Below are 113,037 nucleotides of genomic sequence, written 5' to 3' on the forward strand. Positions count from 1 at the left end.
GGGCACGAGCTGTCCGGGGCAGGGCTGCCGCAGGACAAGGTGACCCTGCTGGAGGTGCCGGCGATGGCGATCTCCTCCACGGACTGCCGCGAGCGCACCGCCGCGGGCGAGCCGGTCTGGTACCTCGTCCCGGACGGCGTCGTGCAGTACATCGGCAAGTACCACCTCTACAGGGAGGACCCCACGTGAGCGCGACCCCCCGAGCAGTCGAGCTGGCGCAGGCGGCAGCCGCCGCGGCCCACGACAAGCTGGCCCACGACGTCGTCGGCCTGGACGTCTCGGGGCAGCTGGCGCTGACCGACGTCTTCGTCATCGCCTCCGCGCCCAACGAGCGCCAGGTCGGGGCCATCGTGGACGCCGTGGAGGAGCGGCTGCAGACCCTCGGCTCCAAGCCGCTGCGCCGGGAGGGCCAGCGTGAGGGCCGCTGGGTGCTGCTGGACTTCGGCGACATCGTCGTGCACGTCATGCACTCCGAGGACCGCGAGTTCTACGACCTGGAGCGGCTCTGGAAGGACTGCCCGCCGGTCGTCCTGCCCGAGGACGGCGCCGCCGTCGGCGACGGGGCCTGAGCCAGGGGTATGCGGCGCGTCATCGTCTGGCGGCACGGCGAGACCGCGCACAACGCCGGGGGGATCTACCAGGGGCAGCTGGACAGCCACCTGTCCGCGCGCGGTCGCGAGCAGGCCGCCGCCGCGGCCGAGGCGCTCGCCCGGCGGGGCGTGGCACGGCTCCTGGCCAGCGACCTCGCCCGCGCCTCCGACACCGCCGACGCGCTGGCCGCCCGCACGGGCCTGCACGTGGAGCACGACGGCCGGCTGCGGGAGATCCACGTGGGTCAGTGGCAAGGGCTGCCGCACACCGAGGTGGTGGCCCGCTTCCCCGACGTCGTCGCCGCCCTCGACCGGGGTGAGGACGCGGTGCGGGGCGTGACGGGGGAGCGGGTCGCCGACGTGCGGGTCCGGGTACGCGCGGTCTTCGACGAGCTCGTCGCCCGTCTCGGGCCGGAGCAGACCGCCGTCGTGACCACGCACGGGATGGCCGGCCGCGCGCTGGTCGCCGACGTCGTCGGCCTGAGCTACCGGCAGGCCTGGCTCTCGCTGGTGGGTCTGCACAACTGCCACTGGGCCGAGCTCGTCGAGCACCGGACCGGCTGGCGGCTGGAGGCCTGGAACGTCGGCGTGACCCCGAGCGTCGGCAGCGTCAGCGACCGCTGACCAGCGATTTGGAGATTGCTCGCGGGGGTGGGTAAGGTGTTCCAGTCCTCGCGACGAGGGGCTGTGGCGCAGTTGGTAGCGCACCTCCATGGCATGGAGGGGGTCAGGGGTTCGAATCCCCTCAGCTCCACCAGCAGGACCACGCAAGAGGCCGGGACGAGAGTCCCGGCCTCTTGCGCGTCCGGGCCGCCATCGGCCGGGCCGGCACGTCCCCGGGCCCCCGGCGGGGGTCAGAGGCCGCCCAGGACCCGGTGGGTGAGGTCGTCGGCGATCTGCTGCAGGCGCGGCACGACCGACGACGCGTGCTCTCGCGTCATCCGCTCCACGGGGCCGCTGACCGACAGGGCCAGGTCGCCCCACCGGCCGGCACCCACCGGGACGGCGACGCAGCGCACGCCCAGCTCCTGCTCCTCGTCGTCCACGGCATAGCCCTGCTCTCGCACCCGCTGCAGCTCCTGCCGCACCGCGTCCACCGTGGTGAGCGTGCGGGGCGTGCGCGCGGTGAGCTCGCCGTCGCCCAGCAGCGCGCGGGCGCGGGCCTCGTCCATGCCCGCGAGCACCACCTTTCCCACGGCGGTCGAGTGCAGCGGCACCCGCCGGCCGACCTCGGCGAAGATGCGCAGGGTGTGCGGCGAGGGGGCCTGGGCGAGGTAGACCATCGCGCCATCCTCGAGCGCGGCGATGTTCGCCGTCTCGCCGGTCGCCTCCACGGCGGCCCGCAGCGCGGGCAGCGCCAGCGCGGCCAGCTCGCGGGAGGAGGCGTCACCCACCCGCAGGGCCGCCGGGCCCACGCCATACCTGCGTCCGGGGTCCTGCCGGACCCATCCGCGCCGGGACAGGGCCATGAGCAGGCGATGAGCCGTGCCGGCCGGCAGCGCGACCTCGCGGGCGATCTCGGTGACGCCCAGGGTGCCGTGGCGCCCGGCCAGCAGCTCGAGGATGTCCAGGGCCCGGTCGACCGACTGGACGCCGCGCGGACGCTCCTCCTCCCGCGTGCTCATGCGCCCAACCCTACCGGCGGGTCCGGTGCGGGCCGTGGCTGTCCTGCGGCGTGGGTCATTGACGCGAGGCCCGAGCAGGGGCATAGTGCGACCCGCGCCGACGCGACGTCCTGTCGCCGACGCCCGGTCTCTTCCTGAGAGGTGTCAGTGTGGACAACCTTGCCGTTCTGAGTCTGCTGGCGATCGCGCCGATCGCCGTGGTCGGTGTGCTGCTGGCCGGCTTCCGGTGGCCCGCGAAGTTCGCCATGCCCGTCGGCTACGTCGTGGCCGTGGTGATCGCCCTGCTCGTGTGGCAGATGCGGCCCGGCGCCGTGGCGGCGGCCACCGTCGAGGGGCTGATCATCGCGGTCACGCTGCTCTACATCGTCTTCGGTGCCCTCCTGCTGCTGTCGACGGTCATCGCCAGCGGCGCGATGAGCACCATCCGGGCGGGGTTCACCGCGATCTCGCCGGACCGTCGCGTCCAGGCGATCATCATCGGCTGGCTCTTCGGCTCCTTCATCGAGGGTGCCTCCGGCTTCGGCACCCCCGCCGCGGTCGTGGCGCCCCTGCTGCTGGCGCTGGGCTTCCCCGCGATGGCCGCCGTCATGGTGGGCCTGATCATCCAGTCCACCCCCGTCTCCTTCGGCGCGGTCGGCACGCCCATGATCGTCGGCGTCGGGCAGGGCCTCGCCGGTGACCCGGGGGTGGCGGCGCGCGAGCAGGAGCTCGGGCTGTCGCACCTGGAGTACGTCGCGCTCATCGCCAGCCAGGTCTCGGTGATCCACGCGATCGCCGGCCTGCTCATCCCGCTGATCATCTCGGTCATGCTCACCGGCTTCTTCGGGGAGCGGCGCAGCTTCGCCGAGGGTCTGAGGGTGTGGCCGTTCGCCCTCTACGCCTCGGTCGCGATGACCGTGCCCTACGTGCTCGTCGCCTTCCTCGCCGGCCCGGAGTTCCCCGCGCTGCTGGGTGGCCTCATCGGCCTGGCCCTGGTGATGTTCACCTCCAGCAAGGGCTTCCTCATGCCCAAGGAGACCTTCGAGTTCGGTCCGCGCGCCTCGTGGGAGGAGCGCTGGATGGGCTCGCTGGACACCGACCACCTCGACGACCTGAGCCGGCGCAAGATGAGCCTGCCCGTGGCGTGGGCGCCGTACGTCATCATCGCCGTCCTGCTGCTGGCCACCCGTCTGATCGAGCCGCTGACCGCCGCGCTGCGCTCGGAGAACGCCGCGGTGACCATCCCCTTCGAGAACATCTTCGGCACCGGGATCTCCACGACCTGGCAGTGGCTCTACAGCCCCGGCACGGTGTTCATCATCACCTGCGTGATCACCTACGCACTGCACCGGATGAACGCCCGGCAGATCAGGGAGACGTGGACCGTCGCCGGCAGGCAGATCCTGGGCACGGCGGTGGCGCTGCTCTTCGCCGTGCCGCTCGTGCGCATCCTGATCCGGTCCGGCGCCGAGTTCACCGAGTCGGGCCTGGCCTCGATGCCGGTGACCCTGGCCGAGGGGGCAGCCGCGGTCGCGGGGGCCAACTGGCCGCTGATCAGCCCCTGGATCGGGGCCCTGGGTGCTTTCGTCGCCGGCTCCAACACCGTCTCGAACCTGACCTTCGCGCTGTTCCAGTTCGCGACGGGCAACGAGATCGGCGTGACGCCGGAGACGGTGGTGGCCACGCAGGCGGTGGGCGGTGCCGGTGGCAACCCGGTCGCGATCCACAACATCGTGGCCGCCTCCGCCACGGTGGGCCTGCTGGGCAGGGAGGGCGACCTGATCCGCAAGACGGCTCTGGTGACCTTCTACTACTGCCTGGTCGCCGGCGCGGTCGGCTACTTCATGATCTACGGCGCCGGGCTCGCCGGGATCATCCACACCGCCGTCCTGCTGGCCATCCTCGTCGGGACGGTGTGGTGGATGCTCAACCGCGAGAAGAGCCTGCCGCCGGCGAGGGCGCACGCCGAGCGCTGAGCGCCTGCGCCGCACGCACGAAGGCCCCGGTCGTCGCGACCGGGGCCTTCGCGCGCCAGAGAGCGGAGACGGGGAGCGGGGCGACGCCCTGCTCAGACCAGGAGCTCGCCGCGGATCGAGGCGTCCAGGAGGGTGGCGGTGTGGACGAAGGGGATCGGCCGGCCGGCCCGCTCGAGGGCCCGGGTGATCTGCATCAGGCAGCCGGGGTTGGCCGTGACGAGCAGCTGTGCGCCGGTGGACAGGATGGTCGCCGCCTTGCGGTCGCCCAGCTCCGTCGCCGGCACCGGGTTGAGGATGTTGTAGGTCCCTGCCGAGCCGCAGCAGATGTCGGCGTCCGGGATCTCGCGCAGGCTCAGCCCGGGGACGTCGCGCAGCAGCTGCCGCGGCTGGGACACGATCTTCTGGGCGTGCCGCAGGTGGCAGGCGTCGTGGTAGGCGACGGCCACCTCGGTGCCCTCCGCGGCGACCGGGTGCCGGGGCGCGACCGGGCCGAGCTCGACGAGGATCTCGGACAGGTCGCGGACCCGCTCGCTGAAGTGCCGGGCCCGCTCGGCGTAGTCCGGGTCGTCCGCCAGGAGGTGGACGTACTCCTTCATCGTCGACCCGCAGCCCGCGGAGTTGACGACCACCCAGTCGACCCCGGCCTCCTCGAAGGTGTCGATGAGGCGGCGCGCGAAGCCCTGCCCCTCCTCCTCGCGGCCGATGTGCACCGACAGCGCGCCGCAGCAGCCCTGCCGCCGGGGGGCCACGACGTCGCAGCCCTCCGCGGCCAGGACGCGGGCCGTGGCGGCGTTGACGTCGCCGAAGAACTCCCGCTGCACGCAGCCCGTGAGCATACCGACCACAGCGCGGCGTGGACCGCTGGCCGGGGTGCGCTCGGGCAGCTCGACGCGGGGGCCCAGGCGGGGCGCCAGGCTCTGCATGACCTCCAGCTCGGGGCTGACGCGACCGACGAGGCCGGTCCGCTCCACGAGCCCGAGCACGCCCGTGCGCTGCGCCAGGCGCAGGGGGCCGCGCAGCACACGCAGGCGCTCGGGGTAGGGGAAGAGGTTGAAGATGAGCGCCCGCAGCCCCTTCTGGGTGGCGGGTCGGTCGACGTTGCGCTCGACCTGGGCGCGGGTCTGCTCGAAGAGACGGTCGTACTGGACGCCGGAGGGGCAGGCCGTCACGCACGCCATGCAGCCCAGGCAGGCGTCGAAGTGGCCCACCATGGACTCGGTCAGCGGTGCGCCCTCGGTACCCGCCCGCATCAGGTCGATGCGCCCGCGCGGGCTGTCCATCTCCTCGCCCCACAGCTGGTAGGTGGGGCAGGTGGTCAGGCAGAAGCCGCAGTGCACGCAGTCGTCGATGAGCTCGCGGCTCGGCGGGTGGTGCTCGTCGAAGGCCGGGGTGCGCACGGTGGCCGAGCGCTCGCCACGGACGGTCGGGATGCCCAGGTCGACGGCGTCGACGGGACGCCCTGCCGGCTTCGGCGCGCCCACGGGCACGGGGCTCTGGTCGGGTCGTGCCGTCATCTACAGACCTCCTACGAAACGTCCGGGCGCGAGGATGCGGGTCGGGTCGAACTCGTCCTTGACGCGCCGCATCAGGTCGACCGCCGGGACCGGGCCCCAGGTGTCGACGGCGGACCGGGCCTGGGGACCGGCCTCGAGCACGACGGTGGACCCGCCGAGGTCGACGCTGGTGCGGCGCACCGCGTCGACGGCGTCGGCGACCTCCTGCGGCGTGCGCGCAGGCAGGGCCGCCCACAGGACGCCGGTACCGGCAGACCCGGTGACGGTGGCGCCGTGGGCGGTGGCGACCTCCACGAGGGCGGGTATGCCGCTCAGCCGTGAGGTGGTCTTCAGCAGCACCGTCCGGGCGGGCGGTGACGCCGCGGCGCCCGCGGCGTCGAGGCCGTCGGTGTCGAGACCGTCGCGCCGCCCGGGCAGGTGCCCCCACCACGCGGGTGGCGCGGCCTCGACGGACGCCCCCGGCCCGAGCTCGGCCCGGAGGGCCTCGGCGCGGGCGGCGGCGCCGGCCTCGGTGCCGCTGACCAGCGCGACGACCGACGGGTCGGCCCCTGGCGTGGCGTGGACCTCGACGGCGTGCGGCACCAGCTGGCTGGCCACCAGGGCGGCGAGCACGCCGGGCAGCCGGTCGGACGGCACGGCGCCCCCGACCCAGTGGCTGGCCGGCGGCACCGGGTGCAGGCGCACGGTGACCTCGGTGACCACCGCGAGCGTGCCGAAGGAGCCGGTGAGCAGCTTGGACAGGTCGTAGCCGGCGACGTTCTTGACGACCTTGCCGCCTGCCTTGGCCACGGTGCCGTCGGCCCGGACCAGCCGCATCCCCAGGACGAGGTCGCGGGGGGCGCCGACCCACATGCGCCGCGGCCCGGCGAGGTTGGTCGCGACCAGACCGCCCAGCGTGCTGCCGGCGGCCAGGTCGTCGACCACCAGCTGGTGGCCCGCCTCGCCCACCTGCTGCTGCAGGCGGGCGAGCGGCATACCCGCCCCCGCGGTCGCCACGAGGTCTCCGCGGGAGTGCTCGACCAGGGCGTCCATCGCGCCGGTCTCGAGCACCACGTCGACCCGCTCGGGTGGGCTGCCCCAGGACAGCTTGGAGCCGTTGCCGCGCACGACCACCGCGAGCCCGCGCCCGGAGCAGGCGCGCAGCAGGGCAGAGGTCTCCTCGGTGGAGGCCGGACGCGCCACCACCTGGGGCAGGACGCCGTCGACGGCGTCGTCCGCCCCGGCGTCGCGGACCGGGCACACGCTGCCCAGCTCGTCGGCCAGCGTCATCAGAAGACCTCCGCCAGACCGGCCTGCTGCAGCGGGTGCGCGCCCTGCACGACCCGCGGCCGCTCGCCGCACAGCCGTGGCGTGGGATAGATCTTGCCCGGGTTGGCGATGCCGTCGGGGTCGAAGGCGCAGCGCACCAGCTGCATCGTGTCCAGGTCGTCGTCGGTGAACATGCGGGGCATGTACCTCGCCTTGTCCGAGCCGACGCCGTGCTCCCCGGTGATCGACCCGCCGCTGGAGATGCACAGGTCGAGGATCATCCCCGAGACCTCCTCGGCGCGCTCGGTGGCGCCCTCCTCGCTGGCGTCGAAGAGCACCAGCGGGTGCAGGTTGCCGTCACCGGCGTGGAAGACGTTGGCCACCCGCACACCCCGCTCGGCGCTGATCTCGCCCATGCGGCGCAGCACCTCCGGCAGCGCCGTGCGGGGCACCACGCCGTCCTGGACGATGTAGTCGGGGGAGATGCGCCCGACCGCGGCGAAGGCCGACTTGCGGCCCTTCCAGATCTCGGCGCGGTCGGCCGCGTCGGTGGCCACGCGCAGCTCGAACGTCCCCGCGTCGCGGCAGATCCGCTCCACCTCGGCGTACTCGTGCTCGACCTCGTCGGCGGCACCGTCGAGCTCCACCACGAGCACCGCGCCGGCACCCGCCGGGTAACCGGCGGAGACGGCCTTCTCGGCCGCCTCGATCGCGAGCGCGTCCATGATCTCGATGGCGGCCGGGATGATGCCCGCGGCGATGATCGCGCTGGTGGCCGCCCCGGCCTGGTCGGTGGACCGGAAGCCGGCCAGCACGGTGCGGACCTCCTGGGGCAGGCGGACCAGACGCACGACGGCGCGGGTGGCCACCCCCAGGGTGCCCTCGGAGCCGACGAAGGCGCCGACGAGGTCGTAGCCCGGCGCGTCCGGCGCCTCCGTGCCCAGGGTGACCTCCTCGCCGGTCGGCAGCACGACGTCCAGCGCCAGGACGTGGTTGGCGGTGAAGCCGTACTTGAGGCAGTGCGCGCCCCCGGAGTTCTCGGCCACGTTGCCGCCGATGGAGCAGATCTGCTGGCTGCTGGGGTCGGGCGCGAAGTAGTAGCCCTGGGGGTTGGCCGCCTTCGACACCTGCAGGTTGATGACGCCGGGGTCGACCACCGCCCGCTGGTCCGCGGCGCGGATCGCGTGGAGGGTGCGCAGACGGCTCGTCACGACCAGCACGCCGTCGGCGTGGGGGAGGGCGCCGCCCGACAGGCCCGTGCCCGAGCCCCGCGCCACGAACGGGACCCGGTGCCGGGCGCAGGCTCGCACGGCCGCGGTCAGCTCGCCGGCGTCGTCGGCGAGCACGACGAGCCCGGGGGTGACCCGGTAGGCCGCCAGGCCGTCGCACTCGTAGGTGGCCAGCTCGGCCGGGTCGGTCAGGAGCCGGGAGGCGGGTATGACGTCACCCAGGTCCTCGAGCACCTGCCGGACCGTGCCTCGGCCGGTGTCGTCCGTCATACCGCGCCTCCTCGTCCTCGATCGGCTTCTCGTCCCTAGCCTAGGTCGCGGCTCAGGGCATCTCCTCGTAGGCGGGGACCGTGAGGAAGTCGGCGTAGTCGTCGGCCACCGCGACCGCCAGGAAGAGGTCGCGCGCGCCGGCGTAGTCGGCACCGCCGCCGGAGGCGCTCAGCTCCTGGAGCACCTCGTCGGTGAGCCGGTGCACGAGGTCGGTCGTGACTGTCTCGCCGGTGTCGTCGAGGACGACGTCGTTGTGGATCCACTGCCAGACCTGGCTGCGGCTGATCTCGGCGGTGGCGGCGTCCTCCATGAGGTTGTGGATGCCGACCGCGCCACGGCCGGTCAGCCACACCGCGAGGTACTGCAGGGCCACGTCGATGTTGGCGCGCAGCCCGGCCTCGGTCACCTCACCCGGCGTGGCCGAGACGGACAGCAGGTCGGCGGCGGAGACGGAGACGTCCTCGCGCAGCCGGTCCACCTGGTTGGGCCGCTCGCCCAGGACGGCGTCGAAGACCTCCAGGCAGGTGGGCACCATGCCGGGGTGGGCGACCCAGGAGCCGTCGAAGCCGTCGTCGGCCTCCCGCTGCTTGTCGGCACGGACCTTGTCGTAGGCGGCCTTGTTGACCTCCTCGTCCTTGGAGGGGATGAAGGCCGCCATGCCGCCGATGGCGTGGGCGCCGCGCTTGTGGCAGGTGCGCACCAGCAGCTCGGTGTAGGCGCGCATCATCGGTGCGGTCATCGTCACGGCGTTGCGGTCGGGCAGCACGAAGTTCCGCCCTCGGGTGCGGTAGGTCTTGATGATGCTGAACAGGTAGTCCCAGCGTCCGGCGTTGAGGCCGGCCGAGTGGTCGCGCAGCTCGTAGAGGATCTCCTCCATCTGGAAGGCGGCCGGGTAGGTCTCGATGAGGCAGGTGGCCCGGATGGTGCCCTGCGGGATGCCGAGCGCGTCCTGGGCGAGGACGAACGCGTCGTTCCACAGCCGCGCCTCGAGGTGGTGCTCCATCTTCGGCAGGTAGAAGTAGGGGCCCTTGCCCGCGTCCAGCTGCGGCTGGGCGCAGGCGACCATGTAGAGGGCGAAGTCGACCAGGCCGCCGGAGGTGCGCTGCCCGTCGACCAGGATGTGCTTCTCGTCCAGGTGCCAGCCGCGCGGGCGCATGACGATCGTCGGCAGCTGGGACTGGTCGGTGGTGGAGAGGCGGTACTCCTTGCCCTCGGGCGAGGTGAACTCGATGGTCCCGAGGACGGCGTCGCGCAGGTTGCGCGGCCCGTCGACCACGTTGGTCCACATCGGGGTGTTGGCGTCCTCCTGGTCCGCGAGCCAGACCCGCGCGCCGGAGTTCATCGCGTTGATCGTCATCTTGCGGTCCGTGGGGCCGGTCATCTCGACCCGGCGGTCGACGAGGCCGGGGGCGTGGGGCGCGACGCGCCAGGAGTCGTCCTCGCGGACGGCGGCCGTCTCGGCCAGGAAGTCCAGGTCCTGCCCGTCGGCGACGGCGCGCACGACCTCCTGGCGGGCGGCCAGGCGCTCCTGCCGGCGCTGCTCCAGCTGACGGTGCAGCGTGGCGATCAGCTCCAGCGCCGGGCGGGACAGGATCTCCTCGTCCCCGGGACGCAGGTCTGCCGTGACCTCCACGCCCTCGGGCAGGTCCAGCGTGGGCGGGGTGGTGGTCGCGTCGCTCATGAGCGGCTCCTCGCAGTCGGTTCCACGATGTGGAATGGAAAATCCGATGGGTGAAATGACCGTAGCCGTTCACAGCGTATCGGTCCACCGCGGGCCTGTGCTCACCCGTGCCGCCGGCCCCACCCCTGAGGGGGTACGAGGCGGGCGGGGCGATCGCCTAGGGTGGAGGTCGTGGGAGCCCACGAGATCGTCATCAGCGCCGATGACCGCCCCAGCCGCGAGGAGCTCGTCGAGCTGTACGACGCGGTGGGCTGGACGACGTACACCACCGACCCGGACGTGCTCGTCGCGGCCGTGGAGGGGTCCACCCGCGTGGTCACGGCCCGCTACGGCGAGGACCTCCTCGGCCTGGCCCGTGTCGTCTCCGACGGCGCGAGCATCGCCTACCTCCAGGACGTGCTCGTGCGCCCCGAGCTGCAGCGCGAGGGTGTGGGCCGTCAGCTCGTGCAGGCGGCGCTGGAGCCGTTCGCGCACGTGCGGCAGAAGGTGCTGCTGACCGACGACGAGCCGCGTCAGCGGGCGTTCTACGAGTCCCTGGGCTACACCGAGCTGCGCGACTACGGCGACGGGGCGCTGCGCGCGTTCGTGCGCTTCGAGGGCCTGGCCGCCGCGGCCGCCCGCCAGGAGGGGCCGGACGCCTCCGGCCGGCCCGGTGGGACAGACCCGGTCCACGTCTGAGGCGGCCCTCGAGCGCCCAGCGCCTCGGCCGCGCGGGGGAGGAAGGCCTGTCCCGGGCGGCGCCGGTGCCCGGGCAGGGAGCGCCGTGGGACACTGGCACGACTGCCCGCGCTGACTCCATACCCTGAAGGTGCCAACCCGCTGTGTCTCCCCTCGCCCGCCCCGACTCGGTGCCCCAGCCGGCGACCACCCCGCCGGAGCGCATCCGCAACTTCTGCATCATCGCTCACATCGACCACGGCAAGTCGACGCTGGCCGACCGCATGCTCCAGGAGACCGGCGTGGTCGACCAGCGCCAGATGCGCGCCCAGTACCTGGACCGCATGGACATCGAGCGCGAGCGCGGCATCACGATCAAGAGCCAGGCGGTGCGGATGCCGTGGAGCGCGCCGGAGGGAGCGACCGGCGGCCTGAGCACGTACGTGCTGAACATGATCGACACCCCGGGGCACGTCGACTTCACCTACGAGGTGAGCCGCTCGCTGGCCGCCTGCGAGGGCGCCGTGCTCCTGGTCGACGCCGCGCAGGGCATCGAGGCCCAGACGCTGGCCAACCTCTACCTGGCGATGGAGAACGACCTCACGATCATCCCGGTGCTGAACAAGATCGACCTGCCCTCGGCCCAGCCGGAGAAGTATGCCGAGGAGATCGCCGGCCTCATCGGCTGCGACGTCGGCGACGTGCTCCGGGTCTCGGGCAAGACGGGCGAGGGGGTCCCCGAGCTGCTCGACCGCATCGTGGAGCTGATCCCGGCGCCGACCGGTGACGCCGACGCGCCGGCCCGGGCGATGATCTTCGACTCGGTCTACGACACCTACCGCGGGGTCGTGACCTACGTCCGGGTGATCGACGGCAGCCTCTCGCCGCGCGAGCGCATCGCGATGATGTCGACCAAGGCCACCCACGAGCTGCTGGAGATCGGGGTGAGCAGCCCCGAGCCCGCGCCGTCCAAGGGGCTGGGCGTCGGGGAGGTGGGCTACCTCATCACCGGGGTGAAGGACGTGCGCCAGTCCAAGGTCGGTGACACGGTCACCACCCTGGGGCGGATGGCGACCCAGGCCCTCGGCGGCTACAAGGAGCCGCGACCGATGGTCTTCTCCGGTCTCTACCCGATCGACGGGTCCGACTACCCGATCCTGCGCGACGCCCTGGACAAGCTCAAGCTCAACGACGCCGCCCTGGTCTACGAGCCGGAGACCTCCGCAGCGCTCGGTTTCGGCTTCCGCGTCGGCTTCCTGGGGATGCTGCACCTGGAGATCGTCCGCGAGCGGCTGGAGCGCGAGTTCAACCTCGACCTCATCTCCACGCTGCCCAACGTGGGGTACGAGGTGGAGATGGACGACGGCACCGTCGTCGACGTCACCAACCCCAGCGAGTTCCCCGCGGGCCGGATCGCCTCGATCACCGAGCCGGTGGTGCGGGCCACGATCCTGGCCCCGAGCGAGTACATCGGCGCGATCATGGAGCTGTGCCAGACCCGCCGCGGCACGCTGCGGGGGATGGACTACCTCTCGCCCGAGCGGGTCGAGATGCGCTACACGCTGCCGCTGGCAGAGATCGTCTTCGACTTCTTCGACGCGCTGAAGTCCCGCACCCGCGGCTTCGCCTCGCTCGACTACGAGCCCGACGGCGTGCAGGTCGCCGACCTGGTCAAGGTCGACATCCTGCTCCAGGGCGACACGGTGGACGCCTTCAGCGCGATCGTGCACAAGGACAAGGCCTACGCCTACGGCGTGCAGATGGCCGGCAAGCTCAAGGAGCTCATCCCGCGCCAGCAGTTCGAGGTGCCGGTGCAGGCCGCCATCGGGGCCCGGGTGATCGCCCGCGAGACCATCCGCGCGATCCGCAAGGACGTGCTCGCCAAGTGCTACGGCGGTGACATCAGCCGCAAGCGCAAGCTGCTGGAGAAGCAGAAGGAGGGCAAGAAGCGGATGAAGATGGTCGGCTCCGTCGAGGTCCCGCAGGAGGCGTTCATCGCCGCGCTGTCGCAGGACGGGGGCTCGGCCACCGCCGAGAAGAGCAAGAAGTGAGCGGGGCCGACCACCCCGGCGAGCACGACCTGCCCGGCAACCCCGACCTGGCCGGCCACAACGCCCTGGGGCACCCCGCCATCGGGCCCCGCCCGCTGTCGCGCACCCGCTCCTTCACCCGCAGGGGCGGGCGGATGCCGCGCACCCACCAGGCGGCGTGGGACCGCCTCGCGACGGAGGTGGTGCTGGACGTCCCGCGGCCCCTCGGTGAGACCTCCACCGTCGTGGACCCCTCCTACCGGCTCGACCCCGTCGACGTCTTCGGGCGCCGGGCACCGCTGGTCGTCGAGGTCGGGTCCGGCTCCGGTGACGCGCTGGTCGCCGCGGCGACCGCGCGCCCGGACTGGGACTTCCTCGCCCTCGAGGTCTGGCGGCCGGGCATCGGGCACGCGCTGGCCAAGATGGAGCAGACCGCCGGGGCGCCGCTGCCCAACGTGCGCGTCCTCGAGGCCGACGCCGCGGTGGCGCTGCGCACCCTGCTGGCACCGGCCTCGGTGCACGAGGTCTGGACGTTCTTCCCCGACCCGTGGCCCAAGGCCCGGCACCACAAGCGCCGGATCGTCAGCGCCGAGTTCGCCGGCACCGTGCTGCGCCTCCTCGCCCCCGACGGTGTCTGGCGGCTGGCCACGGACTGGGGGGACTACGCCGACGCGATGCGCGAGGTGCTCGACGCCCACGAGGGTCTGCGGCTGGCGTCCACCGACCGGGCCCCGCTGCGCCCGGTGACGCGGTTCGAGCGCCGCGGCCTGGCCGAGGGCCGGTCCATCACCGACCTCGCCTACGTGCCGGCGTAGGGCGCGCCCCCCGGCACTCGCTCCATACCCGCCCGCCGGCAGCTCCACCGGGCGTGCCGAGTGACCCACTTCGGCATAGCCCGACACCGGATGCGTCGACCGAAGTGGGCCGCTCGGTAGCGGGCCTGCGCAGTGCGGGCCGATCGTCGGTCAGGTAGCTGCGCACCTCGCGCCTGTGGATGACCGCGCCCGCCGACCTCCGTGTTGGGGCAGGCTGCCGAGATGGCCGAGCTCGACGTCACGCAGCCGTTCACGACCCAGCGCGCGCTGGCGGCCGGCCTGACCCGGTCGGTGCTGGCATCCTCCCGCTACCGGCAGATCGTCCGCGGGATCCATGTCTCGGCCGCCGTGACCGACGTCCACGCCGAGGCCCGGGCCGCCCTGATGGTGGCCTCGGTGCGGTCGGCCCTCGTGTCGCACCACCTGGCTGCCCGTCTCTACGGCGCGGTGGTGCCGGACACGCCATACCTGCACGTCTCGGTGCCGCCAGGTGCCAAGAGGCGTCGCCGTGACGGCGTGGTCGTGCACCATTCGGCGCGTGCGGCCGTCCGCTTCCGGCAGCTGCCGGTCACCTCGCCGGAGGACACGTTCCTGGACCTGGCGGCCCACCTGCACCTCGTGGACCTGGTCGTGCTGGGGGACAGCCTGGTGAGGAAGGGGCGAACCACGGGCGACAGGCTGACGGGGGCCGCAGGGGCAGCCACCGGGCGGGGCGTGCGTCTGGCCCGCCGGGCTGCCGCGCTGGTCCGGCCGCGTGTCGACTCGCCCATGGAGACGCGGTGCCGGATGCTTCGCGTGCTCAGCGGGCTGCCGGAGCTCGAGACGGACATCCGCTTCCATGACGAGCACGGCAACCTGCGCCGCCGGCTGGATGCGGGCGACCGTCGCACCCGCACGGCGGTGGAGTACGACGGCCGGCACCACGTCGAGCGGGAGAGGCAGTGGGAGGCCGACCTGGGTCGGCGCGAGGAGCTCGAGGACGACGAGTGGCGGGTGGTCACGCTGGTCAGCAAGGACGTCTATCGGACCCCCGGCGACACCGTCGCCCGGCTGGAGCGCATCTTCCGGCGGCGGGGCATCCGGGTGGGACGACGAAGCCAGGAGTGGAGGAGGTACTTCCCGCAGCGTTGACGGTCGGGCGCCGAAAGGCCCACTTCGGAAGTCTGCACGCGCCTCGAGAGCTACCGAAGTGGGTCGGTCGGTGAAGCAGCGGCTGACCGCCGTCCGGACCTCAGTCGCCGACGCTGTCCCGGGCTCTCTTGACCAGCCGCGGGTCGGGCCGCAGCACGATGTCGTGGTCCTTGCCCTCGTAGTCGAACTGGGACAGGAAGTGGCGCATCGCGTTGATCCGGGCGCGCTTCTTGTCGTTGGACTTGATCGTGATCCACGGCGCCAGGTCGGTGTCGGTGCGACGGAACATCTCCTCCTTGGCCGCGGTGTAGTCCTCCCAGCGGTCCAGCGACTCCAGGTCCATGGGGGAGAGCTTCCACTGCCGGACCGGGTCGAGCTGGCGGATCGCGAAGCGGGTGCGCTGCTCGGTGCGGGTCACCGAGAACCACAGCTTGGTGATCGTCGTGCCGGACTCGACCAGCATCTGCTCGAAGGCGGGCGCCTGCTCCATGAACAGCTCGTACTCCTTGGTGGAGCAGAACCCCATCACCCGCTCGACGCCGGCCCGGTTGTACCAGCTGCGGTCGAACAACACGATCTCCCCGGCCGTCGGAAGGTGCTGCACGTAGCGCTGGAAGTACCACTGCCCGGACTCCACCTCGGTCGGCCGGTTGAGCGCCACCACCCGTGCACCGCGCGGGTTGAGGTGCTCGGTGAAGCGCTTGATCGACCCACCCTTGCCGGCCGCGTCACGCCCCTCGAAGACCAGCACGTGGCGGCTGCCGTTGTCCTTGGCCCAGTACTGGAACTTCAGCAGCTCCACCTGCAGCAGCCACTTCTCGACCTCGTAGTAGTCGCGGCTCATGCGCTCGGCGTAGGGGTAGTCCTCACGCCAGGTGTCGACCGCGCTGCCGTCGGGCGTGATGAGGTCCGGGTCCGACCCCTGGTCGTCCCGGACCGTGTACCCCTCCTCGCGGAGGTGGTCGATGTACTCGCGGAGGCGCTGCTGCACGGTCCCGACCCTAGCGCGGCCCGGCGCTCCTGAGCCGGACCACCGGTCACGTCCGGGGACCACCACCCCGGGTGGGACACTGGGGCCATGCCCTCCGCCTTCCCGCCCGGTGAGCCCGCGCCGCCGGACGGCGCGCTGCCGCCGCAGGCGCTGGAGGGTATGGCGTCACGCACGTTCTCGGTCTACGTCCACGTGCCCTTCTGCCGGGTCCGGTGCGGCTACTGCGACTTCAACACCTACACCTTGCCCGAGCTGGGGGAGGGGCCCGGCCTGACGGCGGACTTCGTGCGGGCGGCGCACGCGGAGCTCGCGGTCGCGGAGCGGGTGCTGGACGCCGGACGTCCGCCCGAGGTCTCCACCGTCTTCTTCGGTGGCGGCACCCCGACGATGCTCCCGCCCGAGGTGCTGGGGGACCTGCTGCACGACATCCGTGAGCGGTGGGGCCTCGCGCCGGAGGCAGAGGTGACGACCGAGGCCAACCCGGACACCCTCGACGCGACCGTCGCCCGGACGCTGGCGGCGCAGGGGTTCACGCGGGTGAGCATCGGGATGCAGTCCGCCGTCCCGCACGTGCTGCGCACCCTGGACCGCACCCACGACCCGGCCAACGTCGAGACGGCCGTCGCCGCGGCACGGGACGCCGGGCTGCAGGTGAGCCTGGACCTGATCTACGGCACGCCGGGGGAGTCGCTGGAGGACTGGCGCCGCAGCCTCGAGGCCGTGGCCGCGCTGGAGCCCGACCACGTGTCGGCCTACGCCCTGGTGGTCGAGGAGGGCACGAAGCTGGCGGCGCAGGTGCGCCGGGGCCAGGTGCCGGCGCCCTCGGACGACGACGAGGCCGACAAGTACGAGCTGGCCGACGAGGTGCTGGCCGCCTCCGGGTACGACTGGTACGAGATCTCGAACTGGTCCCGGGGTGCGGGGTCGGAGTGCGCGCACAACCTGGCCTACTGGCGCGGGGGTGACTGGTGGGGGGTCGGGCCCGGCGCGCACAGCCACGTCGGCGGCGTGCGCTGGTGGAACGTCAAGCACCCCCGCGCCTACGCTGCGCGCCTGGCCGACGGGCTGAGCCCGGCGCACGCCCGCGAGGTCCTCGGGCCGGCGCAGCGGCACGACGAGACGGTGCTGCTCGGGTCGCGGCTGGCGGAAGGGCTGGCCAGCGACGTGCTGTCCGCGACGGGACGGCACGAGGTCGCCGGGCTGATCGCGGACGGGCTGGTGGACGGGGTGGCCGCGCTGCGCGGGACGGTGGTGCTGACCCGGCGCGGTAGACTGCTTGCCGACACCGTCGTCCACCGGCTGCTCCCCGACTGACGGGAGCCGGCCGCGGTCCTGGGACCGGACGCGGGTCTTTCCCGACACGCCACGTCCGTGCCGGCCCGCGCGTGCCGCGAGCCGGTAGACACGACAGCAGATCCTGCCGGGTATGAGCCGGCAGGGCCTCACCGCGTGTGCACATGGATGTGGCCCGCTTCGCGAAGTATGAGTTCGCGAAGCGGGCCACGGACCAGCTGTGACGCGCTGGACGGTGCGCGAGGTGTCCGGAGGCTCGACTCCCACGTCACCGGGAGTGTCCATATGGTGCTCAACGGCACCTGGCGGACGTTCGAATCCTCGACAGTCTTGCGACCCGCGCTTCCTCGTCGGAAGTGCGTAGAGGAATGTCTACTCCCTCACCGGACGCCACGCAAGAGGCTCGCCCCAAAAAGTTGCCCGACCCCGCGTGTCGTGCTTGACATGCGGGGCCGGTGAGTGCGGCAGTCGGGGACGTCTCAGCTGAGGATGCGCAGCTGGAAGGGGTAGTCGTAGACCTCTCCACGCGAGGCCGTCAGGGCGCCCTTGACGTGCACCCAGATCTGGACGACGAAGAGCACCACCCAGATCGGGATGGCCCACAGGAAGCCGATGCCCAGCGTGACGATGACGCTCACCCAGGTCAGCACGGACGCGATCGTCAGCGCGACGTTGAAGTTGAAGGCGCCGGCGGCGACGGTGCGCACGGCGGCGCTGCGGTCCTTGTAGAACAGCCAGACCAGCAGCGGGCCCAGGAAGGGCAGCCAACCCACGCTGACCAGCATCGCCACCGGGGCGGACAGGTGGGCGACGAGCATCATCGAGCGCTCGTCGCCGCTGACGGGGGGCGGCCCGCCGTAGCCACCCGGTGCGGGCGGCCCGCCGTACCCGCCGGGGGCGGGCTGACCGCCGGGGGCGGGCTGGCCGCCGTAGCCCGGCTGGCGGGCGGTGGTCGGATCGTGGTGCTCGGGGTTGTGGCTCATGCGGACCCTCCTCGGTCTGACGGAACCGTGACGAAGTCGATCAGCTCTTCGACGCTGGCGAGCAGCGTGGGTTCCAGGTCACTGTAGGAACGCACGGTGGACAGGATCTTCTTCCAGCCCAGCCCGACGTCGGCCTGGGTCTCGTGCGGCCACCCCAGCTCGGCCAGGATGCCGTGCTTCCACGACCGGCCGCGCTCGATGACCGGCCAGGCCTGCAGGCCGAGCCGCGCCGGCTTCACCGACTGCCAGACGTCGACGTAGGGGTGGCCCAGGATGCGCACGTGCGGGCTGACCCGCTCGGCCTCGGCGACGATGCGGCTCTCCTTGGTGCCGGGCACCAGGTGGTCCACGAGCACGCCGAGCCGCCGCCCCGGGGTGGGGGCGAACTGCCGGATGAGCGCGGAGAGGTCGTCGACCCCGTCGAGCATCTCCACCACGACGCCCTCCACCCGCAGGTCGTCGCCCCAGACCTTCTCGACGAGCTCGGCGTCGTGGCGTCCCTCCACCCAGATCCGGGACCCGCTCGCGACCCGGGCCGCCTGGCCGGTCACCCGCACGGACCCGCTGGCGGTGCGGCTCGCCGCCTTCTGGGCCGCGGCCACCTGGGCCCGTCGTTCGGCGGTGGGCGCGGTGAGCACCACCGGCCGGCCGTCGACGAGGAAGCCCGGTCCGAGCGAGAAACCCTTGGTGCGGCCGCGACGGTCCTCCAGGTGGACGACCTGCATCCCACCGGCCTTCTCCACCCGTACGACGGCACCGACCCAGCCGGTGTCGACGTCCTCCACCACGAGCCCGGTCACCGCCTCCGTGTCCTGGGCCCGGCCCCTTCTCGGGGCACGCCAGTCGGTGCTGAGCACGTCGGTTCCGTAGCGGTCCTTCACAGCCGTCGAGGGTATGCCGTGGGGCCGGTCAGCCGGGTGAGGCGCGCCCCCGGGACGGCACGAGGGCCCGGTCGGTCGACCGGGCCCTCGGCGTACCTCGCGTCAGTCGACCTGACGAGGCCGCGTCATGTCGCCCGGCACCACCCAGGCGTCGAACTGCTCCTCGGTCACCTCACCGCTGGCGACGGCCGCCTCGCGCAGGGTCAGGCCCTCCTTGTGCGCCTTCTTGGCGATGGCGGCGGCCTTGTCGTAGCCGATGTGCGGGTTGAGCGCGGTGACCTGCATGAGGTTGCTGGCCAGGTTGGCCTCGATCCGCTCGGTGTTGGGCTCCAGACCGACCGCGCAGCCGTCGTTGAAGGCCCGGGACGCGTCGGCGAGCAGCCGGATGCTCTCCAGCACGGCGTGCACCATGACCGGCTTGTAGACGTTGAGCTGGAAGTTGCCCTGGGTGCCGGCGAAGGCGACGGTCGCGTCGTTGCCGAACACCCGGGTGGCCACCATGGTCAGCGCCTCGGACTGGGTGGGGTTGACCTTGCCCGGCATGATGCTCGAGCCGGGCTCGTTCTCGGGGATGGTCAGCTCGCCGATCCCGTTGCGCGGGCCCGAGGCCAGCCACCGCACGTCGTTGGCCATCTTCATCAGGGCGCCGGCGAGGGTGCGCAGCGCCGCGGAGGTCTGCACCAGCGCGTCGTGCGCCGAGAGGGCGGCGAACTTGTTCTCCGCCGAGCGCAGCTCCATACCCGCCTCCTCGCCCATCTTGCGGGCGGCCAGGTCGCCGAAGCGGGGGTGGGCGTTGAGCCCGGTGCCCACGGCGGTGCCGCCGATGGCCAGCTCGCGCAGGCCCTCCCCGGCGTGCCGCACCTCGGCCATCGCGTAGTCGATCTGCGCCACCCAGCCGCCGATCTCCTGGCCCAGGGTCACCGGCGTCGCGTCCTGCAGGTGCGTGCGACCGACCTTGACCACGTCGGCATACTCCTGCGCCTTGGCGGCCAGGGTGTCGCGCAGCACCCCGACCCCGCCCTCGAGCCGGTCGCGCAGCTCCAGCAGGACCGCGATGTGCATCGCGGTGGGGAAGGTGTCGTTGCTGCTCTGACCGCGGTTGACGTGGTCGTTGGGGTGCACCGGGGTCTTGCTGCCCAGCTCCCCGCCGGCCAGCTCGATGGCCCGGTTGGCGATGACCTCGTTGCTGTTCATGTTGCTCTGGGTGCCCGAGCCGGTCTGGAACACCACGAGCGGGAAGTGGTCGTCCAGGTCGCCGGCGATGACCTCGTCGGCGGCGCGGGCGATCAGGTCGGCGACGTCCTGGGGCAGCTCGCCGAGCTCGGCGTTGGCCTGCGCGGCGCCCTTCTTGAGGATGCCCAGCGCCTTGATGACCGGGCGCCCCCAGACGAAGGTGTCCCTGCCGATGGGGAAGTTGTGGATGCTGCGCTGCGTCTGCGCGCCCCAGTAACGGTCGGAGGGGACCTCGACCTGTCCCATGCTGTCGGTCTCGATGCGCGCCGTGCTGCTCATGGAGAGCCATGCTAGGGGCCCTCGCCGCGCGGTCCGCGACGAGCCTGCCGGGTATGGCGTACGCCGGGCGGGTTTGCGCCGGACCGGTAGACTGGCACTCGCGAAGTGAGAGTGCCAACCGGCGAGCAGAGGAGGTGAGGCACGGATGAGCGACGACCGTCGTCTGGAGATCCTGCGGGCCATCGTGCAGGACTACGTGCGCACGTCCGAGCCCGTCGGCTCCAAGGCGCTGCTCGAGCGGCACCAGCTCGGCGTCTCCGCCGCCACCGTCCGCAACGACATGGCCGTCCTCGAGGAGGAGGGCCTGATCACCGCGCCGCACACCAGCGCCGGGCGGGTGCCGACCGACGCGGGCTACCGGATGTTCGTCGACCGCCTCTCGGCCGTCAAGCCCCTCACGCGGGCCGAGCGGACCGCGATCGAGCGGTTCCTGCACGGCGCGGTCGACCTCGACGACGTCGTGACCCGCACCACCCGGCTGCTCTCGAGCCTCACGCACCAGGTCGCGGTGATGCAGTACCCGAGCCTGTCGCGGTCGAGCGTGCGCCACATCGAGCTGGTGCCCGTGGGCGGCACGCGGCTCATGGTCGTGCTCATCGTCAACACCGGCCGCGTCGAGCAGCGCGTCATCGACGTAGGACGTGACCTCACCGGCCAGGAGGCGCTGGTCGCCGACCTGCGGGCCCGCGTCAACGGCACGGCCGTCGGCGAGGCGCTCACGGCGGTGCCGGACCGCCTCGTCGGAGTCGTCGACGCCGTCGCCCCGGAGGACCGCCCGGTCGCCTCCGCCGTCGCCGCCGCCCTGCGCGACGCCCTGGAGGAGCAGGCCGAGGAGCGGGTGGTGCTCTCCGGCACCGCCAACCTGGCCCGCGTCAACACCGACTTCCCGACCTCGCTGTCCGCCGTGCTCGACGCGCTCGAGGAGCACGTGGTGCTGCTGCGCCTCATGGGCAGCCTGTCCAGCGTCCCGGACGCCGACCGCGTCGCGGTGAGCATCGGGGCCGAGAACCCCTACGCACCGCTGCGCACGACCTCGGTCGTGGCGACCAGCTACGGTGTCGCCGGCGGACTCGGGGTCCTGGGCCCGACCCGCATGGACTACCCCCAGGCCATGGCGGCCGTCCGTGCCGTGGCGCACTACGTCGCCGAGATCCTGGACGGGTGAGACCCCCGTCCACCTGCCCGCCGCCGGCGCTCGGCATACCTGAGCGCCTTCGACCGTTGCACCATCGTTGCCCGCGACCGACCACCCAAGGACGCCTCCTGCTGTGAACGACTACTACGCCGACCTCGGAGTCTCCCGCGACGCCTCCGCGGAGGAGATCAAGAAGGCCTACCGCAAGAAGGCCCGCCAGCTGCACCCGGACGTCAACCCGGGAGCGGAGGCGGAGACGGAGTTCAAGCGGGTCTCCCAGGCCTACGACGTGCTCTCCGACGCCGGGAAGCGGGCGGCCTACGACCGTGGCCAGGACCCCTACGCCGGTGCCACCGGCGGCTTCGGCCAGGGGTTCACCTTCAGCGACATCATGGACGCCTTCTTCGGCGGCACCGCCGCCGGTGCGCGCGGCCCCCGCTCGCGCGTGCAGCGCGGGCACGACGCGCTGGTGCGCCTCGACGTCCCGCTGTCGACCGCCGTCTTCGGCAGCGAGGAGACCCTGACCATCGACACGGCGGTCCTGTGCACCACCTGCACGGGGTCCGGCGCCCAGGCCGGCAGCGGCACCCGCACCTGCCAGATCTGCGCCGGCCGCGGTGAGGTCCAGCAGGTGCAGCGCTCCTTCCTCGGCCAGGTCATGACCTCCCGGCCCTGCCAGGCGTGCCGCGGCTACGGCGACGTCATCGAGCACCCGTGCTTCGACTGCTCCGGCGAGGGGCGCGTCCGCACCCGCCGCGACCTGACCCTCAAGGTCCCCGGCGGCGTCGACAGCGGCACCCGCATCCAGCTGGCCGGGGAGGGCGAGGTCGGACCGTTCGGCGGCGAGCCCGGCGACCTCTACGTCGAGATCGCCGTCGAGCCGCACGAGACCTTCACCCGGCGCGGCGACGACCTCCACTGCACCCTCGAGGTGCCGATGACGGCGGCGGCGCTCGGAGCCACGCTGCCGGTGGAGACGCTCGACGGGCCCACCGAGATCGACGTGGTCCCCGGCACGCAGCCGGGGGAGACGGTCACGCTCGGCGACCACGGCGTCACGCACCTGCGTGCGCAGGGCCGCGGCGACCTGGTCGTCCACCTCGACGTCAAGGTGCCGACACGGCTGACCGACAGCCAGCGCGAGCTGCTGGCCCAGCTGGCCGAGGAGCGCGGGGAGGCCCGGCCCGAGGGCCGGATGGCCGCCGCCGGCCACGGCCGGGGCAGCAAGTTCTGGGACGTCCTGCGCGGCCGCTGACAGACACCCGACCACCTCGACGTGAGCGCACCCCTCTTCCTCGTCGGCGCCGGCACGCTGCCCGACGGCACCACCACGGTGCACCTCGACGGCCCCGAGGGTCGGCACGCGGCCGACGTGCAGCGGCTCACGGTCGGCGAGCGCGTCCTGCTCTCCGACGGCGCGGGTCGCCTGGCCCGGTGCACCGTGTCCGCAGCCTCCCGCGGGTCCCTCGACCTGCGCGTCGAGGACCTGCGCGACGAACCGCTGCCCGCCCGCCGGCTGGTCCTCGTCCAGGCCCTGGCCAAGGGGGACCGGGACCTGATGGCGGTCGAGGCGGCCACCGAGCTCGACGTGGACGAGGTCGTGCCCTGGCAGGCTGACCGCTCGATCGTGCGGTGGAAGGGTGAGCGCGGGGAGAAGGCCCGCGGCAAGTGGGAGCAGACCGCCCGCGCGGCGACCAAGCAGTCGCGCCGGGCGCGCGTGCCGGTGGTGGCGGGGCTGGTCGGCCGCGCGGCGCTGCTGGACCGGGTGGGCCGCGCCGACCTCGCCGTGGTGCTGCACGAGGAGGCCGGCACGCCGCTGACCGGGCTCGCGCTGCCGGCCCGGGGCGAGATCCTGCTCGTCGTGGGCCCGGAGGGCGGGATCAGCCCGGACGAGCTGGCGGCGCTCGTCGACGCCGGTGCCCGTCCCGTACGTCTGGGCCGCACCGTCCTGCGCACCTCGACGGCGGGTGCGGCCGCGCTGGCCGCGCTCCATACCCTCGGCGGCTGGCGGTGAGTGTGGGCACGCGCGCGCCGAGCGAGGACCCCGGCACGCGCCCGGTGCCGCCCTCGATCTTCTCCCCGGGCCTGCGCAGCGCCTCCGTCGGGGCGACGGCGCTCATCGCGCTGCTGGCCCTGGAGTACATCGCCGTGGGCGCCGCCATGCCCACGATCGCGGGCGCGCTGGACGGCTACCACCTCTACAACATGGCCTTCGGTGCCACGGTGGCCGCGAGCGTGGTCGGGATGGTCGTCGGCGGCTGGTGGAGCGACCGCGCCGGCCCCCGCCCGGTCACCGTGGTCGGGGTGCTGACCTTCTGCGCCGGCCTCGTGCTGGCGGGGCTGGCGCCGACCATGGAGGTCTTCGTGCTCGGGCGCGCGGTGCAGGGGCTGGGCAGCGGCCTGACCACCGTCGCCGTGTATGTCGTGATCGCCCAGCGGGTGCCGGACCAGCGCCGCCCCGCCGTCTTCTCCCTGCTCGCCGCCGCCTGGGTGGTGCCGGGTCTGGCGGGGCCGCTGCTGACCGGGCTGGTCGTGGAGCACCTCACGTGGCGGTGGGTCTTCCTCGGGGTCGCGCCGCTGGCCGCGCTGTCGTTGGTGGTCTTCTGGCGCGCGCTGCGGGCGACGCGGTCCGGTGAGGACTCGCCCTACCTGCGTCCCTCGACCATCGCCTGGGCGGTCGTGGCCGCGGTGGGCGTCGGGGTGCTGAACATGTCGGGCGAGAGCGTGGACGGCCTCGAGCGGGTCGTCGGCCCGCTGGTGCTGCTCCTCGTCGCCGTGGCGAGCTGGCGGTTGCTGCCGGCCGGCACCCTCTGGTCGGCGCGGGGCCTGCCCTCCGTGATCGGGGTGCGCGCCGCCATGGGCGGGTCGTTCCTGGCCGCGGAGGCCTACCTGCCGCTCATGCTGCGCGACGAGCACGGCTACTCGCCCGCCCAGGCCGGTGCCGTCCTCGCGGTCGCCTCGGTCGCCTGGGCCTTCGGGTCCTGGCTGCAGGGGCGGCTGGGCGAGGGTGTCGACCGTTACCGCGTCATGACCCTCGGGGTGTCGGTCTTCACCGCCATGATGGTCCTGCTGGCGGTCGCCGTCTGGCTGCGCTGGCCGGGCTGGGCGCCGATCCTCGTCTACGGCGTGGCCACGCTGGGGGTGGGGCTGGCCTACCCGACGACGACGCTTCTGGTCATGCGGCTGTCGACGTCCTCGCAGATCGGGCGCAACTCCTCGGCGCTGCAGGTGGGGGAGTCGCTGAACGGCGCCGTGGCCCTGGCGGTGACCGGGGTCGTGTTCGGCCTCCTCTACGCCACCCAGCCGCACGCGGCGTTCGTCGGCACGCTCGCCGTGGCCGCGGCCGTCGGGGCCGTGGCCGTGGTGAGCGTGCTGCGGGCACGGCCCGCCCGATGAGCCGCCCCGGGCCGGGGGCGGCGCCCGCGCATAGACTGGAGGCCTGATGACAGAGCCCAACCTCGAGCACCGGACGTCCCCCACCCACACCGTCGTGATCCCGGACGACGTGCCGATGGTCAGCCTCCTCGGCCCTCGCGACGAGCTGCTGCGCACGATCGAGCGGGGCTTCCCCAGGGTCGGCGTGCACGTGCGGGGCAACGAGTTCCGCCTGTCCGGCGACACCGAGGAGCTGGTCCTCGTGGAGCGGCTGATCGACGAGCTGCTCGCCGTCGCCGGGGCGGGGCACCCGCTCAACCGCGACGCGGTCGAGCGGTCGATCGGGATGCTGCGCGCGGCCACCGGCGAGCGCCCGGCCGACGTCCTGACGATGAACATCGTCTCCAGCCGCGGACGCACCGTGCGGCCCAAGACGCTGAACCAGAAGCACTACGTGGACGCGATCGACCGGCACACGATCGTCTTCGGTCTCGGTCCGGCGGGCACCGGCAAGACCTACCTGGCGGTGGCCAAGGCCGTCGCGGCCCTGCAGGCCAAGGAGGTCAACCGGATCATCCTGACCCGCCCCGCGGTCGAGGCGGGGGAGCGCCTGGGCTTCCTGCCCGGGACCCTCACGGACAAGATCGACCCCTACCTGCGGCCTCTGTACGACGCCCTGCACGACATGGTGGACCCCGACTCGATCCCGCGCCTGATGGCCGCCGGCACCATCGAGGTGGCTCCGCTGGCCTACATGCGGGGCCGCTCGCTGAACTCGGCCTTCATCATCCTCGACGAGGCCCAGAACACCTCGCCGGAGCAGATGAAGATGTTCCTGACCCGCCTGGGCTTCGGGTCCAAGATGGTCGTCACCGGCGACACGACCCAGGTCGACCTGCCCACCGGCACGTCCTCGGGGCTGCGCGTCGTCCAGGACATCCTCGAGGGCGTCGAGGACATCCACTTCGCGCACCTGACCAGCCAGGACGTCGTGCGGCACCGCCTCGTCAGCGACATTGTCGACGCCTACGGCCGGCACGAGGCCCGCCGCGGCGGCCGCACCGCCCGCAGTGGCGGTGCGCGCCCGGCGCGGGCGCAGACGGAGGCGCCGGCGGCCGACGGGCCGTCCGGGCAGGACCGGGCATGAGCATCGAGGTCCTCAACGAGTCGGGCGAGGTGCCCTCTCCCGTCCCCGAGCAGGAGCTGGCCGACCTCGGCCGGCACGTGCTGGAGCAGCTGCGCGTGCACCCGCTGGCCGAGCTGACCATCACGCTGGTGGACGAGCCCGCCATGGCCGCGCTGCACGAGCGGTGGATGGACCTGCCGGGCCCCACCGACGTGATGAGCTTCCCCATGGACGAGCTGCGCCCGGGTCACGACGAGGACGAGCCCGCCGAGGGCGTGCTGGGCGACGTCGTCCTGTGCCCCTCGGTGGCGCGGGCGCAGGCCGCGGCCGCCGGCCACGCGGTCGGCGACGAGCTGCTCCTGCTGACCACGCACGGCATCCTGCACCTGCTCGGCTTCGACCACGCCGAGCCCGAGGACGAGCGCGAGATGTTCGACCTGCAGCGCACCCTGCTGCTGACCTTCCTGGCCCAGCGGGGGCGGAGCACGACCGCGGCCCCGGAGGCGGGCCGAGCATGACCCCTCTCGTCGCTGTCGCGATCCTGACGACGGTGATCGCCTTCCTGCTCTCGGCGGGGGAGACGGCCCTGACCCGCACCAGCCGGCACCGCGCCGAGCAGCTGGCCGAGGAGGGCCGCCCCGGCGCCCGCGCCCTGGTGCGGATCGCCGCCGACGCCCCGCCCTACCTGGCGGTGGCCAACTTCGTCCGGGTGACCGCGGAGGCCGCCAGCGCCGTGGCGGTGACGGTCGCGGTGGACATCGTGACCGACTCGCACTGGCAGACCGCCCTGATCGCCACCGCCATCATGGCCGTGGTCTCCTTCGTCGCGGTCGGCGTCTCGCCCCGCACGCTGGGCCGTCAGCACGTCGAGTCGGTGGCGCTGATGGCCGCCCCGGTGGTCCGCACCCTGCGCCTCTTCCTGGGCCCGGTCGCCAAGCTCCTCGTCGTCTTCGCCAACATGGTCACCCCCGGACGCGGCTACGCCGAGGGTCCGTTCGCCTCCGAGTCCGAGCTGCGCGACCTCGTCGACCTGGCGGGGGAGTCCGCGGTCATCGAGGACGAGGAGCGCGAGATGATCCACTCGATCTTCGAGCTCGGCGACACGGTGGCCCGGGAGGTCATGGTGCCCCGCCCCGACCTGGTCACGATCAAGGCCGAGAAAGTGCTGCGGCAGGCCATGTCCCTCTTCCTGCGCTCCGGGTTCTCCCGGGTGCCGGTCGTCGGCGAGGACACCGACGACGTCCTGGGGATGCTCTACTTCAAGGACGTCGCCCGCGCGGTCAACTCCAACGCCGACGCCGCGCGTTCCGTCCCCGTCACCGAGGTCATGCGGCCGGTGCAGCGGGTCCCGGAGATGAAGCGGGTCGACGACCTGCTGCGCGACATGCAGCGCGGCCGGCAGCACGTGGCGATCGTCATCGACGAGTACGGCGGGACGGCGGGCCTGGTCACGATCGAGGACATCGTCGAGGAGATCGTCGGCGAGATCACCGACGAGTACGACCGGGACCAGGTCGAGGTCGAGCAGGTGGTGGCCGAGGACGGCACGGAGATGGTCCGCGTGCCCGCCAACCTGCCCGTCGACGACCTCGCCCAGATGTTCGACGTCGAGATCGGGTCCGAGGACGTCGACTCCGTCGGTGGCCTGCTGGCAACGGCGATCGGCCGGGTGCCGATCCAGGGGGCCACGGGGCAGGTCGCGGGCCTGGAGCTCACCGCCGAGCGGATGGCCGGCCGCCGTCGGAGGGTCGCCACCGTCCTCGTCCGGCGACTGCCGGAGCCGTCGGAGGACGACACCGAGGACGACGGCCGGTCCGAGCAGGGCCGGACGACCGCAGAACCGGGCGCCGGCCCCGGCGCTCAGACCACGGAGGTGAGCCGTGCCCACTGACCCCACGACCGCGGGGGCCGACCCCGGCGACGGGAGCACGGCATACCGCAGCGGGTTCGCCTGCCTGGTCGGCCGGCCCAACGCCGGGAAGTCGACCCTGACCAACGCCCTCGTCGGCAGCAAGGTCGCGATCACCTCCTCCAAGCCGCAGACGACGCGGCACACGATCCGGGGGATCCGCACCACCGACCACGCTCAGCTGGTGCTCGTGGACACCCCCGGGCTGCACCGGCCCCGCTCGCTGCTGGGACAGCGGCTCAACGACCTCGTGCGCGAGACGCTGCTCGGGGTCGACGTCATCGGCTTCTGCCTGCCCTCGGACCAGCGCATCGGGCCGGGGGACACCTTCATCGCCGGCGACCTGCTCGACCTGCACAGGGTGCGCCGGGTGCCGGTGGTCGCGATCGCCACCAAGGCCGACGCCGTCAGCCGCGACCGGCTCGCCGAGCACCTGGTGGCCATCGACCAGCTCGGTGACTGGTCGGAGATCATCCCCTGCTCCGCGGTCAGCGGAGAGCAGGTCGAGGAGGTGGCCGAGGTGCTCGCCGCCCACCTGCCCGAGTCGCCACCGCTCTACCCCGCCGACCAGCTCACCGACGAGCCGGCGGTCGTGATGATCGCCGAGCTCGTGCGGGAGGCCGCGCTGGAGGGCGTGCGCGACGAGCTGCCGCACAGCCTGGCCGTGCAGGTCGAGGAGATCGTGCCGCGCGAGGACCGCCCCGACGACGACCCGATGAGCGACGTGCGGGTCAACGTCTTCGTGGAGCGCCCCAGCCAGAAGGCGATCATCATCGGCCGCGGCGGCTCGCGGCTGCGTGAGGTGGGGACGACCGCCCGGCGCGGCATCGAGAAGGTGCTCGGGCACCGGGTCTACCTCGACCTGCACGTCAAGGTGGCCAAGGACTGGCAGCGCGACCCCAAGCAGCTGGACCGGCTCGGCTTCTGACCTGCCCGTCCCCGGGCACCGTGGCAGAGTGAGCCCATGAAGAAGCTCCTCAACGACCCCGGCCGGGTCGTGGTCGAGTCGCTGGCCGGTCTGGCGGCGGCTCACCCCGACCTGCTCGAGGTCGACCTGGGGCAGCGCGTCGTGCGGCGCCGGGGCGGGACCCGGCCCGGCAAGGTCGGCGTTGTCTCCGGGGGAGGGTCGGGCCACGAGCCCCTGCACGCCGGCTACGTGGGGGTCGGGATGCTCGACGCGGCGTGCTGCGGCGAGGTGTTCACCTCGCCTGTGCCGGACCAGTTCGTCGCCGCCCACCACGCCGCCGACGGGGGCGCGGGCGTGGTGCACGTGCTCAAGAACTACACCGGTGACCTGCTCAACGCCGAGATGGCCCACGACATCCTCCGGGCCCAGGACGTCGACGCCCTGGAGGTGGTGGTCACCGACGACGACGTCGCCGTGCTCGACAGCACGTTCACGGCCGGGCGCCGCGGCGTCGGTGCCACCGTGCTGGTCGAGAAGCTGGTGGGTGCCGCCGCCGAGGAGGGGCGCGACCTGGCGGCCTGCGCGGCGCTCGGCCGCGAGGTCAACGCCCGCAGCCGCTCCATGGGGGTGGCCCTGACCTCGTGCACGGTCCCGTCGGCCGGGGTGGCGACCTTCGCGCTCGCGGACGACGAGATCGAGCTCGGCATCGGGATCCACGGCGAGCCCGGACGCCGGCGGGCGCCGCTGCAGCCGGCGCACGACGTCGCCGCCGCGCTCCTCGCACCGGTCGTCGAGGACCTGGCGCTGCGGCGCGGGGAGGCGGTGGTCGTGCTGCTCAACGGCATGGGCGGCACACCTCTGATCGAGCTGTACCTCATGTTCCACGAGGTGCGGTCCATCCTCCACGAGACGAGGGGCGTCACGGTCGCCCGCAGCCTCGTGGGCAACTACATCACCTCGCTGGAGATGGCCGGCTGCTCGGTCACCCTCCTGCGGGCCGACGACGAGATCGTCCGGCTGTGGGACGCCCCCGTGGCGACCCCCGGCCTGCGATGGGGAGCGTGAGAGACGACGTGGCTGACCTGACCGCCTTCCAGTCCTGGATCGCCGAGACCTCTGCCGAGCTCGACGAGCACGCCGGGCACCTCACCGAGCTCGACCGCGCCATCGGTGACGGCGACCACGGCACCAACATGGCCCGCGGTTTCGGGCGGTGCGCCGAGCTGGCGGGCGAGGAGCAGTTCCCGAGCATCGACGCCTACCTCAAGAAGGTCGGGATGACCCTGGTGAGCACGGTCGGCGGGGCCTCCGGCCCGCTCTACGGGACCTTCTTCCTCCGGTTCGCCGGGCCGCTCGCGGCCACCGACGACGCCGGGGTGCACGCGCTGGCGCAGGGCCTGCGGGCCGGGGTCGACGGCATCGTGGCCCGGGGCAAGGCCGAGGTCGGCGACAAGACGATGTACGACACCTTCGCCCCCGCGCTGGAGGCCTTCGACGCCGCCGCCGTCGCCGGCAGCCCCGTCGCGGAGTGCCTGCGCGCGTGCGCGGAGGCCGCCGACAGCGGCCGGGACAGCACCGAGCCGCTGGTCGCGCGCAAGGGGCGGGCGTCCTACCTGGGCGAGCGCAGCGCCGGGCACCTCGACCCCGGCGCGAGCAGCGCGGCCCTGCTGCTCCGGGCGGCGGCCCGGACGCTCGCCTGAGCCTGCGCCGTGATCTCCCTCGTCGTCGTCGCCCACAGCCGTCCCCTCGCCCGCGCGGCCCTGGACCTGGCCCGCCAGATGGTGGAGGACGGGGCCGGCCCGCACGTCGAGATCGCGGCGGGGCTCGACGAGCACACCCTGGGGACCGACGCCGCGGCGGTGGCCGAGGCCATCGACCGCGCCCACACCGCGTCGGGCGGTGACGGGGTCCTGGTGCTGCTCGACCTCGGCAGTGCCGTGCTGTCGGCCGAGATGGCCCTCGAGCTGCTCGACCCCGGCGTCGCGGCAGCCGTCAGGCTCAGCCCCGCGCCGCTGGTGGAGGGGTTGGTGGCCGCGCTGGTGACCGCCGCCGCGGGCGCGGACCTGGCCTCGGTCGAGCGTGACTCCCGCGCGGCGCTGCGCCCCAAGGCCGAGCACCTGGGCACGGAGGACCCCACGGGGGGCGGGCCCAGGACGCCGGGCCTGCCGGACGCGATGTCCGTGGAGCTGCCCGTGACGGGCGAGCACGGGTTGCACGCCCGACCTGCGGCCCGGCTGGTCTCACGCGTGGGGGCCTACGCCCCCGCCACGCGGGTCGTGGTCCGCAACCTCACGTCGGGCAGGGGCCCGGTCGACGCCCTCAGCGTCTCGGCTGTCGCCACCCTGGACGCGCAGCAGGGTCACGTCCTCCTCGCGGAGGCCCAGGGGCCAAGGGCCCAGGAGGTCCTGGCCGCGCTGCGCGACCTGGCCGACGAGGGTTTCGGTGACCTTCCCGTGCCCGCCGAGCCGCTGGCGGACGTGGCGACCCCGGTCCCGGCCGTGTCCGCCGAGCCCGGGGTCGCCGGCTCCGGGCTCGAGGCGGCGGTCGGTCCCGCAGTGCTGCTGGAGACCGTCCCGGACCCGCACGGGGTCTCCGCAGAGGACCCCCGGGCCGAGGCCGCGCGGCTGGCCGCGGCCGTCGAGCAGGCCCTGGGGCAGCTGCTCGAGCTGGGGGAGCGTGCCGGCCGCAACCTGGGCGAGGGCGAGGCGGAGGTGTTCACCGCCCACGCCACCCTGCTGCGCGACCCCGAGATCGTCCGGACCGCCCAGCGGCTCATGGACGCAGGCTCCTCGGCCGCGGCCGCCTGGAGCGACGCGGTGACCGCGGTCGCGTCCGCCTTCGAGGAGCTGGCCGACCCCTACCAGCGGGAGCGGGCCCAGGACGTGCGCAGCGTCGGCGAGCGGGTGCTGCGGCTGCTGCTCGGGGTGAAGGAGCCGGAGGTCCTCGACGACGGCGTCCTGGTCGTCGACGAGCTGTACCCCGCGCTGGCGATCTCCCTGGACGCCTCCCGCGTCCACGGGGTGGTGACGCGGGTGGGCGGTGCGACGGGTCACGGCGTGCTCATCGCGGCGGCCCGCGGCATCCCGGTGCTGACCGGGGTCGGCGCCCGCGCGGACGTGCCGGCCGGGACCGTCATCGCCTTCGACGCCCGCAGCGGTGAGCTGGCCGTGGACCCCGGGCCGCAGGTGCGCGCCGCCTTCGAGGAGATGGTCGAGGCCCGCCGGGCCGAGCGGGAGGCGGCGCTGCACAACGCCCACCTCCCGGCCCTGACGACCGACCGTGTCCGGATCCGGGTCAAGGCCAACGTCTCCTCGGTGTCGGTGGCCCGGCTCGCGGCCGGCCTGGGGGCGGACGGGTCCGGACTCGTGCGCACGGAGGCCGTCTTCGCGCAGTGGCGCCAGGCGCCCACGGTCGAGGAGCAGACGGAGGTCTACCGCGCCCTGGCCGACGTCTTCGACCCCCACCAGGTCTGCATCCGCACCTGGGACGCCGGCGGGGACAAGCCGTTGGCGTTCATCGACCGGCCCACCGAGGCCAACCCCTTTCTCGGGGCCCGCGGCGTGCGGACCTTCACCTCCGATCCGGGACTGCTGCTGGACCAGCTGGAGGCCGTCTGCCGGGCCGCGGGCGGCCGCAGCATGCGCCTGCTGTTCCCGATGGTGTCCACCCCGGCGGACCTGCGGATGGCCCTGGACCTGCTCGGCCGGGCGGCCCGCCGCGCCGGGCTGCCCGACCCGCCCGAGGGTCTGGAGGTCGGCATCATGGTCGAGGTGCCGGCCGCCGCGCTGCGGATCGGGCACCTGGCCCGCGGCCTGGACTTCGTCTCGATCGGCAGCAACGACCTGGTGCAGTACGTCATGGCGGCCGAGCGGGGCAACCCTGCGCTCGCACCCTGGTCGGACCACCTCGAGCCGGCCGTGCTCGGACTCATCCGGCACGTGGCCGACCACGTGCCCGAGGGGGTGCCGGTGGGGCTGTGCGGCGCGATGGCCGGCGACCCGGACCTGGCCGGGCTGCTCGTGGGCCTGGGGGTGGACGAGCTGAGCACGATGGCCGCGGGGGTGCCCATCGTCAAGCAGCGGTTGCGCAGCGGGTCGGTGGCGCAGTTCCGCGAGCTGGCCGAGCAGGCCCTGTCCGCGGCCGACGCCGCCGAGGTCCGGGCGCTGCTCGAGCGCAGCCGGCAGCACCTGTTGCAGGGCTGAGCGACAGCCGGCGGCGGAGCTCGGCTCAGCGCACGCCGCGCGGCCGGAACTGGATGCTGATGCGCGGGCCCACCGGCTGCGACGTCTTGGGCACGCAGTGGTCCCAGGTGCGCTGGCAGGACCCGCCCATGACGAGCAGGTCGCCGTGCCCCACCGCATACCTGAGGCTGGACCCGCCACCCCGAGGCCGCAGGAGCAGCGCGCGCGGGGCCCCGAGGCTCACGATGGCGACCATCGTGTCCTGGGAGGTGCTGCGCCCGTGCCGGTCACCGTGCCAGGCGACACTGTCGCGGCCGTCGCGGTAGAGGCACATCCCGGCGGTGCGGAAGGGCTCGCCGAGCTCGGTGGCGTAGTAGCGGCTGAGCTCCTCCCTGGCCTCGGCCAGCACCGGGTCGGGCAGGTGCTCCTGCTCCCGGTAGAACCGCAGGAGGCGAGGCGTGTCGACCTCCTGGTCCCACATGGTGCGACGCTCGGCGCGCCACTCCACCGCGGCGGGGCCGCCGAGGGACAGCCGGGAGAAGAGCTCGTCGGCCCCGGTGACCCATCCCGGGCGGACGTCGACCCAGGCGCCGGCCGTCAGCGTCGTGCGGCGGACCGCACCGGAGAGAGGGCGCAGCCCGACCTCGTCGACCTGGTCCAGCAGGGACCCCTGGAGCATCATGGAGCAAGGATAGGACGTGTGTACGAACAACGCCACCCCTCCCGCGAACGGCCCGGCTGCCGGGCCCCACGCCCCGACGGTGGGAGGATGGGGGCATGCCCACCTACCGCGAAGCAGCCGTCGTGCTGCGCACGCACAAGCTGGGCGAGGCCGACCGGATCGTCACGCTGCTGACGCGGGGTCGCGGGCGGGTGCGGGCGGTCGCCCGCGGGGTGCGCCGCACCAAGAGCAGGTTCGGGGCGCGCCTGGAGCCGGGCATGGTCGTCGACGTCCAGTGCTACGAGGGGCGCAACCTGGACACGATCACCCAGGCGGACGTGCTCGCGACCTACGGCGAGGCGATCGCCCGCGACTACCCCGCCTTCACGGCGGCCAACGTCATGCTGGAGACCTGCGAGCAGCTCACCGACGAGGGACAGCCCGCGCCGCAGCACTTCCGCCTGCTCGCGGGCGGGCTCGCCTCGCTCGCCTCCGGGGAGCACGACCCCAGGCTGGTCCTGGACTCCTACCTCGTGCGCGCGCTCGCCATCGCGGGGTGGCGCGCGAGCTTCTCGGACTGCGCGCGGTGCGGGATGAGCGGTCCGCACCGGGCCTTCCACGTGCCCTCGGGGGGCTCGGTCTGCCCGGTATGCCGCCCGCCCGGCTCCTCCGCGCCCGCGCCGGAGACCCTGGAGCTGCTGCGCGCCCTGTTCGGCGGGGACTGGCAGGTGGCCGACGCCAGCCAGCGCCGCCACCGCAGCGAGGCCAGCGGCCTCGTGGCCGCCTACCTGCAGTGGCACATGGAGCGGGGCGTGCGGTCCCTGCGCCACGTCGAGAGGACCCCATGACCGGCGACCCGAGACCGCCCTTCCCGCACCCCTCCGGGGCGCGACCGCCCGCCGTGCCCCGCGACCTGGTGCCGCGGCACGTGGCGATCGTCATGGACGGCAACGGGCGGTGGGCCAACCAGCGCGGGCTGCGGCGCACCCAGGGGCACGAGGCCGGTGAGGTCAGCCTGCTGGACGTCATCGCCGGCGCGATCGAGGTCGGGGTCGGGTGCGTCTCGGCCTACGCCTTCTCGACGGAGAACTGGCGGCGCAGCCCCGACGAGGTGCGCTTCCTCATGGGTTTCAACCGCGACGTCATCCGGCGCCGTCGCGACGAGCTCGACTCCTGGGGCGTGCGGGTCGTGTGGTCGGGGCGGCGCCCGCGGCTGTGGAAGTCGGTCATCAGCGAGCTCGAGGACGCCCAGGAGCGGACCCGGGACAACGACGTCATCACGCTCAACTTCTGCGTCAACTACGGAGGCCGGGCCGAGATCGCCGACGCGGTGCGCGCGATCGGCCAGGACGTCGCGGAGGGGCGCCTGCGTCCGGGCGGCATCGACGAGCGCACGATCGCCCGGTACCTGTACCACCCGGACGTCCCGGACGTCGACCTCTTCCTGCGCAGCTCGGGGGAGCAGCGCACCTCCAACTTCCTGCTGTGGCAGAGCGCCTACGCCGAGATGGTCTTCCTCGACACGCTGTGGCCCGACTTCGACCGTCGTGACCTGTGGCGCGCGGTGGAGGCGTACGCGGCGCGCGACCGCCGCTACGGGGGTGCGGTGGACCGTCCGTCGCAGGCCTGAGCGGGCTCGGTGCCCGGAGGCGCCGACCGGTCCCCTCAGCGTCCGTAGAGCTGGGGCGCCGCCCGGCGCAGCTCGGCGTCGAGGGCGGTGGCCAGCGTGGCCGAGAACGACGCGGACAGGTGCGAGTGGTCGCTGTAGGCGATGATGTTGCCGACCACCGCCGGGCAGACCCGTGCGGTGCAGACCCGGTCCACCAGGTCGATCAGCCGCACGTTGCCGGGCACCATGGCCTCGGTCATCGGAGAGGGACCGGGCACGCGTGGGGTGTCGCAGGCCGCCGGCTCCTCCATGTGCTCCTCGACGCAGTCGGGGACGTGCTCGGCCATCCGGTGGATGTCGCGCACCGCGACGACGTCGAGGCCGAGCTCGTCCAGCGCCTCCCAGGCCTCGACGAACCCGCGGGAGGCCTTCTCCGTCTCCTGCGCCCCGGCGGTCGTCGTGGCGATCGTGAAGACGACGTCGGGGTCGATCCGGTCCAGCTCGGCCAGGGCCCGCCGGTTCCACTCCTGGCAGGACGCCGACGGGAGCACGTCGGTCTGCTCGGGGTGCTGGCCCACGTTCGTCGTCAGCTGGCAGCCCGCCTTGACCATGACGAGCACGCGCCAGCGGTGCTCCTGCGCGAGCACCCGCCAGGCCGGCTCCCACATCGCGCCGTGCGAGCCGCCGGTGACGACGACGGTGGCGCCCGGGTCCTCGACCTCCATACCGGGCGGCTCGGGGCAGACGAGCACCTCGGCGTTCTCGGGCCGGTCCTTCGCGCTCTGCCAGCAGCCCTGGGCGTCGTGCGGGGGCTTGTCCTGGGCGGCCAGCTCCGGTGGCAGCAGCAGCGGCGCGTCGGGGACCGGCCCCCAGCCCGGCGTGAGCGCGAGCGCCCCGGGATGGCTGTCGACCCGCCCGTCCCACCCCGTGCCGGACAGCGCGACCTGCAGTGACTCCAGGCGCTGGTCGTGGCGGCTCTCCTGCAGCGCGGCCGCGCCGGTGAGCAGGACGGCGGGGACGACCAGGGCCGCGACCCCGGCCAGGGTGGTGCCGCGCGGTGCGGGCCACCGGCGGGCGTCGCCCGCGGGTCGTTCCACCCACCGCCAGGTGAGCCAGGCCAGGGCGACGGAGGTCACCAGGACCGCCGTGGACAGGGCGAGGTCCCCGGCCGGGCGGTCGGTCAGGCGCAGCGCGGCGATGAGCAGGGGCCAGTGCCACAGGTAGAGGGCGTAGGAGATGTCGCCGAGCCGGTGCGCGGGACGTGAGGACAGCACGACGTCTGCGCTGCCCCGGGCACCGGTGTCGTCGGCGAGCAGGAAGAGCACCAGCCCGGCCACGGGCCACATCGCCCACGGCCCGGGGAACAGCGCCGCACCGTCGAGGACGAAGCCGCAGCTGACGATGAGTGCCACACCTGCCCACCCCATGGCCACCCGCACGGGCACGGGGATCCGCCGGTGGGCGACCGTGAGGGCGAGCAGGCCCGGCAGGGCCAGCTGCCACAGGCGGGCCCCGGTATGCAGGTACGCCGCCTGAGGGTCGAGCGAGCGCAGGTGCACCGCGAAGGCGAAGGAGGCCAGGGCCACGGCGACGACGGCGAGAGCCACGACCCGGCGTGCGTCCCACCCCCGCCACCGCGCGAGCCAGTAGCCGGCGAGGATGACGACCGGCCACAGGAGGTAGAACTGCCCCTGGACCGACAGCGACCAGAAGTGCTGCAGCGGGCTCGTCTGCACACCCGCGGCGTCGTAGCCGAGTTGGGAGTCGATGAGCTCGAAGTTCTCGCGGTAGAGCAGCACCGCCGCGGTCTCGCGCCAGGTCGCGACCCGGGCCGAGGACGCCATCCAGGTGAACGTGCCGACGAGGACGAAGGCCAGGACGGGCAGGATCGGAGGGAGCAGCCGGCGGACCAGCCGCGCCAGGTAGGCCGGCAGGTCGAACCGTCCGCCGTCCCGCACGACCCGGCGCGCGATCATGCCGGTGAACAGGAAGCCGGAGATCGCGACGAAGACGTCGATGCCGCCGGAGACCCGGCCCGCGCCGAACAGGTGGAAGGCGACGACGAGCGCGACCGCCACCCCGCGCAGGCCGTGCAGCCCCTGACGGCGGGGCTGGGGCTCGAGCGCGGCGGGCACGGGCGGCCCGTCGACGCGGTGGCGGCCACCGGTGACGAGGTCGCCGCGGGTGCCCGTGGGCACGCTGACCGGACCGACCGTGCTCACCCGCTGCCCTCCTGCTCCGACTGCTCGCTGCGCCTGCCCATGCTAGGTGCTGGACGACCCCCGTCCGCCCGCCACGCACCGGCAGCGCCGGCGCCGGGGCTCAGGCGGGCGCGCACCCCTGGCAGCGTCCGAAGACCTCGAGCGTGTGGCTGACGTCGGTGAAACCGTGCTCCGCCCCCACCCGGTCGGCCCAGCGCTCCACGGCCGGTCCCTCGATCTCCACCGTCCGGCCGCAGTCACGGCAGACGAGGTGGTGGTGGTGGCCGGTCGAGCACATCCGGTAGACGGCCTCACCCTCGTCGGTGCGGATCATGTCGACCTCGCCCGCGGCCGCGAGGGAGGTCAGCGTGCGGTAGACGGTCGCCAGCCCCACCTTGTCACCGGCCTCGCGCATGCGCGCGTGCAGGTCCTGGGCGCTGGTGAAGTCCTCGCTGCGCCCGAGCCGCTCGATGACGGCGGCCTGCTGCCGGGTGGGTCGACGGTGCGTCGTCGTGCTCATCGGGTCACCTCCTGCTCGTGGCGGGCGTCCTGGTCGGGCCCCTCGGCCGGGGGCGGGTGGTCGCTGTGCTCGTCGTAGTGGCCCTCGTGGGCGGCGTGCCGGTGGCCGTCGTGCAGGTAGTCGACGTGGTCACCGTGCGGGACGGCCTCGTGCCCGCACCCGGGTCCGTGCTCGTGGGCGTGCCGCTCGGCCCGCAGGTGGCGCCGGCGGGCGACCAGCCGCACCACGTGGCCGACCACCATCGCGACCACGAACAGGGCGATGGCGATGAGCACGATCGTGCCACCGGAGGCGGTGTCCAGCTGGTAGGAGACCACGACCCCGCCGACGGAGGAGAGGACGCCGAGCACCACCGCCCAGAGGTTGGCCGCACGGAAGCTCCCGGACAGCTGCTGCGCCGCGGCGTTGGGCACGATCATCAGGGCGCTGATGAGCAGCAGCCCGATGACGCGCATGGCCACGACCACGGTGACCGCGGTCAGCACCGCGAGCAGGATGTTGAGCGCGAGCACCGGCAGGCCGCTGGCCCGGGCGTACTCCTCGTCGCCGGCCACCGCGAACAACCTCGGTCGCAGCACCAGCGTGACGCCCACGATCACGGCGGACAGCACCGCGAAGGTCACGAGCTCACCGCGGGTCGTGGTGGCGATCGACCCGAAGAGGAAGCTGGTCAGGTTGCCGGTCTGGGCGCCCTCGGACCGGTTGATGATGACGACGCCGGCCGCGATGCCGCCGTAGAACAGCATGGCCAGGGCCAGGTCGCCGGAGGTGCGCCCACGGGCGCGGAGCAGCTCGATCACCACGGCACCCAGCGCAGCGGTGACGAGCGCGGTGAGCACGGGCGCACGGTCGGTCGCGATGCCGATCGCCACGCCGGCCAGGGCCACGTGCCCCAGGCCGTCCCCGATGAGGGAGAGCCGGCGCTGGACCAGGAAGATCCCGACCATCGGCGCGGCGAGGCCGACGAACAGCGCGGCCAGCAGCGCGTTGCGCATGAAGTCGAGCTCGAACATCGCGCTCACCGTGCTGCCGTCCTTCCGCTGGAGCGGGCCAGCGCGCCCTGGTGCACGGCATACCCCTCGGGGGTGCCGTCGAAGGTCACGTGGCCCGTGTCGACCTCCACGATCCGGTCCACGACACCGCGCAGCGCCGACAGCTCGTGGGTGACGATGGCCATCGTCGTGCCCGCGTCCGCCAGGCGGCGCAGCACCGAGGTCAGCACATCCTGGCTGGCCCGGTCGACGCCTGCCGTGGGCTCGTCCATCAGGAGCACGTCGGGGCGGGCGACGAGGGCACGGGCGATGAGCACGCGGCGCTGCTGGCCGCCGGAGAGCGTCTCGACGTCGAAGCGTGCCCGGTCGGCCAGCCCGGCTGCCTCGACGGCGGCCAGCACGGCCTCGCGGTCGGCCCGGGTGGCGGGGCGGTACCACGGACGTCGTGCGAGCAGGCCGGTCGCCACGACCTCGGCGACCGTCGCGCGGACCCCGCCGACGAGGGTATGGCGCTGGGGGACGTAACCGATGCGGGTGCGGTCGGGCAGGCGCGCCAGCGGGGTGCCGAGCACCTCGACCTGCCCGGACAGGTGCTCGGAGAGGCCGAGCAGGCCTTTGACCAAGGTCGTCTTGCCCGAGCCGTTGGGGCCCAGGACCGCCACGACCTCGCCCCGGCGGACGGTCAGGTCGACGTCGGAGACGACCGGTCGCCCCCGGTAGCCGAAGGCGGCGCCGCGCAGCTCGACGACGGGTGGGGCGGGGGCACTCACGAGCAGCCCTGGCCCTCGCGCAGGGTCTGGAGGTTGGTCCGCATGATGTCAAGGTAGTCGCTGCCCGCGCCGGGCTCGCTCAGGCCGTCGGCGGGATCGAGGGTGAGGACCTGTGCCCCGGTCTCGGAGGCGACGGTGCGGGCGATGTCGGGGGACAGGAGCGGCTCGGTGTAGACCGTGCTGACGTCCAGCTCCTGCACCAGCCGGGTCACCTCCGCCAGGCGCGCCGGCGAGGGCTCGGACTCCGGGGAGATGCCGGTGATGCCGGTCACCTCCAGGTCGTAGCGGGCCCCGAGGTAGCCGAACGCGTCGTGGGTCGTCACGACCTGACGGCTCGCGCACTCCCGCAGCCCCTCGGTGAACTCCTGGTCCAGCGCCTGCAGGTCCGCCACCAGGGCCGCCGCGCCCGCCTCGTAGTCCGGGGCGTGGTCGGGGTCGACCGCGCCCAGCTCGGCGGCGAGCGCCTCGGCCACGTCCCCGTAGCGGACGGGGTCCAGCCAGAAGTGTGGGTCCTCCGCGCCGTGGCCGTGGCCGTGGCCGTGGCCGTCGTCCTCGGCGTCCTCGTCGCCGTGGTCCTCCCCGTCGGCGTGCTCGTCGTGCTCCTCCCCGGACTCCTCCAGCGCCAGCAGGTCGGCGGCGGGCGTCACGTCGAAGCTCGTGCCGGGGGCCTGCTGCGCGACCGCGTCGTCGACGGCCGGCTGCATACCCGACTCGAAGACGACCAGGTCGGCCGAGCCGAGCGCGCCCACCGTGCGCGGCGACAGCTCCACGTCGTGGGGGTCGACCCCCGGCGCGGTCAGCGCGGTGACCTGGGCGTGGTCGCCGCCCACGCGCTCCACGAGGTACTCCAGCGGGTAGAAGCTGGCGACGACCTGCACGGCGTCCGCGTCGGCCGGCGCCGCAGCGGGGGTCGCGTCACCGTCGTCGGTGGAGGCGGCGCCGCACCCTGCCAGCAGAGCGGTGAGGGGCAGGGCGAGGGCGAGGGTGCGCACACGGGGCATGGCACCAGTCTGCGCTCAACTGAGAATGATTGTCAAAATCTAGCCCCGGGGGAGAAGCTGCACCACGGTGACCACCGCGAAGAGCAGCAGCACGACCAACCGCATCAACCGCTCGACCGTGGTCAGGCGCGGCCAGGAGAGGTAGAGCAGCCACAGGATGAAGGCCAGGGCCATCCCCACGAGGGTCCAGCCGACCGGTCCGCCGAGGAACCCGCCGCCCACCATGAGCAGCAGCAGCACCAGGAAGGGCAGCCAGACGGGCAGCCGTGCCAGCTGCTCGAGGGCCGGCCGGGAGGCCTGCTCGATGCTGCGGCGGAGCGCACCGGGGGAGGTGGAGGGGTCAGGACCGGGGGAGGGCGTGCTGGACACCGGCTCAGCGTAGTGGGGGTCCGGGAGGGGGTCGGTGGCCCCCTACACTGACGCCCATGGCTCAGACCTCCACCGTCGACCTTGTCGTGTCCCTCGCCAAGCGGCGAGGCTTCGTCTTCCCCTGCGGCGAGATCTACGGCGGGACGAGGTCGGCGTGGGACTACGGGCCCCTGGGGGTGGCGCTGAAGGAGAACATCAAGCGGCAGTGGTGGCGCTCGATGGTCCAGACCCGCGACGACGTGGTCGGCCTGGACTCCTCGATCATCCTGCCCCGGCAGACCTGGGTCGCCTCGGGTCACGTGGGGGAGTTCTCCGACCCCCTCACCGAGTGCCAGTCCTGCCACAAGCGCTTCCGGGTGGACCACATGCAGGAGGCCGTCGCGGAGAGGAAGAACAAGAAGGCCCGGCCGGGCGAGGAGATCGACCCCGACGACGTGCCGCTGGCCGAGATCGCCTGCCCCAGCTGCGGCAACAAGGCCTGGACCGAGCCGCGCGAGTTCAACATGATGCTCAAGACCTACCTGGGCGTCATCGAGGACGAGGGCGGGCTGCACTACCTGCGGCCCGAGACCGCCCAGGGCATCTTCGTCAACTTCGCCAACGTCATGGGCGCCGCGCGCAAGAAGCCACCGTTCGGCATCGCCCAGACCGGCAAGAGCTTCCGCAACGAGATCACCCCCGGCAACTTCATCTTCCGCACGCGCGAGTTCGAGCAGATGGAGATGGAGTTCTTCGTCAAGCCCGGCGAGGACGAGGAGTGGCACCAGTACTGGATCGACGAGCGCACCCGCTGGTACACCGACCTGGGCATCGACCCCGGCAACCTGCGCCACTACGAGCACCCGGCCGACAAGCTGTCGCACTACTCCAAGCGCACGGTCGACATCGAGTACCGCTTCGGCTTCACCGGCAGCGAGTGGGGCGAGCTGGAGGGTGTGGCCAACCGCACCGACTTCGACCTGGGCACCCACAGCCAGCACTCGGGCGCCGACCTGAGCTACTTCGACCAGGCCAGCGGCGAGCGGTACACGCCCTACGTCATCGAGCCGGCCGCCGGGCTCTCCCGCTCCCTGATGACCTTCCTCGTCGAGGCCTACACCGAGGACGAGGCGCCCAACGCCAAGGGCGGGGTGGACAAGCGCACCGTGCTGCGCCTGGACCCGCGTCTGGCGCCGATGAAGGTGGCCGTGCTGCCGCTGTCGCGCAACGCCGACCTCTCGCCCAAGGCCAGGGACCTCGCCGCCCGGCTCCGGCAGCACTGGATGGTGGAGTTCGACGACGCGGGCGCGATCGGCCGGCGCTACCGCCGCCAGGACGAGATCGGGACGCCGTTCTGCGTCACGGTCGACTTCGACACCCTCGAGGACCACGCCGTCACGATCCGGGAGCGTGACTCGATGGCCCAGGAGCGGGTGGCGCTGGACCAGGTCGAGGGATACCTGGCCCAGCGTCTCGTCGGCTGCTGAGGCCCCCGGCGTCGCGGCCGCGGGGCGGGCGCGGTCCGTCTCGCGCCACCGTGCGGGCCGACCTACGGTGGAGACGACCGCACATCCCTACCACCGAAGGAGAACGATCATGCCTGCGCTCGACGGCAAGAAGGTCGCCTTCCTGGCCACCGACGGTTTCGAGGACAGCGAGCTGACCAGCCCCTGGGAGGCGGTGACGCAGGCGGGCGCCCAGGCCGTGCTCGTCTCGCCGGGGACCGGCTCGATCACCGGCAAGAAGGGGCACGAGGCCGCGGTCGACGAGGCGGTCGCCTCCGCCGACCCGGCCGCGTTCGACGCCCTCGTGCTGCCCGGCGGGGTGGTGAACGCCGACAACATCCGGATGGAGGAGGCCGCTGTCGCCTTCGCCGGTCACTTCTTCGCGACCGGCAAGCCGGTCGGCGTCATCTGCCACGGGGCCTGGATCCTCGCCGACGCCGACGTGCTCGGCGGCCGCACGCTCACCTCCTACCCCTCCCTGCGGACGGACCTGCGCAACGCGGGTGCGACGTGGGTCGACGAGGAGGTGCACGTCGACCAGGGCCTGGTCTCCAGCCGCACGCCGGACGACCTGCCCGCGTTCAACGCCAAGATCGTCGAGGAGTTCGCCGAGGGGCGCCACGAGGCGCAGACCGCCTGAGGCGGGCCGGCGTGGGGCTCATCCGCCGCTGATGAGTCCCACGCCGATCGAGACCATCACCACGGCGATGCCTGCGTCGAGCGCCTGCCACGAGCGGGGCCGGGCGAAGAACGGGGCGAGCCTGCGCGAGCCCAGGCCCAGCGCGGTGAACCACACCGCGCTGCCGGTGACGATCCCGGCGTAGAACCACCAGCGGCCCTGCCCGCCGTGACTGTTGGCGATCGTGCCGAGCAGCACGACGTCGAGGTAGACGTGCGGGTTGAGCAGGGTGAGGGCGGCCATCGTCCCCAGGGCGCGGGCCGCCGACCCCGCGCGGCCGGCGCCGGTCGCCTCGAGGGTCTCGCCCGGGTGCAGCGCCCGCCGGGCGGCGTGCATGCCGTAGCCGATGACGAACAGCCCTCCGCCCCAGCGGGCGACGGTCAGGAAGGACGGCCAGGTGGTGACGACCGCGCCGATGCCCAGGACGGCCAGGCCGATGAGCGCCGCGTCGGCCAGGATGCAGAAGAGCACGAGCGGGCCCACCTGCTGACGGCGCAGCCCCTGGCGCAGGAGGAAGGCGTTCTGGGCGCCGATGGCGACGATGAGGCCGAGTCCGGTGAGCATCCCGGTGAGGACGAGCGCGAGGGGGGTCACAGGCGTCCACGATAGGACGGCCAGCGCCCGCTCGACGCATCAGGACGATGAAGGATTCTGGCCGCGCATTAGTCTGGCTTCATGCGTCTGGACCCGGTCGCCCTGGCCACCCTCTCGGCCGTCGTGCAGGAGGGGACCTTCGAGCGGGCCGCCGCGCGCCTGCACGTGACCCCCTCGGCGGTGTCCCAGCGCGTCAAGGCGCTGGAGCAGTCGGTCGGGCAGGTCGTCGTGGGTCGCACCAAGCCCGTGACCCCCACCGCCGCGGGGGAGGTGCTGCTGCGCCTGGCGGGGCACTGGGACCTGCTGGTCTCCGACGCGCTCGACGAGCTCGTGCCCGAGGCGAGCGCGACCGCACACCCCCTCGTGCCCGTCGTGGTCAACGCCGATTCCCTCGCGACCTGGATCCTGCCCGCGCTGGCACGGGCGCAGGAGGAGCTCGGGATCACCCTGGACGTCGTGCGGGAGGACGAGGAGCACGCCTCGGACCTGGTCCGCTCCGGGGCGGCGCTGGCAGCGGTGACCGCCGACCCGACGCCCGTGGCCGGCTGCCGGCTGACACCGCTCGGCGCGCTGCGCTACGTCGCCGTGTGCACCCCGGCCTTCCGTGACCGGTGGCTGCCGAGGGGCCCCCGCGCGGCCGACCTCGACCGCGCTCCTGTGGTGCGCTTCGACCGCAAGGACACCATGCAGCACCGGGTCGCGCGGCGCTGGGTGCGGCGCGAGGTGGACCCGCCGGCGACCTTCATCGGCTCCAGCCGGGAGTTCGCCGAGGCGGTCCGGCTCGGTATGGGGTGGGCGCTGATGCCGGTGGCGTGGGCGGAGGACGGGCTCGCCTCCGGAGGGCTGGTGCCCGTCGGCCGCCGCCCGCACCACGACGTGCCGCTGCACTGGCTGGCCTGGCGGCTCCCGTCACGCACCCTGGAGGTGCTGACGCGCTGCGTGCAGGAGCAGGCCGCGCGGACGCTCGTCCGCGGCGGTTCGGGGCACGGGCGCGACGATGGGACAATCGAGCGGTCATGAGCACCGTTCCCACCCTCCTGCCGCCCCTGCGCATCGGCCCGCACACGATCGGCTCGCCCGTCGTGCTGGCGCCGATGGCGGGGATCACCAACCGCGCCTTCCGGCGGCTGTGCCGGGAGTACGGCGACGAGGGCCTGGCCGTCGCGAGAGACGACGACCCGGCGGGGACGAGCGCTCCGGGCGGCTCCAGCTGCCTCTACGTCAGCGAGATGATCACCTCCCGCGCCCTCGTCGAGCGCACGCCGATCTCGATGAAGCTCATCGAGCACGGCCCCGAGGAGGTGCCGCGCTCGGTCCAGCTCTACGGCGTCGACCCCGTCACCGTCGGCGCGGCCGTGCGCATGCTGGTCCGGGAGGACCGCGCCGACCACGTCGACCTCAACTTCGGCTGCCCGGTGCCCAAGGTCACGCGCAAGGGCGGCGGGTCGGCGCTGCCCTGGAAGACCGACCTCTTCCGCGGCATCGTGCGCGCCGCCGTGCGCGAGGCGGGTGCGAACGGCATACCCGTGACCGTGAAGATGCGCGTCGGGATCGACGACGGGCACCAGACCTTCCTCGACGCCGGCCGCATCGCCGAGGACGAGGGCGCCGCGGCGGTCGCGCTGCACGCGCGCACCGCGGCGCAGGCCTACTCGGGACAGGCTGACTGGAGCCGGATCGCCCAGCTCAAGGAGGCGGTCACCACGATCCCCGTCCTGGGCAACGGTGACATCTGGTCGGCCGACGACGCCGTGCGGATGGTCGAGGAGACCGGGTGCGACGGGGTGGTCGTCGGCCGCGGGTGCCTCGGGCGGCCCTGGCTGTTCACCGACCTGGCCGCCGCCTTCGCCGGCTCCCGTGTGCGGGTCGAGCCCACGCTGGCCGAGGTATGCCGTGTGCTGCGCCGGCACGCCGAGCTGCTCGTGGAGTTCCACGGGGACGAGGGCCGCGGCTGCCGCGACATCCGCAAGCACATCGCCTGGTACACCAAGGGCTTCCGCGTCGGCGGACAGCTGCGCCACCAGCTCGGCCTGGTCGACTCCCTCGCCGACCTGGACCGCCTGATCGAGACCCTCGACCTCGACCAGCCGTGGCCCGGTGACGCCGCCGAGGGGCAGCGTGGACGCGCCGGGTCCCCGCGGGTCGTGGCACTGCCCGACCGGTGGCTGGAGTCCCAGGAGCTGGACGAGGCGCAGCGTGCCGTCGTCGCCCAGGCCGAGCTCGACGTCTCCGGTGGCTGAGGTGGGCGGCACGGGACGGGCCGGGGCCGGCGAGACCCGCGGCGTGGGATCGCCCCCACGCAGCCGGGACGGCAGCGTCCACGTCACCGACGAACGGGTCAACACCGTCTCGCACCTGGTCGGGTCCTGCTTCGCGGTCGCGGGGGCGGCCCTGCTCGTGGCGCAGGCGGGTGCCCAGGGCGACCCGTGGAAGATCGTCGGCTTCAGCGTCTACGGCCTGTCCCTGGTGCTGCTGTTCGTGGCCAGCACCCTGCACCACGGCCTCGACCGGGGCGAGAAGGTCAACGACGTGCTGCGCACCCTGGACTACACCTCCGTGTTCGCGCTCATCGCCGGGACCGTGACCCCGCTGGTGCTGGTGCTCATGCGCTCCACCTTCGGCTGGACGATGTTCGGCGTGGTGTGGGCGATCGCCGTGCTGGGGATCGTGCTGCGCTCGGTGTGGCGGGCGCTGCCGAAGTACGTCACCAACACGCTGTACATCTCCCTGGGCTGGGTCACCGTCCTGCTCGTGGCCGGCGACATCGGGCTCCCGCTCGGAGCGCTCGTGCTCATGGCCGCCGGGGGCGTGGTCTACACGGTCGGCTTCGTCGTCTTCGTCCTCGAGCGGCCCAACCCGGTGCCCGGTGTCCTGGGCTTCCACGAGCTGTGGCACGTGATCGTGATCGTGGCCGCCGCCCTGCACTACCTGCTCATGTACCTCTACGTCCTGCCCGCGTAGCCGGACGGCGAGGCCGGTCGACGAGGCCGCTGGGCCGGTCCGGTGGCGACCGGGCGGGTCGGGTCGCTGACCCAGTCGCTCCAGCTGCCGACGTAGAGCGCGGGGGTCTGCTCCAGCAGACCCGCCGCCTCCAGGGCCAGCGCCGCGTGGGCGGCCGTGACCCCGGACCCGCAGTAGAGTGCCGTCGGGGTCGCGGGGTCGGCACCGGCGTCGGTCAGCAGCGCCTCGATCGCGTCCGCCGGCAGGAAGGTGCCGTCCTCGGCGAGCAGCGCGAGCGAGGGGAAGCTGCGCGCCCCCGGCACGTGCCCGGCGACCGGGTCGATCGTCTCGTCCTCACCCCGGAAGCGGTTCGCCGGCCGGGCGTCCAGCACCTGGCCGCCCCCCTCCAGCCAGGCGGCGAGCCCGTCGGCGTCGAGCAGCGGACGCCTGCCCGCCGTCAGCACGACATCGCCCTCCGGCACGTCCACGGACCCGGTCTCCACCGGCAGTCCCGCGTCCTGCCAGGCCGACAGCCCGCCGTCGAGGACCCGGGCACCTGCGACGCCGTAGTAGGACGCCACCCACCAGGCCCGGGCGGCGCCCGCCGAGATGCGGGCGTCGTAGAAGACCACCGGGCGGTCACGGCATACCCCCGCCGCGCGCAGCGCAGCCTGCACCCGCTCCAGGGAGGGCATCGGGTGCCGTCCGCCACGACGGTCGGGGGCGACCGGGTCGGACAGGCCGCCGTCGAGGTCGAGGAACGACGCGCCCGGCAGGTGGCCCGCGAGGTAGGCGGCGCGGTTGTCCTCCGGGGCCGTGCCGAGGGACCAGCGGACGTCGACCAGCACCGGTCGAGGGGTCGCGGGGCCGTCGGCGGAGAGCTCGGCCGCGAGGTCGCCGGCGCTGACGAGGGGGTGGTGGCTGCGGGGCATGGCCCGACGATAGCGACCCGCCTGTCCCTGTGGGGCGGGCCGGCGCCGTGGCACAGTGAGAGGCATGTGCCGCAACATCCGCCCGCTCAACAACTTCGCGCCGCCCGCTACGGCCGAGGAGGTGCGTGCAGCCGCCCTGCAGTACGTCCGCAAGGTCGGCGGGTCCACCAGGCCGGCCAAGGTCAACGAGGAGGCGTACGCCGTCGCCGTCGCCAAGGTGGCGGAGGCCACCCAGGAGCTGCTGGACGCGCTCGTGACCACTGCACCTCCCAAGGACCGGGAGGCGGAGGCCGCCAAGGCGCGGGCCCGCGCGCAGGCGCGGTACGCCTAGTGGGCCGGGCGCGTCCTCCGCTGCGGGCGTCCGGCCCGCCGGCGACGCACCCCAGCCTGCTCCCGGACGCCCTGCCGCTCACGCGCGCGGTGACGCTGCGCAACGTGCTCAACTGGGTCAACCTGTCCACCCCCCTGGGCCTGGCGCTCGCGGGTGCCGGCGGCTGCCGGCTGCGGCGGGGGCCCGAGCGCTGCTTCCTGGCCGACCGCTACCGCTGGCGCTTCCCGGCCGCGGGCGCGTTCACCGTCGGCGACGTCGTGCTCAGCCGCCACGACCTGGACCTGCTGGCCGCGCGCCGTCCGACCCTCGTGCGGCACGAGCTGGTGCACAGCCGGCAGTGGGCCTACTGCTGGGGCCTGCCCTTCCTGCCGCTCTACGTCGCCTCGATGGGATGGTCCTGGCTGCGGACGGGGGACCGTGCCGCGCGCAGCGTCTTCGAGCGGGAGGCCGGGCTGCACGACGGCGGGTATGCCGACGTCCCGCCACGACCGCTCGGCGTCGCCCTGCGCGAGGCGGGCGCACGGCTGTCCCTCGCGGTGCGTGGACGCCGCGGGCTGGACGCCGGCGCGGACGTCGGCACCGGCAGGCCCCGGTAGCCGTACCCGCGCCCACGACCTGGCCGGACGGCATACCCTCGTCCCGTGACCACCGCGACCAGCGCAGACGTGCCCGGCTACGCCGCGGCCGACCGGGAGCGCTGGGTGGCCGAGGACCCGGCGCAGAAGCGCTCCGACCGCCGCGACTTCGCCCGCGACCGCGCCCGGGTGGTGCACTCCGCGGCGCTGCGCCGGCTGGCCGCGACGACCCAGGTCGTCCGGCCCGCCAGCGACGACTTCGTGCGCAACCGGCTCACGCACTCCCTGGAGGTGGCCCAGATCGGGCGGGAGTTCGGCGCCGCGCTCGGGTGCGACGCCGACGTGGTCGACACCGCCTGCCTGGCGCACGACATCGGGCACCCGCCCTTCGGCCACAACGGTGAGACGGTCCTGGACGAGTTGGCCGCCGGCATCGGCGGCTTCGAGGGCAACGCCCAGACGCTGCGCGTGCTGACCCGGCTCGAGGCCAAGCGGACGCACCCCGACGGCCGGTCGGCCGGCCTGAACCTGACGCGGGCCAGTCTGGACGCTGCGACGAAGTACCCCTGGCCCCGGGGCGGGGGAGGCCCGGGGACCGGTCGCAAGTTCGGCGTGTACGCCGACGACCTCGACGTCTTCGCGTGGCTGCGCCGCGGCGCGGCCGAGGGTCCCGCCGACCGCCGGTGCCTCGAGGCGCAGGTGATGGACTGGTCCGACGACGTGGCCTACTGCGTGCACGACGTGGAGGACGCCATCGCCTCCCAGCGGGTGGACCCGGCTGCGCTGCGCTCACCGACGACGCAGGCCGACGTCGCGACGCTCGCCCAGGAGTGGTACGCCCCCGACCTCGAGGTCGAGGTGCTGCGGGCCGCGCTGGGGGAGGTCCTGGACAGCGGCTGGGTGCCGGACCGCCACGACGGGACGCGCCGCGACCTCGCCGCGCTCAAGGACATGACCTCGCGGCTCATCGGCCACTTCGTGCATACGGTCGAGCTGGCGACCCGGGAGCGCTACGGCCAGGGCGTGCTCAGCCGGTACGCGGCCGACCTCGTGGTGCCCGACCGGATCCGCGCGCAGGCCGCGGCGCTCAAGGCGGTCGCGGCCCACTTCGTCATGCTCAGCGACGAGCGGCGGCAGGTCATGAGCACCGAGCGGGAGGTGCTGGAGTCGCTCGTCGGGCGCTACCGCGACGACCCGTCCCTGCTCGACCCTGTCCACCGCGAGGCCCACGACGCCGCGGCGGACGACGCGGCCGCGCTGCGCGCGGTCATCGACCAGGTCGCCAGCCTCTCCGACGCCCGTGCCCTGGCGGTCCACGCCGACCGCCCGGTCCGGCCGCGCCCCGCCCCGACCACCCCCGGAGGTATGCCGTGACCCTGCTGAGCGAGCTCGAGACCCCGGTCGTCGGGGCACCGATGGCCGGAGGGGTGAGCAGCCCGCTGCTCGTCGCCGCCGTCAGCGACGCGGGCGGCCTGGGGATGCTCCCGGCCGGATACCGCACCCCCGAGCAGCTGGCCGCCGACCTGGTCCACGTCCGCGACCTCACCGACCGGCCCTTCGGCGTCAACCTCTTCGTCCCGCAGCCCGTGGACCGTGGGCGGCACGAGACGGCGGTGCAGACCTACCGGGAGGCGCTGCTGCCGCGTGCCGCCACCCTGGGCGTCGAGCCCGGACACCCGTCGTGGGGGGACACCGACCACTGGGTCGACAAGGTGCTGCTCGTGGAGGCGCTGGCGCCGGCGGTGGTGTCCTTCACCTTCGGCGTGCCGGACAGGGGGACGCTCTCACGTCTGCGGGCCGCCGGCTGCGAGATCCACATCACGGTGACCTCGGCGGGCGAGGCCCTGGCCGCCCAGGAGGCCGGGGCCGACGTGCTCGTCGTGCAGGGGCAGGAGGCGGGCGGGCACCGTGGCACCCACGACCCGACGGCCGAGCCGGAGGCGATCGACCACCTGGGCCTCCTCGAGGCAGTCACGGCGGCCGGCGGGACGCTGCCGATGGTCGCGGCCGGCGGGGTCACCACCGCGGGAGACGTCGGCCGGGCCGTGGGCACCGGCGCGGTGGCCGTGCAGGTCGGGACCGCGCTGCTCCTCGCCACGGAGTCGGGGGCCTCGCCGGCCTACCGGGCGGCGCTGCGGGACTCGTCGCTGACGGAACGGGTCACGACGCGGGCCTTCAGCGGCCGTGTCGCCGGGGCGGTGCGCAACCGCTTCGTCGATGAGCTCGAGCACCTGGCGCCGCCCGCCTTCCCGGCGGTCGACCAGGTGAGCCGACCGGTGCGGACCGCCGCGGCGCGCGACGGCGACGTGCACGGCATCCACGTCTGGGCCGGGTCCGGCTGGCGGGCGTGCCAGGATCGGCCCGCGACCGAGATCGTCAGGGAGCTGGTCACCGGGTGAGCGCAGGCCCGCGGCACGACGCACCGGGGCAGTCCCGGGACGGGGCGTCGGGCAGGCCCGTCGCCGGTCTTCCCCCGGGGGTGGTGCTGGGGGGAGACCGTGACCTCGGCGGGTCCGTGCGCTCGCAGGTGCACCGGCACGAGGTGCTCCGCGGGCCCGCGCACCGGGCCTCCACCGTGGTGGTCAAGCGCTTCCTGCCGCAGCCCCCGGGCCCCGTCTTCCGTGCGCTGCTCACCTCCCGGTGGCGCTGGGTGGTGCGGGAGTGTGCCCTCGAGCTGCCGGACGTCGCCGCAGCCTGCGACGAGGCGCTGACGTGGGCGGCGCGGGCGTGGAGCACGGGGTCCAGCCCCGATCTGCCGGGCTCCCCGGCCCGGCGGCAGCGCTGAGCGGTGCCCGGCGCCGGGCCTCTGCGGGAGGCAGCGCGGGCGGCCCGCCCGGGTGGACACTGAACCATCCGGTCGTCCGCTGCGACGCAAGGGGTGAGGCAGCATGACGGAGCCCAGGTCACCCGAGGGAGGCGAGATGGTCACGACCGACCCCGGGTACACCGACTTCGTGCTCGCCCGGCAGGGACGGCTGCGCCGCGCGGCCTACCTGATGTGCGGGGACGCCTCGCTGGCCGAGGACCTCCTGCAGGAGGCGCTGATCGCGCTCGCCTCCCGGTGGGAGTCGGTGGAGCACCCGGACGCCTTCGTGCGGAGGGTCATCTACCGCCAGCGGGTGTCGGCGTGGCGCCGTCAGCGGCACGAGGTGGTCAACGGGGACGTGCCGGAGCGCTCGGTGACCGACGGCGCCGAGGAGCGGGCCCGGGACGAGGAGGTGCACGACGCGCTGCGCGCGCTGCCCCCGCGGCAGCGCGCGGCGCTGGTGCTGCGCTACTTCGAGGACCTGACCGAGGCGCAGACGGCCGAGGTCATGGGGGTGCGGATCGGCACCGTCAAGAGCCTGTCCCACCAGGCCGTGGCGCGGATGCGTGAGGAGCTGCAGGCCGGACGAGCCGCGCAGCGGGAGAAGGAAGGGACACGATGAGCGAGCTGCGCGACAGGGAGCTGCGCGACCTGCTGGAGCGCGTCTCCGCGATCGACGGCGACGTCGACGTGGACGAGCACTGGATGCAGGGTCGCCGTCGTCGCACCCGACGGGGCGCCGGGCTCGCCCTCGTCACCGGGGCGGTCGCCGTGACCGCGGCCGCGGGCCTGGCGCAGACGGGGCTGCTGGGCGGCTCGGACCCGGCGCCGACGGGGCCGGCGGCGGTGCCCGACAGCCTCGAGACCTTCGTGCTGAGCGGGCAGGAGACCGCCGGCACGGCGCTGCCGGGACCGTCAGCGGCGCTGCGGGCCGCGACCCCGGACGACCTCGCGGGCACCAGCTGGACGCTGCAGGACGGTATGTGGAACGCCTCGACCTCCGCTCCCGACCTCACGGGGACCACAGGGACGACGGTCCTGGCGTTCGGCGGCACCGGACCCGGCCCGGGTGGGTGGGGTATCGAGGTCGACGGGTGCGGGTCGGTCGGGGTCGACGAGCTCTCGCTGGACGGACGGGGACGCTTCCCGGCGTCGGTGCCCAGCACGACCGACATCGGCTGCCCGGACGACGTCCAGGCCGCGGAGGACTTCTGGATCGACGCCCTGGCCGGCGGCGGGCAGCTCACGGTGGTCGAGGACGGGCGGTGGCTCCTGCTGTCCGTCGACGCGCCGGCACCCCCTGAGCCGGGGCCTCCGGCCGAGCCGGGGCCCAGACCACCTGCAACACCCCGCCCGGACGAGAGCGGAGCACCGACCGGTGGTGGGGCGACGGTCCCTGGTGACGACGACGGTGCCGCCCCTCCGGGCGAGCCCGCCCGCACGCCGACGGAGCGCGGCGGGCCGGAGCCGACAACGGACGACGAACAGCCGCCGGGGCCGGATCCCGCCCCGCCACCGACGACCGACGCCGCCCCGCCGCCGACCCCTGGTGCCGGTCCCGTTGCGCCGACCGTGCCGGCGGACCCGACGGCGCCGACGGTGGCGGAGGGCTTCACCGGCCCGTCGGCCGCGTCTGTCGACCCGCCGTGGCCGGGCGGCGGTGGCGAGCTGTTCGCCCCCTCGGTCCGGGCCGGCGTCCACGAGGGCTTCGACCGGGTGGTCGTGGACCTCACCGGCACGGGGGACCCGGGGTGGCGTGCCGCCTACACCGACGACCCACGGCTCGACGGGTCCGGGTTCGCCTCCGACGTCGCGGGCGACAGCGTGCTCGAGCTCAGCCTCTCCGGCATGGCCTACCCGGACCCGGGCTCGGAGGTCTACTCCGAGGGGACCTTCGGGCTGGACACCCACACGTTGACGGCCGTCGTCGAGGTCCACCGGACCACCCCGTTCGAGGGGATGCTGCAGGTCTTCGTCGGGATGCAGGGCGACCCCCGCCCCTACCGGGTGTTCCTGCTGCAGGACCCGATGCGGCTGGTGGTCGACGTCCAGACCTCGTCCTGAGCTCGACGCGGCAGCACCACGGGCAACGGAGTGCTCGCCCCTCGTGGGTCGACCTCGCCCAGCTGGACGATGTCGACCGACCGAGGACGAGATCGCCCGCAACGTCGGGTCGGCTCAGTCCTCCTCGGGCGGCGTCTCCTGCCCCTCGGCCTCGTCACGTTCGGCCCACTCCAGCAGCGGCGCGATGTCGAACACCGCGTCGTCGATGCCCGCGTGCAGGTCGCCGAGGTCGGCGTAGCGCTGCGGCATCGTCAGCACCGTGAAGTCCGCGGGGTCGCACCCGGGCACCTCGTCCCAGGTCAGCGGGGCGGACACCCGCGCGTCGGGCGTCGCGCGGACGGAGTAGGCGGCGGCGATCGTGTGGTCGCGGGCGTTCTGGTTGAAGTCGACGAAGACCTTCCGCGGGTCACGGTCCTTGCGCCACCAGGTGGTCGTGGCCTCGTCGGTGCGGCGCTCGACCTCCCGGGCGAAGGCGAGCGCGGCCCGGCGCACGTCGGCGAAGCCGTGCTCGGCCGGGATGCGGACATAGACGTGGATGCCCTTGCTGCCCGTGGTCTTGGGCCAGCCGACGGCACCCAGCTCGTCGAGCACCTCGTGCGCCACACCGCAGACCCGCCGGACGGTGGGGAAGTCACACTCGTCACCGGGGTCGAGGTCGATGCGCCACTCGTCGGGCTGCTCGACGTGCCCCCGCCTGCTGTTCCACGGGTGGAACTCGACGGTCGACATCTGCACCGCCCAGACCACGTGCGCCAGCTCGGTGACGCACAGCTCGTCGGCGGTGCGGTTCCACCGGGGAAAGGTGATGTGGACGGTCTCCATCCAGTCCGGGGCGCCTCTGGGCAGGCGTTTCTGGTGCACCCGCTCGCCGGCGGTGCCGTCGGGGAAGCGGTGCATCATGCACGGCCGCTCCCGCAGGGCGTTGACGATGCCGTCGCCGACCGACCGGTAGTACTCGACCAGGTCGAGCTTGCTCAGCCCCAGGTCGGGGAAGTAGACCCGGTCGGGGTTGGAGATCCGCACCGTGCGTCCCCCGACCTCGACCTCGGTGGCGGGGCTGCTGGTGGATGCCATGGCTGCACCCTAGCGATCAGGCCTCCGCCGGGGCGGGCGCGGAGACGGCCGGCCCCCGGGGGTGCTCCTGCCGGGCCGGGTCGGGCGCCGGGGTGTCCTGCTGGCCACCGGGGGCGCCGCGCAGAAGCGTCGACAGCACGACCACGACGGCGCCGAGCGCGACGGCGACGACCAGGGCGGCCTGCGTGCCGCCGGCGAGGGCGGCCGTGTCACCCGCCCCGCCCTCGCGCAGCCCCGCCTGGCGCCAGGAGAGCACGGCCACCGACAGCGCGGTGCCGGCCGCGGCCGCGACCTGCTGGACGGTCCCGAGGGTCGCGCTGCCGTAGGGGTAGAGACGGGGCGGCAGGGCGGCGAGCCCGGTCGTGAAGGCGGGGGTGAAGAGCAGGGCCAGGCCGGTGCTGGCGACCACGTGGCATACGAGGAAGGCCCACCAGGGGCCGACCGCGGTCGCGGTGAGCATGCCTCCGAGGGAGAGCAGCAGCAGCACCGCCCCGGGCACGACCAGGGGTCGCGGCCCGAGCCGGTCGTAGAGCCGGCCCACCTGCGGGCCCATCAGGCCCATGAGCAGGCCGCCCGGCATGAGGAGCAGCCCGGCCCCCAGCACCGACAGGCCGCGGACCTGCTGCAGGTAGAGGGGCAGCAGGATCATCACGCCCATGAGCGTCATGAAGGCCACGGACATCAGCAGCAGGGCGACCGTGAACTGGCGGTGCAGCAGGGTGCGCAGGTCGAGCAGCGGCTGACCCGTGCGCTGCAGGGCCAGCTGGCGTCGCACGAAGAGCGCCACGCCGAGCGCGCCGGCCACGAGCGCTGCCACGGGGAGCGCACCCCTTCCGCCGCCGCCGGCCTCGGACAGCCCGTAGATCAGCGACCCGAAGCCGACGGCGGTCAGCGCGACGCTGACCAGGTCCAGCGACGGGCGTGGCCCGTCGGCGTCCGGCACGCGGGCGGTGCGCAACGCCCGCAGTCCCAGGAGGGCGACGACGAGGGCGATCGGCAGCACCAGGCCGAACAGCCACCGCCAGGACAGCCACTGCAGCACGAGCCCGGAGACCGTGGGCCCGAGCGCGGGAGCGACCGAGATGGCGAGGGTGACGTTGCCCATGACCCGTCCGCGACGGTGAGGCGGCACCAGGCGCAGCAGCGTCGTCATGAGCAGCGGCATCATGACGGCGGTGCCGCTGGCCTGCACGATGCGGCCCACGAGCAGCAGCGGGAAGCTCGGGGCGAGCGCCGCCGCCAGGGTGCCCGTCAGGAACAGCCCCATGGCCAGCCGGAAGGCGGCCTCGGTGCCGAGCCGCTGCAGCAGCCATCCCGTGGTGGGGATCACCACCGCGAGGGTGAGCATGAAGCCGGTCGAGAGCCACTGCGCGGTGCGCTCGTCGACGTCCAACGAGGACATCAGCTGCGGCAGGGCGTTGACCAGCACGGTCTCGTTGAGGACCACCACGAACGTCGCGATCGTGAGCACCCGCAGCACCGTCGTGGTGGAGGACGGCAGGGCGGTGGGTTTCGACATGGGTGGACAGACCTCGGTTCGTGGGCGGACTCATCGGCGAACAGCACGCCGGGCTGGGGCATTCCGGCCACCGGCGGCGACCGCGTCCTTTGTGGGCGGCGTCGCGGGGATCCACCGTAGGCGACCTAGACTCAGCCCCGACAGCGGTTTTTCGGCGAGGAGGTGGCGACGTGGCGAGACGGATCCGGCCCGAGGACGTCCAGACCGTCAAGGAGCGCGCCTCCCTCGAGGAGGTCGTGCGTGACCACGTCACCCTGCGCGGCGGCGGGGTCGGCACGCTCAAGGGGCTGTGTCCCTTCCACGACGAGAAGACCCCCTCCTTCACGGTGCGTCCCGCGGTCGGCTACTTCCACTGCTTCGGCTGCGGCGAGGGTGGGGACGTGCTCGACTTCGTGCAGAAGGTCGACCACCTGACCTTCAGCGAGTCCGTCGAGCGCCTTGCCGACCGGCTCGGCATCACCCTCCGGTATGACGAGACCGGCGGCGGCCGTGGCGACCAGGGTCCGCAGGTGCCGACCGGGCAGCGCACGCGCCTCATGGAGGCGCACCGCGTGGCCGAGGAGTTCTACCACGAGGCCCTGCTGCGCAGCCCCGAGGGTCGGGCGGCCCGCGACTTCATGCGGGGCAAGGGCTTCGACGCCGACGCCTGCTCCCGCTTCATGGTGGGCTACTCGCCCAACGGCGGGGAGACGCTGGTCCGGCACCTGCGCGGCAAGGGCTTCACCGAGGAGGAGCTGGTCGTGGGCGGCCTGGCCGGGCGCGGCTCCCGCGGCCTGTACGACCGGTTCCGGGGGCGCGTCATGTGGCCCATCCGCTCGATCGCGGGGGACACCGTGGGCTTCGGTGCCCGTCGGCTCTACGACGACGACCGCATCGCCGCGAAGTACCTCAACACGGCCGAGACCCCCATCTACCGCAAGACCGGAGTCCTCTACGGGCTCGACCTGGCCAAGAAGGCCATCGCGACCGAGCGACGGGCGGTCGTCGTGGAGGGCTACACCGATGTCATGGCGGCCCACCTCTCCGGCGTCGGCACCGCGGTCGCCACCTGCGGGACGGCGTTCGCCTCGGACCACATCACGATCCTGCGGCGGATCCTGCGCGACGAGGCGGGGCAGGCGCCGGCGCGGGTCATCTTCACCTTCGACGGTGACGCAGCGGGCCAGAAGGCGGCCATGAAGGCGTTCGAGCAGGACCAGCGCTGGGCCGCCCAGTCGTTCGTCGCCGTCGCCGAGGACGGGCAGGACCCCAACGACCTGTGGCTGCGCGGCGGGCCCGAGGCGGTGCAAGCCCTCGTCGACGGGGCACGCCCCATGTTCGAGTTCGCCGTGCGCACGACCCTGGCTCCCTACGACCTCGGGCTGGCCCAGGAGCGGGTGCAGGCGATGCGTGCGGTCGCACCGATCCTGGCGGGCGTCAAGGACACGACGCTGCGCCCGGAGTACGTCCGGGAGGTCGCCGGCTGGATGGGCGTCGACCCCACGGCGCTGGGCGCGGAGGTGGCACGTGCCGGTCGGGCCCCCGCCGCAGGGCCCAGGCCCCTCACCGCGGGACAGGTCGAGCCCGGTCCCCGGCCCGGAGGTGAGCGGCCGGACCGGCCGGGCACACCCCGGACCGCCCCGCCCGTGCCACGTCCTGACCTGAGCGACCCGGTCCAGGTGGCCGAGCGCAACCTGCTGCAGGTCGCGCTGCAGTACCCGTTGGCGATCGTCGCTGAGGACATGGACGAGCTGTCACCGGGCCAGCTCCGCGCGCCGATGCACCAGGCGGTGTGGCACGGGCTGCAGCAGGCCGGGGGAGTACGAGCCGCCGCCGGCATGAGCGCGGCGACCTGGAACCAGGCGGTCCTGGGGCAGACCCCTCCGCTGGTGCACCCGCTGGTGCAGGAGCTCGCGGTCGCGCCGCTGCCGACGAGGCTGGACCCCGTGACGGGCATGCCACCGGAGGCCTACGTGGACACCCTGGTGCTGGGCATCAGGCTCGCCACGCTGGAGCAGCGCATCGCGGCGACGCTGGGCCAGATCCAGCGCGGCCGGGACGACTCGTCGGCGGAGGCGCGCCGGCTGAACGAGGAGCTCATGGGCCTGCACCGCGAACGCGCCGCCCTCAAGGACAGGATGAGCTGACATGCCCTGGTGGAGACGACCGACCCGGATCATCGGCCCCGAGGTGCCTCCTGCCGAGGGGCGCCCGGACGACCTGCCCGGGAGCGCCCGGCCCGAGCTCGGACGTGGTGAGCAGGTCCTGGCGACCGCCCGGGAGGACGCCACCGGCCACTGGCTGGTGCTGACCACCTGGCGCCTGCTCGAGCGCACGGAGGACGGGACCACGGTGCTCGACCGCCCCTGGCACGAGGTCGACACCGGCTCCTGGGACCCTGACACGTGGGTGCTGTCCGTGCTGTTCGTCGACGGGCTGCACGGGCGTCAGTGGCGCCTGCAGCGGCTGACTGGGCCCGGGCGGGTACCGGAGGTGTTCCGCGACCGGACCACGGCCAGCGTGGTGCTCACCCGCCCGGTCGAGCTGGGCGCGCGCCGTACCGCTCGTGTCACCGTGCGCACGGACCTGCAGTCCCGGGAGCTGCGCGAGCAGGTGCTGCTCGGCCGGGGCGCCCGCGACGACGACCGCGAGCTCGCTGCCGCCGTGCTGCTGGCCCGTCAGGAGCTGCGCGAGCAGACCGGGATGGAGCCTCTCCCGCCGCCCGCGTAAGGCCGCGTGCCGACCCGGGCCGGATTTCGGCGGGGGGAGGGTCGACTGCTACAGTCTGTCCTCGCTGCACCATTCCCCTGTAGCTCAATTGGCAGAGCAGCCGGCTGTTAACCGGCAGGTTGTTGGTTCGAGTCCAACCGGGGGAGCGCGACACATCACGAGGGGCCGGACCCGCAGGAGCGGGTCCGGCCCCTCGTCGTGCGACCGGGTTCAGGCCCCTCTGGTGGGGGCGTCCAGGCTGTCCGTGGGTGCGGAGCCCTCCATCGTGACGGAGGGCGCGGTGCGGGGGTCCGGCCCCCGGCGACGGCGCCGCTGACGGGACTCGATCCACTCGGCCGCCTTGGTGATCGCCCAGTTCAGCAGGATGAAGATCACCGCCACGACCAGGTAGGCCACGAAGGTGTTGGCGTTCGCCGACCCGAGCTGGCGGGTCCGGCTGACCAGCTCGGGGTAGGTGATGATGTAGCCCAGGGCCGAGTCCTTGGTGATGACCACGATCTGGCTCAGGAGCGCCGGGAGCATGGCGGTCAGCGCTTGGGGGACCAGGATGAGACGCCGGACCTGGCTGGGGGACAGCCCGACCGACAGCCCGGCCTCGCGCTGACCCGCCGGCAGCGATGTGACGCCGTTGCGCACGACCTCGCAGATCACCGAGGAGTTGTAGAGCACCAGCCCGGTCACCACGGCGACGAAGGTCACGTCCTGCGCCTGGACGCCGAGCGAGGCCGACACCTGCCGCAGGGTGGGGTTCTTCACCAGCATGACCCAGGTGAAGATCATCATGATCAGGACGGGGACCGCGCGGAAGAACTCCACGAACACCGAGGTGGCCCAGCGCAGCGGGGCGATGTCCGACATGCGCATCATGGCCAGGACGACGCCCAGGACCATCGAGAGCACGATGGCCACGGCGGCAGCCTTCATCGTGGCCCACAGACCGGGCAGGAGGTAGAAGGTCCACGTCACCGACTCCGTGAACGGCACCCACTTGTCGGCCTCGAACTGACCCTTCTCGGCGACCCGGACGAGGGCGAGCGCCAGGATGCCCAGGCACAGGGCGGTGCCGACGATGCCGCCGATGAGGTGCCGGCGCCGGGCCCGGGGACCGGGCAGGTCGAACAGGACGTGCTGCGCGGCGCTCATCGCTTCACCGCCAGACGGGTGGACAGCCAGCTGGTCAGCAGGCCGACCGGGAGGGTGAGGGCGACGAAGCCGATCGCGACGAGCAGGAAGATCAGCAGGCCGGCGTCAGGGCGGAACTCGATCATGTTCCGCATCGCGTAGGCGATCTCCCGGTTGCCGATGGCCACCGCCACGGTGGTGTTCTTGATCAGCGCGATGAGCACGTTCCCGATGGGTGTGATCGCACCACGGAAGGCCTGGGGCAGGATGACCTCGCGCAGGCTCTGCGGAAAGGTCAGCCCGATGGACCGCGACGCCTCCGCCTGGCCGACCGGCACCGTGTTGACACCGCTGCGGATCGCCTCGCAGATGAACGCGGCGTGGTAGACGGTCAGCCCCAGCACCGCGAGCCAGAAGTTGTTCTCCAGGATGAAGTTCGGCCTGTCCCGCGGCACGAACTCCAGTCCCAGCTGGGCCCACAGCCCGAGGTTGGCGAAGACGATGATGAGGGTGAGCGGGGTGTTGCGCAGCAACGTCACGTAGGTGCTGCCGAACCAGTTGAGCACGCCGACGGGCGCGAGCCGGAGCACGGCCACGACGGTGCCGAGCACGAGCGCCAGCACGAACGACACCGCGGCCAGGCGGATGTTGAGCCAGAAGGCCCCCAGGACGTTGAACTGCTCGATGAGCTCGAGCACGGGCTCACCTCCTCATGGTCGGGACGGGTGCGGCCGGCGTGCAGTGTGCCCGCACGCCGGCCGCAGGCCGTCAGTGGTCGTCAGCCGCAGTGACCGCCGGGCTCCGGCGGGTTCAGCTCGGCGTTGGGGGTGTAGTCGGCCGCGCCGAGGTTGTCCTCGACGATCTGGTCCATGGTGCCGTCCTCCCACAGCCCGGCGATGATCTCGTTGATCTCCTCGCACTGCTCGGACTCCTTGGGCAGGCCGACGCCGTAGAGCTCCTCGGAGAAGGTGTTCCCGACGACCTTGAACTCCCCGGCGTAGTCCTCCTGGGCGGCGAAGCCGGCCAGGATGGTGTCGTCGGTGGTCATCGCGGTGATCACTCCCGAGGACATGGCCTCCATGCACTCGGAGTAGGTGCCGTACTCCTGCAGCGCGACACCGTACTCCTCGTTGACGCGAGCGGCGGAGGTCGAGCCGGTCACCGAGCACAGGATGGCGTCCCCCATGTCGTCGGGGCCGGAGATGTCGCTGTCGCTGGGCACGAGCAGGTCCTGACCGGCGACGAAGTAGGGCCCGGCGAACTGGACCCGCTGCTTGCGCTCGTCGGTGATGGAGTAGGTCGCGAAGATCATGTCGACCTGGCCCGACTCCAGCAGGTCCTCGCGCTGCCCGGAGGGCGACTCGCGCCAGGTGATCTGGTCCTCGGAGTAGCCCAGCTCTTCGGCGACCGCCTTGGCGACGTCGACGTCCATACCCGTGGGGGTCTCGCCCTCCATCAGGCCCAGACCGGGCTGGTCGAACTTGATGCCGATGGTGATGCCCTCGCCGTCGCCCTCGGCGGCGCCGGTGTCCTCGGTGGCGGCGCCGTTGCCGTCGCCCTCGTCGGTGGTCTCGCCCTCGCCGTCGCCGCCGCAGGCGGACAGGACCAGCGCGGCGACGCTCGCCGCTGCGGCGAGCCGGAAGGTGGTGTTTCTCATCAGGTGCTTCTCCTTGATCTCAGTGGGTGAGGATCTTGCCCAGGAAGTCCTTGGCACGCGCCGACTGCGGGTTGGTGAAGAACTCCTCGGGGGTGTTCTCCTCCACGATCGCGCCGTCGGACATGAAGACGACGCGGTCGGCCGCCTTGCGCGCGAAGCCCATCTCGTGGGTGACGACGATCATCGTCATGCCGCTGTGGGCCAGGCTGGTCATGACGTCGAGGACCTCGTTGATCATCTCGGGGTCGAGCGCGGAGGTCGGCTCGTCGAAGAGCATGACCCGGGGTTCCATGGCCAGCGACCGGGCGATGGCGACGCGCTGCTGCTGGCCGCCGGAGAGCTGGGCGGGGTACTTCTCCGCCTGATGGGCCACGCCGACCCGCTCCAGCAGCTCCATGGCGCGTTTCTTGGCCTCGGCCGGCTTCTTGCCGCGGGCCTTGACGGGACCGAGGGTGACGTTCTCCAGGATCGTCTTGTGGCTGAAGAGGTTGAAGGACTGGAACACCATGCCGACGTCGGCACGCAGCTGAGCCAGGGCCTTGCCCTCCTCGGGCAGCTTGGTGCCGTCGATCGTGATGCTGCCCGACTCAAAGTTCTCGAGCCGGTTGATGGTGCGGCACAAGGTCGACTTGCCCGAGCCCGACGGGCCGATGACGACGACGACCTCACCCTCGTGGACCGTCAGGTTGATGTCCTTGAGCACGTGCAGGTCGCCGAAGTGCTTGTTGACGTCGTCGAGCACGACGAGCGGCTTGCCCAGGCCACGCTGGGGTCCGGAGGAGTCCGTCATGTCGGGCACACTAGCGGCCACCTGCCGCACGCGTCATGCATTTGGGCTGGACGTCACCGCATTGTGACCTTCGGTGGGCCAGCAGGGGCTTGAACCCTGGACCGACGGATTATGAGTCCGCTGCTCTGACCGGCTGAGCTACTGGCCCCGGCGTCCGATCCTAACGGTCCGGGGAGGCCGCTCAGCGCCGCAGGTAGTCCTCGAGCATGTCGCGCTCGGCCTCGAGCGCGTCGAGGCGGGCCTTGACGACGTCCCCGATCGAGATGATGCCCCGCAGGTTGCCGTCCTCGATGACCGGCAGGTGACGCAGCCGGCGCTCGGTCATCGTCCGGGCCAGCTCGACCAGGTCGTCCTGGGCGGCCACCGGATGCAGGTCGGGGGACATGAGCTCGGCCACGGTCGAGCTGAGATCCCGGCCGGTCCGGAAGTGGTGGACGACGTCGCGCTCCGAGACGACCCCGATGCACTGGTCGTCCTCGACCACGACGACGGCACCGATCTTGTTGTCGTCGAGGGTCTCCAGGAGCTGCCCGACGGTCGCGGCGGACGGCAGCGTCACCACGGAGCTGCCCTTCTTCTTCAGGATGTCGGCGACACGCATGTTTGACGTTAGCACGGTGCCTACCGGCGTGTCCCGGGAACGCGAGGACCCCCACGACCGGGTGGTCGCGGGGGTCCGTCGCGGTCGCGGAGGGCCGCTCAGCCGATCCGGCCGTACCAGACGTTGCTGGACAGCAGCGGACCGTAGCGCACGCCCGTGCCGGGGTTGAGCGCCTCGTAGGTCATGCCGTTGCCGGCGTAGATGCCGATGTGGTGCCAGTCGTTGTAGATGACCAGGTCACCCGGCTGCGGGTTGCTTACCGGGGTGACCGCCGCACGCTGGCCGGCGACCGTCCGGGGGATGCTGATACCGGCCTGCTGGAAGACCCACCAGGTGTAGGCAGAGCAGTCGAAGGACTGCGGCGGCGTGCCGTAGAGCACGTACGGGTAGCCGACGTAGGCGGCCGCGACGTCGAGGACCGAGCCGCCCACCGGTGCGGGCGCCGCCTGCTGGACGGGCTGCTGCTGGGTCTGCTGGGCCGGCGCGGCCTCCTGAGCCGGCGCGGCCTGCTGGGCCGGGGCCGCCTGCTCCTGCTGGGTCGGCTGCTCCTGGGCCGGGGCGGCCTGCTGGACCGGCTCCTCGACCGGCTCCGGCGCGGCCACGGGCTCGGCCGTCTCGGCGGGCGTGGGCTCCGCCTCGACCGGTGCCTCGACCTCGACCTCGACGGTCGTGCCGGTGAAGCCGGAGTCGGAGAGCAGGGTGCTCACGGCGGCGGCGTCGTCAGGGGCCGAACGGGCCTCGCTGCGGTCGGCGGCCGACTGGTCACGCAGCTCGTCGAGGGAGGCGCTGTGCAGGGTGGCCGACTGCGGTGCGGGGGTCTGGGCCGCCGACTCGTCGGGGGTAGACGGGCGCACGGCGTCGTTGATGCTGGCCGCGGTGCCGGACTCGACGCCCGGCTTCTGGGTCAGCGTCGTGGCACCGGCCGTCGCGACGGTGCCGGCGACGAGGCCGCCGATCATCAGCGCGGCCGCGCCGTTGCGCGGGGCGGCGTTCGACACGCGGTGCTTGGCGCGGTGCTGGTCAGTGGACTTCATAGAACCTCCGGGACCGCAGGGGGGACCACGGTCTCGTCTCAGGGGTCGGCAGGCGCGCGGGGCGACTGGCCGTCACGGGACGTGCAGGGGCGACGCGTTCTGGAAGAACGGGACAAACGCGCCTCAAGTAGGTTACGAAAAGATCACGAAAGCACCAAGTCTGTGGCGTGGTTTGTGACCAATGTGACAAATGAGTCTGGTGAGGCGCCAAACCAGCCCATTCCCGCGGTCGGCGGTCACGGGCCCGGCGTGTCGCGGAACGCTCGCGACACCCCCGGCAGGGGCAGCACTTGATACCAGAGTGACAAGGGAGCACAATGTGACCCACAACCGCACAGCGTGCGCGGCGAACGCCGCCTGCCGTCCCAGTGTCGAGGTCGTTGGGGAAGACGTCCCTCACCACACAGGAGGCCAGGATGTCCGTCGTCATGCCCCGAGTCATGACGCGTGGGGTGGTTTTCATCCACTCCACGCCCACCGCGCTGTGCCCGCACATCGCCTGGGCCCTCGAGGGGGTCCTGGACACCCGTGTCAGCCTGGACTGGGTGCCGCAGCCGGCCCAGCCCGGGACGATGCGCACCGAGTTCTCGTGGACCGGCGAGGCCGGCACCGGAGCTCTCATCGCCAGCGCCATGCGCGGCTGGGACGGCCTGCGCTACGAGGTCGTCGAGGAAGCCAGCCGCGGCAGCGACGGTATGCGGTGGACGCACACGCCCGCACTCGGGATCCACCAGGCGCGCCTGTCGGCCAACGGTGACGTCGTCGTCAACGAGGACCGCCTGCGCACGCTCCTGGAGGCCTCCGCGGGCAGCGCCGCCACGCTGGTGGCCGAGCTGGACCGCGCCCTCGGTGCCGCCTGGGACGCCGAGCTGGAACAGTTCCGCCACGCGGGCGAGGGCGCGCCGCCCACCTGGCTGCACAAGGTCGGCTGACCGCGGCGCGGCGCCGGCCGGTCCCGCGTCGCGGGACCCGGCCACCGGTGCGCCTGCAGCGCGCGACCGCCCGGGTCGCCTGTGAGGCCCGGGCGGTGCGGCATACCCCTGCGCCGTGCAGGCACGCCCGCTCGGTGGGGGCGGGCCCGGACTCGGGACCACGTCCCCGTCGAGCCGGCTCAGCCGCCGTCGTGGCTGCCGCGCCGGCCGGCGAGGACCTGCTCGTGGATGGCGAGCATGCGCTCGGCGGACGCGCGCCAGTTGAAGCGCTCAGCCTGCTCCCGGGCCCGCACGTGCGACCGGGGTCGGGCCAGCAGCGCCTCCACCCCGTCGGCGAAGGCCGCGGGGTTGGACCGGGCCACGTAGCCGCCCTCCCCGACGACCTCCTGCAGCGCGCCCTCGTCGGTGCAGACGGCCGGCACCCCGCAGGCCATGACCTCCAGCGCCGCCAGCCCGAAGGTCTCCAGCGGTCCGGGGGAGACCGCGACGTCGGCCGCCCCCATGCGGGCCGCGAGCTCGGCCCGGTCGGTGATGTAGGAGTGGAAGACGACGGGCAGGTCGCGGGAGCGCTCCAGCAGCTCGTCGCGCAGGGGTCCGTGGCCGAAGACCGTCATCTCCACGTCCATGCCGCGGCGGACGAGCTCGCGCACGGTCTCGACCGACAGGGCGGGCCGCTTCTCGGGGGAGAGGCGCCCGCAGTGCACGAGCTGCACGCGGGACCCGGGCGGCGGAGGGTGGTAGTCGGCCGGGTCGTGGAGGGGCGCGAACGTCTCGAGGTCGACCCCGAGCGGGACGACGTGGGCGTCGATGCCGTTGCGGTGGAACTCCTCGGCCGCGAACCGGCTCGGGCACACGATCGCGTCGTAGTCGTGCGCGCTGCGGCGGTTGATGACGTCGGCCATCCACGCGGCCGGTGTGTCGGGGACAGGCGTGCGCCGCACCAGGATGCCGGTCATGTGCTCATGGCTGATCATCACCGAGCCGATCCCGCGACGCCGGGCCCATCGACCCATCCAACGGGTGGTGGAGCGGTCGGAGACCTCGATGACGTCCGGGCCGATCGCGTCCATGAGCCGGGACAGCCCTCGCCGGTCCCACATGAGGGAGTAGCCGGTGCCGGGGACCGGGGTGGCGGGGACCCGGAAGACGGTGCCCTGGGACTCCTCGCTGATCTCCGGACCGGGACCGGGGATGATCAGGGTGGCCCGGTGCCCGAGCTCGCGGTAGTGCTCGCCCCAGGCACGCAGCGCGGTCTTGATCCCTCCGGACGTCGGGCTCACGAAGTTGGCGACGCGCAGGATGTGCATGGTGCGCGTCACCCTACCCGTGGCCGCCGCCGGCGCCGGTCCCGCGGGGCGGATACCTGGCACCGGTCCCGCGGGGCGGGACGGCCTCGCGCTGCTGCCGTCAGAGCGGGATGTTGCCGTGCCGGCCGCGCCGCTGCGGCGCAGCGGCGATGGCGCTCGCCAGTGCCCGGCGGGTGGCGCTGGGCTCGACGACCTCGTCGATGACACCGAGCTCGACCGCGCGGGCCAGGCCACCGGTCTGCTCCGCGTGCCGCGCGGCGAGCTCGGCCTCCACCCGGGGACGCTCGGCCTCGTCCACCTCGGCGAGCCGGCGGCGGTGCAGGATGCGCACGGCGGCCACATGGCCCATGACCGCGACCTCGGCCCCGGGCCAGGCGAGGACCCGCGTCGCGCCGAGGGCACGGGCGTTCATCGCGATGTAGGCACCGCCGTAGGTCTTGCGCGTCACCAGCGTCACCCGGGGCACGACCGACTCGGCGAAGGCGTGCAGCAGCTTGGCCCCGCGGCGCACGACGCCGTCCCACTCCTGGCCGACGCCGGGCAGGTAGCCGGGCACGTCGACCAGCACGACGAGAGGGACGCCGAAGGCGTCGCACATCCGCACGAAGCGTGCGGCCTTCTCCGCGGAGGCCGAGTCGAGGCACCCGCCCAGGCGCATCGGGTTGTTGGCCACCACCCCGACGGTGCGACCGCCCAGCCTGCCCAGCGTGGTCACGATGTTGGGCGCCCACCTCGGGAACAGCTCGAGGGCGGCCTCCGGGGAGGCGTCGTCGAGGAGGTCCGCCACCAGCGGGTGCACGTCGTAGGCGCGGCGGGGCGACTCGGGCAGCGTCGCCGCCAGGTCGCGGTCGGCCACCGCGTCGAGGTCCAGGGACCCCTGCGCCGCGAGCAGCGTGCACAGCAGCCGGCCACGGGCGTAGGCCTCCTGCGCCGTGCCGGCGACCACGTGGACCACCCCGGAGCGGCGGCCGTGGGGCTCGGGGCCCCCGAGCCGCAGCGCGTCGACCGCCTCGCCGGTGACCGACCGGACGACGTCCGGCCCGGTCACGAAGACACGGCCCTCCGGCGCCATGATGACCACGTCGGTCAGGGCCGGGCCGTAGGCCGCGCCCCCTGCGGCGGCGCCCAGGACGATCGAGATCTGGGGCACGACGCCTGAGGCGCGGGTCATGATCGCGAACACCTCGCCGACGGCGTGCAGCGACGCCACACCCTCGGCCAGCCGGGCACCGCCGGAGTGCCACAGCCCCACGACGGGCACCTGGTCGGCCAGCGCCCGCTCGTAGGCGGTGAGGATGACCTGGCAGCCGGCGATGCCCATGGCGCCGCCCTGGACGGTCGCGTCGGAGCAGAACGCGACCACCGCGGTGCCGTCCACGGTGCCGGAGGCCGCCAGGAAGCCGGAGTCGTCCTCGGGGGTGAGCAGCTGCAGGCTGCCCCCGTCGAGGAGCTCGGTGAGTCTGGTGCGCGGATTGCGGGGGTCGTCCTCCCGGGCCACGGCGACCCGGGCCGCGACCGACCCGGACGCCTCGGCGGACGCGCTGCTCGGGGTGCGAGCGCTCACCGCCAGCTCCGGAACGCCAACGCCACGTTGACGCCGCCGAAGCCGAAGGAGTTGTTGAGCGCGGCCAGGTCGCCGTCGCCGAGCGACCGGCTGGTGCCGGTGACGACGTCCAGGTCGATCTGCGGGTCCTTGTTCTCCAGGTTGATCGTCGCGGGGACCTGTCGGTGGTGCAGGGCCTGCACGGTCAGCACCGCCTCCAGCGCCCCCGCCGCGCCGAGCAGGTGGCCGGTCATGGACTTGGTCGCGGTCACCGCGATCTCGTCGGCGCGGGCGCCGAACGCGCGGCGGATCGCCTTGGCCTCGGCCAGGTCACCGACGGGGGTGGAGGTGGCGTGGGCGTTGATGTGCACGATGTCCTCCACCGACAGGCCACCGTCGGCGACCGCCTCCTGCATCGCCCGGGCGGCACCCGCGCCCTCCGGCTCGCCCGCCGTGATGTGGTAGGCGTCGCTGGACATCCCGGCTCCCACGATCTCGGCGTAGATCGTCGCGCCTCGGGCCACGGCGTGCTCCTCGGCCTCGAGGACCATCAGGCCCGCCCCCTCGGCGATGACGAAACCGTCACGGTCGACGTCGTAGGGGCGCGAGGCCCGCTCCGGCTCGTCGTTGCGGTTGGACAGCGCGGTCATGGAGGCGAAGGCCGCGATCGGCAGCGGGTGGATGGCGGCCTCGGTGCCGCCGGCGACCATGACGTCGGCGCGGCCGCTGCGGATCATCTCCAGCGCGAGCCCCATACCCTCGGCGCCGGAGGCGCACGCACTGACGGGGCAGTGCGCGCCGGCCCGGGCGGACAGGTCGAGCGACACCGCGGCCGCGGGGCCGTTGGGCATGAGCATGGGCACGGTCAGCGGGAAGACGCGCCGCGGGCCCTTGGCCTTCATCACCTCCCACTGGTCCAGGAGGGTCCAGACGCCGCCGATGCCGGAGCCGATGGCCACGCCGAGACGCTCGGGCTCGACCTCGGGGGAGCCTGCGTCGGCCCAGGCCTCGCGGGCGGCGACGAGGGCGTACTGGCCGGAGGGGTCGTTGCGCCGGATCTCGACCTTGGCAAGGCCGCTGTCGGCGGGAGAGGTGTGGATCGACCCGGCGAAGGTGACCGGGAGCTCGTGCTCGGCGACCCAGTCCTGCGTCAGCGGGCGGACGCCGGAACGGCCGGCGTTGATGGCCTCCCACGTCGCGGGGGCCGACCCGCCGACGGGCGTGGTGGCGCCGAGCCCGGTGACGACGACTCGGCGGGGCTGCTGGGTGTGGCTGGCGGACATCGGCTCGGCCTCTTTCGCAAAGGTCGGTGCGGCGGCGGCGCCGCCCGGTCAGGGGATGCTCGGGGTATGCGGTGCAGGGGCGGACCGGTGCGTGCACCGGTCGGTGGGGCGGGGTGCGGTCCGCGGACGGGCGGGGGCGGGTGACCGCTCCGCCCGCCCGCGGCGCGCGGAGCGGGTCAGCCCTGGTGGTTCGAGATGTAGGTGACCGCGTCCTTGACGTGCGTGAGGTTCTTGACCTCGTCGTCGGGGATGCGGACGCCGAACTTGTCCTCGGCGTTGACGACGATGGTCATCATGGAGAGGGAGTCGATGTCCAGGTCCTCGGTGAAGGACTTGTCCATCTGGACCTCCTCGGGCTCCAGACCCGTCTCCTCGTTGACGATCTCGGCCAGGCCGGAGAGGATCTCCTGCTCGCTCAGTGCCATGCGGTGCTTCTCCTTCGGTGTGCGGTTGGGCTGACCCGGATGTGTGCCCGCCGGGCCTCGGGAGCTCGGGGTGCCCGTCAGGGCATGACGACCACCTGGGCGGCGTAGACCAGCCCGGCGCCGAAGCCGATCTGCAGGGCCAGGCCACCGTGCGGTGCCTCGCCCTCGGCCAGCATCCGCGACATCGCCAGCGGGATGGAGGCCGCGGAGGTGTTGCCCGTCTCGGCGATGTCGCGGGCCACCGGGACGTGCTCGGGCAGCTTGAGGGCCTTGATCATCGCGTCGGTGATGCGCATGTTGGCCTGGTGCGGGACGAAGGCGTCGAGGTCGTCGGCGGTGATGCCGGCGGCGTGGACGGCCTCGACCGCCACGGGGGCCATGGAGTAGACCGCCCAGCGGAACACCGACTGCCCCTGCATGACGAACGAGGGCCAGGCCACTGCCTGCTCACGGCCGGTGGACTCCATCTCCTCGCGCAGCTCGGTCCAGGACTCGCGCTGGGTGATGACGTCACGCTGGTCCCCGAGGCTGCCCCACAGGGTCGGACCGATGCCGGGGTAGTCGGAGACGCCGACGACCGCAGCCCCTGCCCCGTCGCCGAAGATGAACGCGGTGCCCCGGTCGTACTTGTCGGTGAAGTCGGACAGCTTCTCCACGCCGACGACGAGGACGTAGTCGACGGTGCCCGCGCGCACCATGTCGTTGGCCAGCGAGATGCCGTAGCAGTAGCCGGCGCAGGCCGCCGAGAGGTCGAACGCCGCGGGGTTGGGAATCTGCAGCCGGTGCGCGAGCTCGGGCGCGGCGGCCGGCGTCTGGAAGGGGTGGGTGACCGTGGCGATGAGGACGGCGCCGATCTGCTCCGGCGCGACACCGGCATGGGCGATGGCCTCGCGCGCGGCGGCCTCGGCCATGTCGATCACCGTCTCCTCCGCGGCAGCCACGTGGCGGGTGGCGATGCCGGAGCGCTGCCGGATCCACTCGTCCGAGGAGTCGATGAACTGGATGACCTCCTCGTTGGTGACCACCCGCTCGGGGCGGTACCCGCCCAGGCCGTGGATCCGGGCGTGGCGCAGCCCCGCCGGGGCCGCCAGGGTCTTGGTGCTCACAGGGAGTCCTCCTCGGGGTACAGGCGCAGCAGGGGCTGGCCCGGGCTCACAGGGTCACCGGGCTCGACCAGCCACTCGACCGCCCTGCCCCCGTGGGGGGAGACGACGGCGTGCTCCGCGCGCAGGGTGGTGACGGTGGCGACCGGTGCGCCGTGCGTCACGGCCTCGCCGACCGGGACGGAGGGCTGCACGGTGCCCTTGACGGGGGAGACGACGACCATCCACGAGGCCTCGATCGGGGCCAGCTCGGTGGCCGCGCCGTGCTCGCGGATCATCCGGTGCGCGGCCTCGAGGTCGTCGGGGGTCTTCAGCGCCAGCGTCTCGACACCCTTCAGCGCGCGCTTGGCCAGCCCGGCCAGCGTGCCCGCCGGGGGGATCTCGATCAGGCCCGTCACCCCCATGTCGGCGAACGTCTCCATCGTCAGGTCCCACCGCACGGGGCTGGAGACCTGGCTGACCAGCCGGGCGAGCACCTCACGGCCGTCCTGCACGACGGTGCCGTCGACGTTGGAGACCAGCGGCAGGCGGGGGTCGTGGGTGGAGATGGCGCGCGCGTAGCGGGTGAGACGGTCGACCGCGGGCTGCATGTGGTGGGTGTGGAAGGCGCCGGCGACCTGCAGCGGGATCACCCTGGCCCGGGCCGGGGCGTCCGAGCGCAGCGCCTCGAGCTGCTCGAGCGTGCCGGCGGCGACGACCTGGCCGGCGCCGTTCATGTTGGCAGGGGTCAGGCCGTGGCGCTCCAGCGCCGCCGCGACCTCCTCGGGGTCGCCGCCGACGACGGCGTTCATCCCGGTGGGGGTGGCTGCGGAGGCCTCGGCCATGCCCCGGCCGCGCTCGCGGACGAGGACCATCGCCTGCTCCGCGCTCAGGACCCCCGCCGCCGCGGCGGCGGTGATCTCACCCACCGAGTGCCCCGCGCCGGCGCCGACCACCCGGAAGCCGTCGGCGGGGTGGGCGAAGAGGGAGAGCAGGGAGACCAGGCCGGAGCCGACGATGAGCGGCTGGGCGACGGCGGTGTCCCTGATGGTGTCGGCGTCGGAGGTCGTGCCATGGCCGACCAGGTCGAGACCGGCGACGACACCCAGCCACTCCATCCGGTCGCGGAAGCCGGGCAGGTCCAGCCAGGGGGCGAGAAAACCGGGGGTCTGGGAGCCCTGTCCGGGCGCGACGATCACGAGCACCCCCTCACTCTGCCTGTACGACCTGCCCATCCTCGTCAGCGTTCCCGACGAGAAGCCGGCCCGATGTCTGTAGGGTTCCTACAAAAGACGGGTGTCCGCGACCGCGCGGACGGAGTATGCCTCAGCGGCGGCCGCGGCGCGTGCCCAGCTGCTCCGTGGCCCTGCCCAGCGCGAGGGCGACCTGCAGGACCCAGGCGTCCCGGGGGGTGTGGGCGTCCAGCCCGACGACGTCACCGACCTTGCGCAGCCGGTAACGGACGGTGTTGGGGTGCAGGAAGAGCTCGCGGGCGGTCGCCTCCAGCGCGCGCCCGTTGTCCAGGTAGGTCTGGACGGTCTCCAGCAGCGTCGCCGAGTCGTCCCGCAGCGGCCGGTAGACCCGGTCGACGAGCATGCGCCGGGCCGGGACCTCCCCGAGCAGGGCGCGCTCGGGCAGGAGCTCGTCGGCCGCGACCGGGCGGGGGGCTGCGGTCCACGCCGGGCAGGCGTCGCAGCCGGAGAGGGCCGCCCGGGCGCTGCGCCCGGCGGCGAAGAGGTGCGGGACCCGCGGGCCCACGACGACCGGCCCGGGGCCGAAGTGGGCAGCCAGGCGCGCGGCGTCCTCCAGCGGTTCCCGGGACCCTCCGAGGATGCAGACCAGCCGCGAGCCCAGCGCCGCCGTCAGCGCCTCCCGGCCCAGGCGCCGCGCGGCGTCGCGCAGCACGGTCAGGGCCGGCCCCGACTCACCGTCCGGCAGGCTGCCGGCGACGACGACGACCCCCGTCACGTCCTCCCAGCCGAGCTCGGCGGCCCGGGAGGCCAACGTCTCGTCGGCCTCGCCACGGACGACGGCGTGCACGACGAGCGACTCCAGACGGGCGTCCCACCCGCCCCGCTGCTCCGCCGCACGGGCGTAGACCGCGGCGGCGGCGAACGCCACGTCGCGGGAGTAGCGCAGGACCGCCTCGCGCAGCCGCGGCTGCTCCTCCGCCTCGACGAGCTCGGGCACGGCGTCCTCGACGGTGGCGATCGCCGTGCGGGTCAGGTCCAGGGCCTGGCGCAGGGAGATGGTCTGGGCCAGGCTGCGGGGCGCGGCGGCGAAGACCTCGCCGGGCACCGTGCCCTCCTGCGCGCCGGCGGCGTACCAGCCGAGGAGGGCGTTGATGCCGGCCTGGGCCACGAGGCTGACCCAGGACCGGTCGTCGGGGCTGAGGGTCCGGAACCAGGCGCGTTCGGCCGCCATCCGCTGCGTCGCCCGGGTGGCCAGCTCCCCGGCGCGGCGGGGAAGCGGCTCGGCGCCCGGGACCTGCTCCGGCAGCACGGACGGGTCGGACGGGGGCACCGATCCAGCCTACCGGCGGTTAGCGTTGGCGCCGTGCCGCCCAGCGACCGAGACGTCCAGCGCGAGCTGCTCCCGATGCGGTCGCCGGTGGTGATCGGCCACCGGGGCGCCTGCGGCTACCTGCCGGAGCACACCCTCGCGAGCTATGAGCTGGCGGCCAGGCAGGGAGCGGACCTGCTCGAGCCCGACCTCGTCGCCACCCGGGACGGTGTCCTCGTCGTCCGCCACGAGAACGAGATCTCCGGCACCACCGACGTGGCCCACCACCCCGAGCTCGCCGACCGGCGCACCACGAGGACGGTCGACGGGGTCCCGGTCACCGGCTGGTTCACCGAGGACCTCACGCTGGCCGAGCTGCGCAGCCTGCGTGCCGTGGAGCGCCTTCCCGACCTCCGCCCCGGCAGCTGCGCGCACGACGGCCGGCACACGGTGGCGACCTTCGAGGAGGTCCTCGCGCTGCGCGAGCGGCTCTCGACCGAGCTGGGCCGGCAGATCGGGGTCTATCCCGAGACCAAGCACCCCACGCACTTCCGTGAGCTCGGGCTGGGGCTGGAGGAGCGGCTCGTGGACGCCCTGCGCGCGGCCGGGCTGGACCGGCCCGACGCGCCGGTCCTCGTCCAGTCCTTCGAGGTGTCCAACCTCGTGCTCATGCGGCGTGACCTGGGCTCGCAGGTGCCGCAGGTGCTGCTCGCCACCGCCTGGGAAGACGTCCCCCACGACCTGCTCCGTCCGGGCCTGTGGCCGCACGCGCCTCGGGTATGCGGTGCGCGGCGCACCTACGGCGAGCTGCTGTCGCCGGCCGGCCTGGCAGCCCTCGCCGGCGTGGTCGACGCCATCGGGCCGGACAAGACGATGGTGGTGCCGTGGACACCCGACGGCTCTCTGGGCGCGCCGACGTCGCTGGTCGCCGACGCGCACGCCGCCGGTCTCTTCGTCCACCCCTGGACGTTCCGGGCCGAGAACGTCTTCCTCCCGCCCGCGCTGCGGCGGGGCACCGGTCCGGAGGACCTCGGCGACCTGGCGGCGGAGGTACGGGCCTACCTCGACGCCGGGGTCGACGGTGTCTTCACCGACCACCCCGACGTCGCCGTCGCCGCCCGTGCGGCCTGGCAGGCCTGAGGGTCGTCCGCCGGGTCGCGCCCGTCACGTCAGGCCCACGCGGCACGTCGTGCTCGCCCTCGCGAGGTCGACCTCGGCCAGCTGGGCGAGGTCGACCGGTGGACGTCGAGGTGGCCGGGCCGGGCGGCGCCGCATACCCACGAATGACGCAGGGCGCCGCACCCGATGGGGTGCGGCGCCCTCGTGCGGCGGACAGGTGGCCGTCAGGCGTCGCCGCCCACGTTGCCGGAGGTGCCGGCGTTGACGTCGTGCAGGCGGTACTTCTCGGCGGCCCGACGCGGCACGTCGGGGTCGATCTCGCCGCGGTCGGCGAGCATCTGCAGCGCCTTGACCGCCATCGACGGTCCGTCGATGTGGAAGAAGCGTCGCGCCGCCGCGCGCGTGTCGGCGAAGCCGAAGCCGTCGGCGCCGAGGGCGTAGTAGTCCTCGGGGACCCACGGGGCGATCTGGTCCTGGACCGCGCGCATGTAGTCGCTGGTCGCGACGACCGGCCCGGTGCCCTCGGACAGGCGCCGGGTGACGTAGGGCACGCGCCGCTCCTGGTCGGGGGCGAGGAAGGCGTCCTCGTCGCAGGCCATCGCCTCGCGCCGCAGCTCCGACCACGACGTCACCGACCACACGTCGGCGCTGACGTCCCAGTCCTCGCGCAGCAGCTCCTCGGCCTCGAGCGCCCACGGGACACCCACGCCGGAGGCCAGGAGCCGCACGTGACGGCCCTCCTTCGGCTCGGTCGCCACGATGCGGTGCATCCCCTTGAGGATGCCCTCGACGTCGACGTCCTCCGGCTCCTTCGGCTGGAGCATCGGCTCGTTGTAGACCGTGATGTAGTAGAAGACGTCCTCGGGGTCCTCGCCGTACATCCGCCGCAGCCCGTCGGGCAGGATGTGCGCCATCTCGTAGGCGTAGGCCGGGTCGTAGGCGACGCAGGCCGGGTTGGTCGAGGCGAGCAGCGGGGAGTGGCCGTCGGCGTGCTGCAGGCCCTCGCCCGTCAGCGTGGTCCGCCCGGCCGTGGCGCCGATCATGAAGCCGCGCGCCAGCTGGTCGGCCGCCGCCCAGATCCCGTCGCCCGTGCGCTGGAAGCCGAACATCGAGTAGAAGATGTAGAACGGCACCATCGGCGTCAGGTGCGTGTCGTAGGAGGTGCCGGCCGCGGTGAAGGCCGCGACCGAGCCGGCCTCGTTGATGCCGACGTGCCAGATCTGGCCGCTCTCGGACTCCTTGTAGGCGAGCATGAGGTCGGCGTCGACCGAGGTGTAGTTCTGGCCGTGGACGTTGTAGATCTTTGCCGTCGGGAAGAAGCTGTCCATGCCGAAGGTGCGCGCCTCGTCGGGGATGATCGGCACCAGGTGCTTGCCGAACTCCTTGTCGCGCATCCACTCCTTGAAGATGCGGACCAGCGCCATGGTCGTGGCGACGTTCTGCTTGCCCGACCCCTTCTTGGCGACGTCGTAGACCTTCTCGTCGGGCAGCGTGAGGCTGGCCGCCTTCTCCGGCTCCCGCTTGGGCAGGTAGCCCCCGAGCCGCTGACGCCGCTCCCGCATGTAGCGGATGGCCTCGTCGTCCTCGCCGGGGTGGTAGTAGGGCGGTTTGTAGGGGTCGGCCTCGAGCTGCTCGTCGGTGACCGGGATCTTCAGGCTGTCGCGGAAGCCCTTGAGGTCCTCCAGCGTCATCTTCTTCATCTGGTGGGTGGCGTTGCGGCCCGCGAAGTGCGTCCCGAGGCTGTAGCCCTTGATCGTGTGGGCCAGGATGACGGTCGGCTGGCCGGTGTGCTTCATCGCGGCGGCGTAGGCGGCGTACACCTTGTGGTAGTCGTGCCCGCCGCGCTTGAGCTTCCACCAGACGTCCTCGTCGGTCCAGTCCTTGACCATCTCCTTGGTGCGCGGGTCGCGGCCGAAGAAGTGGTCCCGGATGAAGGCGCCGTCGTTGGCCCGGAACGTCTGGAAGTCCCCGTCGGGGGTGGAGTTGAACAGGTTGACCAGCGCGCCGGAGGTGTCCTTGGCGATGAGCTCGTCCCACCCGCGGCCCCACAGCACCTTGATGACGTTCCAGCCGGCGCCGCGGAAGAAGCTCTCCAGCTCCTGGACGATCTTGCCGTTGCCGCGCACCGGGCCGTCGAGTCGCTGCAGGTTGCAGTTGACGACGAAGGTCAGGTTGTCGAGCTCGTCGTTGGCGGCCACCTGCAGCAGGCCGCGCGACTCCGGCTCGTCCATCTCGCCGTCGCCGAGGAAGGCCCACACGTGCTGCTGGCTGGTGTCCTTGATGCCGCGGTTGTGCAGGTACTTGTTGAAGGCCGCCTGGTAGATGGCGTTCATCGGGCCCAGGCCCATCGAGACCGTCGGGAACTGCCAGAAGTGCGGCATGCTCCGCGGGTGGGGGTAGGAGGGCAGGGGCTCGGCGTCGCCGTGCTTCTTGCTCTTCTCCTGCCGGAAGCTGTCGAGGTCGTCCTCGCTCAGGCGCCCCTCGAGGAAGGCGCGGGCGTAGATGCCGGGGGAGGCGTGGCCCTGGAAGAACAGCTGGTCGCCGCCGCCCTCGTGGTCGCGGCCGCGCCAGAAGTGGTTGAAGCCGACCTCCCACAGGGTCGCCATGGAGGCGTAGGTGGAGATGTGGCCGCCCACGGAGATGTCCGGGTGCTGGGCGCGGTGCACCATGACCGCGGCGTTCCAGCGCATCCAGGCGCGGTAGCGACGCTCCAGCTCCTCGTCACCGGGGAACCACGGCTCGCGCTCCGGCGGGATCGTGTTGATGTAGTCGGTGGTGGTCAGCGAGGGCAGCCCGACCTGGGAGTCGCGGGCCCGCTCCAGCATCCGCAGCATCAGGTAGCGCGCCCGCTGGCGGCCACCGGTCTCGATGGCCGCGTCGAGCGAGTCGAGCCATTCCTGGGTCTCCTCGGGGTCGACGTCCGGGACCTGGCTGGGGAGACCGTTGAGGATAGGACCGACGGGGCGCTCCGTAGGCATGAGGCATGTCCTTTCCGACGTAGTGACGGTCCTCAGTCTGTCACGGACCCTTGCCGTGACGTCCGCCCGGTCGCCCCGGCCAGGGGGGTGCGGGAAGGTCCGTCGCGGCCTCGGCGGAGCGTCGCCCTTTACAACGGGGGTCCCCCTCTAGTTGTGTAGGGCCACCATGGGCAGCAAAGGGACGGAAGAGGTGGACGTGGCCGAGGGCAGCCCCCTGGCGGCACCGGTGCGCAAGCTCGGCTTCGCGCCGGGGCAGATCGTCATCGAGTACGGCTACGACGACGACGTGGACGAGGAGGTCCGGGAGGTCGTCGAGCAGGTGGTCGAGGCGCCGCTGGAGGACGAGGACTACGACGGCGTGGTCGACGTGGTGGTGCTGTGGTGGCGCGAGGGCGACGGCGACCTGGCCGACGACCTCGTCGACGCCCTGACCACCATGGAGGAGGGCGGGTTCATCGCCCTGCTCACCCCCGGTGCCGGCCGCGGCGACCGGGTGCAGGCCCACGTCGTGCAGGAGGCCTGCACGACGTGCTCGCTCACCGCCTCCGGCGGCGTGGCCCTGGGGGAGTGGGTCGGGCAGCGGCTGGTGGGCCGGCGTTGAGCGCCACCGGTGAGGGCGGGCGGCCCGAGCACCTCACCGCACACCCCCGCCCCGGTGACCGGGCGCCCGACCTGACGCTGCCGGACCAGCACGGCGAGCCGGTGACCCTGTCCGAGGCGGTGCGCGGTCGCGCGGCGCTGCTGGTGTTCTTCCCGGCCGCCTTCACCTCCATCTGCACCGGTGAGCTGCTGGAGGTGCAGCTCGACATCGACACCTTCGCCAACGACCGGGTGCAGGTGCACGGCATCTCCTGCGACCCCCAGTCCTCCCTCCGGGCGTGGGCCGCTCTCGAGGGCTACCGCTTCCCCCTCCTGTCCGACTTCTGGCCGCACGGGCAGGTATGCCGTTCCTACGGCGTGCTGGACGAGCGTCACGGCCGACCCTTGCGCGGCACCTTTCTCGTGGACCCGACGATGACCGTGCGCTGGAGCTCGGTGCACGGGCCGGACGAGGAGCGCCCCATCGGGCTGCTGCACGAGGCGGTCCGCGACCGGTGAGGCGTCCGGGGTTCCCGAGCACTGCCGCGCGGCTGGCACAATGGGCGCCCCAGGGCCTGTAGCTCAGCTGGTAGAGCGCCGCGTTTACACCGCGTAGGTCGTCGGTTCGAGCCCGGCCGGGCCCACGTGGACAACAGCAGAGCGGACAGCACACGGCTGGGCGACGTCGTCGCCGTGCTCGAGGAGCTCTACCCGCCCGCGACCGCCCAGTCGTGGGACCGGGTCGGTCTGGTCGCCGGTGACCCGGACCAGCCCGTCTCGCGCGTCCTGCTCGCCGTGGACCCGACGCTGGAGGTCATCGCCGAGGCGGTCGAGACCGGGGCCGACCTGATCGTCACCCACCACCCGCTGCTGCTGCGCGGCATCCACTCGGTCGCGACGACCACCGCCAAGGGCGCCGCCGTCGCCGAGCTGCTGGTCAACGACGTGGCCCTCTACTGCGCGCACACCAACGCCGACGTGGCGGACCCCGGTGTCGGGCACGCGCTCGCCGCCGCCTGCGGGCTGACCGCCACCGAGCCTCTGCAGCTGTCCGAGGAGCAGGAGCTGGGACGCGTCGGCGACCTCGACGCCCCGGTGACCCTGGCCGAGCTGGCGACCCGGCTGCACGCCGCCCTGCCGCGCACCGCGGGCGGGGTGCGCGTCAGCGGCCCGGCCGACGCGCAGGTGCGGAGGGTCGCCGTGCTGGGCGGGGCGGGGGACTCCTCCTTCGGGGCCGTCCGGCGCAGCGGGGCCGACGTCTACGTCACCGCCGACCTGCGCCACCACCCCGCCCTCGAGGCGCGCGAGGAGGCGCGGGCCGCGGCCCGGGGGCGCGGCGACGACGCACCGCGCACGCCATACCTCGTGGACGCCGGGCACTTCGCCAGCGAGTGGCTGTGGCTCCCGGCGCTGCGCGCGCGGCTGCAGGAGCGGCTCGCCGCTAGCGTGACCCTCGAGATCTCGACCGTGCGCACCGACCCGTGGGACTTCGTGGTCGGCGCGCAACCACCCACCGACGCAGGAGGTATGCCGTGAAGGCGTCCCCCGAGATGCAGGCCCGGCTCCTCGAGCTGCTGGCCATCGACACCAGGCTGGACCAGCTCGACCACCGCGTGCGCTCGCTGCCCGAGCTCACCGACATCCGCCGCATGGAGGCCGAGTCGGCCGACCTGGAGGCTGAGGTGGTGCGCACCGAGACGCTCGTCGGCGACCTGCAGCGCGAGGTCGCCAAGGCCGAGGCGGCGGTGCAGCAGGTGCGCGACCGCGCCGCCCGGGACCAGTCCCGGCTCGACGCGGGCACCGGCACCGCCAAGTCGCTCCAGGGCCTGCAGCACGAGCTGGAGTCGCTGGCGCGGCGGCAGTCCGTGCTCGAGGACGAGGAGCTCGAGGTGATGGAGCGCCTCGAGCAGGCCCAGCAGGCGGCCGACACCGCGGCGCGCGTCCGCGACGAGCACGCGGCCCGGCTCAACGAGCTGCGCGCGGCCCGCGACGAGAAGACGGCACAGACCACCGCGGAGCGGACCGAGGTCGCGGGCGGGCGCGACGCCGTCGCACAGGACCTGTCCGGTGAGCTGCTGGCGCTCTACGACCGGGTGCGGGCGCACAGCGGGTCGGGGGCCGCCGCGCTGGTGCAGCGCCGTTGCGACGGGTGCCGCCTGGACATCAACGCCGTGGACCTCTCCCGGATCCGCTCCGCACCGGAGGACGAGGTGCTGCGGTGCGAGGAGTGCGGCCGCATCCTCGTCCGCACCCCGGAGTCCGGTCTGTGACGTTGCGGCCGGCGCTCGTCGTCGAGGCCGACGGCGGCTCGCGCGGCAACCCCGGGACCGCCGGCTACGGGGCCCTGGTGCGCGACGCCCGGACCGGGGAGGTGCTGGCCGAGCGGGCGGCGCCGCTGGGCATCGCCTCCAACAACGTCGCCGAGTACAGCGGCCTGGTGGCCGGGCTGCAGGCCGTGCTCGACCTCGGTCTGGCGACCGACGCCGCCGTCGAGGTCCGGATGGACTCCAAGCTCGTCGTCGAGCAGATGTCGGGCCGCTGGAAGATCAAGCACGCGGACATGCGCCGCCTGGCGATGCAGGCCCGGCGGCTCGTCGACGCCATCCAGCAGGAGGGCGGCAGCGTGTCGCTGACCTGGGTGCCGCGGGAGCGCAACAAGGCGGCCGACGCGCTGTCCAACGTGGGCATGGACGGACGGACCGTCAGCCGTGACCACGCGGGTGCGAAGGGCGGCGGCGAGGGCGACGAGGGTCACGAGAGCGACACGGGCCGGGACACCGTGCAGCCCGACGGCGGGCAGGACCCCTGGGCGCTGCTGGACGTGGACGACGACGGGACCGAGGACGTGGACGACGACGCGCCGACCCCCGCCGGGCCTGCGTCCCGGGACCGGCCCACCTTCGGCGTGGGCAGGGTGCCGCTGAGCGACGTCTACGTCTCGGACGAGACCGTCCCGTCGTTGGAGGGGCAGACCCGTCTGGTCCTCGTCCGTCACGGGGTCACCGACTTCACGCAGGGCCACCTGCTGGACGGCCGGGGCGGGGCCGACCCCTCGCTCAACGCCACCGGCCGGGCCCAGGCCCAGGCGGCCGCGGCGGCCGTCCGCCGCCTCGTCGAGCGCTCCGAGCCGGGGCCGCTCGCCGTCGTGTCCTCCTCGCTGCAGCGGGCCCGCCAGACCGGCCAGGCGATCGCCGACCACCTCGGGGTGGCCCGCGAGGAGGACCGCGACTGGGACGAGCAGGGCTTCGGGGCGTGGGACGGGATGGCGATGGCCGACCTCGTCCGCGACCACGGCGAGGACCTGCTGCGGCTGCGCCACGACGACGGGTTCGCCCCGCCCGGCGGTGAGACGCGCCGCGAGCTGGACGCCCGGGTCGGCCAGGCGCTGGCCCGCGCGATCGCCCGAGGAGGCACCGTCGTGGTCGCCACGCACCGGGTCGTGCTGATGTCGGTGCTCGGCCGGCTGCTCGGGGTCGACCACGGGCGCGCGTGGTCGATCGCGACCTCGCCGGCGTCGCTGACGGCGGTCGAGGTCTGGCCCGACGGGGGCGCCCAGGTCGCCTTCGTCAACGACACGCACCACCTCTACGACCCGGCCTCCGACGCGGACGACCCGGACGCCGAGATCACGATCGTCGACGCCGGCGTCGACTGACACCCGGTCCCCTCAGGCGGGCTGCACGTCCAGCACCCACGGCCGGCCCGGGCGCTGCGGCTCGTGGAGCCGCACCTCGAAGCGGTCCCGCAGGAGCGGCACGAGCGCGGCGGGGCGTCGGGGGTCGGACGGTTCCTCGCACAGGGCCCGGGCGACGAGCCCGCGCGTGTGCTTGGCCATGTGCGTCGCGCCCGGGACCCGGACGGTGACCCAGCGCGTCGCGAGGTCGCCCTGGGGGACCCACGCGGCCGCATACGTGCTCGAGCGGCAGTCCATGACCAGCCCGCGGCCCGCATCCTCGGGCAGCACCTGTTCCAGGTGGGGACGCCAGGCGCCGGCGAGCGGCCCGACCCCCGGCAGGTTGACCGACATCGAGAGCCGGTAGGGGGCCAGCCGGTCGGTCATGCGCACCAGCCCGTAGAGCGCGGAGACGACCCGCAGCCGCCGGGTCGCCCGGCGCGCCGACGAGGGGTCGAGCGAGGCCAGGTCGAGCGCGTCGTAGAGGACACCGGTGTAGAGGTCGCGGGCGGGCAGCGTGGGCGCGGTCAGCAGCCGGGTGTTGCGCCCGACCTCCTCGGCCAGCGACGGGCTCACCCCGAGCGCCTCGGCCGCGTCCTCGCGCCCGCTGACCTCCGTCAGGGCGGCGATCACGCGCGCGCGCTGCGGCCCCAGCGAGGAGGCGGACAGCTCCTCCGGCCGCAGCGCGGCCCCCCGGGCGCGGGTGGCCTTGGACTCGGACGGGGGCAGCAGGATCAGCACGTCAGGAAGGGTAGGCGACGGCCGGGGCGACGCGGACGACGACACCGTAGGGTGACGGGCATGCTGCAGCGTGCGACGAAGCTCACGGAGGCCTCCTCCGCCACCGACCGCGGCCGCCTGCTGGAGGAGGCCTTCCAGCGGGCCCGTGACCAGCACGACGTGCGCCAGCAGTTCCCGGCGGAGGTGCTCGCCGAGGTCGAGCGGGTGATCGCCTCCCCGGACCTGCCGGAGCGCGACGAGACCGACCTCGAGCTGGTCACGATCGACCCGCCCGGGTCGATGGACCTCGACCAGGCGATGCACATCGAGCGCGACGGCGACGGCTACCGGGTGCGCTACGCGATCGCCGACGTCCCCGCCTTCGTCCGCCCGGGCGGCGCGCTCGACGAGGAGGTCCAGCTGCGGGGCATGACCGTCTACTGCCCGGACGTGCGCGTGCCCCTGCACCCGACCGAGCTCAGCGAGGGCGCCGCGAGCCTGCTGCCCGACGTCGTGCGGCCCGCCTACCTGTGGGACATGCGCCTGACCGCCGAGGGCGTGCGCGACACCGCCCAGCTCTACCGGGCCCTGGTCCGCTCCCGCCGGCGCTACACCTACGCCGAGGTGCAGGAACAGGTCGACGCGGGGGAGGCCGAGGAGACCCTGATGCTGCTCAGGGAGGTGGGCGAGCTGCGCATCCGGCGCGAGGTCGAGCGCGGCGGGGCCAGCCTGCCGATGCCCGAGCAGGAGGTGGAGGTCGCCGCCGACGGCAGCTACCACCTGCGGCTGCGGCCTCTGCGCCCCGCGGAGGACTGGAACGCCCAGGTCTCGCTGCTCACCGGCATGGTCGCGGCCGAGATCATGCTCGAGGGCGGGGTCGGCGTGCTCCGGACGATGCCGGTGCCCGACACCGCGGCGGTCGCCCGCTTCCGGCGGGAGGCCAGGGCGCTGGGGCACGCCTGGCCGGAGGGTATGGCGTACGGCGAGTTCCTGCGCAGCCTCGACAAGTCGGCGCCCTCGCACCTGGCGGTGGTCAGCGCGGCGACCGCCCTGTTCCGCGGGGCGGGCTACACCGTCTTCGACGGGCAGCTGCCGCCGGAGGACGAGCGGGTGCAGGCCGCCATCGCCGCCCCCTACACCCACGTCACCGCGCCGCTGCGCCGTCTCGTCGACCGCTACGCGCTGGCGGTGTGCGCGGCGCTCACCTCGGGGGAGGAGGTCCCGGCCTGGGCGCGGGAGGCGCTGCCGGAGCTGCCGTCGGTGATGGACCGGGCCGACGGCCGCGTGCGGGCCGTGGAGCGCGAGTGCGTCAGCGCCGTCGAGGCGGCCGTGCTCGTCGACCGTGTGGGCCACACCCTGGAGGCGGTGGTCGTCGACGGGCTGCCGCGCGGGGACGTCGTCGTCCAGCTCACCGACCCGCCGGTCTCCGAGGTCGCCGAGGGCAGCGCGGAGCTGGGAAGCACCGTGCAGGTCGAGGTCGTGGAGGCCGACATCGTGCAGAGCCGCGTGCGGCTACGTGTCGTCCCCGAGGCGTCCTGAGGCGGACGTGGACCGGCCCCGGGTCGTCGCGACGGACGTCGACGGCACGCTGCTGCGCTCCGACGGGCGGGTGTCGGCCTTCACCCGCGACGTCCTGCGGGCGGTCTCGGCCGACGGCGTCACGGTGGTCCTCGTCACGGCCCGCCCGCCGCGGTGGATGCACGAGCTGGGCGAGCTGGGGGTCCACGCCGTCGCCCTCTGCGGCAACGGCGCGTTCACCTACGACGTGGGAGCACGGCGCATCACCGGCCACCGGCTGCTGCCCACCGAGGTGCTGGGCGGGCTGCTCGCGGACCTGCGCGACGGCATACCCGGCATCGTGCTCGCGACGGAGGGCGTGGAGGGCCCGGCGTGCGAGGCGGACTGGGAGCTGGACGACTACCCGGCGGAGTGGACGGTGGGCCCGTGGCGCGAGCTCGCCGGACGTCCGGTCGGCAAGGTGCTCGTGCGTCACGCGACGATGGCCACCGAGGAGCTGACGGGGCTGGTGGCGCAGGTGGTGGGCGACCGTGCGCAGGTGTCCCACTCGGGGGCGGTGCGGATGGCCGAGATCGGCCCCCGCGGCGTGACGAAGGCCGTGGCGCTGGAGCAGTGGTGCCTCGAGCAGGACCCCGTCGTGGCGGCCGAGGAGGTCTGGGCGTTCGGGGACATGCCCAACGACCTGCCGATGCTGACCTGGGCGGGTCGCTCGTTCGCCGTCGCCAACGCGCACCCGGACGTGCTGACCGCTGCGACGCACGCCGTGCCGAGCAACGACGAGGACGGTGTCGCGGTCACCCTCGCCGCCCTGCTCGGCCGCTGAGGCACCGGGCTGCTGCGCGCCGACCGCGGGGTCTCGGGCGCCCGCGCGCGGGGAAGGAGGCCGGGGTGTGGGAGGATCCTGCCCATGAGCGAGCATGTGCCCACGTCCCAGGCAGACACCCGTCCCTTCACCAAGGTGCTGGCGGTCATCCCGATCGGCGTGGCGGTGCTGACGGTGCTCTTCGTGCTCGTCGACCTGGTCACCGGGGCCCTGCACCTGTAGAGCCGGCGGGGGATGAGCCGGCCGGTACGCCGGGTTCTGTCCCTCCGCACCGTCGCCGGCACTGCGGAGGTGGCGACCATCCATCTACGACGACCGTTGCCGGCCGCCTCCAGCGGTCTACCCGTGCGCTCGGGCGGGCAGCCCTCGTGCACGCACTGTCTGACCTTGCTCCAGGTGGGGTTTACCTAGCCACGCCGGTCACCCGGCGTGCTGGTGGTCTCTTACACCACCCTTTCACCCTTACCCACCGTCACCGGTGGGCGGTCTGCTCTCTGTGGCACTGTCCCGCGGGTCACCCCGGGTGGCCGTTAGCCATCACCTTGCCCTGTGGAGCCCGGACGTTCCTCGGCGGGACACCCTCGCGGGGCCCGACGCGGCCGCCTGGCCGACTCATCCGCCGACCAGTCTAGCGCCGGCCGACGGTGGTCGGTCCCTCCCCGCGCAGGTCGAGCACCTCGACCCCGCCCTCGGCGCCGAAAGCCTGCACGTGCTGGAGATACATCCCCCGCCCGGTGTCGTTGAGCAGACCGTCGTGGATCGGCACGACGCCCAGGGCCGGCGCGACCCGACGGACGAACTCGACCGTCTCGCTCACCTTCCCCCACGGCGCGTTGACCGGCACCGCGAGCAGGTCCACCGGGCCGGGGTCGGCGTCGAGGGCGTCGCCGGGGTGGAAGAGGGTGGGCTCGCCGTCGGCGGCGAGCACCACGCCGCGGTTGTCGATCCGGTCCACGTAGGGGTGGATGACCGCGTGCCGGTCGCCGACGGGCGTGAGTCGAAGGGCGCCGAGCTCGACCGTCCCGCCCGACTCCATACGCTCGGCCCGTCGGCCGTGACCCTCCCGGGCCAGCAGCTCGGCGGTCTGCGGCTCCACGAGCACGCGCGCGTCGGGGTTCTCGGCCAGCAGGCGGGGACCTCGGCGCGGGTCCCAGTGGTCGGGGTGCTGGTGGGTGACCACGACCGCGGTCAGGTCGACCAGACCGTCGAGCTGGGAGAAGGTGCCGGGGTCGACGAGGACGCGCTGTCCGGCGACCTCCACGAGCAGGCAGGCGTGACCGAGGTGGGTGATCTCCATACCCCGACCGTAGGGCGCGTCCCGCCCGCCCGCCACGCGTCGGGGCACGGTCCGGGGCGCGGCCACGTAGTCTCGTGGTCCGTGGAGTTCCTCAACGGCACACAGCCCGTGCACGACCTGACCTACAACGACGTCTTCATGGTGCCCTCGCGCTCCGGCGTGACCTCCCGCCTCGACGTCGACCTGCGCACCCCGGACGGCGTGGGCACGACCATCCCCGTCGCCGTGGCCAACATGACCGCGGTGGCCGGGCGGCGCATGGCCGAGACCGTCGCGCGCCGCGGTGGCGTGGCGGTGCTGCCCCAGGACATCCCGCTGCCGGAGGTCCGCAAGACGGTGGAGCGGGTCAAGTCCAGCCACCCCGTCTACGAGACGCCGATCGTCGTCGAGCGCTCGGCGCCGGTCGCCCAGGTGCTGTCGGTGATGCACAAGCGCGCGCACCGGGCCGCGGTCGTCGTGGAGGCCGGCCGGCCCATCGGCATCGTCACCGAGTCGGACACCGAGGACGTCGACCGGTTCGCCGCCGTCGGCGAGGTGATGGAGGAGCCGCTCGTCGTCCTCGAGGAGGGCGTGGACCTGCGCGAGGCGTTCGACCGGCTGGAGGGGTCGCGGGCCGGGCTGGCCCCCGTGGTCGCGGGTGGCCTGCTGCGCGGCATCGTGACCCGCACGGGGCTGCTGCGCTCGGCCATCTACGCCCCGGCCCTCGACGCCGACGGCCGGCTGTGCGTCGGTGCGGCAGTCGGCATCAACGGCGACGTCCCGGGAAAGGCCGCCGAGCTCCTCGACTCCGGGGCCGACGTGCTGGTCGTCGACACGGCGCACGGGCACCAGGACAAGATGCTCGACGCCCTCCCGCACGTGGTCGCCTCCCGTGACGCGCACGCGCAGGCGACCGGCCGCCGGGCCCCCGTCGTGGCTGGCAACGTCGTCTCCCGGGCGGGGGTCCAGGACCTCGTCGACGCCGGCGCAGACATCGTCAAGGTCGGCGTGGGCCCGGGCGCCATGTGCACGACGCGGATGATGACGGGCGTGGGGCGCCCGCAGTTCTCCGCCGTGCTGGAGTGCTCCGACGCCGCCCGGGAGATGGGCGCCCACGTGTGGGCCGACGGGGGAGTGAAGTATCCCCGCGACGTCGCCCTCGCCCTCGCCGCCGGCGCCGCCTCGGTCATGGTGGGGTCGTGGTTCGCCGGCACGCTGGAGTCGCCGGGCGACCTCATGCGCGACGCCGACGGGCGCTACTACAAGGAGTCCTTCGGTATGGCGTCCGCCCGGGCGGTCAAGAACCGCACCCGCGACCTGTCCGCCTTCGAGCGGGCCCGGTCGGCCCTCTTCGAGGAGGGCATCTCCTCGGGTCGGATGTTCCTCGACCCGCAGCGCCCCGGCGTCGAGGACGTCATCGACCAGATCGTCTCCGGCGTCCGCAGCGCGTTCACCTACGCCGGCGCCCGCACGATCGGGCAGTTCCACAGCGGTGCCGTGGTGGGCATCCAGGGGGCGGCGGGGTACGAGGAGGGACGGCCGCGGCATACCTCGTGGTGAGGGGTGGGCCCCCGTTCCGGCCTGAACCGCTCACACCACTCGCGACGCGTCGTTGCACAGATCCCACGATGCGTCATGGAGTCCTTGCAGCGAGGCGTCGCAAGTGCTCAGACGCGGCCACGTGACCGTGCAGCAGCACGGATCTTGGCCGCGACGAGCGGCGGCGAGAAGAGGTCGGCCCAGACGACGCGGGCGACGCCGTGGCCGAGCGAGCGGATGTCGTCCTCACGGTGCTTCTCGGCCGCGAGCTCTGCCCGGCCCTCTGACCCGCCGTACTTGACCATCCCGTCGAACTCGAGGACGACGTCGAGCTCGGGGAGGTAGAAGTCCACCCGAGCCCAACGGCCGTCCGGACGATGGATCAGGTGCTGCTCCACGAAGACGAGTCCCAGGCCGACGAGCACGAGCCGGAGCAAGGACTCACCCGGTGACTCGGCCCGCGCCGAGGCGCTCCCCACGACATACCGCGCCCGGGCCACGCCGGGCACCCGGCGCAGCCGACCCAGCCAGTGGTGCAGCTCCTCGGTGGTGACCATCTCGCGCCGGAGGGCCGCGTCGGCGGCCATGACGCCCGAGCGGACGCCAGCCATCATCCCCGTGCCGAGCACGGCGAGGGCAGGCACCACCGTGGCCACCATGCCGTGGCTGCCGATGGCGTCCGGACCAGGGCAACGATGGACCGTGAAGGCGTCCTGCCGCCGGGTGTTGGCGTCCTTGGACGTGTGCGCCACCCGCACCGGTCCGAGCTCGGAGACCAGCAGGGGCAGGCCGAGCACTGCGGCGGCACTCTGGTGGCTGACCGCGAGCTTCCCGTGCCGGCTCAGGACGACGGCGGTCGTCCGGATGCGGTGGGACTCCCGGGCGTCGGCGGCAGTGGGTGCGCAGCCGCGGGTCCATGGCGCCCCAGTGTGGTCCGGGACGGCCCGCCCGACGTCAGCTGCGGCGTAGACCTGTGGATAAGTCCCCGGTCCAGGGACGCAGGACCACTGACGACGCCGAGCTGCTGGGATCACCTGACGCATCAGGTGATCCCTGCAGCTCGACGTCGTGAGTGGGATGCGGCGCGGCAGCGCCGGCCCGTCACTCCTCCTCGTGGGCGGTGTACCACGCCGCCCCGATGATGCCCGCGTCGTTGCGCAGCTGCGCCGGGACGATCGGCGCGCGCAGGTCGAGCAGCGGCAGGAACTTGTCGGCCTTCTTGGACACGCCGCCGCCGACGATGATGAGGTCGGGCCACAGCAGGGCCTCGACGTGGGAGTAGTAGCGCTGCAGCCGCTTGGCCCACTCCTTCCACGACAGGTCCTCCTCGTCCCGCACGCTGCTGGCGGCCCGGGTCTCCGCGTCGTGGCCGTCGAGCTCGAGGTGCCCGAGCTCGGTGTTGGGCAGCAGCTCCCCGCGCAGGAAGAGGGCGCTGCCGATCCCGGTGCCCAGCGTGGTGAGCAGGACCACCCCCGTGTTGTCCTTGCCCGCGCCGTAGTGCATCTCGGCCACCCCCGCGGCGTCGGCGTCGTTGACGACGTGCACGGGCCGGCCGAGGCGCTCGGTGAAGAGCGCGTCGGCGTCGGTGCCGATCCAGCTCTTGTCGATGTTGGCGGCCGTGCGGACGACGCCGTGGTCGACCACCGCGGGCACGGTGATGCCGACCGGGGTGCCGTCCTCGACGTCGCCGGCCAGCTGGTCCACGAGCTCGACGACGAGGTCGGCGACGGCCTCAGGGGTCGACTTCTTCGGGGTGTCGATCCGGACCCGGTCGCGGGTGAACTCGCCCTCGTCCAGGTCGACCGGCGCCCCCTTGATGCCGCTGCCGCCGATGTCGATACCGAGGATGTGGGTGGCCATGAGGGTCCTTTCGGGCGCGGGTCCTGCGGGCCTGCACAGGGTATGACGTCACGCGCCCGGGCGCAGGCGCTGCGTCACTCCTACGGCTCGACGCGCAGCCCCAGCCCCTGCGCCATCAGCGGCGCGAGCATCGCCAGCTGGTCCGGCCCGACGGTCGCGCCACGCAGTCCGGCCACGTCGTCGACGCTCGCCAGGACGGCCCCGCGCAGGTCGACGTCGGTGAGCCGGCTGCCGCCCACGCGCAGCGTGTCCACCCGGGTGCCGGTCAGCGCGACACTACGGGCGGTGGCGCCGGAGAGCACGAGCTCGTCGACCACGCAGTCGGTGAGGGCCACGTCGACCAGCTCGGCGTCGCGCAGGTCGACGTAGCCCAGCCGGCAGCCGGTCAGGTCGACCGACCACCACTGCGCACCGGGCGCCTCGAGCACACCGACCCGACCACCGAGCCGCACCTCGCGCCACCGGCCGCCCGCGGCGCGCAGGACCGTCAGCCCGACCTGGTCCAGGTCGACCTCGGTGAGCCGGGCGCCGGAGAGCAGGGCCTCGTCGGCGGTGAGCCGGCTCAGCCGGGAGGCGGTGAGGAGCGCGTCGCCCAGGTCGAGCCGGTCGAGCCTCGCGCCGGCGCACACGACCGCCTCCAGGTCGGCGCCGGGTCGCAGCGCCGAGGCGTCGACCTCCGTCAGGACCCCGAGAGCCAGGTCGGGGACGGCTGGCGCCTTCACGGCCCCGGCAGCGTCAGGATCTCCGCGCCGTCGTCGGTGATGAGGATCGTGTGCTCGAACTGCGCCGAGGGCCGGCCGTCGGCGGTCAGCACGGTCCACCCGTCGTCCCACTCGACCCACTCGGGGGTGCCGAGGTTGAGCATCGGCTCGATCGTGAACGTCATACCCGGCTCGATGAGCGTGTCGTAGGCGGGCGCCGCGTCGTAGTGGGGGATGACGAGCCCGGAGTGGAAGGCCTCGCCGACGCCGTGCCCGGTGTAGTCGCGCACCACGCCGTAGCCGAAGCGCCGCGCGTAGCTCTCGATCACCCGGCCGATGACGTTGATCTCGCGCCCGGGGCGTGCGGCCCGGATCGCGCGCATCAGCGCCTCCTGCGTGCGCTCCACGAGCAGGCGGGTCTCCTCGGCGACCTCGCCGCACAGGAAGGTGGCGTTGTTGTCGCCGTGCACGCCGCCGACGTAGGCCGTGATGTCGATGTTGCAGATGTCCCCCTCCTGCAGCTCCCGGTCGTCGGGGATGCCGTGGCAGATGACCTCGTTGACCGACGTGCACAGCGACTTGGGGTAGCCGCGGTAGCCCAGGGTCGAGGGGTAGGCGCCGTGGTCGAGGAGGAACTCGTGGCCGGCCCGGTCGATCGCGTCGGTCGTCACGCCCGGACGGACCATCTCGCCGCACAGCTGCAGCGCCTGGGCGGCGATGCGTCCGGCCACCCGCATCCGCTCGATCGTCTCGGCGTCCTTGACCTCGCTGCCGCTGAAGGGTGCGGGCGCCGGCCGGTCGACGTACTCCGGGCGGGCGATCGAGGCGGGGACGGGCAGCCGCGGGCTGACGACTCCCGGGGCGAGGGGGGTGGTGGTCGGCATAGGGTGGAGTCTAGGTCGCCGCGCTGGGCGGCCGAGCCGGACAGCAGGAGGCACACCGATGGGTATGGAGTACTGGTACAACACCAAGACCGGCCGGGTCGAGGCGACCGACGACCCCGAGCGCGCCCGCAGTGCCGACCTGATGGGTCCCTACGGCAGCGAGGACGAGGCCTCCCGGGCCCTGGAGACCGCCGCGCAGAAGACGGCCCAGTGGGACGAGGAGGAGCGCAAGGAGCACGAGTGGCGCACCGGTGACGCCGACTCCGCCGCCTGGGACAACAACCCGCTCAACGACTGACGCGGCGCCCGGCAGCCACCCGCCCTGACCCGTGGACGACCTCCTCGTCGAGCGCGTGCTGCGCGCGGTCGAGCTCGTGCCGCCCGGCCGGGTCGTGTCCTACGGCGACCTCGCCGACCTCGTCGGCATCGGCCCCCGGCAGGTCGGCTCGATCATGCGGCACTGGGGCGGCGACGTGACGTGGTGGCGGGTCGTGAGCCACGCCGGAGACCTCGGCGGCGGCCTGCTGACGCGGGCCCGGCCGCACTGGGACGCCGAGGGGATCGCGGTCAAGCCCAACGGCCTGGGCTGCCGCATCGCCGACTACCGCGCCGACCTGGCGTTGCTCGCGGCCGACTACGAGCGGGCCGTCGCCGACCTGCCCGGGGACCCGGCCCGGGACCAGCGGCGACGCGCACGGCATACCCCCGCGCGCGGGTGAGGCCATGCGGCAGGATGGGCGCATGAACCGCCAGCAGGAGTATGTCCTCCGCACGATCGAGGAGAGGGACATCCGGTTCGTCCGGCTCTGGTTCACCGACCTCCTCGGCACCCTGAAGTCCGTCGCCGTGGCGCCGGCCGAGCTCGAGCAGGCCTTCACCGAGGGCATCGGCATCGACGGCAGCGTCATCGAGGGCTTCACCCGGGTCTACGAGGCGGACATGGTCATCCAGCCCGACGCGGACACCTTCCAGGTGCTGCCGTGGCGGGAGCGCACCGCGCGCATGTACTGCGACATCCACATGCCCGACGGCACCCCCGCCCCGACCGACTCGCGCCACATCCTGCGCAAGGCCCTCGACTCCGCCGCGCAGGAGGGGTTCACCTTCTACACCCACCCCGAGATCGAGTTCTACCTGTTCAAGGAGCCCTACGACCCGGCGGTCGGACCGGTCCCGGTCGACCAGGCCGGCTACTTCGACCACGTCGCCCGCGGGGACGGGCACGACTTCCGGCGCGCGGCCATCGAGATGCTCGAGCAGATGGGCATCTCGGTGGAGTTCAGCCACCACGAGGGCGGGCCGGGCCAGCAGGAGATCGACCTGCGCTACGCCGACGCGCTGTCGATGGCAGACAACATCATGACCTTCCGCACGGTGGTCCGGGAGGTCTCGATGCAGGAGCAGGCGTTCGCCACCTTCATGCCCAAGCCGCTCGCGCCGCACCCGGGGTCGGGCATGCACACGCACATGTCGCTGTTCGAGGGCGACAGCAACGCCTTCTACGAGCCGGGCGCCCCCTACGAGCTCTCGCAGACGGGGCGCCGCTTCATGGCCGGTGTGCTGCGGCACAGCCGGGAGATCTGCGCGGTGACCAACCAGTGGGTCAACTCCTACAAGCGTCTGTGGGGCGGGGGAGAGGCGCCGGCCTACGTGTGCTGGGGGCACAACAACCGCTCCGCCCTCGCGCGCGTGCCGATGTACTCCATCGGCAAGGGGCACTCGCGCCGCATCGAGGTCCGCTCGATCGACTCGGCGTGCAACCCCTACCTGACGTATGCGGTCATCCTCGCCTCGGGCCTGCGCGGCATCCGGGAGGGCTACGACCTCCCCCCGGAGGCCGAGGACGACGTGTGGGCGCTGACGGACGCCGAGCGCCGGGCGATGGGCATCGACCCGCTGCCGCAGAGCCTGGGTGAGGCCGTGGCCGTCATGGAGGAGTCCGACCTCGTCGCGGACGTGCTCGGCGAGCAGGTCTTCGACTTCTACCTGCGCAACAAGTGGCAGGAGTGGGGCGACTACCGCTCCCAGGTGACCCGCTTCGAGCTCGACCGCTACCTGCTCCACCTGTGAGAGGTATGCCGTGACCTCCGAGCGCGCGGGCACGGCGGGGCGTGGCCGGGACCGTCGCGCACCCGGTGAGGCCCCCGGCGGGGTGACGTCCGGCGAGCTGGTGCGGGCGGGTCTGGACGACACCCGCCGGGCGTCGGCGCTGGTGGAGGAGCTGCGCGAGCGCGTCGGGGACCTGGACCTGCCCGGCCTCCTGGCCGACCTGGGCGTCGCCGCCGACCCCGACGCGGCGCTGCTGTCCCTGGCCCGGCTCCTGGACCCGTCCACGACCGACCTGACGGGCGGGCCCACCGCGGAGCACGTCACCCCGGTCCTGCGGTCCGGGGGAGACCCGCGCCGCCGCCTGCTCGCCCTGCTCGGCGGGTCCGCCGCCCTCGGTGACCACCTCGTGCGCCACCCCGAGCACATCGCCGACGTGGCGGAGGGCCGACAGCCGGACCCGGACGCCGTGGTGCGGGCGGTGGAGGGCCTGCGCGACCGCGAGGGCGCCGACGCGCTGCGCGTCGCCTACCGCCGGGAGCTGCTGCGCGTGGCCACCACCGACCTAATGGGCGAGAACCCGCTGGAGCTGATGCCCACCGTGGGGGCCTGGCTGGCCGACCTGGCCTCGGCCGCGCTCCGGGGAGCCCTGCTCCTGGCCCGGGCGGAGACGCCGGGGGAGGAGACCTGCGACCTGGCGGTGGTCGGCATGGGCAAGACGGGCGGGTGCGAGCTCAACTACGTCAGCGACGTCGACGTGATCTTCCTGGCCGCCCCCCGCGGCGACCACGACGAGGAGCAGGCCATGAAGGTCGGGGCCTCGCTGGCCTCGGCGGTGATGCGGATCTGCGGGCAGTCCACCGCAGAGGGGGCCCTGTGGCAGGTTGACGCGGCGCTGCGCCCGGAGGGCAAGCGCGGTCCGCTGGTGCGCAGCCTGCGATCGCACCGGGAGTACTACCAGCGCTGGGCCAAGACGTGGGAGTTCCAGGCGCTGCTCAAGGCCCGGCACGTGGCCGGCGAGGAGCACCTGTCGACCGCGTGGTTCGACATCGTGCGGCCGATGGTCTGGGAGGCCTCCGGGCGCGAGAACTTCGTCGACGACGTGCAGGCGATGCGCCGCCGGGTCGAGGAGCACGTCCGGCCCGCCGAGGCCGAGCGGCAGATCAAGCTGGGGCCCGGCGGTCTGCGCGACATCGAGTTCAGCGTGCAGCTGCTCCAGCTGGTCCACGGTCGTGCCGACGAGGAGCTGCGCTCGCGCACCACGCTCGAGGCGCTCGCGGCTCTGCGGGACGGGGGCTACGTCGGCAGGGACGACGCCCGGGCCCTGGACGAGGCCTACCGCCTGCTGCGGTGCCTGGAGCACCGGGTGCAGCTGCACCGGATGCGGCGCACCCACCTGATGCCCACCTCCTCGCCCGAGCTGCGCCGCCTCGGCCGGGCGCTGGGCGAGCGGGGCGAGGCCGAGCGTGCGCTCGTCGAGCGCTGGCGCACGGTGCGCCGCGACGTGCGACGGCTGCACGAGCGGCTGTTCTACCGGCCGCTGCTCAGCGCCGTGGCCCGGCTGTCGACCGAGGAGGCGCGGCTCTCTCCGGAGGCGGCCCGGGTGCGGCTGGCCGCGCTGGGCTTCCGTGACCCTGCCGGGGCGATGCGCCACCTCGAGGCGCTGACCGAGGGGGTCAGCCGCCGGGCCACGATCCAGCGCCACCTGCTGCCGGTCATGCTGTCCTGGTTCGCCGACGGCGCCGACCCTGACGCCGGGCTGCTCGCCTTCCGCCAGATCAGCGACGCCCTGGGCACGACGCACTGGTACCTCGGGATGCTCCGCGACGAGGGCACCGCCGCCCAACGTCTCGCCAGCGTCCTCGCCACCAGCCGGTATGCGGTGGACCTGCTCATGCGCTCGCCCGACACGGTCTCGCTCCTGGGTGACCCGTCGGGGCTCGTCCCGCCGGACCGGGAGGCCGTGCTGGGCCGCATGTTCGCCGCGGCCGACCGGCAGGAGAACCCGGAGGAGGCCTTCCTCGCGGTGCGCAAGGTGCGAGCGCGCGAGCTGGTCCGGGTCGTCCTCGGCGACCTCGTGGGGTCCTGGACGGGCGAGCAGGTCAGGTCGGCGCTGACCGACCTGACCGACGCCTACCTCGAGGGCGCGCTCGGCGTCGCCCGGCACCGGGTGCTGACGCGGCGCGAGGAGGACCCGGCCGTGGCGCTGCTCGTCGTGGGCATGGGCCGGCTGGGTGGACGAGAGCTCGGCTACGCCAGCGACGCCGACGTCATGTACGTCTTCGACCCCCTGCCCGGGGCCGACCCCGACCTCGCGGCCGAGCAGGCGGGGGAGATCTTCACCGAGCTGCGCAAGGGCCTGTCGGGCGCCGGACCGGACCCGGTGCTCGAGCTGGACGCGGGCCTGCGCCCGGAGGGGCGCAACGGGCCGTTGGTCCGGAGCCTGGAGAGCTACCGCACCTACTACGAGCGCTGGTCCGCCGGCTGGGAGTCGCAGGCGCTGCTCCGGGCCCGCCCGGTGGCGGGCAGCAGCGACCTGGGACGCCGCTTCTGCGAGCTCGTCGAACCGCTGCGCTGGCCACCGGGAGGCATCAGCGAGGCCGCGGTGCACGAGATCCGGCGCCTGAAGGCGCGCATGGAGGCCGAGCGGCTGCCCCGGGGCGCCGACCCACGCACGCACCTCAAGCTGGGTCGGGGTGGGCTCACGGACGTCGAGTGGGTCGTGCAGCTGCTCCAGCTGGAGCACGGTCATGCGTTCCCGGCGCTGCAGACGACCAGCACGATGCGGGGGCTGGAGGCGGCCGTCGACGCCGGCCTGGTACGCGCCGAGGACGCCGAGGAGCTGGCCAGGGCGTGGCGGCTCGCGTCCCGGCTGCGCGACGCCGGTGTGGTCTGGCGGGGACGTCAGGTCGACTCCGTCCCGAGCAACCTGCGGGACGCCGAGGGGATGTCCCGGGTGATGGGCCGTCAGGCGGGTCGCGGCGGGGAGCTGAGCGAGGAGTGGCGGCGGGCCGGGCGGCACGCGCGCGTGGTGGTCGAGCGCCTGCTCTACGGCGACGCAGCCCCCGCGGCGACCCGCTCGGTCGAACCCGCCCGCACGGACCGGAGGGGGCGTCCCGGCAGGGCTGCCGGGTTCTCGCGGGCGGCCCAGGGACCGCCGCCCTCGCCGAAACGCTTCCCGCGGCCCCGCCCGGGATCCGAACCGCCGGGGCGGCGTTCGTAGGATGACCCGGTGAGCTCCGAACCTGCGCCCCGGCCGGGCGACACCCCGACCGGACTGCTGCTGCTCGGCGGCAGCCGGCGCGAGGTGGACGCCTGGGTGGCCAAGCACGTCGCCCCGCTGGTGGTGGCCCCGGTCAAGGGCTGGACGCTGGTGGCGGCCGTCGGCTCCTCGAGCGTCGGTGCGCCCTACGACGACGCCGCGACGGTGCTCGCCGCGCGGCCCGTCCCCGTCAAGGCCGGTCCGGCCCTGGGCTTCTTCGAGATCGACGGGCGTGCCGTGCTGACGCTGCACGGCACCGGCCGGCGGCGCAACCCGACCTGGGTGGTGTGGGAGCCCGACCACGGGCTGCTGCGCCCGCCGGGCCTGGAGCTCGCGGGGCCCGCCGAGCTGGTCCGGACGGCCGGGCGCCCGTCCTCGACGCGCGACGAGCTGGTCGACCTGCTGCACGAGACGCAGGCGAGGCCGGTGATGATGCTGCAGGCGGTGATGGCGACGCTCGAGCTGCCGGGGACGCGTCTGCTCACCGACCCGCTGCTCGCACGGGAGCTGCCCGAGGCGGTGCTGCACGAGCCCGACGCCCGGCAGGTGGGATGGTTCGAGGACTCCGTGGCCGACTCGGTGCGGCTGCGTCGCGAGCTGGGGGTGCTGGAGTGAGCCCGGTGCTGGAGCTGCTCGCGGCGGTCGACGTCGCGGGTCGGCGCGCCACGCAGGTGGTCGACGGTGGCGACGACGACCCGGCGGGCGTCGCCCGGCGCTGGGTCGAGCAGGGCGCCGGGTGGGTCCACCTCGTCGACCTCGACCGGGCCTACCGCCGGGGGTCCGACCTGCCCTACCTCGCCGAGCTCGTCGCCGGGCTGCCCGTGCCGGTGCAGCTCTCCGGCGGCCTCGACACGCCCGAGGCCGCCGAGGAGGCGCTGGCCACCGGTGCCCGTCGCGTCAACCTTGCGGTCACCGCGCTGCGCGACCCCGTATGGGTCGTGGACCTGGTGCGCGAGCATGGCGACAGGGTTGCCGTCGGTCTCGACGTGACCGGCGACCAGGTGGTCGCCCGGGGCTCGGGGGAGGTCCTGGGGTCGCTGGAGGAGGTCCTGACCACCGTCGAGGGGCACCTCGCCGACACCCCGCCCGGTGCGTATGTGGTGGCTGACGCGGCGCGGGACGGGCGTCTCGGCGGAGTCGACCCTGCGTTGTTCCGGGCTGTCGTCGAGCGGCTGAACGCCCCGGTCGTCGCCTCCGGCGGGGTGGCCGGCATCCCCGACCTGCTCGCGCTGCGCGACGCCGGCGTGTCCGGGGTCGTCCTCGGCGCCGCGCTGCACCACGGGCGCTTCACCCTGCCCGACGCCCTGGAGGCCCTCCGATGACACACCGCTTCAGCGGGCACGACCCGGGCGAGGGCAAGGACACCGGCGGGGTTCCCTGGGAGGGGCGGACCCTGACCGGGACGGGTTTTGACGGTGACACCGGGGAGGCCGACGCCCGCCTGGCACACCTGCTGGCCGAGGCGGACCCGGACCCCGTCGCCCTCGTCGAGGCGGTCTCCGGCGCCCGGCTGATCGTCCCCGTCGTGGCGGTGCCGGGGGAGATCGACGACTCCAGCGGCATCCCCGCGGACGCCACCAGCGACATGGCCTCGGTGACCCTGGTGGCACCCGACGGGCAGCGTGCCCTGCCGGCCTTCACGAGCACCGCTGCCCTGAGCACGTGGGACGCGGGTGCCCGCCCGGTGCCTGTCACCGCCCAGCGGGCGGCGCTGGCAGCGGTCCAGGAGGGGTGCGACGTCATCCCGCTGGACCTGGCCGCACCTCCGGGGCCGGCTGCCTACACGCTTCGGCCGTCGATGGTCTGGGCGCTGGCCATGGGGCGCGCCTGGGCACCCGCGCACAGCGACGAGCACGTCGCCGCTGCCGTCTCCGCGGCCGTGTCGGACGAGTCGGACGTGGCGGCGCACCGCCTGGAGCCCGGGCCCGAGCACGCGCTGCAGGTGTGCCTCAACCTGCGCCCCGGTCTGACCGCGGACCAGGTGCGGGCGCTCGTGACCAGGGTGGGGGAGCGCATCGCGACCGACGGGGAGGCCCGGGCACGGATCGACGCGCTCGCCTTCCGCCTGCAGGCCGGTTGACGAGCGAGCCAAGCGACCGGGGCCGCTGGGTCGATGAGCTACTCCTGGCGTCGAGTGCTGACTTCTCGTCGTGGGCCTGACTCCAGGCTCAGCTGGGCACCGAGGTCGGGGCGGCGCTGACGAAAGCGTGCACGAAGGACTCGAGGTCGGTCGGCTCGACACCGAAGGTCGCGCTTGTCAGGGTCATGTCAACGGGTGAGTCGTAGCCCTCGAGCGCGGTGAGCAGCTGGACGACGAAATCCGGGAGGTCACCCGCCGGTCCTCCCGGTGGCACCGTATGCACCGCGACCCGCCTGTCGAGCTCGTGCTCGAAGGCCGCCACGACGTCGCGCCAGGACAGGGGCCTCGGCCCGCCTATCCGGATCGTCTGGTGGCCTGGCTCGCCGTCGTGCTGCAGCACAGCGAGGGCATAGGCGGCGACATCGCCCATGGCCACGAAGGAGTGGTGCCGGTCGCCGTCGCCGACGAGGGTCACGGGACGGTTCGACAGGGCCGGGTCCCCGACCACGATCGGGATGAGCCGGTCCATGAACACGTCGGGCTGCAGGATGACCGAGGCCATGCCGCTGGCGCGTAGCCGTTCCTCGCTGAGCCCCTTGGCACGCAGCAGCGGCATCGGATGGTCCGGGGCGGCGCCGAGGGCCGAGACGAACACGAACAGTCGGACCCCGGCGTTCTCGGCGGCCTCGATCAGATTCAGGTTGCCGGTCAGATCGACCGACTCGACCGTGTCGGGTGCGGTTCGGGAGGTGGCGTTGGCGGTGGTGATGACGGTGTCCACACCTGTGCAGGCCGCGGACAGCGTTCCGGGCTCCTTGAGGTCCCCGGTGACGACGTCGACGCCGGGCCAGCGCTCCGCCACAGAGGCGCCGTCTCTGGTGAGCGCCCGGACGGGCTCACCCTGCTGGAGCAGAGCATCGGTGATGCGGCTGCCGAGGTCACCGGTGGCTCCGACGATGAGGATCATGAGGGCTCCTGCGGGGGTGGGGGTTCGCCGGCGACCCGGAGGACGGCGTGGTCTGCTGAGCCGCTGAGGCGCTCGACCGGCTCCAGGTAGAAGGTGGCGGCGGTGATGGTGGCGCCCGCGGGCACCTCGAAGATGACCACTCCGGCCATCAGGAACTGGCTCGCATCAGCCCGCGTGCCGTGGAGCTCCCACTCGGTCCACGCGAACGGCCCGTCGGTGGTGAACCGCAGGATGTCGGCGCGCACGTCGGGCACGGCGACGAAGATGTGGGCCCAGTTGCGGCGGACCTGGTCCCTGCCGGCGAACCCGCGCCGGGGGTGGGCGGGTGTGCGGTTGAGATAGTCCTCGACGAAGCAGCCGACCAGGGCCTGCAGATCATGGGTGTTCACGGCGTGGACCAGCCGGTCCAGCGGAGGCGGGAGCGGGCGGTCCGGCATGGCAACACACCTAATTCCGTTACAGTTGGCTGTAACTGATTTCAGTATGGGAGCCGTCATGAGCCACGTCAAGACCCGTCGCCGCTACGACTCCAGCCGCCGCCAGGACGCCGCCCGCCGCACCCGGCAGGCCGTCCTCGACGTCGCGGAGCGGTTGTTCCTCCGCGACGGGTACGCCGGCGTGACCGTCGCCGCGATCGCCCGGTCAGCGGGTGTCTCCCCGGAGCTGATCTACAAGACGCACGGCGGCAAGAGCGGCCTGATGAAGGCCATCTACCAGCGGCGTCTGGCGGGGACCGGCCCGGTGCCGGCCTATGACCGCTCCGACGAGATGCGCGAGCACCACACTGACCCGACCGAGATCGTGCGGCAGTGGGGGCTGCTCACCGCCGAGGTCACCGCCGAGCTCACCCCGATCCGCCTCCTCCTGCGCGCAGCCGCTGCCGTCGACCCACAGATGGCGACCCTCCTGGAACGCACCGAGGACGAACGCCTCGACCGGATGCGCCACCATGCCCGGTTCCTGGCCGAGCGGAAGTACCTCCGAGCCGACGTCTCTCTCGACGAGGCCATCGACGTCCTCTGGGCCTGCAGCTCGACCGAGTTCTACGAGCTCCTCGTGATGCGACGCGACTGGCCCCTGCCGCGGTACGCCCGATTCATCACCGACTTCATGACCGTTGGACTCCTACCGCGATGACAGTCCCCGCCACGAGACCGCCGGCACCAGGGGTACGCGTAGGCGCTGGCGGCCGGAGCTACCGCGCCGGGTGGCGTTCGCATGGCTCTCATGCAGAGCCCCTTTGGGTGCGTCACCGATCGTCGTCTCATCCGGCTGGTTCTTCCTGCCTCTCGCGCCGTCGTGGTTCCTGGGCGTGCAGCCAGGCGCTGAACGGCGCGGACGTGAGGCCGTGAAGGAGGACCGAGATGGTGATCGCCAGGGTGGCGTAGACGAAGATGTCGTGGTTGCCGGTGTGCCGTTCGGCCAGTGTGGCGTAGAACAGCGCAGAGACCCCGATGGGGGCGAACCAGCTGAGGAAGGCTGCCTCGCTACGGTCGTGCACGCTCCCCAGCACGGGCCACAGCGTCCAGATCGTGGCCAGGCGCCGGAACAGGACGGCCCCCGCGAGGACCAGGACCGGCGCCCAGCCCAGTCCGGCCCAGGCACCGATCGGTAGTGCCAGACCCAGCAGGATGAAGATCGGCAGCAGGAAGAGACGGGCGACGGCGTCGTGCACCTTGTCCTCCTCCGCCTCGTCACGTTGGGGGATGACCTGTCCGAACACCGCGGCACCGACGAACACGGCCAGGAGGGCATCCGTGCCCAGCAGCTTGCCACCGCCCAGCAGCACAAGAGACAGCGGAACGACGAATGCCAGATAAGAGCTCTCCTCCATCAGCCCGTGGTTTCGGACCAGGACGAACAACGTGCCCAGGACGAGGCCCGCGAAGGCACCAAGCAGCGCCGCGCCCACGACCTCCCGCAGCAGGACCTTGACCATCAGCTCGTGCCACGCCTGGTCGGGCTTGGTGATCAGCAGGACGGGAAGCATGACGAACAGGTAACCCAGTCCGTCGTTGATCCCGCTCTCGGCCGAGAGGTTGTGCCGCACCTTCTCGGGCACCTTCTCCTCAGCCAGCGACCCGGTCACGATCGGTGTCGTGACCACGGGGTCCGTCGGCGTCACGATCGCGCCCACCAGCAGCGCCACAAGGAACGGCACTCCCAGGCCCCACCACGCCACACCCGTGGCCACGACGAGCATGAGAAGCATTCCCAGCCCGATCATGGTGACGACCCAACGAGCATTGGCCCGCCAGTACCCGTGCGGCAGTCGCAGCGCGACGCCGGCCAGCCCCACCGCCAGGGTGATCCTGGCCGCCTGCTCGAGCAAGGTGCCGGTCGGCACCTCGAAGTCCTCGACCCGGACCAGGTCCAGGGCGTGCGGGCCGATCACCGTTCCGAAGCACAGGCACAGCAGCGGACCGGGCAGACTGGCCCGCTGCAGCACCGTCGAGAACGCGGCAAAGGTCAAGAGCGCCCCAGCGAACAATGCCAGGAGCAGGTTGATGTCCACGTCGGTCGAAGCCTTCCTGCCGGATGGGCACAGGCAACCACCCAGCGGCTGGCAGCGCCTCTCGGGTCGACCTCGGCCCCCAGCTGCACCACATACCGCTGCCTCTTGACGGAAAGTGCGTGGTCAGCGCTTCGTGCCAACCTCTCCGAGGTGGGTGTGTGTGAAGCGGTCCGTGAACTTCAGCCCATACCCGAGCAGACGATCGACGGCGATGTGGAAGGCCCACGTCAAGGTGACGAAGAGGGGCCAGCGCGCATCGACCGCCCCCACCCAGCTGAGAAGAAGCAGCGTGGCCGGTCCCAGGTAGCTGTGGCCGACGTTGTAGCTGACCGCCCCGACCGTCGGGGAGACGAGGTAGCCAAGCATCGAGAGATCCCAGAGCAGGAAGATCGCGACAAGCCACCACCAGGCGAAGCCCAGCTGAACGAAGACAACCACGACCAGCGCCGCCACCGCCGCGCTCTCGATCCGTTGGAACCACACCGGCAGGGCCACCCAAGCAGTATCCACCCCCGTCCAGGAGCGTGCTTGAGCACTGACTGTCCGCGTCTCGGGCGAACTCCTGGGTTCGCGGACCTGCGCGGTCACAGCAAGGACGACCGCCGTCGGTCCAGCGCGGCCTGAAGCTCCCGGCGCACCCTGCGCCGGGCTCTCCTCGACCCGTCCCGCGGAGGGTGCGCAGCCATCCAGCCCTCGAGCTCGTTCTGCGCGGCGGCGCGGCCAGCGTCTGGCACGGTGACGTCATACCCGCGCACCGCGGCCTCCTCCTCAGCGATCATGGGCGAGGCGAACCGGTGCACCTCGGCGGTGATTCCTGCGCGATAGCGCTGCGGGAGCAGCTGCAGCGCGGGTTCGTACGAGCGAGTGAGCCAGTCGCGCGGGTCGGGGCCGGCTTTGGCCGCCACCGATCGCAGGAGTGCGCTGCGGCCACCGTCAGCCAGGTATCGGTGCGCGCAGTGCGCCAGCACCGGCTCCACCTTCATGGGCTCGACCAGAAGATGCTGGCGGGCTTCCCGGTCGCGCCACTGCCGCTCGATCGCACGGTCGTCCGGCCACCTGCCGCTGACCGCAGACGTGAGCAGGTCCTTCCGGGCGCACTTCGGGCATCGACGGCACGGGCGCCCGAGGCGTGAGCCGCGCACGCACGACTGAGCTGCTCGCCCAAGCTCGTCCTGCTGGACGATCGCGCTCGTCACCACCTCCGAGACCCCGGCGACCGGCACGCACACGGGCAGGCTCAGCACCGCGAAGAGAGGTCCCCACTCGGCGACGAAGGGCGACCGTGCGTAGTCACGGAATCGACCACGCTGCAACCGGTAGGTGGCCTCCAGGGGAGCGCCCCACGCGACGGCGTCGAGCCGGTCGGCGTCGGCATGCAGCAGAAGGGGAACGGCCGTGGTCAGGTCGTGCGGGAAGCCCATGGGGTGTCGCAGGTACTCGACGTCGCTCGGCACCACCCTCACAGCGCGTCCGTGCCGCGCCAGGACCTCGCACGACTGCTCTGCTGCCCGGCCGTCCATCATGGTGGCCCGTCGCTCGCCCCGAGGCCTCCGCCTGGACAGGTGATAGCTGTGGGTGCTCTCCGGCAGCAGCACCAGGGCCGCGACGCTGTCCGTGCCCCCGCTGAAGCACAGACCGGGTCGACCGTCCCGTGGGGTGGCACGCGGGGAATGCTCCCGGACGTGCGCCACGGTCAGGCCGAGCCCGGCGCGGATCGCGGCGGCCAGCTCTCGGCTCGCCGGGACGGAGCAGGAGAAGGGCGTGGCCTTGGACACCCACGGACGGACGCAGAGCAACGCGCTGACGACAAGGAGGTCCGGATGCACCTTCCCTGGCGCCACGTCCAGGAGGAAGCTGGTCCTGCCGCGGGCGAGCTCGACGCCTCGCCGAGTGCGCTCGCCCTCGCTCGGCTCCAGCACGAAGGTGACCCTGCCGGGCGTGTGCTCGATCTTGACGTGCATCAGCCAGGCGCCTCCGCGCCGGCACGAACTGCGTCCCCTGCATCCAGGTCCCTCACGCGACCATCATCGGCCACGCGGCGAGCACGGTCCGGTAGCCGCACCGGGCGGTGGAGATCACCCGACCACCGGGTGCCCGGCGCAGGGGCCGACGAGCGGTGCCTACCCGTGGTCGCCGACGGTGACGGCAATCTTGCCCCGCACGTGTCCCTCGATGCTGCTGCGGAAGGCGTCGGCCGCGCGCTCCATCGGGAAGGTGTCGGCGATGACCGGCTTCACGCTCCCGGCCTCCACGAGCTCGGTGAGCGCGAGCAGGTGGACGGGGTCGGGGCGGACGAAGACGTAGCGGCCACCTTTCTCCTTCACTCCGACGTCGACCACGGAGGCAACCCGCTCGGGCGTCCGCAGGTACGGCAGGGACGCCATCCAGTCGTCGCCCCCCACGAGGTCGACGACGGCATCGAGCCCGTCGGGCGCCGCCTCGACGATGCGCTCGGCGAGCCCGTCGCCGTAGGTCAGCGGTTCGGCGCCGAGCGAGCGCAGGAAGTCGTGGTTCTTCGGGGACGCAGTAGCCAGCACGCGGGCTCCCCACGCGGTGGCGATCTGGACGGCGTAGGTGCCCACGCCGCCTGCTCCGTTGTGCACCAGGACGGTGTCACCCCCCGTGGTGCCGACCGCCTCGAGCGACTGGTATGCCGTCAGCCCGGCGAGAGGGATGGTCGCGGCTTCGGCCCAGGACACGTTGCGCGGTTTCCGGGCAAGAGCCCGCACCGGAGCGGCGACCCGCTCGGCGAAGGTGCCCAGCCCCACCGTGTCCATGCGGGCGTAGCCGATCACCTCGTCGCCGGCCTGGAACTCGGTCACCGACGCCCCCGGGTCCACGACCACCCCAGCCACGTCCCAACCCGGAATCACCGGAAAGTAGGTCGGCAGGGCAGCGTCGAGGTAGCCGGCGGTGATCTTCCAGTCGACCGGATTGACCGACGACGCCCGCACGTCGAGGAGCACGCTGTCCGGCCCCACCTTGGGGTCAGGCTGGTCGCCGTACCGGAGAACCTCAGGACCGCCGTACTCGTCGTAGAAGACTGCCTTCATCGTGCTCCTTCTCCCAAGAATTCGCCCCGCGCCGGGGCTCGCCATCTCTCGGCGGCGGCAACGGCCAGCTCTTGGTGCGCATTCCCGACCCGAGGCGATCGCCAGGCGGCGCACTCACGCGCCTGCGGGCGGGTTGTCGGGGGCCAGGTCTACGGTGCCTTCATGGCTGACTGGGACGAGATCTTGAGAGCGGTGGGACTTGCCCTGGGCGGCGACCGCGAGGCCGGCCGAGAGGCTCTGGTGATCGCGTGGGAAGGGACGCGGGAGAGCGATCATGCTCAGCGGTGTGTCATCGCGCACTACCTGGCCGATCTTCAGGCGTCTCTCGAGGACGAGGTTCTCTGGGATGAGGTCGCCCTGGCCGAGCACGCCCATGTCGCTGACGCCGACCTGACGCCTGTGGGCGTTTCAGCAGCCGCCAGCCTGGGGCCAAGTCTCCATCTGAACCTCGGGGACGGATATGTGCGTCAAGGACCACTGCGCGAGGCTGAGGGAGAGCTCGACAAGGGCCTGCAGACGCAGCACGTTCTTCCCGCGGACGGATACGGGGACATGGTCCGCGGCGGGCTGGACCGGCTGCGCTCGCGCCTGCACGAGGCGACGACAGGCTAGGTCCGCGACGCACCCTGCCGCGGACAGACAGGGCCGAGGCGCTGATGGGCCGCCGGCCTGCTGGTGCTCAGGATGGGAACACACCGCTGGACAGGTACCGGTCGCCGCGGTCGCACACCACGAAGACGATCGTGGCGCCCTCGACCTCCTCGGCCACCTGCAGGGCGGTCCAGCAAGCGCCGCCCGCCGAGACCCCGCCGAAGACGCCCTCCTCGCGGGCCAGCCGACGGGCTGTCTCCTCCGCGTCGGCCTGGGTGACCTCGACGGTCCGGTCCACCGCCGACGGATCGAAGATCTTCGGCACATACTCCGGCGGCCAGGCGCGGATCCCCGGGATCTTCGCACCCTCCGCGGGCTGTGCCCCGACGATCTGCACACCTGCGTTGCGCGACCGCAGGAACCGCGAGACCCCGGTGATCGTGCCGGTGGTGCCCATCGCGGACACGAAGTGGGTGATCCGACCGTCGGTCTGGCGCCACAGCTCCGGGCCCGTGCCGTTCTCGTGGGCACGGGGGTTGTCCGGGTTGCCGAACTGGTCCAGGACCCGGCCCCTACCCTCGCGCTCCATCTGCGTCACGACGTCGCGGGCCTCTTCCATGCCCCCCTCAGCCGAGGTGAGAACCAGGTCGGCTCCGTAGGCCTTCATCGTCTGGATGCGCTCGGTAGAGGCGTTCTCGGGCATCACGATGACCAGCGGGTAGCCGCTGATCGCCGCCGCCATCGCCAAGCCGATCCCGGTGTTGCCGGACGTGGCCTCCAGCAGGGTGTCGCCGGGGGAGATCTCTCCTCGCTCCTCGGCGCCCCGGATCATGCTGATCGCGGGCCGGTCCTTCACCGAGCCGGCCGGGTTGTTCCCCTCCAGCTTGGCCAGCAGCACGTTGCCTCGGCGCTCGTTCTCCGGCCCCGGAAGGCGCTGCAGACGTACCAGCGGGGTGTCGCCGATGACGTCCTCCATCGTCTGGTACGGCCGAGGGTTGCTCACCCGCCGGATTCTACGGTGGTGGTCACCGAAGAATCGCTCGTCGGGGACACTGGGGGGAACACCGACCGCCGCCTGGAGAAGGAGACAGCCGTGACCGAGGGAACAGTCCGCTGGTTCGATGCCGACCGGGGGTTCGGTTTCATCGCCGTGGGAGAGGGCGCAGAGGACCTGTACGTGCACGCGTCCGAGATCGTCAGCGACGACGCGATGAAGCTGCTCCGGGAAGGACAGGTGGTCGAGTTCGAGATCGGTGAGGGGGACCGTGGTCCGCAGGCACGCCGCGTCCGGGTGCTGGCCGACCTGGCTGCCGACACGACCCTCGGCCTGCTCGGCACCGTCTCCTGGTACGAGCCTGCCAAGGGATACGGCTTCATCACACCCGACGGCGGGGGGCCCGAGATCTTCATGCACAGCTCGGCCATCGTCGGGGGCGGCGTCGTCGTGGAGGGGCAGCGGGTGGCGTTCCTCGTCGTCGACGGGGAGAAAGGGCCCCAGGCCGATCACCTGCTGCCCCTGGGAGCCCAGGCCGCTCACCAGGCGGAGGTGACGGACGGGGCGGACGGCACCGTGTCCTGGTACGACGAGGACAAGGGTTTCGGGTTCATCACCCCCGAGTCCGGCGGCCCCGATGTCTTCGTCCACGTCCGCGCGCTGGCCGACGGGCTCCCTGAGCTCGAGGAGGGGGACCGGGTCACCTATGACGTCGTCGAGAGCGAGAAGGGGCCACAGGCTCGCGACGTGCGTCTCGCGCGCAGCTCGGCACGGCGCGGCGCGTCGGCGACGTCGACGACCCGGCCCCGCTCGAGGCGACGGGAGGCCTCCGACGTCCCGGCGCGCGGCGGCGAGGGCGTGGTCACGCGCTACGACGCAGAACGGGGGTTCGGCTTCATCGCTCCGGACGCGGGAGGCCCGGACCTGTTCGTGCACGTGTCGGTCCTCAGGGACGACGAGGCGCTGCTCAAGGGCGACCGTGTCCGCTTCCAGGTGCGACAGAGCGATCGAGGACCGCAGGCCGACCGCGTCGAACGGGTGTGAGCGGGGACGCAGCTGTGCGCGAGTCATGGCGGTCCAACCGCCACCGGCCACGGCTTTGTCGACGTGGTGGAAGGGTTGCCGACGGTCCTTCGACCTGGGTCAGCGGTGAACCGACCGACGGCGTCTGCTCGCACCTACTCCTCCATCGGGCAGGTGCCGTCCGGTTCGAGGAAGTCGTCGGTGCACAAGGTGACCTCCGCGACGACCTCGAGGGAGTACGGGCGTCCTTCGACCTCGTAGGCGACCCGGTAGCCGCCCCTGACCCACTTGCCGGGCTGGGTGACCTCCAGCCCCATCACGAGGAGGTAGCCGGTGAGCGCGCCACCCTCCGCCTCCTGCGCCTTCTCCGGCTGGAGGACGGCCCCCTCGGCAGGGACAAGGGGACCGAGGGCGTCGTGCGTCGGCGGGAACTGCGGCTCGAACTGATGGCTCTCCGTCCGGCCCCCGCCGATCAGTGCATCGACCAGCCTGAGCTGCCGTGGCGTGTCGACGAGCTCGACGGACGTGATGCGCGCCGGCTTGTCCCCGTGGTTGAGCAGCACCTCGAACGTGTCCGTGACGGGCTCGCCCACCGCGACGTGGAAGCCGCCGTAGCCGTGGTCGTGCGGAGTAGGCAGAGGCCCGTCGGTGGAGGCCGCGCCGAGGCTGGTGCAGCCCGCCAGCGGGAGCAGCGCCACGAGGGGCCAGCGATCGACAGCGCCCCGAGAGGGTCATGCGCTCTCGTGCGGGGGGGCGCGGCCCCGGGCCTGGAGGGCAGCCTCGTCGGCACGGCGTGACCTGGCGGTGTGGTCCACGTGCAGCTGGACGACGGGGTCCTCCACGAGGGCACCCTCGAGGACGTGACCGCCGTGCAGGTACATGTCGATCGTGCGCCCCTCCACCTCCCAGAAGGCGGTGAACGTGTCCGGGTCCTCGCCAGGCGTCAGCTCCTCGACGGGCGCGCCGGCGAAGCCGGAGGACAGCTCGCGCAGCTGCCGGGCGGCCGCCCGCACGGCTTCGGGCGGTCCGCCGCGCCACAGGAACCAGCTGACGCCGACGAAGTCCCCCTCGAAGGTGTGCCAGCCGAGACCCGGGCTTCCCCACCGCTCGGGCCCCTCGCCCACGACGGTGTCGGAACCGTACTCACCCCAGGCCCGGTGGGCGGCCCGCACGTCCAGCCCGTGCCTCGTGAACCACTCGAGGCGTTGTGCCTCCGACGTCGGCCACTCGGACCTGACGAGACGTTCCACGAGGGTTGCCACCTCGTCCGGGTCGGGCAGCACGTCCAGATCCCCATGCATCTGCCCACCCTAGGGCGTGATGACTGCCGGCGGGGGTCACCATGGGCCGGCTGCACGGCGACCGCGCCTTCTCCGCGGCCGGCCTGATCGCCTTCACCGAACCCGCCACCCGGCCGCGCCCGAGCTGCTCGAGGTGCCGGTCGAGGTGTGACGCGGGGCCGGTCGTGGGACCGTCGGAAACCAGAAGAGGCGGACACACCGTCGCGAAGGAGACGACGTGCGCAGCGAGCGAGGCCCCGACACGCACCGGACCACGGTGCAGTGGATGGGAGAGCCCGTGCTCACCCTCGCCGACGTCTGGCCGCAGCGACCTCGCGGCGTCATCGTCAGCCTCAACTCGACACCCACCAGTGTCGCCGCCGGCCACTACCACCAGGGCTCGCTGGCGCAGCGTCAGCTCTCCCGTCTCGCCGACGCCGGCCTGTTCCGGGCCCCCGAACCCGGTCAGACCTCCTTCGAGGACGTCGCAGCAGAGGCCGGCATCGGCCTTGCCGACGTGGTCAGACGCCCGACCTGTGCCGAGAGGCATCTGATCGCCCGCGAGATCGAGGTCGGCCGCAGGTCCCTGGTCGTCGAGCTGGAGGCTCGACGTGTCGCGCTCCTCATCTGCATCTTCCGCCGCCCGGTGGACGTCCTGCTCGGGACCAGCGGCCCACCGGGGTTCCAGCCGCGGACGACGTCCTGGGGAGCGCGGGTCTTCCGCCTGCCCGGCCCCTTCGCACCGGTGCAGGAGGTGCGCGGCGTGATGGCGGAGCTCACCCAAGCCCTCGGCTCCGCCTCCTCCGTGCAGTGACAGGCACCGTCACGACGACCTGACGAGGACCCGCCGACGTAGGGTGCGGGACAACCAGAGGCAGCCGGGTCGGGGGCGCAGGGGGACAAGCCCTGACGCACCCGGGTGGCACCGACCAGGAGGATGCGGGTGAGCGAGGCGTTCTACTCCAGCGCGAGGATCTACGACCTGCTGTTCCCAGGCGGCGGGCCGGCGGTCGCCTTCTACCGCTCCCAGGCGCGGGGGAGGGGCGGGTCGGTCCTGGAGCTCGGGTGCGGCACCGGCCACAAGCTGATCCCGATCGCCGCGGACGGGCACCCGTGCGTGGGCCTGGACAGCTCGACCGACATGCTGGTCGAGGCCCGGCGCAAGGCGGACGAGCAGGGAGTGACGGCCGAGTGGGTCCAGGGCGACATGCGGGCCTTCGACCTGGGGCGCACCTTCGACCTCGTGCTCATCCCGGCCAACTCCCTCCTGCACCTGCACACGACGGAGGACCTGGTCAGCTGCTTCCGGACGGTGCGACGCCACCTGGCACCAGGAGGCCGCCTCGTCCTGGACGTCTTCAACCCGAGCGTGCGGCTGCTCGCCGGGGCCGACGGCGTGCGCCGCAACCGGGAGTCCCTGACCTTCCAGGACCCCGAGCGCGGCCGCGTGCGGGTCGACGTCGCCGAGACCTATGACGCGCTCGACCAGGTCACCCGCGGCACCTGGCACTTCTCGACGCAGGAGGAGCCTGACTTCCTCGTCGTCCCGCTGGCCCTGCGCAGCATCTTCCCCCAGGAGCTGCCGGTGCTCCTCTCCCTCGGCGGTCTGCGCCTCCTCGACCGCTTCGGTGACTGGTCGGGTGCCCCGTTCACGGGGGACGCGCCGGTCCAGGTCTGCGTCTGCGTCGCCTGACCCGACCGCTCAGGCGGGCTCGAGCACGAAGAAGAGGAAGCCGATGAAGGCCCGGCCCCGCATCGGCGGGAGCAGCTCCGCCGGGGTGTCCGGCGTGGGCGAGGGCTCGGTGATGGTCGAGATCCGCAGGCCGGCCCCGGCGAAGGCCTCGGCCATGGCGCTCAGGGGGCGATGCCAGAAGGTGAGCACGGCCTTCTGCCCGGCGAAGGTGTAGTCCTCGGAGTACTCGGTCAGGGCGAAGTAGTCGGCCCGGGGGTACACGATCGGGTAGGCACCCGGGTGGTTCACCGAGACCAGCACACGACCACCGGGGCGCAGCACCCGGCGCAGCTCCGCCAGCGGCCCGGACCAGTCCTGCAGGTAGTGCAGCACGAGGGAGGCGACCACGAGGTCGAAGGCCCCGTCGTCGAAGGGAAGGGGCTCCCGGAGGTCCCCCACGCGCACGTCGGCGTCCTGCCCGAGCCGGCGGCGGGCCAGGCCGACCATGGCCGCGCTCGCGTCGAGGCCGGTGACCCGGGCGCCGCGCTCGTGCAGCGCGGAGGCCAGCGGCCCCGACCCGCAGCCGGCGTCCAGCACGGCGAGCCCGGTCACCTCACCCGCCAGCCGCAGCATCTCGGGACGTTCGTACCAGGCGTTGAACAGGCTGGACTCGTTCTCCGCCGCGTAGGCCTCGGCGAAGGTGTCGTAGGCGGCCGGGGGCGAGGGGTCGGGCGGAACGGCGGGCATGCGTGCCTGTCTAACGGGTCGTCGCGAGCAGGGGCCCCGGACACGCCGACGGCCCCCCGCCCGGAGCAGGCGCGGGGCCGTCGGCAGGGGCCGGGCTTACGGCATACCCGGCGAGGTCAGCGGTGCCCGCCGACGAGGTCGGCCCCGGTCTCCTCGCGCAGCGCGTCGACCTCGTCGGCGTGCGCGTCGGAGGCGCCCGGGACGTCGTCGCCGAGCAGACCCCGGGCCGCGGACTCGATCCGGTCCCCGACCTCCTGGTCGATGGCGCGCCAGTAGGCGTAGACACGCTCACGGACCTGCGGCTCGCAGTCGCCCATCATGCCGGCGACGGTCTGCACCAGGCGCTCGCGCGCCTCCTCGCTGTAGACCTCGCGGACCAGGGTGCGCGCCTGGCCGAAGTCGCTGTCGTCGCGGCGCAGGTCGTAGGCCTGGCGTACGAGCTCCCCGTCGGCCTCCCAACCGTTCTCCACCGGCCCCGTCCGGTCCGACCAGGGGCGGCCGTAGGCGTTGGTCGCGTAGGTCGGCTGGCTGCCGGAGTGCAGGTAGGCCATCGGGCCGTCGAACTGGTAGGCGTTGACCTGCACCTTGGGCTGGTTGACCGGCAGGTGCGTGAAGTTGGCACCGATGCGGTGGCGCTGGGCGTCGGGGTAGGAGAACACGCGGGCCAGCAGCATCTTGTCGGGGGAGACGCCGGTGCCGGGCACCTGGTTCGACGGGCTGAAGGCGGCCTGCTCGATCTGGGCGAACCAGTTCTGCGGGTTGCGGTCCAGCGTCAGCGTCCCGACCCGGTGCAGGGGGTAGTCGGCGTGCGGCCACACCTTGGTCAGGTCGAAGGGGTTGAAGCGGTACGTCCTGGCCTCCTCGTACGGCATGACCTGCACCGACAGGGTCCAGCTGGGGTGCTCGCCGCGCTCGATCGCCTCGAACAGGTCGCGCCGGTGGAAGTCGGCGTCCTGCCCGGCCAGCAGGCCGGCCTCCTCGTTCGTCATGTTCTCGACACCCTGGTCGCTGTGCCAGTGGTACTTGACGAAGAACCGCTCCCCGGCCGCGTTGACCCACATGTAGGTGTGCGAGGAGTAGCCGTTCATGTGCCGCCAGGTCTTGGGCAGGCCGCGGTCACCCATGACGTAGGAGACCTGGTGCGCTGACTCGGGGTTGGCGGTCCAGAAGTCCCACTGCATGTTGGGCGAGCGCAGCCCGCTGTCGGGGGTGCGGCGCTGCGAGCGGATGAAGTTGGGGAACTTCATCGGGTCGCGCACGAAGAAGACCGGGGTGTTGTTCCCGACGATGTCGAGGTTGCCCTCGTCGGTGTAGAGGCGCACCGCGAAGCCTCGGACGTCGCGCCAGGTGTCGGGGGAGCCCTGCTCGCCCGCGACCGTGGAGAAGCGCAGGAGCGTCTCGGTGGAGGCGCCCGGCTGGAACACGGCGGCCTTGGTCCACGCGGAGACGTCCTCGGTCACCTCGAAGACGCCGAAGGCACCCGAACCCTTGGCGTGCGGCAGCCGCTCCGGGACCTTCTCGCGGTCGAAGTGGGCCAGGTTCTCGATGAGCGCGACGTCGTGCAGCAGCAGCGGGCCGTCGGCCCCCACGGACAGGCTGTTGCGGTCAGAGTCGTTGGGGGCGCCGTTGCTCGTCGTCGAGCCGGTGGGGACGGGGCCTGCGCCGGTGTGCTCGGCGTTGACAAAACCAGGACGGGTGTCGGTCATGCCTTCTCCTTCGGTTGTTCTCGGGGTCGGCGGTGCCGCGGACGTCATGTCATCTTATCTTGAGTGATTCAAAAACTTGCAGGTGGTGCGACGGCGGTGCTCGCGGAGCCGGTCCCTCGACGACGCATCCGGGCCGGCCCGGGCGGTCTGCTACGATGGTGGATCGACCAGTCGGGCACCTGTGCACAGTGCAGGGGCCCGACGTGCAAGAGGGGCTCGCGCCCCCACCCGCGTCGACCCCAGGGTCGCCGGGTCCCAGGTCCCACCCCGGCCCGCCGGGGTGAG

General features: G+C 73.1%; 110 protein-coding genes, 4 tRNA genes and 1 other RNA gene (1 of these 115 cut by a window edge). 62 read left to right on the forward strand and 53 right to left on the reverse strand.

Features of this window, described 5'->3' with window-relative positions:
• From nadD to K330_RS0104765, 4 genes are all read left to right on the forward strand, one after another.
• Positions 1-189 carry the final stretch of a nicotinate-nucleotide adenylyltransferase gene (gene nadD, locus K330_RS0104750; RefSeq protein ID WP_022920709.1) on the forward strand. 399 nt of this gene lie to the left of the window's left edge, so 189 of the gene's 588 nt are visible here — the last part of the coding sequence; its start codon lies off the left edge, out of view; its stop codon occupies positions 187-189.
• Positions 186-569 carry a ribosome silencing factor gene (gene rsfS / locus K330_RS0104755; RefSeq protein WP_022920710.1) on the forward strand — a complete coding sequence of 128 codons (384 nt, stop codon included), beginning with the start codon at positions 186-188 and terminating at the stop codon, positions 567-569. The genes nadD and rsfS overlap by 4 nt, the downstream gene beginning before the upstream one ends.
• Positions 570-578: 9 nt before the next feature.
• Positions 579-1,214 carry a histidine phosphatase family protein gene (locus K330_RS19230; RefSeq protein ID WP_022920711.1) on the forward strand — a complete coding sequence of 212 codons (636 nt, stop codon included), beginning with the start codon at positions 579-581 and terminating at the stop codon, positions 1,212-1,214.
• A 57-nt stretch (positions 1,215-1,271) separates the two neighbouring features.
• Positions 1,272-1,347 (forward strand) — tRNA-Ala (locus tag K330_RS0104765).
• 97 nt (positions 1,348-1,444) lie between these two features.
• Here the strand turns inward: K330_RS0104765 and K330_RS0104770 are convergent.
• Complete coding sequence (locus tag K330_RS0104770; RefSeq protein WP_022920712.1) at positions 1,445-2,215, reverse strand: IclR family transcriptional regulator; 771 nt, start codon at positions 2,213-2,215, stop codon at positions 1,445-1,447.
• Between the two features lie 149 nt (positions 2,216-2,364).
• On the opposite strand from K330_RS0104770, the gene K330_RS0104775 reads away from it, so the two are divergent.
• A complete protein-coding gene (locus K330_RS0104775) occupies positions 2,365-4,170 on the forward strand; it encodes an L-lactate permease (protein WP_022920713.1) in 1,806 nt (601 codons plus the stop codon).
• 92 nt (positions 4,171-4,262) lie between these two features.
• Here the strand turns inward: K330_RS0104775 and glcF are convergent, their stop codons facing one another.
• The 4 genes from glcF to aceB are packed head-to-tail and all read right to left on the reverse strand — an operon-like array spanning position 4,263 to position 10,112.
• Complete coding sequence (gene glcF, locus K330_RS0104780; protein WP_022920714.1) at positions 4,263-5,684, reverse strand: glycolate oxidase subunit GlcF; 1,422 nt, start codon at positions 5,682-5,684, stop codon at positions 4,263-4,265.
• A complete protein-coding gene (locus tag K330_RS0104785) occupies positions 5,685-6,953 on the reverse strand; it encodes an FAD-binding oxidoreductase (RefSeq protein WP_022920715.1) in 1,269 nt (422 codons plus the stop codon).
• Positions 6,953-8,431 (reverse strand): FAD-linked oxidase C-terminal domain-containing protein, encoded by a 1,479-nt coding sequence (locus tag K330_RS0104790; protein ID WP_022920716.1) that lies wholly within the window; start codon positions 8,429-8,431, stop codon positions 6,953-6,955. Before K330_RS0104790 ends, K330_RS0104785 begins: the two co-directional genes overlap by 1 nt.
• Positions 8,432-8,483: 52 nt before the next feature.
• Positions 8,484-10,112, reverse strand: a complete 1,629-nt coding sequence (gene aceB / locus K330_RS0104795; RefSeq protein ID WP_022920717.1) for a malate synthase A — start codon at positions 10,110-10,112, stop codon at positions 8,484-8,486.
• Between the two features lie 171 nt (positions 10,113-10,283).
• Here aceB and K330_RS19235 point away from each other — a divergent pair, with 171 nt between their 5' ends.
• The 4 genes from K330_RS19235 (at position 10,284) to K330_RS0104815 (ending at position 14,745) form a co-directional block, all read left to right on the forward strand.
• Positions 10,284-10,790, forward strand: coding sequence for a GNAT family N-acetyltransferase (locus tag K330_RS19235; RefSeq protein WP_084617200.1), 507 nt, complete (start codon positions 10,284-10,286; stop codon positions 10,788-10,790).
• 143 nt (positions 10,791-10,933) lie between these two features.
• Positions 10,934-12,820, forward strand: a complete 1,887-nt coding sequence (lepA, locus tag K330_RS0104805) for a translation elongation factor 4 (RefSeq protein ID WP_022920719.1) — start codon at positions 10,934-10,936, stop codon at positions 12,818-12,820.
• A complete protein-coding gene (trmB, locus tag K330_RS19240) occupies positions 12,817-13,614 on the forward strand; it encodes a tRNA (guanosine(46)-N7)-methyltransferase TrmB (RefSeq protein ID WP_022920720.1) in 798 nt (265 codons plus the stop codon). Before lepA ends, trmB begins: the two co-directional genes overlap by 4 nt.
• A 222-nt stretch (positions 13,615-13,836) precedes the next feature.
• Entirely contained in the window at positions 13,837-14,745 is a 909-nt protein-coding gene (locus tag K330_RS0104815) for a hypothetical protein (RefSeq protein WP_040657762.1), read from the forward strand.
• A 100-nt stretch (positions 14,746-14,845) separates the two neighbouring features.
• On the opposite strand, the gene ppk2 is transcribed toward K330_RS0104815, so the two are convergent.
• Positions 14,846-15,736: a polyphosphate kinase 2 gene (ppk2, locus tag K330_RS0104820; RefSeq protein ID WP_022920722.1), complete on the reverse strand. Its 891-nt coding sequence runs from the start codon at positions 15,734-15,736 to the stop codon at positions 14,846-14,848.
• 87 nt (positions 15,737-15,823) lie between these two features.
• Here ppk2 and hemW point away from each other — a divergent pair, with 87 nt between their 5' ends.
• The gene (gene hemW / locus K330_RS0104825; RefSeq protein ID WP_022920723.1) at positions 15,824-17,050 is read left to right on the forward strand and encodes a radical SAM family heme chaperone HemW; all 1,227 of its coding nucleotides are present in this window, start codon (positions 15,824-15,826) and stop codon (positions 17,048-17,050) included.
• 458 nt (positions 17,051-17,508) lie between these two features.
• Here the strand turns inward: hemW and K330_RS0104830 are convergent, their stop codons facing one another.
• The 3 genes from K330_RS0104830 to fumC form a co-directional block, all read right to left on the reverse strand.
• Positions 17,509-18,012 (reverse strand): DUF4870 domain-containing protein, encoded by a 504-nt coding sequence (locus K330_RS0104830; protein ID WP_022920724.1) that lies wholly within the window; start codon positions 18,010-18,012, stop codon positions 17,509-17,511.
• On the reverse strand, positions 18,009-18,893 hold the full coding sequence (locus K330_RS0104835; RefSeq protein ID WP_022920725.1) for a DUF3097 domain-containing protein: 885 nt from the start codon (positions 18,891-18,893) through the stop codon (positions 18,009-18,011). Before K330_RS0104835 ends, K330_RS0104830 begins: the two co-directional genes overlap by 4 nt.
• 102 nt (positions 18,894-18,995) lie before the next feature.
• Positions 18,996-20,405, reverse strand: a complete 1,410-nt coding sequence (fumC, locus tag K330_RS0104840) for a class II fumarate hydratase (protein ID WP_022920726.1) — start codon at positions 20,403-20,405, stop codon at positions 18,996-18,998.
• 145 nt (positions 20,406-20,550) lie between these two features.
• On the opposite strand from fumC, the gene hrcA reads away from it, so the two are divergent.
• The 11 genes from hrcA (at position 20,551) to ptsP (ending at position 33,059) form a co-directional block, all read left to right on the forward strand.
• Positions 20,551-21,570, forward strand: a complete 1,020-nt coding sequence (gene hrcA, locus K330_RS0104845) for a heat-inducible transcriptional repressor HrcA (RefSeq protein ID WP_022920727.1) — start codon at positions 20,551-20,553, stop codon at positions 21,568-21,570.
• A gap of 103 nt (positions 21,571-21,673) precedes the next feature.
• A complete protein-coding gene (dnaJ, locus tag K330_RS0104850; protein WP_022920728.1) occupies positions 21,674-22,795 on the forward strand; it encodes a molecular chaperone DnaJ in 1,122 nt (373 codons plus the stop codon).
• A 21-nt stretch (positions 22,796-22,816) separates the two neighbouring features.
• Positions 22,817-23,554 (forward strand): 16S rRNA (uracil(1498)-N(3))-methyltransferase, encoded by a 738-nt coding sequence (locus tag K330_RS0104855; protein ID WP_022920729.1) that lies wholly within the window; start codon positions 22,817-22,819, stop codon positions 23,552-23,554.
• Positions 23,551-24,936, forward strand: a complete 1,386-nt coding sequence (locus tag K330_RS0104860; protein WP_229665751.1) for an MFS transporter — start codon at positions 23,551-23,553, stop codon at positions 24,934-24,936. The genes K330_RS0104855 and K330_RS0104860 overlap by 4 nt, the downstream gene beginning before the upstream one ends.
• 46 nt (positions 24,937-24,982) lie before the next feature.
• Entirely contained in the window at positions 24,983-26,062 is a 1,080-nt protein-coding gene (locus K330_RS0104865) for a PhoH family protein (protein WP_022920730.1), read from the forward strand.
• Positions 26,059-26,559, forward strand: coding sequence for an rRNA maturation RNase YbeY (gene ybeY / locus K330_RS0104870; protein WP_029202326.1), 501 nt, complete (start codon positions 26,059-26,061; stop codon positions 26,557-26,559). Before K330_RS0104865 ends, ybeY begins: the two co-directional genes overlap by 4 nt.
• The gene (locus K330_RS19245; RefSeq protein ID WP_022920731.1) at positions 26,556-27,932 is read left to right on the forward strand and encodes a hemolysin family protein; all 1,377 of its coding nucleotides are present in this window, start codon (positions 26,556-26,558) and stop codon (positions 27,930-27,932) included. The genes ybeY and K330_RS19245 overlap by 4 nt, the downstream gene beginning before the upstream one ends.
• On the forward strand, positions 27,922-28,878 hold the full coding sequence (gene era, locus K330_RS0104880; RefSeq protein WP_022920732.1) for a GTPase Era: 957 nt from the start codon (positions 27,922-27,924) through the stop codon (positions 28,876-28,878). The genes K330_RS19245 and era overlap by 11 nt, the downstream gene beginning before the upstream one ends.
• Before the next feature lie 36 nt (positions 28,879-28,914).
• Positions 28,915-29,922: a dihydroxyacetone kinase subunit DhaK gene (gene dhaK, locus K330_RS0104885; protein ID WP_022920733.1), complete on the forward strand. Its 1,008-nt coding sequence runs from the start codon at positions 28,915-28,917 to the stop codon at positions 29,920-29,922.
• Positions 29,923-29,930: 8 nt separating this feature from the next.
• Complete coding sequence (dhaL, locus tag K330_RS0104890) at positions 29,931-30,557, forward strand: dihydroxyacetone kinase subunit DhaL (protein WP_022920734.1); 627 nt, start codon at positions 29,931-29,933, stop codon at positions 30,555-30,557.
• 9 nt (positions 30,558-30,566) lie between these two features.
• Positions 30,567-33,059, forward strand: a complete 2,493-nt coding sequence (ptsP, locus tag K330_RS0104895; protein ID WP_022920735.1) for a phosphoenolpyruvate--protein phosphotransferase — start codon at positions 30,567-30,569, stop codon at positions 33,057-33,059.
• A 25-nt stretch (positions 33,060-33,084) separates the two neighbouring features.
• Here ptsP and K330_RS0104900 read toward each other — a convergent pair whose 3' ends face one another.
• The gene (locus K330_RS0104900; protein WP_022920736.1) at positions 33,085-33,720 is read right to left on the reverse strand and encodes an alpha-ketoglutarate-dependent dioxygenase AlkB; all 636 of its coding nucleotides are present in this window, start codon (positions 33,718-33,720) and stop codon (positions 33,085-33,087) included.
• 95 nt (positions 33,721-33,815) lie between these two features.
• Here K330_RS0104900 and recO point away from each other — a divergent pair, with 95 nt between their 5' ends.
• Positions 33,816-34,547 carry a DNA repair protein RecO gene (recO, locus tag K330_RS0104905; RefSeq protein ID WP_022920737.1) on the forward strand — a complete coding sequence of 244 codons (732 nt, stop codon included), beginning with the start codon at positions 33,816-33,818 and terminating at the stop codon, positions 34,545-34,547.
• Entirely contained in the window at positions 34,544-35,329 is a 786-nt protein-coding gene (locus tag K330_RS0104910) for an isoprenyl transferase (RefSeq protein WP_022920738.1), read from the forward strand. Before recO ends, K330_RS0104910 begins: the two co-directional genes overlap by 4 nt.
• A gap of 35 nt (positions 35,330-35,364) precedes the next feature.
• On the opposite strand, the gene K330_RS19250 is transcribed toward K330_RS0104910, so the two are convergent.
• The 6 genes from K330_RS19250 to K330_RS0104940 form a co-directional block, all read right to left on the reverse strand.
• Positions 35,365-37,530, reverse strand: a complete 2,166-nt coding sequence (locus K330_RS19250) for an acyltransferase family protein (RefSeq protein ID WP_022920739.1) — start codon at positions 37,528-37,530, stop codon at positions 35,365-35,367.
• A gap of 100 nt (positions 37,531-37,630) precedes the next feature.
• Positions 37,631-38,029 carry a Fur family transcriptional regulator gene (locus K330_RS0104920; RefSeq protein WP_022920740.1) on the reverse strand — a complete coding sequence of 133 codons (399 nt, stop codon included), beginning with the start codon at positions 38,027-38,029 and terminating at the stop codon, positions 37,631-37,633.
• Positions 38,026-39,051, reverse strand: a complete 1,026-nt coding sequence (locus K330_RS0104925) for a metal ABC transporter permease (RefSeq protein WP_022920741.1) — start codon at positions 39,049-39,051, stop codon at positions 38,026-38,028. Before K330_RS0104925 ends, K330_RS0104920 begins: the two co-directional genes overlap by 4 nt.
• Complete coding sequence (locus tag K330_RS0104930) at positions 39,048-39,791, reverse strand: metal ABC transporter ATP-binding protein (RefSeq protein ID WP_022920742.1); 744 nt, start codon at positions 39,789-39,791, stop codon at positions 39,048-39,050. The genes K330_RS0104925 and K330_RS0104930 overlap by 4 nt, the downstream gene beginning before the upstream one ends.
• The gene (locus tag K330_RS0104935) at positions 39,788-40,792 is read right to left on the reverse strand and encodes a metal ABC transporter substrate-binding protein (RefSeq protein WP_022920743.1); all 1,005 of its coding nucleotides are present in this window, start codon (positions 40,790-40,792) and stop codon (positions 39,788-39,790) included. The genes K330_RS0104930 and K330_RS0104935 overlap by 4 nt, the downstream gene beginning before the upstream one ends.
• Positions 40,793-40,831: 39 nt before the next feature.
• Positions 40,832-41,161, reverse strand: a complete 330-nt coding sequence (locus tag K330_RS0104940; protein WP_022920744.1) for a DUF6703 family protein — start codon at positions 41,159-41,161, stop codon at positions 40,832-40,834.
• Positions 41,162-41,217: 56 nt separating this feature from the next.
• Here K330_RS0104940 and K330_RS0104945 point away from each other — a divergent pair, with 56 nt between their 5' ends.
• The gene (locus K330_RS0104945) at positions 41,218-42,627 is read left to right on the forward strand and encodes a glycine--tRNA ligase (RefSeq protein WP_022920745.1); all 1,410 of its coding nucleotides are present in this window, start codon (positions 41,218-41,220) and stop codon (positions 42,625-42,627) included.
• A gap of 109 nt (positions 42,628-42,736) precedes the next feature.
• Positions 42,737-43,285, forward strand: a complete 549-nt coding sequence (locus tag K330_RS0104950; RefSeq protein ID WP_022920746.1) for a type 1 glutamine amidotransferase domain-containing protein — start codon at positions 42,737-42,739, stop codon at positions 43,283-43,285.
• A gap of 18 nt (positions 43,286-43,303) precedes the next feature.
• Here K330_RS0104950 and K330_RS0104955 read toward each other — a convergent pair whose 3' ends face one another.
• On the reverse strand, positions 43,304-43,918 hold the full coding sequence (locus K330_RS0104955) for a LysE/ArgO family amino acid transporter (RefSeq protein WP_022920747.1): 615 nt from the start codon (positions 43,916-43,918) through the stop codon (positions 43,304-43,306).
• A gap of 81 nt (positions 43,919-43,999) precedes the next feature.
• Here K330_RS0104955 and K330_RS19255 point away from each other — a divergent pair, with 81 nt between their 5' ends.
• From K330_RS19255 to trhA, 3 genes are read left to right on the forward strand one after another with little or no spacing between them, the layout of a single operon-like run.
• A complete protein-coding gene (locus K330_RS19255; RefSeq protein WP_022920748.1) occupies positions 44,000-44,938 on the forward strand; it encodes a LysR family transcriptional regulator ArgP in 939 nt (312 codons plus the stop codon).
• Positions 44,935-46,158 carry a tRNA dihydrouridine synthase DusB gene (dusB, locus tag K330_RS0104965; protein WP_022920749.1) on the forward strand — a complete coding sequence of 408 codons (1,224 nt, stop codon included), beginning with the start codon at positions 44,935-44,937 and terminating at the stop codon, positions 46,156-46,158. The genes K330_RS19255 and dusB overlap by 4 nt, the downstream gene beginning before the upstream one ends.
• A 43-nt stretch (positions 46,159-46,201) precedes the next feature.
• Positions 46,202-46,879, forward strand: a complete 678-nt coding sequence (trhA, locus tag K330_RS0104970) for a PAQR family membrane homeostasis protein TrhA (RefSeq protein ID WP_029202328.1) — start codon at positions 46,202-46,204, stop codon at positions 46,877-46,879.
• Here the strand turns inward: trhA and K330_RS19260 are convergent.
• Positions 46,861-47,790 carry a sulfurtransferase gene (locus K330_RS19260; RefSeq protein WP_022920751.1) on the reverse strand — a complete coding sequence of 310 codons (930 nt, stop codon included), beginning with the start codon at positions 47,788-47,790 and terminating at the stop codon, positions 46,861-46,863. The genes trhA and K330_RS19260 overlap by 19 nt on opposite strands.
• A 64-nt stretch (positions 47,791-47,854) precedes the next feature.
• Between K330_RS19260 and K330_RS0104980 the strand changes: the two genes are divergently transcribed.
• From K330_RS0104980 to K330_RS22475, 7 genes are all read left to right on the forward strand, one after another.
• The gene (locus K330_RS0104980) at positions 47,855-48,121 is read left to right on the forward strand and encodes a DUF2277 domain-containing protein (RefSeq protein WP_022920752.1); all 267 of its coding nucleotides are present in this window, start codon (positions 47,855-47,857) and stop codon (positions 48,119-48,121) included.
• Positions 48,121-48,717: a hypothetical protein gene (locus tag K330_RS19265; RefSeq protein WP_188791426.1), complete on the forward strand. Its 597-nt coding sequence runs from the start codon at positions 48,121-48,123 to the stop codon at positions 48,715-48,717. The genes K330_RS0104980 and K330_RS19265 overlap by 1 nt, the downstream gene beginning before the upstream one ends.
• Before the next feature lie 45 nt (positions 48,718-48,762).
• The gene (locus K330_RS19270; protein ID WP_022920753.1) at positions 48,763-50,070 is read left to right on the forward strand and encodes a deoxyguanosinetriphosphate triphosphohydrolase; all 1,308 of its coding nucleotides are present in this window, start codon (positions 48,763-48,765) and stop codon (positions 50,068-50,070) included.
• Positions 50,067-51,095: an NAD(P)H-dependent flavin oxidoreductase gene (locus K330_RS0104995; RefSeq protein WP_022920754.1), complete on the forward strand. Its 1,029-nt coding sequence runs from the start codon at positions 50,067-50,069 to the stop codon at positions 51,093-51,095. The genes K330_RS19270 and K330_RS0104995 overlap by 4 nt, the downstream gene beginning before the upstream one ends.
• Positions 51,092-51,481 carry a hypothetical protein gene (locus tag K330_RS0105000; protein ID WP_156875684.1) on the forward strand — a complete coding sequence of 130 codons (390 nt, stop codon included), beginning with the start codon at positions 51,092-51,094 and terminating at the stop codon, positions 51,479-51,481. Before K330_RS0104995 ends, K330_RS0105000 begins: the two co-directional genes overlap by 4 nt.
• Before the next feature lie 136 nt (positions 51,482-51,617).
• Positions 51,618-52,124, forward strand: a complete 507-nt coding sequence (locus K330_RS19275) for a SigE family RNA polymerase sigma factor (protein ID WP_022920756.1) — start codon at positions 51,618-51,620, stop codon at positions 52,122-52,124.
• On the forward strand, positions 52,121-53,566 hold the full coding sequence (locus K330_RS22475; RefSeq protein ID WP_022920757.1) for an AMIN-like domain-containing (lipo)protein: 1,446 nt from the start codon (positions 52,121-52,123) through the stop codon (positions 53,564-53,566). The genes K330_RS19275 and K330_RS22475 overlap by 4 nt, the downstream gene beginning before the upstream one ends.
• Before the next feature lie 114 nt (positions 53,567-53,680).
• Here K330_RS22475 and ligD read toward each other — a convergent pair whose 3' ends face one another.
• A complete protein-coding gene (gene ligD, locus K330_RS0105015) occupies positions 53,681-54,640 on the reverse strand; it encodes a non-homologous end-joining DNA ligase (RefSeq protein ID WP_022920758.1) in 960 nt (319 codons plus the stop codon).
• A gap of 16 nt (positions 54,641-54,656) precedes the next feature.
• Complete coding sequence (locus tag K330_RS0105020) at positions 54,657-56,159, reverse strand: DHA2 family efflux MFS transporter permease subunit (RefSeq protein WP_022920759.1); 1,503 nt, start codon at positions 56,157-56,159, stop codon at positions 54,657-54,659.
• Positions 56,160-56,329: 170 nt separating this feature from the next.
• On the opposite strand from K330_RS0105020, the gene dnaG reads away from it, so the two are divergent.
• The 3 genes from dnaG (at position 56,330) to K330_RS0105035 (ending at position 59,014) form a co-directional block, all read left to right on the forward strand.
• Positions 56,330-58,285 (forward strand): DNA primase, encoded by a 1,956-nt coding sequence (gene dnaG, locus K330_RS0105025; protein WP_029202330.1) that lies wholly within the window; start codon positions 56,330-56,332, stop codon positions 58,283-58,285.
• 1 nt (position 58,286) lies between these two features.
• Positions 58,287-58,868 (forward strand): hypothetical protein, encoded by a 582-nt coding sequence (locus K330_RS19285; protein WP_022920761.1) that lies wholly within the window; start codon positions 58,287-58,289, stop codon positions 58,866-58,868.
• Between the two features lie 73 nt (positions 58,869-58,941).
• A tRNA-Asn gene (locus tag K330_RS0105035) sits at positions 58,942-59,014 on the forward strand.
• Between the two features lie 64 nt (positions 59,015-59,078).
• On the opposite strand, the gene K330_RS0105040 is transcribed toward K330_RS0105035, so the two are convergent.
• From K330_RS0105040 to K330_RS22480, 7 genes are all read right to left on the reverse strand, one after another.
• Complete coding sequence (locus tag K330_RS0105040) at positions 59,079-60,011, reverse strand: amino acid ABC transporter permease (protein ID WP_022920762.1); 933 nt, start codon at positions 60,009-60,011, stop codon at positions 59,079-59,081.
• Positions 60,008-60,688 carry an amino acid ABC transporter permease gene (locus K330_RS0105045; RefSeq protein ID WP_022920763.1) on the reverse strand — a complete coding sequence of 227 codons (681 nt, stop codon included), beginning with the start codon at positions 60,686-60,688 and terminating at the stop codon, positions 60,008-60,010. The genes K330_RS0105040 and K330_RS0105045 overlap by 4 nt, the downstream gene beginning before the upstream one ends.
• 80 nt (positions 60,689-60,768) lie before the next feature.
• Positions 60,769-61,647, reverse strand: coding sequence for a glutamate ABC transporter substrate-binding protein (locus K330_RS0105050; protein ID WP_022920764.1), 879 nt, complete (start codon positions 61,645-61,647; stop codon positions 60,769-60,771).
• A gap of 19 nt (positions 61,648-61,666) precedes the next feature.
• Positions 61,667-62,437 carry an amino acid ABC transporter ATP-binding protein gene (locus tag K330_RS0105055; protein ID WP_051145485.1) on the reverse strand — a complete coding sequence of 257 codons (771 nt, stop codon included), beginning with the start codon at positions 62,435-62,437 and terminating at the stop codon, positions 61,667-61,669.
• 74 nt (positions 62,438-62,511) lie between these two features.
• Positions 62,512-62,585: transfer RNA gene (locus K330_RS0105060), tRNA-Ile, on the reverse strand.
• Positions 62,586-62,618: 33 nt separating this feature from the next.
• Entirely contained in the window at positions 62,619-63,038 is a 420-nt protein-coding gene (locus K330_RS0105065) for a CBS domain-containing protein (RefSeq protein WP_022920766.1), read from the reverse strand.
• Positions 63,039-63,136: 98 nt separating this feature from the next.
• Positions 63,137-64,072, reverse strand: a complete 936-nt coding sequence (locus tag K330_RS22480; RefSeq protein WP_022920767.1) for a C40 family peptidase — start codon at positions 64,070-64,072, stop codon at positions 63,137-63,139.
• 416 nt (positions 64,073-64,488) lie between these two features.
• On the opposite strand from K330_RS22480, the gene K330_RS0105075 reads away from it, so the two are divergent.
• Positions 64,489-65,004 (forward strand): DUF3145 domain-containing protein, encoded by a 516-nt coding sequence (locus tag K330_RS0105075; RefSeq protein WP_022920768.1) that lies wholly within the window; start codon positions 64,489-64,491, stop codon positions 65,002-65,004.
• A 179-nt stretch (positions 65,005-65,183) separates the two neighbouring features.
• Here the strand turns inward: K330_RS0105075 and K330_RS19295 are convergent, their stop codons facing one another.
• The 7 genes from K330_RS19295 to K330_RS0105110 form a co-directional block, all read right to left on the reverse strand.
• Positions 65,184-66,311, reverse strand: coding sequence for a glycosyltransferase (locus K330_RS19295; protein WP_022920769.1), 1,128 nt, complete (start codon positions 66,309-66,311; stop codon positions 65,184-65,186).
• 100 nt (positions 66,312-66,411) lie between these two features.
• On the reverse strand, positions 66,412-67,875 hold the full coding sequence (locus K330_RS0105085; RefSeq protein WP_022920770.1) for an acyl-CoA carboxylase subunit beta: 1,464 nt from the start codon (positions 67,873-67,875) through the stop codon (positions 66,412-66,414).
• Positions 67,872-69,137 carry a beta-ketoacyl-ACP synthase II gene (gene fabF / locus K330_RS0105090; protein ID WP_022920771.1) on the reverse strand — a complete coding sequence of 422 codons (1,266 nt, stop codon included), beginning with the start codon at positions 69,135-69,137 and terminating at the stop codon, positions 67,872-67,874. The genes K330_RS0105085 and fabF overlap by 4 nt, the downstream gene beginning before the upstream one ends.
• A 176-nt stretch (positions 69,138-69,313) precedes the next feature.
• The gene (locus tag K330_RS0105095) at positions 69,314-69,562 is read right to left on the reverse strand and encodes an acyl carrier protein (RefSeq protein WP_022920772.1); all 249 of its coding nucleotides are present in this window, start codon (positions 69,560-69,562) and stop codon (positions 69,314-69,316) included.
• 77 nt (positions 69,563-69,639) lie between these two features.
• The gene (locus K330_RS0105100) at positions 69,640-70,668 is read right to left on the reverse strand and encodes a beta-ketoacyl-ACP synthase III (protein ID WP_022920773.1); all 1,029 of its coding nucleotides are present in this window, start codon (positions 70,666-70,668) and stop codon (positions 69,640-69,642) included.
• Entirely contained in the window at positions 70,665-71,849 is a 1,185-nt protein-coding gene (locus K330_RS0105105; protein ID WP_022920774.1) for an acyltransferase domain-containing protein, read from the reverse strand. Before K330_RS0105105 ends, K330_RS0105100 begins: the two co-directional genes overlap by 4 nt.
• Positions 71,850-71,970: 121 nt before the next feature.
• The gene (locus tag K330_RS0105110; protein WP_022920775.1) at positions 71,971-73,167 is read right to left on the reverse strand and encodes a PucR family transcriptional regulator; all 1,197 of its coding nucleotides are present in this window, start codon (positions 73,165-73,167) and stop codon (positions 71,971-71,973) included.
• A gap of 33 nt (positions 73,168-73,200) precedes the next feature.
• Here K330_RS0105110 and K330_RS19300 point away from each other — a divergent pair, with 33 nt between their 5' ends.
• Entirely contained in the window at positions 73,201-74,286 is a 1,086-nt protein-coding gene (locus K330_RS19300; protein ID WP_022920776.1) for a glycerophosphodiester phosphodiesterase, read from the forward strand.
• Positions 74,287-74,489: 203 nt separating this feature from the next.
• Here the strand turns inward: K330_RS19300 and aceE are convergent, their stop codons facing one another.
• A complete protein-coding gene (gene aceE / locus K330_RS0105120) occupies positions 74,490-77,243 on the reverse strand; it encodes a pyruvate dehydrogenase (acetyl-transferring), homodimeric type (RefSeq protein ID WP_022920777.1) in 2,754 nt (917 codons plus the stop codon).
• A 190-nt stretch (positions 77,244-77,433) separates the two neighbouring features.
• On the opposite strand from aceE, the gene K330_RS0105125 reads away from it, so the two are divergent.
• From K330_RS0105125 to K330_RS19305, 6 genes are all read left to right on the forward strand, one after another.
• Positions 77,434-77,844, forward strand: a complete 411-nt coding sequence (locus K330_RS0105125) for a DUF3052 family protein (RefSeq protein ID WP_022920778.1) — start codon at positions 77,434-77,436, stop codon at positions 77,842-77,844.
• Positions 77,841-78,341, forward strand: a complete 501-nt coding sequence (locus K330_RS0105130; protein ID WP_022920779.1) for a peroxiredoxin — start codon at positions 77,841-77,843, stop codon at positions 78,339-78,341. Before K330_RS0105125 ends, K330_RS0105130 begins: the two co-directional genes overlap by 4 nt.
• A 52-nt stretch (positions 78,342-78,393) precedes the next feature.
• Positions 78,394-78,466: transfer RNA gene (locus K330_RS0105135), tRNA-Val, on the forward strand.
• 1 nt (position 78,467) lies between these two features.
• Positions 78,468-79,358 (forward strand): Nif3-like dinuclear metal center hexameric protein, encoded by an 891-nt coding sequence (locus K330_RS0105140; protein ID WP_022920780.1) that lies wholly within the window; start codon positions 78,468-78,470, stop codon positions 79,356-79,358.
• Complete coding sequence (locus K330_RS0105145; RefSeq protein ID WP_022920781.1) at positions 79,355-80,092, forward strand: zinc ribbon domain-containing protein; 738 nt, start codon at positions 79,355-79,357, stop codon at positions 80,090-80,092. The genes K330_RS0105140 and K330_RS0105145 overlap by 4 nt, the downstream gene beginning before the upstream one ends.
• Positions 80,089-81,477 carry a bifunctional RNase H/acid phosphatase gene (locus K330_RS19305; RefSeq protein ID WP_022920782.1) on the forward strand — a complete coding sequence of 463 codons (1,389 nt, stop codon included), beginning with the start codon at positions 80,089-80,091 and terminating at the stop codon, positions 81,475-81,477. Before K330_RS0105145 ends, K330_RS19305 begins: the two co-directional genes overlap by 4 nt.
• A gap of 12 nt (positions 81,478-81,489) precedes the next feature.
• On the opposite strand, the gene K330_RS0105155 is transcribed toward K330_RS19305, so the two are convergent.
• Positions 81,490-82,236 carry a YaaA family protein gene (locus K330_RS0105155; protein WP_022920783.1) on the reverse strand — a complete coding sequence of 249 codons (747 nt, stop codon included), beginning with the start codon at positions 82,234-82,236 and terminating at the stop codon, positions 81,490-81,492.
• Positions 82,237-82,296: 60 nt separating this feature from the next.
• On the opposite strand from K330_RS0105155, the gene K330_RS0105160 reads away from it, so the two are divergent.
• From K330_RS0105160 to K330_RS23580, 3 genes are all read left to right on the forward strand, one after another.
• Positions 82,297-83,754 carry an RNB domain-containing ribonuclease gene (locus K330_RS0105160; protein ID WP_022920784.1) on the forward strand — a complete coding sequence of 486 codons (1,458 nt, stop codon included), beginning with the start codon at positions 82,297-82,299 and terminating at the stop codon, positions 83,752-83,754.
• 7 nt (positions 83,755-83,761) lie between these two features.
• The gene (locus K330_RS0105165; RefSeq protein ID WP_022920785.1) at positions 83,762-84,556 is read left to right on the forward strand and encodes an HAD family hydrolase; all 795 of its coding nucleotides are present in this window, start codon (positions 83,762-83,764) and stop codon (positions 84,554-84,556) included.
• An 84-nt stretch (positions 84,557-84,640) separates the two neighbouring features.
• On the forward strand, positions 84,641-84,778 hold the full coding sequence (locus K330_RS23580) for a hypothetical protein (RefSeq protein ID WP_022920786.1): 138 nt from the start codon (positions 84,641-84,643) through the stop codon (positions 84,776-84,778).
• Between the two features lie 9 nt (positions 84,779-84,787).
• Here the strand turns inward: K330_RS23580 and rnpB are convergent.
• Together rnpB and K330_RS0105175 are read right to left on the reverse strand one after the other, a co-directional pair.
• An RNA gene (gene rnpB / locus K330_RS22485) (RNase P RNA component class A) lies at positions 84,788-85,171 on the reverse strand.
• A 13-nt stretch (positions 85,172-85,184) separates the two neighbouring features.
• Positions 85,185-85,853: an MBL fold metallo-hydrolase gene (locus tag K330_RS0105175; RefSeq protein ID WP_029202336.1), complete on the reverse strand. Its 669-nt coding sequence runs from the start codon at positions 85,851-85,853 to the stop codon at positions 85,185-85,187.
• A gap of 81 nt (positions 85,854-85,934) precedes the next feature.
• Between K330_RS0105175 and K330_RS0105180 the strand changes: the two genes are divergently transcribed.
• Positions 85,935-87,392, forward strand: coding sequence for a GuaB1 family IMP dehydrogenase-related protein (locus K330_RS0105180; protein ID WP_022920788.1), 1,458 nt, complete (start codon positions 85,935-85,937; stop codon positions 87,390-87,392).
• A 107-nt stretch (positions 87,393-87,499) separates the two neighbouring features.
• Here K330_RS0105180 and K330_RS19310 read toward each other — a convergent pair whose 3' ends face one another.
• The 4 genes from K330_RS19310 to map all read right to left on the reverse strand — a co-directional run bounded on the left by K330_RS19310 (position 87,500) and on the right by map (position 90,816).
• On the reverse strand, positions 87,500-88,168 hold the full coding sequence (locus K330_RS19310) for a hypothetical protein (protein ID WP_051145454.1): 669 nt from the start codon (positions 88,166-88,168) through the stop codon (positions 87,500-87,502).
• Between the two features lie 304 nt (positions 88,169-88,472).
• Positions 88,473-89,231 (reverse strand): polyphosphate--glucose phosphotransferase, encoded by a 759-nt coding sequence (ppgK, locus tag K330_RS0105190; protein ID WP_022920790.1) that lies wholly within the window; start codon positions 89,229-89,231, stop codon positions 88,473-88,475.
• A gap of 80 nt (positions 89,232-89,311) precedes the next feature.
• Entirely contained in the window at positions 89,312-89,953 is a 642-nt protein-coding gene (locus K330_RS0105195; RefSeq protein ID WP_022920791.1) for a pentapeptide repeat-containing protein, read from the reverse strand.
• On the reverse strand, positions 89,950-90,816 hold the full coding sequence (gene map, locus K330_RS0105200; protein WP_022920792.1) for a type I methionyl aminopeptidase: 867 nt from the start codon (positions 90,814-90,816) through the stop codon (positions 89,950-89,952). The genes K330_RS0105195 and map overlap by 4 nt, the downstream gene beginning before the upstream one ends.
• A gap of 58 nt (positions 90,817-90,874) precedes the next feature.
• Here map and K330_RS0105205 point away from each other — a divergent pair, with 58 nt between their 5' ends.
• From K330_RS0105205 to K330_RS0105240, 7 genes are read left to right on the forward strand one after another with little or no spacing between them, the layout of a single operon-like run.
• Positions 90,875-91,114: a methionine aminopeptidase gene (locus tag K330_RS0105205; protein WP_308423431.1), complete on the forward strand. Its 240-nt coding sequence runs from the start codon at positions 90,875-90,877 to the stop codon at positions 91,112-91,114.
• Positions 91,115-91,145: 31 nt separating this feature from the next.
• Positions 91,146-91,535, forward strand: a complete 390-nt coding sequence (locus K330_RS0105210; protein ID WP_022920794.1) for an MGMT family protein — start codon at positions 91,146-91,148, stop codon at positions 91,533-91,535.
• A 22-nt stretch (positions 91,536-91,557) separates the two neighbouring features.
• Positions 91,558-92,886, forward strand: a complete 1,329-nt coding sequence (locus K330_RS0105215) for a glutamine synthetase family protein (RefSeq protein WP_022920795.1) — start codon at positions 91,558-91,560, stop codon at positions 92,884-92,886.
• A gap of 10 nt (positions 92,887-92,896) precedes the next feature.
• Complete coding sequence (locus tag K330_RS19315) at positions 92,897-96,085, forward strand: bifunctional [glutamine synthetase] adenylyltransferase/[glutamine synthetase]-adenylyl-L-tyrosine phosphorylase (protein ID WP_022920796.1); 3,189 nt, start codon at positions 92,897-92,899, stop codon at positions 96,083-96,085.
• Between the two features lie 9 nt (positions 96,086-96,094).
• A complete protein-coding gene (locus K330_RS0105230; RefSeq protein WP_022920797.1) occupies positions 96,095-96,739 on the forward strand; it encodes a hypothetical protein in 645 nt (214 codons plus the stop codon).
• Positions 96,736-97,446 carry a HisA/HisF-related TIM barrel protein gene (locus K330_RS0105235; RefSeq protein WP_022920798.1) on the forward strand — a complete coding sequence of 237 codons (711 nt, stop codon included), beginning with the start codon at positions 96,736-96,738 and terminating at the stop codon, positions 97,444-97,446. The genes K330_RS0105230 and K330_RS0105235 overlap by 4 nt, the downstream gene beginning before the upstream one ends.
• Complete coding sequence (locus K330_RS0105240; protein WP_022920799.1) at positions 97,443-98,204, forward strand: SseB family protein; 762 nt, start codon at positions 97,443-97,445, stop codon at positions 98,202-98,204. The genes K330_RS0105235 and K330_RS0105240 overlap by 4 nt, the downstream gene beginning before the upstream one ends.
• A gap of 88 nt (positions 98,205-98,292) precedes the next feature.
• On the opposite strand, the gene K330_RS0105245 is transcribed toward K330_RS0105240, so the two are convergent.
• A complete protein-coding gene (locus tag K330_RS0105245) occupies positions 98,293-99,171 on the reverse strand; it encodes an SDR family oxidoreductase (RefSeq protein WP_022920800.1) in 879 nt (292 codons plus the stop codon).
• On the reverse strand, positions 99,168-99,608 hold the full coding sequence (locus K330_RS0105250) for a nuclear transport factor 2 family protein (RefSeq protein ID WP_022920801.1): 441 nt from the start codon (positions 99,606-99,608) through the stop codon (positions 99,168-99,170). Before K330_RS0105250 ends, K330_RS0105245 begins: the two co-directional genes overlap by 4 nt.
• A 58-nt stretch (positions 99,609-99,666) precedes the next feature.
• Here K330_RS0105250 and K330_RS0105255 point away from each other — a divergent pair, with 58 nt between their 5' ends.
• Positions 99,667-100,308 carry a TetR/AcrR family transcriptional regulator gene (locus tag K330_RS0105255; protein WP_022920802.1) on the forward strand — a complete coding sequence of 214 codons (642 nt, stop codon included), beginning with the start codon at positions 99,667-99,669 and terminating at the stop codon, positions 100,306-100,308.
• A 127-nt stretch (positions 100,309-100,435) separates the two neighbouring features.
• Here K330_RS0105255 and K330_RS0105260 read toward each other — a convergent pair whose 3' ends face one another.
• From K330_RS0105260 to K330_RS0105275, 4 genes are all read right to left on the reverse strand, one after another.
• The gene (locus K330_RS0105260) at positions 100,436-101,686 is read right to left on the reverse strand and encodes a cation:proton antiporter domain-containing protein (protein ID WP_022920803.1); all 1,251 of its coding nucleotides are present in this window, start codon (positions 101,684-101,686) and stop codon (positions 100,436-100,438) included.
• A gap of 123 nt (positions 101,687-101,809) precedes the next feature.
• Positions 101,810-102,181, reverse strand: a complete 372-nt coding sequence (locus K330_RS0105265; protein ID WP_022920804.1) for a DUF4260 family protein — start codon at positions 102,179-102,181, stop codon at positions 101,810-101,812.
• 89 nt (positions 102,182-102,270) lie between these two features.
• The gene (locus K330_RS0105270) at positions 102,271-103,647 is read right to left on the reverse strand and encodes a DUF6395 domain-containing protein (RefSeq protein WP_022920805.1); all 1,377 of its coding nucleotides are present in this window, start codon (positions 103,645-103,647) and stop codon (positions 102,271-102,273) included.
• A 159-nt stretch (positions 103,648-103,806) separates the two neighbouring features.
• Complete coding sequence (locus K330_RS0105275) at positions 103,807-104,739, reverse strand: NADP-dependent oxidoreductase (RefSeq protein ID WP_022920806.1); 933 nt, start codon at positions 104,737-104,739, stop codon at positions 103,807-103,809.
• Positions 104,740-104,901: 162 nt separating this feature from the next.
• Between K330_RS0105275 and K330_RS0105280 the strand changes: the two genes are divergently transcribed.
• On the forward strand, positions 104,902-105,351 hold the full coding sequence (locus K330_RS0105280) for a hypothetical protein (RefSeq protein ID WP_022920807.1): 450 nt from the start codon (positions 104,902-104,904) through the stop codon (positions 105,349-105,351).
• A 67-nt stretch (positions 105,352-105,418) separates the two neighbouring features.
• On the opposite strand, the gene cysM is transcribed toward K330_RS0105280, so the two are convergent.
• Positions 105,419-106,333, reverse strand: a complete 915-nt coding sequence (gene cysM / locus K330_RS0105285; RefSeq protein WP_022920808.1) for a cysteine synthase CysM — start codon at positions 106,331-106,333, stop codon at positions 105,419-105,421.
• 90 nt (positions 106,334-106,423) lie between these two features.
• On the opposite strand from cysM, the gene K330_RS24485 reads away from it, so the two are divergent.
• The gene (locus K330_RS24485) at positions 106,424-107,368 is read left to right on the forward strand and encodes a cold-shock protein (RefSeq protein WP_029202339.1); all 945 of its coding nucleotides are present in this window, start codon (positions 106,424-106,426) and stop codon (positions 107,366-107,368) included.
• Positions 107,369-107,502: 134 nt separating this feature from the next.
• Here the strand turns inward: K330_RS24485 and K330_RS0105295 are convergent, their stop codons facing one another.
• Together K330_RS0105295 and K330_RS0105300 are read right to left on the reverse strand one after the other, a co-directional pair.
• Complete coding sequence (locus K330_RS0105295; protein WP_022920809.1) at positions 107,503-108,045, reverse strand: hypothetical protein; 543 nt, start codon at positions 108,043-108,045, stop codon at positions 107,503-107,505.
• A gap of 33 nt (positions 108,046-108,078) precedes the next feature.
• Complete coding sequence (locus K330_RS0105300) at positions 108,079-108,648, reverse strand: hypothetical protein (protein WP_156875686.1); 570 nt, start codon at positions 108,646-108,648, stop codon at positions 108,079-108,081.
• A 217-nt stretch (positions 108,649-108,865) separates the two neighbouring features.
• Between K330_RS0105300 and K330_RS0105305 the strand changes: the two genes are divergently transcribed.
• Both K330_RS0105305 and K330_RS0105310 read left to right on the forward strand, forming a co-directional pair.
• Entirely contained in the window at positions 108,866-109,441 is a 576-nt protein-coding gene (locus tag K330_RS0105305; RefSeq protein WP_022920811.1) for a uracil-DNA glycosylase family protein, read from the forward strand.
• Positions 109,442-109,570: 129 nt separating this feature from the next.
• Complete coding sequence (locus tag K330_RS0105310; protein ID WP_022920812.1) at positions 109,571-110,320, forward strand: class I SAM-dependent methyltransferase; 750 nt, start codon at positions 109,571-109,573, stop codon at positions 110,318-110,320.
• A 9-nt stretch (positions 110,321-110,329) separates the two neighbouring features.
• Here the strand turns inward: K330_RS0105310 and K330_RS0105315 are convergent, their stop codons facing one another.
• Both K330_RS0105315 and K330_RS0105320 read right to left on the reverse strand, forming a co-directional pair.
• Positions 110,330-111,046: a class I SAM-dependent methyltransferase gene (locus K330_RS0105315; protein WP_022920813.1), complete on the reverse strand. Its 717-nt coding sequence runs from the start codon at positions 111,044-111,046 to the stop codon at positions 110,330-110,332.
• 116 nt (positions 111,047-111,162) lie between these two features.
• Positions 111,163-112,752, reverse strand: a complete 1,590-nt coding sequence (locus K330_RS0105320) for a catalase (RefSeq protein WP_022920814.1) — start codon at positions 112,750-112,752, stop codon at positions 111,163-111,165.
• Between the last annotated feature and the right edge of the window lie 285 nt (positions 112,753-113,037).

Origin of the sequence: Ornithinimicrobium pekingense DSM 21552 (genome assembly GCF_000421185.1) — a bacterium.
Taxonomy (GTDB): domain Bacteria; phylum Actinomycetota; class Actinomycetes; order Actinomycetales; family Dermatophilaceae; genus Ornithinicoccus; species Ornithinicoccus pekingensis.

What these genes read in the sequence shown, in the direction of transcription:
- fabF (WP_022920771.1), bottom strand. Translation starts at nt 69,137, where the DNA reads ATGTCCGCCAGCCACACCCAGCAGCCCCGCCGAGTCGTCGTCACCGGG.
- K330_RS0105065 (WP_022920766.1), bottom strand. Translation starts at nt 63,038, where the DNA reads ATGCGTGTCGCCGACATCCTGAAGAAGAAGGGCAGCTCCGTGGTGACG.
- K330_RS19295 (WP_022920769.1), bottom strand. Translation starts at nt 66,311, where the DNA reads ATGCACATCCTGCGCGTCGCCAACTTCGTGAGCCCGACGTCCGGAGGG.
- K330_RS19275 (WP_022920756.1), top strand. Translation starts at nt 51,618, where the DNA reads ATGGTCACGACCGACCCCGGGTACACCGACTTCGTGCTCGCCCGGCAG.
- aceE (WP_022920777.1), bottom strand. Translation starts at nt 77,243, where the DNA reads ATGCCTACGGAGCGCCCCGTCGGTCCTATCCTCAACGGTCTCCCCAGC.
- K330_RS0105250 (WP_022920801.1), bottom strand. Translation starts at nt 99,608, where the DNA reads ATGCCGGACCGCCCGCTCCCGCCTCCGCTGGACCGGCTGGTCCACGCC.
- K330_RS0105320 (WP_022920814.1), bottom strand. Translation starts at nt 112,752, where the DNA reads ATGACCGACACCCGTCCTGGTTTTGTCAACGCCGAGCACACCGGCGCA.
- K330_RS0105270 (WP_022920805.1), bottom strand. Translation starts at nt 103,647, where the DNA reads ATGCACGTCAAGATCGAGCACACGCCCGGCAGGGTCACCTTCGTGCTG.
- K330_RS0104910 (WP_022920738.1), top strand. Translation starts at nt 34,544, where the DNA reads ATGACCGGCGACCCGAGACCGCCCTTCCCGCACCCCTCCGGGGCGCGA.
- K330_RS19245 (WP_022920731.1), top strand. Translation starts at nt 26,556, where the DNA reads ATGACCCCTCTCGTCGCTGTCGCGATCCTGACGACGGTGATCGCCTTC.
- map (WP_022920792.1), bottom strand. Translation starts at nt 90,816, where the DNA reads ATGCCGACCACCACCCCCCTCGCCCCGGGAGTCGTCAGCCCGCGGCTG.
- aceB (WP_022920717.1), bottom strand. Translation starts at nt 10,112, where the DNA reads ATGAGCGACGCGACCACCACCCCGCCCACGCTGGACCTGCCCGAGGGC.
- K330_RS0104935 (WP_022920743.1), bottom strand. Translation starts at nt 40,792, where the DNA reads ATGCCCCGTGTGCGCACCCTCGCCCTCGCCCTGCCCCTCACCGCTCTG.
- K330_RS0104770 (WP_022920712.1), bottom strand. Translation starts at nt 2,215, where the DNA reads ATGAGCACGCGGGAGGAGGAGCGTCCGCGCGGCGTCCAGTCGGTCGAC.
- K330_RS0105215 (WP_022920795.1), top strand. Translation starts at nt 91,558, where the DNA reads ATGAACCGCCAGCAGGAGTATGTCCTCCGCACGATCGAGGAGAGGGAC.
- ppgK (WP_022920790.1), bottom strand. Translation starts at nt 89,231, where the DNA reads ATGGCCACCCACATCCTCGGTATCGACATCGGCGGCAGCGGCATCAAG.
- K330_RS0105050 (WP_022920764.1), bottom strand. Translation starts at nt 61,647, where the DNA reads ATGAGAAACACCACCTTCCGGCTCGCCGCAGCGGCGAGCGTCGCCGCG.
- K330_RS0105205 (WP_308423431.1), top strand. Translation starts at nt 90,875, where the DNA reads ATGGGTATGGAGTACTGGTACAACACCAAGACCGGCCGGGTCGAGGCG.
- dusB (WP_022920749.1), top strand. Translation starts at nt 44,935, where the DNA reads ATGAGCACCGTTCCCACCCTCCTGCCGCCCCTGCGCATCGGCCCGCAC.
- K330_RS0105160 (WP_022920784.1), top strand. Translation starts at nt 82,297, where the DNA reads ATGCTGCAGCGTGCGACGAAGCTCACGGAGGCCTCCTCCGCCACCGAC.
- K330_RS0105280 (WP_022920807.1), top strand. Translation starts at nt 104,902, where the DNA reads ATGGCTGACTGGGACGAGATCTTGAGAGCGGTGGGACTTGCCCTGGGC.
- K330_RS0104785 (WP_022920715.1), bottom strand. Translation starts at nt 6,953, where the DNA reads ATGACGCTGGCCGACGAGCTGGGCAGCGTGTGCCCGGTCCGCGACGCC.
- dhaK (WP_022920733.1), top strand. Translation starts at nt 28,915, where the DNA reads ATGAAGAAGCTCCTCAACGACCCCGGCCGGGTCGTGGTCGAGTCGCTG.
- K330_RS0105255 (WP_022920802.1), top strand. Translation starts at nt 99,667, where the DNA reads ATGAGCCACGTCAAGACCCGTCGCCGCTACGACTCCAGCCGCCGCCAG.
- K330_RS22480 (WP_022920767.1), bottom strand. Translation starts at nt 64,072, where the DNA reads ATGAAGTCCACTGACCAGCACCGCGCCAAGCACCGCGTGTCGAACGCC.
- ybeY (WP_029202326.1), top strand. Translation starts at nt 26,059, where the DNA reads ATGAGCATCGAGGTCCTCAACGAGTCGGGCGAGGTGCCCTCTCCCGTC.
- K330_RS0105300 (WP_156875686.1), bottom strand. Translation starts at nt 108,648, where the DNA reads ATGCATGGGGATCTGGACGTGCTGCCCGACCCGGACGAGGTGGCAACC.
- K330_RS22475 (WP_022920757.1), top strand. Translation starts at nt 52,121, where the DNA reads ATGAGCGAGCTGCGCGACAGGGAGCTGCGCGACCTGCTGGAGCGCGTC.
- K330_RS19230 (WP_022920711.1), top strand. Translation starts at nt 579, where the DNA reads ATGCGGCGCGTCATCGTCTGGCGGCACGGCGAGACCGCGCACAACGCC.
- K330_RS0105055 (WP_051145485.1), bottom strand. Translation starts at nt 62,437, where the DNA reads ATGACGGACTCCTCCGGACCCCAGCGTGGCCTGGGCAAGCCGCTCGTC.
- K330_RS23580 (WP_022920786.1), top strand. Translation starts at nt 84,641, where the DNA reads ATGAGCGAGCATGTGCCCACGTCCCAGGCAGACACCCGTCCCTTCACC.
- K330_RS0105020 (WP_022920759.1), bottom strand. Translation starts at nt 56,159, where the DNA reads ATGTCGAAACCCACCGCCCTGCCGTCCTCCACCACGACGGTGCTGCGG.
- K330_RS0104790 (WP_022920716.1), bottom strand. Translation starts at nt 8,431, where the DNA reads ATGACGGACGACACCGGCCGAGGCACGGTCCGGCAGGTGCTCGAGGAC.
- fumC (WP_022920726.1), bottom strand. Translation starts at nt 20,405, where the DNA reads ATGAGCAGCACGGCGCGCATCGAGACCGACAGCATGGGACAGGTCGAG.
- K330_RS0105315 (WP_022920813.1), bottom strand. Translation starts at nt 111,046, where the DNA reads ATGCCCGCCGTTCCGCCCGACCCCTCGCCCCCGGCCGCCTACGACACC.
- recO (WP_022920737.1), top strand. Translation starts at nt 33,816, where the DNA reads ATGCCCACCTACCGCGAAGCAGCCGTCGTGCTGCGCACGCACAAGCTG.
- K330_RS0104865 (WP_022920730.1), top strand. Translation starts at nt 24,983, where the DNA reads ATGACAGAGCCCAACCTCGAGCACCGGACGTCCCCCACCCACACCGTC.
- K330_RS0104950 (WP_022920746.1), top strand. Translation starts at nt 42,737, where the DNA reads ATGCCTGCGCTCGACGGCAAGAAGGTCGCCTTCCTGGCCACCGACGGT.
- K330_RS0104830 (WP_022920724.1), bottom strand. Translation starts at nt 18,012, where the DNA reads ATGAGCCACAACCCCGAGCACCACGATCCGACCACCGCCCGCCAGCCG.
- K330_RS19260 (WP_022920751.1), bottom strand. Translation starts at nt 47,790, where the DNA reads ATGCCCCGCAGCCACCACCCCCTCGTCAGCGCCGGCGACCTCGCGGCC.
- K330_RS0105275 (WP_022920806.1), bottom strand. Translation starts at nt 104,739, where the DNA reads ATGAAGGCAGTCTTCTACGACGAGTACGGCGGTCCTGAGGTTCTCCGG.
- K330_RS0104815 (WP_040657762.1), top strand. Translation starts at nt 13,837, where the DNA reads ATGGCCGAGCTCGACGTCACGCAGCCGTTCACGACCCAGCGCGCGCTG.
- K330_RS19285 (WP_022920761.1), top strand. Translation starts at nt 58,287, where the DNA reads ATGCCCTGGTGGAGACGACCGACCCGGATCATCGGCCCCGAGGTGCCT.
- K330_RS0105245 (WP_022920800.1), bottom strand. Translation starts at nt 99,171, where the DNA reads ATGATCCTCATCGTCGGAGCCACCGGTGACCTCGGCAGCCGCATCACC.
- K330_RS0105095 (WP_022920772.1), bottom strand. Translation starts at nt 69,562, where the DNA reads ATGGCACTGAGCGAGCAGGAGATCCTCTCCGGCCTGGCCGAGATCGTC.
- K330_RS0104900 (WP_022920736.1), bottom strand. Translation starts at nt 33,720, where the DNA reads ATGATGCTCCAGGGGTCCCTGCTGGACCAGGTCGACGAGGTCGGGCTG.
- K330_RS0105240 (WP_022920799.1), top strand. Translation starts at nt 97,443, where the DNA reads ATGACACACCGCTTCAGCGGGCACGACCCGGGCGAGGGCAAGGACACC.
- ligD (WP_022920758.1), bottom strand. Translation starts at nt 54,640, where the DNA reads ATGGCATCCACCAGCAGCCCCGCCACCGAGGTCGAGGTCGGGGGACGC.
- hrcA (WP_022920727.1), top strand. Translation starts at nt 20,551, where the DNA reads ATGAGCGACGACCGTCGTCTGGAGATCCTGCGGGCCATCGTGCAGGAC.
- K330_RS0105040 (WP_022920762.1), bottom strand. Translation starts at nt 60,011, where the DNA reads ATGAGCGCCGCGCAGCACGTCCTGTTCGACCTGCCCGGTCCCCGGGCC.
- K330_RS0104920 (WP_022920740.1), bottom strand. Translation starts at nt 38,029, where the DNA reads ATGAGCACGACGACGCACCGTCGACCCACCCGGCAGCAGGCCGCCGTC.
- K330_RS19255 (WP_022920748.1), top strand. Translation starts at nt 44,000, where the DNA reads ATGCGTCTGGACCCGGTCGCCCTGGCCACCCTCTCGGCCGTCGTGCAG.
- K330_RS0104980 (WP_022920752.1), top strand. Translation starts at nt 47,855, where the DNA reads ATGTGCCGCAACATCCGCCCGCTCAACAACTTCGCGCCGCCCGCTACG.
- K330_RS0105175 (WP_029202336.1), bottom strand. Translation starts at nt 85,853, where the DNA reads ATGGAGATCACCCACCTCGGTCACGCCTGCCTGCTCGTGGAGGTCGCC.
- K330_RS0105075 (WP_022920768.1), top strand. Translation starts at nt 64,489, where the DNA reads ATGTCCGTCGTCATGCCCCGAGTCATGACGCGTGGGGTGGTTTTCATC.
- glcF (WP_022920714.1), bottom strand. Translation starts at nt 5,684, where the DNA reads ATGACGGCACGACCCGACCAGAGCCCCGTGCCCGTGGGCGCGCCGAAG.
- hemW (WP_022920723.1), top strand. Translation starts at nt 15,824, where the DNA reads ATGCCCTCCGCCTTCCCGCCCGGTGAGCCCGCGCCGCCGGACGGCGCG.
- K330_RS0104945 (WP_022920745.1), top strand. Translation starts at nt 41,218, where the DNA reads ATGGCTCAGACCTCCACCGTCGACCTTGTCGTGTCCCTCGCCAAGCGG.